Source organism: Pseudomonas sp. LBUM1652, assembly GCF_059716105.1.
Genome location: NZ_CP166804.1, coordinates 2,707,405 through 2,822,747, shown reverse-complemented (window position 1 = coordinate 2,822,747; position 115,343 = coordinate 2,707,405). Strand labels below are relative to the sequence as shown.

The 115,343-nt window shown below is 59.2% G+C and carries 85 protein-coding genes and 3 pseudogenes (2 of these 88 only partly in view); 42 read left to right on the top strand and 46 right to left on the bottom strand.

The features are described from left to right. From ACA069_RS12855 to ACA069_RS12845, 3 genes are all read right to left on the bottom strand, one after another. Positions 1–1,861: the 5' end (the start) of an amino acid adenylation domain-containing protein gene (locus ACA069_RS12855; protein WP_497617826.1), read on the bottom strand. The gene continues 6,440 nt to the left of window position 1, outside the view; only the first 1,861 of its 8,301 coding nucleotides appear in the window; its start codon is at positions 1,859–1,861; the stop codon falls past the left edge of the window. After that, a complete protein-coding gene (locus tag ACA069_RS12850; RefSeq protein WP_497617824.1) occupies positions 1,858–14,835 on the bottom strand; it encodes an amino acid adenylation domain-containing protein in 12,978 nt (4,325 codons plus the stop codon). The genes ACA069_RS12855 and ACA069_RS12850 overlap by 4 nt, the downstream gene beginning before the upstream one ends. A gap of 259 nt (positions 14,836–15,094) precedes the next feature. Continuing rightward, positions 15,095–21,505 carry an amino acid adenylation domain-containing protein gene (locus tag ACA069_RS12845; RefSeq protein WP_497617822.1) on the bottom strand — a complete coding sequence of 2,137 codons (6,411 nt, stop codon included), beginning with the start codon at positions 21,503–21,505 and terminating at the stop codon, positions 15,095–15,097. 485 nt (positions 21,506–21,990) lie between these two features. Here ACA069_RS12845 and ACA069_RS12840 point away from each other — a divergent pair, with 485 nt between their 5' ends. The 6 genes from ACA069_RS12840 to ACA069_RS12815 all read left to right on the top strand — a co-directional run bounded on the left by ACA069_RS12840 (position 21,991) and on the right by ACA069_RS12815 (position 26,810). Beyond that, on the top strand, positions 21,991–22,785 hold the full coding sequence (locus ACA069_RS12840) for a helix-turn-helix transcriptional regulator (protein WP_497617820.1): 795 nt from the start codon (positions 21,991–21,993) through the stop codon (positions 22,783–22,785). Between the two features lie 72 nt (positions 22,786–22,857). Continuing rightward, positions 22,858–24,267 (top strand): efflux transporter outer membrane subunit, encoded by a 1,410-nt coding sequence (locus ACA069_RS12835; protein WP_497617819.1) that lies wholly within the window; start codon positions 22,858–22,860, stop codon positions 24,265–24,267. Positions 24,268–24,423: 156 nt separating this feature from the next. Continuing rightward, positions 24,424–25,029 carry an SCO family protein gene (locus ACA069_RS12830; protein ID WP_187678740.1) on the top strand — a complete coding sequence of 202 codons (606 nt, stop codon included), beginning with the start codon at positions 24,424–24,426 and terminating at the stop codon, positions 25,027–25,029. Then, on the top strand, positions 25,029–25,508 hold the full coding sequence (locus ACA069_RS12825) for a copper chaperone PCu(A)C (protein ID WP_489880885.1): 480 nt from the start codon (positions 25,029–25,031) through the stop codon (positions 25,506–25,508). Before ACA069_RS12830 ends, ACA069_RS12825 begins: the two co-directional genes overlap by 1 nt. Before the next feature lie 208 nt (positions 25,509–25,716). After that, complete coding sequence (locus tag ACA069_RS12820) at positions 25,717–26,169, top strand: Ohr family peroxiredoxin (protein ID WP_187678742.1); 453 nt, start codon at positions 25,717–25,719, stop codon at positions 26,167–26,169. A gap of 185 nt (positions 26,170–26,354) precedes the next feature. After that, the gene (locus ACA069_RS12815) at positions 26,355–26,810 is read left to right on the top strand and encodes a MarR family winged helix-turn-helix transcriptional regulator (protein ID WP_497617818.1); all 456 of its coding nucleotides are present in this window, start codon (positions 26,355–26,357) and stop codon (positions 26,808–26,810) included. A gap of 31 nt (positions 26,811–26,841) precedes the next feature. Here ACA069_RS12815 and ACA069_RS12810 read toward each other — a convergent pair whose 3' ends face one another. Both ACA069_RS12810 and ACA069_RS12805 read right to left on the bottom strand, forming a co-directional pair. Further along, positions 26,842–28,332, bottom strand: coding sequence for an aldehyde dehydrogenase family protein (locus ACA069_RS12810; RefSeq protein WP_497617817.1), 1,491 nt, complete (start codon positions 28,330–28,332; stop codon positions 26,842–26,844). Continuing rightward, positions 28,329–28,724 (bottom strand): c-type cytochrome, encoded by a 396-nt coding sequence (locus tag ACA069_RS12805; RefSeq protein ID WP_401265229.1) that lies wholly within the window; start codon positions 28,722–28,724, stop codon positions 28,329–28,331. The genes ACA069_RS12810 and ACA069_RS12805 overlap by 4 nt, the downstream gene beginning before the upstream one ends. Positions 28,725–29,059: 335 nt before the next feature. Between ACA069_RS12805 and ACA069_RS12800 the strand changes: the two genes are divergently transcribed. From ACA069_RS12800 to ACA069_RS12780, 5 genes are all read left to right on the top strand, one after another. Continuing rightward, positions 29,060–30,208, top strand: coding sequence for an amine dehydrogenase large subunit (locus ACA069_RS12800; protein ID WP_497617816.1), 1,149 nt, complete (start codon positions 29,060–29,062; stop codon positions 30,206–30,208). Positions 30,209–30,220: 12 nt separating this feature from the next. After that, complete coding sequence (locus ACA069_RS12795) at positions 30,221–30,760, top strand: MauE/DoxX family redox-associated membrane protein (protein WP_401265234.1); 540 nt, start codon at positions 30,221–30,223, stop codon at positions 30,758–30,760. 3 nt (positions 30,761–30,763) lie between these two features. Further along, positions 30,764–31,384, top strand: coding sequence for a methylamine dehydrogenase accessory protein MauD (gene mauD / locus ACA069_RS12790; protein WP_401265237.1), 621 nt, complete (start codon positions 30,764–30,766; stop codon positions 31,382–31,384). Positions 31,385–31,398: 14 nt separating this feature from the next. Next, positions 31,399–31,920 (top strand): methylamine dehydrogenase light chain, encoded by a 522-nt coding sequence (locus tag ACA069_RS12785; RefSeq protein WP_401265240.1) that lies wholly within the window; start codon positions 31,399–31,401, stop codon positions 31,918–31,920. Positions 31,921–32,063: 143 nt separating this feature from the next. Continuing rightward, positions 32,064–32,585, top strand: coding sequence for a c-type cytochrome (locus ACA069_RS12780; RefSeq protein ID WP_489880892.1), 522 nt, complete (start codon positions 32,064–32,066; stop codon positions 32,583–32,585). Between the two features lie 3 nt (positions 32,586–32,588). Here the strand turns inward: ACA069_RS12780 and feaR are convergent, their stop codons facing one another. From feaR to paaY, 3 genes are all read right to left on the bottom strand, one after another. Further along, complete coding sequence (gene feaR / locus ACA069_RS12775) at positions 32,589–33,503, bottom strand: transcriptional regulator FeaR (RefSeq protein WP_497617815.1); 915 nt, start codon at positions 33,501–33,503, stop codon at positions 32,589–32,591. An 84-nt stretch (positions 33,504–33,587) separates the two neighbouring features. Further along, positions 33,588–34,511, bottom strand: coding sequence for a phenylacetic acid degradation operon negative regulatory protein PaaX (paaX, locus tag ACA069_RS12770; protein ID WP_305443021.1), 924 nt, complete (start codon positions 34,509–34,511; stop codon positions 33,588–33,590). A 55-nt stretch (positions 34,512–34,566) separates the two neighbouring features. Beyond that, positions 34,567–35,163 carry a phenylacetic acid degradation protein PaaY gene (paaY, locus tag ACA069_RS12765; protein ID WP_497617814.1) on the bottom strand — a complete coding sequence of 199 codons (597 nt, stop codon included), beginning with the start codon at positions 35,161–35,163 and terminating at the stop codon, positions 34,567–34,569. A gap of 370 nt (positions 35,164–35,533) precedes the next feature. On the opposite strand from paaY, the gene paaF reads away from it, so the two are divergent. From paaF to paaK, 6 genes are all read left to right on the top strand, one after another. Further along, on the top strand, positions 35,534–36,304 hold the full coding sequence (gene paaF / locus ACA069_RS12760; protein WP_497617812.1) for a 2,3-dehydroadipyl-CoA hydratase PaaF: 771 nt from the start codon (positions 35,534–35,536) through the stop codon (positions 36,302–36,304). 33 nt (positions 36,305–36,337) lie between these two features. Further along, positions 36,338–37,129, top strand: a complete 792-nt coding sequence (paaG, locus tag ACA069_RS12755) for a 2-(1,2-epoxy-1,2-dihydrophenyl)acetyl-CoA isomerase PaaG (RefSeq protein ID WP_497617811.1) — start codon at positions 36,338–36,340, stop codon at positions 37,127–37,129. A 2-nt stretch (positions 37,130–37,131) separates the two neighbouring features. Then, a complete protein-coding gene (gene paaH, locus ACA069_RS12750) occupies positions 37,132–38,646 on the top strand; it encodes a 3-hydroxyacyl-CoA dehydrogenase PaaH (RefSeq protein ID WP_497617810.1) in 1,515 nt (504 codons plus the stop codon). Beyond that, positions 38,633–39,082, top strand: a complete 450-nt coding sequence (paaI, locus tag ACA069_RS12745; protein WP_401265257.1) for a hydroxyphenylacetyl-CoA thioesterase PaaI — start codon at positions 38,633–38,635, stop codon at positions 39,080–39,082. The genes paaH and paaI overlap by 14 nt, the downstream gene beginning before the upstream one ends. Further along, a complete protein-coding gene (gene pcaF / locus ACA069_RS12740; protein WP_497617808.1) occupies positions 39,075–40,286 on the top strand; it encodes a 3-oxoadipyl-CoA thiolase in 1,212 nt (403 codons plus the stop codon). Before paaI ends, pcaF begins: the two co-directional genes overlap by 8 nt. Positions 40,287–40,385: 99 nt before the next feature. Next, a complete protein-coding gene (gene paaK, locus ACA069_RS12735; RefSeq protein WP_497617807.1) occupies positions 40,386–41,711 on the top strand; it encodes a phenylacetate--CoA ligase PaaK in 1,326 nt (441 codons plus the stop codon). Between the two features lie 42 nt (positions 41,712–41,753). Here the strand turns inward: paaK and ACA069_RS12730 are convergent, their stop codons facing one another. Next, positions 41,754–42,272 (bottom strand): hypothetical protein, encoded by a 519-nt coding sequence (locus ACA069_RS12730; protein WP_497617806.1) that lies wholly within the window; start codon positions 42,270–42,272, stop codon positions 41,754–41,756. 235 nt (positions 42,273–42,507) lie between these two features. Here ACA069_RS12730 and paaA point away from each other — a divergent pair, with 235 nt between their 5' ends. From paaA to paaZ, 8 genes are all read left to right on the top strand, one after another. Next, positions 42,508–43,497, top strand: a complete 990-nt coding sequence (gene paaA, locus ACA069_RS12725) for a 1,2-phenylacetyl-CoA epoxidase subunit PaaA (protein WP_497617805.1) — start codon at positions 42,508–42,510, stop codon at positions 43,495–43,497. Between the two features lie 27 nt (positions 43,498–43,524). After that, entirely contained in the window at positions 43,525–43,806 is a 282-nt protein-coding gene (gene paaB, locus ACA069_RS12720; RefSeq protein WP_401265268.1) for a 1,2-phenylacetyl-CoA epoxidase subunit PaaB, read from the top strand. 8 nt (positions 43,807–43,814) lie between these two features. Continuing rightward, positions 43,815–44,576, top strand: a complete 762-nt coding sequence (paaC, locus tag ACA069_RS12715; RefSeq protein ID WP_497617803.1) for a 1,2-phenylacetyl-CoA epoxidase subunit PaaC — start codon at positions 43,815–43,817, stop codon at positions 44,574–44,576. Further along, positions 44,563–45,096, top strand: a complete 534-nt coding sequence (gene paaD, locus ACA069_RS12710; protein ID WP_497617801.1) for a 1,2-phenylacetyl-CoA epoxidase subunit PaaD — start codon at positions 44,563–44,565, stop codon at positions 45,094–45,096. The genes paaC and paaD overlap by 14 nt, the downstream gene beginning before the upstream one ends. 30 nt (positions 45,097–45,126) lie before the next feature. After that, positions 45,127–46,203, top strand: coding sequence for a 1,2-phenylacetyl-CoA epoxidase subunit PaaE (paaE, locus tag ACA069_RS12705; protein WP_497617799.1), 1,077 nt, complete (start codon positions 45,127–45,129; stop codon positions 46,201–46,203). A gap of 165 nt (positions 46,204–46,368) precedes the next feature. Then, the gene (locus ACA069_RS12700; protein ID WP_401265278.1) at positions 46,369–46,677 is read left to right on the top strand and encodes a DUF485 domain-containing protein; all 309 of its coding nucleotides are present in this window, start codon (positions 46,369–46,371) and stop codon (positions 46,675–46,677) included. Next, the gene (locus ACA069_RS12695) at positions 46,674–48,320 is read left to right on the top strand and encodes a cation acetate symporter (protein ID WP_489880904.1); all 1,647 of its coding nucleotides are present in this window, start codon (positions 46,674–46,676) and stop codon (positions 48,318–48,320) included. Before ACA069_RS12700 ends, ACA069_RS12695 begins: the two co-directional genes overlap by 4 nt. Positions 48,321–48,348: 28 nt before the next feature. Continuing rightward, the gene (gene paaZ, locus ACA069_RS12690) at positions 48,349–50,409 is read left to right on the top strand and encodes a phenylacetic acid degradation bifunctional protein PaaZ (RefSeq protein WP_497617796.1); all 2,061 of its coding nucleotides are present in this window, start codon (positions 48,349–48,351) and stop codon (positions 50,407–50,409) included. Positions 50,410–50,519: 110 nt separating this feature from the next. Here the strand turns inward: paaZ and ACA069_RS12685 are convergent, their stop codons facing one another. Together ACA069_RS12685 and ACA069_RS12680 are read right to left on the bottom strand one after the other, a co-directional pair. Then, positions 50,520–51,041 (bottom strand): DUF2846 domain-containing protein, encoded by a 522-nt coding sequence (locus ACA069_RS12685; RefSeq protein WP_497617794.1) that lies wholly within the window; start codon positions 51,039–51,041, stop codon positions 50,520–50,522. Between the two features lie 59 nt (positions 51,042–51,100). Next, on the bottom strand, positions 51,101–51,652 hold the full coding sequence (locus ACA069_RS12680; RefSeq protein ID WP_401265286.1) for a hypothetical protein: 552 nt from the start codon (positions 51,650–51,652) through the stop codon (positions 51,101–51,103). Positions 51,653–51,913: 261 nt separating this feature from the next. On the opposite strand from ACA069_RS12680, the gene ACA069_RS12675 reads away from it, so the two are divergent. The 3 genes from ACA069_RS12675 (at position 51,914) to katG (ending at position 56,858) form a co-directional block, all read left to right on the top strand. Then, entirely contained in the window at positions 51,914–52,225 is a 312-nt protein-coding gene (locus ACA069_RS12675; RefSeq protein WP_497617792.1) for a hypothetical protein, read from the top strand. Between the two features lie 20 nt (positions 52,226–52,245). Beyond that, positions 52,246–54,456 (top strand): LTA synthase family protein, encoded by a 2,211-nt coding sequence (locus ACA069_RS12670; RefSeq protein WP_497617791.1) that lies wholly within the window; start codon positions 52,246–52,248, stop codon positions 54,454–54,456. 131 nt (positions 54,457–54,587) lie between these two features. After that, on the top strand, positions 54,588–56,858 hold the full coding sequence (gene katG, locus ACA069_RS12665) for a catalase/peroxidase HPI (RefSeq protein WP_497617789.1): 2,271 nt from the start codon (positions 54,588–54,590) through the stop codon (positions 56,856–56,858). 264 nt (positions 56,859–57,122) lie between these two features. Here the strand turns inward: katG and pepN are convergent, their stop codons facing one another. The 6 genes from pepN to ACA069_RS12635 are packed head-to-tail and all read right to left on the bottom strand — an operon-like array spanning position 57,123 to position 63,639. Next, complete coding sequence (gene pepN / locus ACA069_RS12660; RefSeq protein ID WP_497617787.1) at positions 57,123–59,780, bottom strand: aminopeptidase N; 2,658 nt, start codon at positions 59,778–59,780, stop codon at positions 57,123–57,125. Between the two features lie 10 nt (positions 59,781–59,790). After that, positions 59,791–60,621: a DUF2797 domain-containing protein gene (locus ACA069_RS12655; protein WP_497617785.1), complete on the bottom strand. Its 831-nt coding sequence runs from the start codon at positions 60,619–60,621 to the stop codon at positions 59,791–59,793. Next, complete coding sequence (locus tag ACA069_RS12650) at positions 60,618–60,878, bottom strand: YeaC family protein (RefSeq protein WP_093221961.1); 261 nt, start codon at positions 60,876–60,878, stop codon at positions 60,618–60,620. Before ACA069_RS12650 ends, ACA069_RS12655 begins: the two co-directional genes overlap by 4 nt. A gap of 33 nt (positions 60,879–60,911) precedes the next feature. Further along, positions 60,912–61,781 (bottom strand): rhomboid family intramembrane serine protease, encoded by an 870-nt coding sequence (locus ACA069_RS12645; protein ID WP_497617783.1) that lies wholly within the window; start codon positions 61,779–61,781, stop codon positions 60,912–60,914. Then, positions 61,778–62,752 (bottom strand): metallophosphoesterase, encoded by a 975-nt coding sequence (locus ACA069_RS12640; RefSeq protein ID WP_370872657.1) that lies wholly within the window; start codon positions 62,750–62,752, stop codon positions 61,778–61,780. Before ACA069_RS12640 ends, ACA069_RS12645 begins: the two co-directional genes overlap by 4 nt. Then, entirely contained in the window at positions 62,749–63,639 is an 891-nt protein-coding gene (locus ACA069_RS12635; RefSeq protein WP_187678751.1) for an NAD(+) kinase, read from the bottom strand. The genes ACA069_RS12640 and ACA069_RS12635 overlap by 4 nt, the downstream gene beginning before the upstream one ends. A gap of 115 nt (positions 63,640–63,754) precedes the next feature. Between ACA069_RS12635 and ACA069_RS12630 the strand changes: the two genes are divergently transcribed. Further along, positions 63,755–64,705: a DUF1853 family protein gene (locus ACA069_RS12630; RefSeq protein ID WP_187678752.1), complete on the top strand. Its 951-nt coding sequence runs from the start codon at positions 63,755–63,757 to the stop codon at positions 64,703–64,705. Between the two features lie 85 nt (positions 64,706–64,790). On the opposite strand, the gene ACA069_RS12625 is transcribed toward ACA069_RS12630, so the two are convergent. Together ACA069_RS12625 and ACA069_RS12620 are read right to left on the bottom strand one after the other, a co-directional pair. Then, complete coding sequence (locus ACA069_RS12625; protein ID WP_187678753.1) at positions 64,791–66,074, bottom strand: arsenic transporter; 1,284 nt, start codon at positions 66,072–66,074, stop codon at positions 64,791–64,793. A gap of 144 nt (positions 66,075–66,218) precedes the next feature. After that, positions 66,219–66,776, bottom strand: a complete 558-nt coding sequence (locus ACA069_RS12620) for an NADPH-dependent FMN reductase (protein ID WP_187681014.1) — start codon at positions 66,774–66,776, stop codon at positions 66,219–66,221. A 182-nt stretch (positions 66,777–66,958) separates the two neighbouring features. Here ACA069_RS12620 and ACA069_RS12615 point away from each other — a divergent pair, with 182 nt between their 5' ends. After that, on the top strand, positions 66,959–67,219 hold the full coding sequence (locus ACA069_RS12615; RefSeq protein ID WP_401265312.1) for a hypothetical protein: 261 nt from the start codon (positions 66,959–66,961) through the stop codon (positions 67,217–67,219). An 83-nt stretch (positions 67,220–67,302) separates the two neighbouring features. Continuing rightward, on the top strand, positions 67,303–68,196 hold the full coding sequence (locus ACA069_RS12610) for a LysR substrate-binding domain-containing protein (RefSeq protein ID WP_401265314.1): 894 nt from the start codon (positions 67,303–67,305) through the stop codon (positions 68,194–68,196). Here the strand turns inward: ACA069_RS12610 and ACA069_RS12605 are convergent. From ACA069_RS12605 to dnaQ, 3 genes are all read right to left on the bottom strand, one after another. Then, positions 68,162–68,776: a GNAT family N-acetyltransferase gene (locus ACA069_RS12605; RefSeq protein ID WP_187681011.1), complete on the bottom strand. Its 615-nt coding sequence runs from the start codon at positions 68,774–68,776 to the stop codon at positions 68,162–68,164. The two genes, ACA069_RS12610 and ACA069_RS12605, sit on opposite strands and share 35 nt — an antisense overlap. Positions 68,777–68,790: 14 nt before the next feature. Continuing rightward, positions 68,791–71,046: an Orn/Lys/Arg family decarboxylase gene (locus ACA069_RS12600; RefSeq protein WP_497617782.1), complete on the bottom strand. Its 2,256-nt coding sequence runs from the start codon at positions 71,044–71,046 to the stop codon at positions 68,791–68,793. 126 nt (positions 71,047–71,172) lie between these two features. Further along, complete coding sequence (gene dnaQ, locus ACA069_RS12595) at positions 71,173–71,931, bottom strand: DNA polymerase III subunit epsilon (protein ID WP_401265319.1); 759 nt, start codon at positions 71,929–71,931, stop codon at positions 71,173–71,175. Positions 71,932–72,119: 188 nt separating this feature from the next. On the opposite strand from dnaQ, the gene ACA069_RS12590 reads away from it, so the two are divergent. Further along, complete coding sequence (locus ACA069_RS12590; protein WP_497617781.1) at positions 72,120–72,425, top strand: DUF2388 domain-containing protein; 306 nt, start codon at positions 72,120–72,122, stop codon at positions 72,423–72,425. Positions 72,426–72,537: 112 nt separating this feature from the next. Here the strand turns inward: ACA069_RS12590 and ACA069_RS12585 are convergent, their stop codons facing one another. After that, complete coding sequence (locus ACA069_RS12585) at positions 72,538–73,638, bottom strand: polyamine ABC transporter substrate-binding protein (protein WP_187681007.1); 1,101 nt, start codon at positions 73,636–73,638, stop codon at positions 72,538–72,540. A 252-nt stretch (positions 73,639–73,890) separates the two neighbouring features. After that, complete coding sequence (locus tag ACA069_RS12580; RefSeq protein ID WP_497617779.1) at positions 73,891–75,297, bottom strand: purine-cytosine permease family protein; 1,407 nt, start codon at positions 75,295–75,297, stop codon at positions 73,891–73,893. A gap of 324 nt (positions 75,298–75,621) precedes the next feature. On the opposite strand from ACA069_RS12580, the gene ACA069_RS12575 reads away from it, so the two are divergent. Further along, positions 75,622–76,107: a flavin reductase family protein gene (locus tag ACA069_RS12575; RefSeq protein ID WP_187681005.1), complete on the top strand. Its 486-nt coding sequence runs from the start codon at positions 75,622–75,624 to the stop codon at positions 76,105–76,107. Positions 76,108–76,175: 68 nt separating this feature from the next. Continuing rightward, positions 76,176–77,219 carry an LLM class flavin-dependent oxidoreductase gene (locus ACA069_RS12570; protein ID WP_489880920.1) on the top strand — a complete coding sequence of 348 codons (1,044 nt, stop codon included), beginning with the start codon at positions 76,176–76,178 and terminating at the stop codon, positions 77,217–77,219. A 282-nt stretch (positions 77,220–77,501) separates the two neighbouring features. Here ACA069_RS12570 and ACA069_RS12565 read toward each other — a convergent pair whose 3' ends face one another. From ACA069_RS12565 to ACA069_RS12550, 4 genes are all read right to left on the bottom strand, one after another. Then, positions 77,502–77,837 carry a hypothetical protein gene (locus ACA069_RS12565; RefSeq protein WP_401272172.1) on the bottom strand — a complete coding sequence of 112 codons (336 nt, stop codon included), beginning with the start codon at positions 77,835–77,837 and terminating at the stop codon, positions 77,502–77,504. 183 nt (positions 77,838–78,020) lie between these two features. Further along, entirely contained in the window at positions 78,021–78,431 is a 411-nt protein-coding gene (locus ACA069_RS12560; RefSeq protein WP_497617777.1) for a hypothetical protein, read from the bottom strand. Between the two features lie 512 nt (positions 78,432–78,943). Further along, positions 78,944–79,477: a hypothetical protein gene (locus ACA069_RS12555; RefSeq protein WP_401272170.1), complete on the bottom strand. Its 534-nt coding sequence runs from the start codon at positions 79,475–79,477 to the stop codon at positions 78,944–78,946. Further along, the gene (locus tag ACA069_RS12550) at positions 79,474–83,289 is read right to left on the bottom strand and encodes a DUF637 domain-containing protein (protein ID WP_497618231.1); all 3,816 of its coding nucleotides are present in this window, start codon (positions 83,287–83,289) and stop codon (positions 79,474–79,476) included. The genes ACA069_RS12555 and ACA069_RS12550 overlap by 4 nt, the downstream gene beginning before the upstream one ends. A 518-nt stretch (positions 83,290–83,807) precedes the next feature. Between ACA069_RS12550 and ACA069_RS12545 the strand changes: the two are divergent. After that, positions 83,808–84,605, top strand: a pseudogene (locus tag ACA069_RS12545) (LLM class flavin-dependent oxidoreductase); the annotation flags it as partial. Between the two features lie 127 nt (positions 84,606–84,732). Here ACA069_RS12545 and ACA069_RS12540 read toward each other — a convergent pair. From ACA069_RS12540 to ACA069_RS12525, 4 genes are all read right to left on the bottom strand, one after another. Beyond that, positions 84,733–84,987, bottom strand: a complete 255-nt coding sequence (locus ACA069_RS12540) for a DUF7660 family protein (RefSeq protein ID WP_401134593.1) — start codon at positions 84,985–84,987, stop codon at positions 84,733–84,735. Positions 84,988–85,255: 268 nt separating this feature from the next. Next, positions 85,256–85,501, bottom strand: coding sequence for a hypothetical protein (locus ACA069_RS12535; protein WP_305442903.1), 246 nt, complete (start codon positions 85,499–85,501; stop codon positions 85,256–85,258). Between the two features lie 241 nt (positions 85,502–85,742). Continuing rightward, the gene (locus ACA069_RS12530) at positions 85,743–86,381 is read right to left on the bottom strand and encodes a hypothetical protein (protein ID WP_497617774.1); all 639 of its coding nucleotides are present in this window, start codon (positions 86,379–86,381) and stop codon (positions 85,743–85,745) included. A gap of 6 nt (positions 86,382–86,387) precedes the next feature. Continuing rightward, a complete protein-coding gene (locus ACA069_RS12525) occupies positions 86,388–86,783 on the bottom strand; it encodes a hypothetical protein (RefSeq protein WP_497617772.1) in 396 nt (131 codons plus the stop codon). Positions 86,784–86,830: 47 nt separating this feature from the next. Between ACA069_RS12525 and ACA069_RS12520 the strand changes: the two genes are divergently transcribed. After that, the gene (locus ACA069_RS12520) at positions 86,831–88,024 is read left to right on the top strand and encodes an IS4 family transposase (protein ID WP_497618230.1); all 1,194 of its coding nucleotides are present in this window, start codon (positions 86,831–86,833) and stop codon (positions 88,022–88,024) included. Positions 88,025–88,188: 164 nt separating this feature from the next. On the opposite strand, the gene ACA069_RS12515 is transcribed toward ACA069_RS12520, so the two are convergent. The 10 genes and pseudogenes from ACA069_RS12515 to ACA069_RS12470 form a co-directional block, all read right to left on the bottom strand. Next, positions 88,189–88,479 (bottom strand): immunity protein CdiI family protein, encoded by a 291-nt coding sequence (locus ACA069_RS12515; RefSeq protein ID WP_497618228.1) that lies wholly within the window; start codon positions 88,477–88,479, stop codon positions 88,189–88,191. Beyond that, positions 88,476–88,859 carry a hypothetical protein gene (locus ACA069_RS12510; RefSeq protein WP_497617770.1) on the bottom strand — a complete coding sequence of 128 codons (384 nt, stop codon included), beginning with the start codon at positions 88,857–88,859 and terminating at the stop codon, positions 88,476–88,478. The genes ACA069_RS12515 and ACA069_RS12510 overlap by 4 nt, the downstream gene beginning before the upstream one ends. 45 nt (positions 88,860–88,904) lie before the next feature. Beyond that, a complete protein-coding gene (locus tag ACA069_RS12505; protein WP_222833115.1) occupies positions 88,905–89,114 on the bottom strand; it encodes a hypothetical protein in 210 nt (69 codons plus the stop codon). Positions 89,115–89,117: 3 nt separating this feature from the next. Then, positions 89,118–90,440, bottom strand: a complete 1,323-nt coding sequence (locus ACA069_RS12500) for a DUF637 domain-containing protein (protein WP_497617768.1) — start codon at positions 90,438–90,440, stop codon at positions 89,118–89,120. Next, positions 90,346–91,415, bottom strand: a pseudogene (locus tag ACA069_RS12495) (hemagglutinin repeat-containing protein); the annotation flags it as partial. The pseudogene ACA069_RS12495 and the gene ACA069_RS12500, both read right to left, overlap by 95 nt. A gap of 49 nt (positions 91,416–91,464) precedes the next feature. Further along, positions 91,465–92,013, bottom strand: coding sequence for a hypothetical protein (locus tag ACA069_RS12490; protein ID WP_489880129.1), 549 nt, complete (start codon positions 92,011–92,013; stop codon positions 91,465–91,467). Between the two features lie 82 nt (positions 92,014–92,095). Next, complete coding sequence (locus ACA069_RS12485; RefSeq protein ID WP_222833120.1) at positions 92,096–92,551, bottom strand: Imm42 family immunity protein; 456 nt, start codon at positions 92,549–92,551, stop codon at positions 92,096–92,098. Then, complete coding sequence (locus ACA069_RS12480) at positions 92,548–105,186, bottom strand: two-partner secretion domain-containing protein (protein WP_497617765.1); 12,639 nt, start codon at positions 105,184–105,186, stop codon at positions 92,548–92,550. The genes ACA069_RS12485 and ACA069_RS12480 overlap by 4 nt, the downstream gene beginning before the upstream one ends. 24 nt (positions 105,187–105,210) lie before the next feature. Continuing rightward, positions 105,211–106,917 carry a ShlB/FhaC/HecB family hemolysin secretion/activation protein gene (locus tag ACA069_RS12475; RefSeq protein WP_497617763.1) on the bottom strand — a complete coding sequence of 569 codons (1,707 nt, stop codon included), beginning with the start codon at positions 106,915–106,917 and terminating at the stop codon, positions 105,211–105,213. 93 nt (positions 106,918–107,010) lie between these two features. Next, positions 107,011–107,460, bottom strand: coding sequence for a winged helix-turn-helix transcriptional regulator (locus ACA069_RS12470; RefSeq protein WP_497617761.1), 450 nt, complete (start codon positions 107,458–107,460; stop codon positions 107,011–107,013). A gap of 175 nt (positions 107,461–107,635) precedes the next feature. Between ACA069_RS12470 and ACA069_RS12465 the strand changes: the two genes are divergently transcribed. The 3 genes and pseudogenes from ACA069_RS12465 (at position 107,636) to ACA069_RS12455 (ending at position 109,437) form a co-directional block, all read left to right on the top strand. Further along, on the top strand, positions 107,636–108,454 hold the full coding sequence (locus ACA069_RS12465) for an alpha/beta fold hydrolase (RefSeq protein ID WP_497617760.1): 819 nt from the start codon (positions 107,636–107,638) through the stop codon (positions 108,452–108,454). 70 nt (positions 108,455–108,524) lie between these two features. After that, positions 108,525–108,695 (top strand): annotated as a pseudogene (locus tag ACA069_RS12460) (cytosine permease); the annotation flags it as partial. Positions 108,696–108,813: 118 nt separating this feature from the next. Next, entirely contained in the window at positions 108,814–109,437 is a 624-nt protein-coding gene (locus ACA069_RS12455) for a glutathione S-transferase family protein (RefSeq protein ID WP_497617758.1), read from the top strand. A gap of 6 nt (positions 109,438–109,443) precedes the next feature. On the opposite strand, the gene ACA069_RS12450 is transcribed toward ACA069_RS12455, so the two are convergent. Beyond that, positions 109,444–109,944, bottom strand: coding sequence for a winged helix-turn-helix transcriptional regulator (locus tag ACA069_RS12450; RefSeq protein WP_497617756.1), 501 nt, complete (start codon positions 109,942–109,944; stop codon positions 109,444–109,446). A 98-nt stretch (positions 109,945–110,042) separates the two neighbouring features. Here ACA069_RS12450 and ACA069_RS12445 point away from each other — a divergent pair, with 98 nt between their 5' ends. Then, a complete protein-coding gene (locus ACA069_RS12445; RefSeq protein WP_401265346.1) occupies positions 110,043–110,681 on the top strand; it encodes a cysteine hydrolase family protein in 639 nt (212 codons plus the stop codon). A gap of 45 nt (positions 110,682–110,726) precedes the next feature. Here ACA069_RS12445 and ptrR read toward each other — a convergent pair whose 3' ends face one another. Continuing rightward, positions 110,727–111,605 (bottom strand): putrescine utilization regulator PtrR, encoded by an 879-nt coding sequence (gene ptrR / locus ACA069_RS12440; protein ID WP_489880128.1) that lies wholly within the window; start codon positions 111,603–111,605, stop codon positions 110,727–110,729. Between the two features lie 105 nt (positions 111,606–111,710). Here ptrR and ACA069_RS12435 point away from each other — a divergent pair, with 105 nt between their 5' ends. Further along, positions 111,711–113,102: an aldehyde dehydrogenase family protein gene (locus ACA069_RS12435; protein WP_497617754.1), complete on the top strand. Its 1,392-nt coding sequence runs from the start codon at positions 111,711–111,713 to the stop codon at positions 113,100–113,102. A 53-nt stretch (positions 113,103–113,155) separates the two neighbouring features. Here ACA069_RS12435 and ACA069_RS12430 read toward each other — a convergent pair whose 3' ends face one another. Beyond that, positions 113,156–113,986 (bottom strand): oxidoreductase, encoded by an 831-nt coding sequence (locus ACA069_RS12430; protein WP_497617752.1) that lies wholly within the window; start codon positions 113,984–113,986, stop codon positions 113,156–113,158. Between the two features lie 131 nt (positions 113,987–114,117). Here ACA069_RS12430 and ACA069_RS12425 point away from each other — a divergent pair, with 131 nt between their 5' ends. Beyond that, positions 114,118–115,026, top strand: a complete 909-nt coding sequence (locus tag ACA069_RS12425; protein ID WP_497617750.1) for a LysR family transcriptional regulator — start codon at positions 114,118–114,120, stop codon at positions 115,024–115,026. Between the two features lie 81 nt (positions 115,027–115,107). Here the strand turns inward: ACA069_RS12425 and ACA069_RS12420 are convergent, their stop codons facing one another. Further along, positions 115,108–115,343, bottom strand: the end of a protein-coding gene (locus tag ACA069_RS12420) for an NHL repeat-containing protein (protein ID WP_489880099.1). 1,087 nt of this gene lie beyond the right edge of the window; only the last 236 of its 1,323 coding nucleotides appear in the window; its start codon lies beyond the right edge, outside the window; its stop codon occupies positions 115,108–115,110.

Below are 115,343 nucleotides of genomic sequence, written 5' to 3'. Positions count from 1 at the left end.
CGACAATCGCCACCCGATCGTCGGGTTTCACGCCCAGCCCGATCAGATAGTGGGCCAGGGCGTTGGCCTTATGGTTCAACTCGGCGAACGTCAATGGCTCACCCAGATACACCGCCGCCAACGCGTCGGGCCGGTCGACAACCTGAGCCTCAAAACGATGATGAAGGGGCTGCGCCGGCGGGTACTCGACGTGAGTGGCGTTGAACCCCGACACAACCTGCTCGCGCTCGGCCGGCGGCAACACCGGCAATTGATTCAACGGGGTGTCCGGTGTGCGCTCCAGGGCCAGCAGCAGATTTTCCACCGCGCACAGCATGTAGGTGCAGATTCGGTGGGGGTCGACCTCGGTGCTGGCGAGTAACGTCAGGCTGAAGCGGTCAGCAAAATCGTCGATGCTCAGGGTCAGCGGGTAGTTGGTACGTTCTTCCGAACGCAAAACGCTGATGCCCTCCCAGGCTGCGAGCGCCTCGGCGCTGGCATTGGCACTCGACGCGCTGTGCCGGTAATTGAGCAGCGTGCTGAACAACGGCGAAGACGCCACCACGCCACTGCAACGCTGGGCCAGCGCCAGCGGCGCGTGTTCGTGGCGCATCAGGGTGGTCAGGCGCGCATGGGTGGCCTTCACTGCCTCGCCCGCCGCTTGCGCCCCTGCATCGACCCGCAACGGCAACGTGTTGATGAAAATCCCCAAGGCGCGGTCGGTGGATTCAGCGCCTTGCATCCGCCCCATCAGCACGGTGCCAAACACCACATTCGATTTACCGGTCAGCGCGCTCAAGACCTGCGCCCAACCGAGATGAAACAGGCTCGCGACACTCACCCCCAGCAACCGTGCCTGTGCCCGCAAACGCTGACCGAGTAGCGGATCAAGCGCCAGACTGAGCTCCTCGATATCGCTGCCGTCACCGTGGACGCCTTGCAAACCAAACGGCAATGTCGGCTCGTCAATGTCACCGAGCATGTCGCGGAAAAAGGCTTCATGTTCCTGCTCGCTGATCCCCAATCGAGCGTGTGCCACGTAGTTGCGAAACGGCACGGGCGGCCCCAATCGAGCAGCGAATCCTGACAGACAGGCTTGCAGCTCTTCGCTGACCACCGCGAGCGCGGAATGGTCCATCGCCATGTGATGAAACAGCAACATGGCGACGATGCGCTCCTCGCGCGGATCCCACGCGTGGACCAGACGCAACAGCGGCGCACGGGAGACATCGAGGCGAAAATGCCGGGCGTCGAAACGCTTGTGCAACTGCGTCAGCACGTCACCGTCGGCCACTTCCAACTGCACCTCTTCCAGCGGCAGCTCGGCGGTTCTCAAGACCACTTGCAACGGCGTATCAAGGCCCTCCCAGAACACCGCCGTGCGCAAAATGTCGTGACGGTCGATCACGGTCTGCAAGGCCCGGACGAACGCCTGCAAGCGCGCGGGCCCGCTGAACGCAAAATGCGCCTGCATGACGTACGGATCGCCATGGGTGGCACTGACATGGTGGTAGAGGATGCCTTCCTGCAACGGTGTCAGCGGATAGATGTCCTGCACGTTGGCGGCGCCACCGGGGATGGTGTCGATCAATTGATCGAGACGGTCCTGACTCAGCTCGGCGAGCGTCAGCATCGCCGACGTGATTCGCGTGGAGCCTGGGACGATGCCATTGACCGGCACCTCGACCTGCCCCGCTCTCGCTGCCGAGTACGCCCCGGCCTTGATCAATTCGATCAGCGCCGGCTTGTGCTCGCGCAGCGACGCCAGCAGGGCCGGCTCGCTCAACGCCTGTTTGTTGCCGTTGACCCGTAACTGGTCATCGGTGACCGCCAACTGGATGTCTTTTTCCTTCAACGTCACCAACAGTTCGTTCACGTTCACAGGACGATCTCCATTCTTTCCGTGATTGCCGCGTAACCGGCCAGGGTCGGGTGTTCGAACAACGCCCTGACATCCGCTTCCATGCCTTCCTGTTGCAGGCGTCCGACCAGACTCACCGCCAGCAACGAATGCCCACCCAACTCGAAGAAATGGTCGTGACGCCCTACCCGCTCGACGTTGAGCAACTCGCACCAGAGCCGCGCCAGGATGATTTCCAACTCACCGACCGGCGCTTCGTATTCGCGGCTGCTCACCGAGTGCTGACTCGGTACAGGCAACGCCTTGCGATCGAGTTTGCCGTTGGGGCTAAGCGGCAAGCGGTCGAGATGGACGAAAATCGCCGGGACAATGTAGTCCGGCAGATGCTGCAGCAACGCCCCACGCAGAATGTCGACGTCCAGCCGTGCGCCGGTGTAATAGGCCACCAGGCGTTTGTCCCCTGGAACATCTTCGCGGGCAACCACGACCGCTTCCTGCACGCCGCCGATCTGTGTCAGGCCTGCCTGAATCTCGCCAAGCTCGATGCGCAGCCCACGGATTTTCACCTGGTCGTCGTTGCGCCCCAGATACTCGATATTGCCGTCGGCACGGTAGCGGGCAATGTCGCCGGTGCGGTACATCCGCGCGTGCGTCTGATCACTGAACGGATCGTTGAGGAACCGTTCGGCGCTCAGCTCGGCACGGTTCAAATACCCCCGCGCCACTTGCACACCGCCGATGTACAACTCGCCGACCACGCCTTGCGGCACTGGTTGTTGCCACGCATCGAGGATGTACATCCGGGTATTGGCGATCGGTTTGCCGATCGGCGTGTTGTCTGGAATGTCTTCGCAAGATCCGGTGCAATGCCAGGCCGTGACATCCACCGCCGCTTCGGTCGGGCCGTACAGGTTGTGCAGTTCACTGGCCGGCAATTGTTGTTTGAACCGCCGCACCAGACTGCCGGGCAATGCTTCGCCGCTGCACATGACCTGACGCAGCCCTGCGCAACGCTCGGTCTGGCCGTGGGCGAGAAACACATCGAGCATCGATGGCACGAAATGCACGGTGGTGATGTTCTCGCTTTCGATCACTTCACTCAGGTAGGCCGGCTCCTTGTGTCCGCCGGGACGGGCCAGCACCAGCCGCGCACCGGTCATCAGAGGCCAGAAAAACTCCCAGACCGATACGTCGAAGCTGAACGGCGTTTTTTGCAGCACCGCGTCCGCCGGTGTCAGCGCGTAGGCGTCCTGCATCCACAGCAGGCGGTTCACCACTGCCGAGTGCTCGTTGGCCACCCCTTTGGGCTGGCCGGTAGAACCGGAGGTGTAGATCACGTAGGCCAGATGGTTGGGTGTCAGCCCGGCGACTGGCGGATTGTCCGCCGACAAGTCCTGCCAGGTTTCCTGATCCAGATTGATCACCGACACAGCCACTTCAGCTGCCAACCCGGCCGTAGCGCTCTGCACCAGCAGCACCACGGGAGCGCTGTCGGCGAGCATGTAAGCGATGCGTTCCGGTGGATAATCCGGATCGAGTGGCACATACCCGCCCCCCGCCTTGAGAATCGCCAGCAAGCCAATGACCATTTGCACACTGCGCTCGACGCCGATCGCCACCCGCGAATCCGGCTGTACGCCAAGATCGCGCAGGTGATGGGCCAGCCGGTTGGCGCGCTCGTTCAACTGCTCGAAGCTCAAGCGCTGGTCACCGACTTGCACCGCTGGCGCTTGCGGGGTTCGCAGCACTTGCGCCTCGAACATGCCGTGCAGGGTTTGCTCCAGGTTGTAGTCAACCGTGGTGGCGTTAAAGTCGAACAGCAGTCGCTGGCGCTCCTGATCGGGCAGGATCGACAGGCGATAGAGCGGTTTTTGCGGCGCCTGCTCCAGTGCCTCGACCAGCACGCTCAACGCCGTTTGCACGTAAGCACAGATCCGTTGCGAGCCGACCTCTACCGAGGTAATCGCAGTGATTCTGAAACCCGCGCCCAAATCGTCGACATTGAGGCTCAGCGGATAGTTGGTGCGTTCTTCGCCGGCCAGCGTCTCGATGCCCTGCCAGGCCGGGTGCGCTTGCGTTTGGGTTGCGCTGCTGTGCCGATAGTTGAGCATCGCGCTGAACAGCGGCGCCGGCGCAGCGACACCGCTACAACGCTGGGCCAGTGCCAGAGAAGCGTGCTCGTGTCCAAGCAGTCCGGTGAGTCGCGCATGCGTTGCCTTGAGCGCGGCGCGCACCGGTTGGTCGCCGACATCCACGCGCAGTGGCAAGGTGTTGATGAACATCCCCAGCCCGCGATCGGCCCCCGCCCCACCCTGCATCCGCCCCATCAGCACGGTGCCGAAGACCACGCGTTCCTGCCCGGAGGTGGCCGCCAGTACCTGCGCCCAGGCCAGGTGAAACAGGCTGGCGACGCTAATGCCCCCTTGTCGCGCCTGACTGCGCAAGCGTTGCGCCAATGCCTCGGGCAAAGCCTGAGCGGTTTCTTCGTAAGCGCTGGCCGAGCCGTTCACCTCACTTAAACCGAACGGCAAGGTCGGCTCATCAATGTCGCCGAGCATGTCGCGGAAAAACGCCTCGTGCTCCTGTTCACTGATGCCCAATCGGGCCTGAGCCACGTAGTTGCGATACGGCACCGCCGCCAGTAACGGCTCGGTCAGCCCCAGCAGACTCGCCTGCATCTCGTGACACACCACTTCCAGCGCGGTGTGATCCAGGGCGATGTGATGGAACAACAACAGCCCCGCCACGCGGTCATTGGCCGGATCGCGGGCATACAGCAGCCGAATCAACGGCGCCTGACTGAGATCCAGGCGCTGTTCCAGCAGTTGCTCGATCGCAACCTCCTGCACCGGTAACTCGGCATGACGCCACACCACCTGAAGCGGCGCGGCCAAGCCCTGCCAGAGGATGGCCGTACGCAAAATATCGTGGCGCTGCATGATGTGCCGCAGCGCGTTGGCGAAGGCCTCGACGCGCTCGACGCTGGCGAATGCCATTCGCGATTGCAGCACGTACGGGTCGCGTTCGGCGGCAGTGATGTGGTGGTAAAGAATGCCTTCCTGCAGCGGCGCCAGCGGGTAAATATCCTGCACGTTGGCCGCGCCACCCGGCACCGTGGCGACGACCCGCTCGATACTGGCCTGATCCAGATCGGTAAGGGTCAGCATGTCCGGGGTGATGCGCGTGCAATCGGCTGGAATGCGATTGACCGGTACGTCGATTTCACGACCACTGCCCACCGCAGCAGTCAACGCCGCGAGGGTCGGCTGATTGAACAGCACGCGCACATCGCTGCTCAGGCCGATCTGGCGCATGCGTTCGATCACACTCACTGCCAGCAACGAATGCCCGCCGAGTTCAAAGAAGTTGTCGTGGCGGCCAACCTGTTCGACCTTCAGGACCTCGGCCCAGATCCGCGCCAGCGCGGTTTCCACCGGGCTTTGCGGTGCCTCATAGGCGCGGCTGAGCCATGCACTTTGATCCGGTTCGGGCAGAGCCTTGCGGTCGAGTTTGCCGTTGGCGGTCAGCGGCAAAGCGTCCAGTCGCACGTAGGCCGCCGGCACCAGGGCTTGTGGCAAGCGGTTTTGCAGATGCTTGCGCAAGTCCTCGATAGCGACTGACGTGCGCTCGGTAAACCAGGCCAGCAATTGCCCGTCGCGCACCAGCGTTACCGCTTCCTGCACCGCTGGATGGCTGGCGAGCGCCGCATCGATTTCGCCCGGTTCGATCCGTACACCGCGCAGTTTGACCTGATCGTCGTTGCGGCCCAGGTATTCGATATTGCCGTCGGCCAGCCAGCGCACCAGGTCTCCGGTGCGGTACATACGCGCACCTTGGGGGCCGAACGGGTCGTTGATGAACCGCTCGGCAGTCAAATCGTCACGGTTCAGATAACCCCGAGCGACGCCCGCACCACCGACGTACAACTCACCCGCGACGCCAACTGGCACCGGACGCTGTTGCGCATCGAGTACATAGGCCCTGGCATTGGCAATCGGCCGCCCGATGTGCAGAACCTGCCCGCATTCGATCCGCCCCGACGTCGCCACCACCGTGGCCTCGGTCGGGCCGTAGTTATTGATCACGTCGAAGGTCTGATCACGCGGGAACTGCCGCAACTTGTCGCCGCCAATCAACAGCGTGCGCAAGGTCGGGTGGCCCAACTCGCGGCTGAACGCATATTCGGCCACCGGCGTCGGCAAAAAACTGACCTGTAACGGCTGCGACCGCCACCAGTCGAGCAGTTCATCAAGGTGTTCATTGCCAATGGATTCGGGCGGCAGGTGCAAGGTCGCACCGACACACAACGCCGGCCAAACCTCCCACGCCATCGCATCAAAACCGAAGCCGGCGACACTCGAAGTGTGGCTGCCGGTATGCAGGTCGAAGGCTTGAGCGTGCCAGTGCACGAGGTTTTCCAGGGTCCGGTGTTCGACCATCACGCCTTTGGGCTGGCCGGTGGAGCCGGAGGTGTAGATCACGTAGGCGAGGTTGTGCGCGGTCAAGCCGTTGATCCGGGGATTGTCCGCCGATAAATCCTGCCAGTGGTCTTCGCCAAGATCGATCAAGGGCACCGTCACCTCACCCGGCAACCGCGTGTCCAGTACCAGCACCGCCAATGGCGCACTGTCGCTCAGCAGGTAAGTGATGCGCTCCGCCGGATAAGCCGGGTCGATCGGCACATAGGCAGCGCCGGCCTTGAGGATCGCCAACAACCCGACCAGCATCTGCGGGCCGCGCTTGAGACAGATCGCCACTCGCGTATCCGGCCCCACACCCATCCCGACAAGGTAATGCGCCAGGCGATTGGCCTGTTGGTTGAGTTGCAAGAAGCTCAATCGCTGCTCACCCGCCTGCACAGCCAACGCATGGGGTGTGCGCAGAACCTGCGCTTCGAACAATCCGTGCACGGTCTGACTGACAGGGTAATCGGCGCTACTGGCGTTGAAATCGTGCAGCACCCGATCGCGCTCAAACGCGGGCAGGACTGAAAGGCGACTCAGTGGCTGTTCGGGGTTGTGTTCCAGCGCCATCACCAGCGACGCGATAGCGGTATGCATCAGATCGCAAACCCGCTGCGCGCCGACGTGGCTCGGGGTCAGGACCGCCAGGTTGAACCCCTCGCCCAAGTCATTGACGCTGAGGGTCAGCGGATAATTGGTGCGCCCGTCATGGGCGAGGAATTCGATGCCTTGCCAGGCCTGTGCCGACGCTGATCGCTCGACGCTGTGTCGATAGTTGAGTACCGAACTGAACAGCGGCAACGGTGCCGCCACACCACTGCAACGTTGCGCCAGGGCGAGGGACGCGTGCTCATGCCCCAGCAGCGCGGCCAGCCGCTTGTGCAAACTCAGAACCGCGTCGCCGACGCTGCGGTCATCAATGTCCATGCGCAAAGGCAAGGTATTGATGAACACCCCAAGCGCCCGGTCAGCGCCCTCACCTGCTTGCATCCGTCCCAGCAACACGGTGCCGAAAACAACGTGTTGCTGAGCGGCTGTCGCTGCCAGTACTTGCGCCCAGGCCAAATGGAACAGGCTGGCCGCACTGACGCCGAACAACCGGGCCTGAACACGCAAACGCTGGCTCAGCCCGGCCGGCAGCGCCAGCACATGCTCCTCGATATCACGGCCATCACCCTGTACGTCGCGCAAGCCGAATGGCAGGGTCGGTTCGTCGATATCGCCGAGCATCTCGCGGAAGAAGTTTTCGTGTTCGTGCTCGCTGACGCCATGGCGAGCCTGGGCCACGTAGTTGCGATACGGCGCCGCGGCAGGCAGCGGTTCGGTGCTGCCCAGCAGACTGGCCTGCATCTCGTGGCGCACCACCTCCAGCGCCGTGTGATCGAGGGCGATATGGTGAAACAGCAACATCCCCACCACTCGGTCCTGGGCCGGGTCGTGGGCATACACCAGACGCAACAGTGGCGCCTGGCCAAGGTCGAGACGGAAGTGGCGGGCATCGAATCGCCCGTGCAACTGTCCGAGGATGTCACCGCCCGCCGACTCCAGCGCAACGGCTTGCACGCTCATCGGCGCCTGACGCCAGACCACTTGCTGCGGGTTCGACAGCCCTTCCCAAACCACGCTGGTGCGCAGGATGTCGTGACGTGCGATCACGCTTTGCAACGCCTCGGCAAAGGCGTGCAAATGCCCGATGTCAGCGAATGCCAGACGTGACTGCTGCAAGTAGGGATCACCGTCTGCGGCGCTGATGTGGTGATAGAGAATGCCTTCCTGCAACGGTGCCAGCGGGTAAATCTCCTGCACATTGGCCGCACCACCGGGCACAGTGGCGACGATGCGTTCGATGCTGGCCTGATCCAGATCGGTCAGGGTCAGCATGTCAGGGGTGATGCGCGTGCAATTGGCTGGGATGCGATTGGCCGGTACAACGATTTCGCGCCCGCGCCCCACGGCTGCGGCCAGCGCCGCCAGGGTCGGCTGGTTGAACAGCACGCGCACATCAGCGCTCAGGCCGATCTGGCGCATGCGTTCGATCAGGCTCACCGCCAACAGCGAATGGCCACCGAGTTCAAAGAAGTTGTCGTGACGGCCGACTTGATCAACCTTGAGTACAGTCGCCCAGATCTGCGCCAACGCGGTTTCCACCGGGCCTTGCGGTGCTTCATAGGCGCGGCTGAGCCACGCACTTTCATCGGGTTCGGGCAGCGCCTTGCGATCGAGTTTGCCGTTGGCCGTCAACGGCAAAGCGTCCAGACGCACATAGGCTGCAGGGATCAGGGCGTCCGGCAATCGGGCCTGCAAATGGGTAAGCAGTCCGGCAATTTCGACAGATTCGCGTTCGGTGAACCACGCGACCAGCCGCCCGTCACGCACCAGCACCACGACATCCTGCACCGCATTGTGAGCACTGAGTGCGGCTTCGATTTCACCGAGTTCGACACGCACGCCGCGCAGTTTGACCTGATCGTCATTGCGGCCCAGGTATTCGATGTTGCCGTCGGCCAGCCAGCGTGCCTGGTCGCCGGTACGGTACATTCGGGCGTTCGGCTCGTCACTGAATGGATCGTCAAGGAACTGCGCGGCAGTCAATTGCGCGCGATTCAGATAACCCCGTGCGACACCGGCGCCACCGACATACAGTTCACCTTGCACACCCACCGGCACCGGCTGCTGCTGGCTGTCCAGCAGATAGACTCGGGCATTGGCAATCGGCCGCCCGATATGCAGCACCTGCCCGCATTCGATCCGCCCCGACGTCGCCACCACCGTGGCCTCGGTCGGGCCGTAGTTATTGATCACGTCGAAGGTCTGATCACTCGGGAACTGCCGCAACTTGTCGCCGCCGATCAACAGCGTGCGCAAGGTCGGGTGGCCCAACTCGCGGCTGAACGCATATTCAGCCACCGGCGTCGGCAGGAAACTCACCTGCAACGGCTGCGCACGCCACCAGTCGAGCAGTTCATCAAGGTGTTCATTGCCAATGGATTCGGGCGGCAGGTGCAAGGTCGCGCCGACACACAACGCTGGCCAGACTTCCCACGCCATCGCATCAAAACCGAAGCCGGCGACACTCGCTGTGTGGCTGCCGGCGTGCAGGTCAAAAGCTTCGGCGTGCCAGTGCACGAGGTTTTCCAGAGTTCGGTGTTCGACCATCACGCCTTTAGGCTGGCCGGTGGAGCCGGAGGTGTAGATCACATAGGCGAGATGCCCCGGATTCAGTGCCGGCAACTGAGGATTGGTCTGCGGAAAGCGCTGCCAGTCATCACCGTGCAGGTCGATCACCGGCACGCTTCCCGGTAGATCGCGCGTCGAAGGCTGGGCGAGCACCGCCACCGGCTCGCTGTCCTGCAACAGATAAGCGATACGCTCGCGCGGATGTGCCGGATCGACCGGCACATAACCGGCGCCAGCCTTGAGAATCGCCAGCAGCGCCACGAGCATGTCCGGGCCGCGACGCAAACAAACGGCGACACGATCATCCGGTTGCACACCGAGGCCGATCAGGTGGTGCGCCACGCGGTTGGCACGCTGGTTCAGTTCGCGATAGCTCAGGCGCTGCTCACCCTGCACCGCCGCCCATGCATCGGGGCGCGCCGCGACTTGCGCTTCGAACAAACGCTGGATGGGCTGCCCACTCGGGTAGTCACGGCCGGTGATGTTGAAACCCACCAATACCCGTTGACGCTCACTCGGCGACAAGATTGACAGCTGCTGCAGCGGCGCGTCAGGCGTGTATTCGAGCGCCGTTACCAGACCGTGCAACGCCGTTTGCAAGTAATCGCACACCCGCGCGCCATCTACTTGTGGCACCGCCTGCACGCTCAGCCGGAAAGCGTTACCAAGGTCGTCGACGCTGACCACCAGCGGGTAATTGCTGCGTTCGCGAGAGCTGAGAATCTCAATGCCCTGCCACGCCAGCGCCGCCGAATCCGCCGCACTGTGACGATAGTTGAGCAAGGTGCTGAACAGCGGCAGTGCAGCCGATACGCCGCTGCAACGCTGAGCCAGCGCCAACGATGCCTGCTCGTGCCCGAGCAATTGCGCCAGGCATTGATGAGTGGCGCGCACACTGTCCTGCACCGACGCGGCGCCCACGCTGACGCGCAGCGGCAACGTATTGATGAACATGCCCAGCGCACGGTCGGCGCCCTCGCCGCCCTGCATCCGGCCCAGCAACACGGTGCCGAACACCACATCCTGCTGACCGGAGACTTTCGCCAACACCTGCGCCCACGCCTGATGCACCAGACTCGCAATACTGATGCCGAGCCGACGCGACTGCTCGCGCAGACGCTCGCCGAGGCCGGCATCCAGCGCTGCATGACTGTCGAGAATATCGCGGCCGTCGCCGTGCACGTCCTGCAAACCGAACGCCAGGGTCGGTTCGTCGATATCGCCGAGCATGTCGCGAAAGAACGCCTCATGGACTGCTTCTTTTGCGCCAAGCCGCGCCTGCGCTACGTAATTGCGATATTGCACCGGCGCCGGTACATCGATTGTCCGGCCATGCATGACGTCGTTCACTTCCGCTACCAGCACCTCCAGCGCCGTGTGGTCGAGCACGATGTGATGCAGCAAAAGTATCCCGATCCACCGGTTATGCGGCTGATCTTCGGTATAAGCAAGGCGCATCAGCGGTGCTTGGTCGAGATTCAGGCGTGCTGTTTTTGTCGCAGTACGCGGATCGAAGCGTGCCTGCATTTGCTCCAGTACATCGCCGTCGAGTTCGTCGGCATCGACCCGTTCCAGCGCCAGCGGTGCCTCGCGCCACACCACCTGTACCGGTTCTTCCAGCCCTTCCCAGACCACACTGGTGCGCAGAATATCGTGACGGCCAATCACCTCATTCAAGGCGCGGACAAAGGTTTTGATCTGCGCCAGACCGTCAAACGCGAATTGCGCCTGCAACACATAGGGATCGCCGGCGCTGGTTGCCAGGTGGTGATAGAGAATCCCCGCCTGCAACGGCGCCAGCCCATAGATGTCCTGCACATTGGCGACGCCGCCGGGCACACTGGCGATGACCCGGTCGATGCCGATCTGATCCAGTGTGGCCAACGGCAGCATGTCGGGGGTGATGTGCGTGCAACCGGGCTCGATCAGATTGCCCGGCACCACGCTGACACTGGCTGTGCTCAAGGTCGCCGCCAGCGCCGCCACGCTCGGCTGGCCGAACAGCACGCGCACGTCGCAATGCATTTCGTGTTGGCGCATACGCTCGATCAGCTTCACCGCCAGCAGTGAATGACCGCCGAGTTCGAAGAAGTTGTCATGCCGGCCGACCTGTTCGACGCCGAGCAGGATCTGCCAGATTCCAGCGATGAGCGCTTCCACCTCACCCACCGGCGCCTCGAAACCACGCCGGGCGAACGCATCGCTGTCCGGTGGCGGCAAGGCCTTGCGATCAAGTTTGCCGTTGGGGGTCAGCGGATAGGCATCGAGGCGCACGAAGGCGCTCGGCACCATGTACTCGGCCAACGAACCCTGCAGGTGATCGCGCAACTGCACAGCACTGGGCTCAACGCCCTCGTCAGCCAGCCAGTACGCCACCAGACGTTGCTCGCCGGGGCTGTCTTCACGGGCAATCACCACCGCTTCGCGCACGCCTGCGCAAGCGGCCAGGCGTGCTTCGATCTCGCCGAGTTCGATACGGAAACCGCGGATTTTCACCTGGTCGTCGTTACGCCCCAGGTATTCAAGACTGCCGTCTGCGGCCCAGCGCGCAAGGTCGCCGGTTTTGTACAAACGCGCCTCGGCATGGCCGCTGAACGGGTGGGCAATAAAGCGTTCGGCGGTCAGGTCCGGGCGGTTGAGATAACCGCGTGCCACCCCGGCGCCACCGACGTACAACTCGCCGGTCACACCGACCGGCACCGGTTCGCGTTGCGCATCGAGCACATACAGTTGCAGGTCGGGTATGCGCACACCAATCGGGCTTACGCCCATCAACTGCGCGTCCGCCGCGACCAGCGGTCGGTAGGTCACGTGCACCGTGGTTTCGGTGATGCCGTACATGTTCACCAACCGCGTCCCGGCATTGCCAACTCGCGCGTACCACGGCTTAAGCAGGCCCGGCTCCAGCGCCTCGCCACCAAAAATCACTTCGCGCAAGGCATGCTGCAACGGGCTGCGTGCCTGTGCGGCGACCATTTGCCGGAACGCGCTCGGCGTCTGGTTAAGCACGGTGACGCCGGTACGGCACAGCAGCGCATAGCAGTCGTCCGGTGAACGGCTGACGGCTTGCGGCACCAGCAGCAACTGCCCGCCAAAACTCAGCGCCCCCCAGATTTCCCATACCGAGAAATCGAAGGCGAAAGAGTGGAACAGCGCCCAGATGTCCTGCGGGTTGAATTGAAACCAGTCATGAGTGGCCGAAAACAGTCGCGCGACGTTGCGGTGTTCGACCATCACGCCTTTGGGCAAACCGGTGGATCCGGAGGTGTAGATCACGTACGCCAGGTGCGCCGGGGTCAGTTCCGGGATCTGCGGGTCAGTGGCGAATTCGGCGCCTAAATGAGCGCTGTAGAGATCGACTGTCGGCACGTCGAGATCCGCCACGCGGTCGCGCGTCGCCGCTTGCATCAACACCGCGACCGGCGCGCTGTCCTGCAGCGTGAAAGCAATTCGATCCAGTGGATACGCCGGATCGATCGGCACATAACCGGCGCCAGCCTTCAGTACGCCAAGCAAGCCGATGATCATTTGCGGGCCGCGCTCGACGCAGATGGCGACACGCTCGTCCGCGCGAATGCCCAGCGCCAGCAAGTGATGTGCAACCTGATTGGCGCGACGATTCAGTTCGCCATAGCTCAGGGTTTGTTCACCGAAGATCAACGCAGTGGCGTCCGGCCGGGCCTGCGCATGGGCTTCAAATTGTTGATGGATCAGTGGCGTATCGGGGAACTGTGCCAGCGACGCGTTAATGCCGTGCAGCAGTTGTTCACGTTCCCTGGCCGGCAAAATATTCAGGCTGTGCAGCGGCTTTTGCGGATCGGCTTGCAACGCTTCAACCAAACCCTCCAGCGCCGTGTGCAAGTAACGGGCAATACGCTCGGCGCCGAGGCTGGCGTCCGCCAGCGCGGTAATGCGCAAATCCTCGCCGAGGTCATCGATGTTGACGGTCAACGGGTAGTTGGTGCGTTCCCGGGCGCCCAACACCTGAACGCCGGGCGCGATATCAATCACCTCGGCGACTTCTTCGACGGCGCTGTGACGGTAGTTGAGGATTGCGCTGAACAACGGCGTCGGCACTGCCACCGCACTGCAACGCTGGGCCAGCGCCAGCGAGGCCTGCTCATGGGCGAGCAACGCAGTCAGGCGACGGTGGGTCTTCAGCACGGCGGCGTGAACACTTTCCGCGCCGACATCCACTCGCAGCGGCAACGTATTGATGAACATTCCCAACGCCTGCTCACCGCCCTCGCCCGCCTCCATCCGCCCGAGCAACACGGTGCCGAACACCACCGCCGTACGCCCGGACAATTGGCCCAACACCCGCGCCAGCGCCAGGTGCATCAGGCTTGCCACGCTCACGCCCAATTGCCGCGCACGCGCACGCAGTGCTCGGCTCAAGTCACTGTCGAGCATCAACCAGGTTTCCTCGATGGCCTGCCCGTCGCCTTGAACGTCCTGCAAACCGCAAGGCAGCGTCGGCTCGTCAATGTCAGCAAGCATCTCGCGGAAAAACGCCTCATGCGCCTGTTCACTGGCGCCCATACGCGCCCGCGCCAAGTGGTCACGGTAAGGCACGGGCGCGGCGACCTGAGCGGTCTGCCCGAGCAAATACGCCTGCGCTTCGCGGCGCACCACGTCCAGTGCGATGTGATCCATGATCAAGTGGTGAAACAGCAAGAGCGCGACCACTCGCCCGTTCGCCGGATCTTGCGCGAACACCAGCCGCAACAGCGGTGCCTGCTGCACGTCAAGGCGGAAGAACTTCGGGTCATAGCGATCCAGCAACTGCTGCAGCACATCACCGCGGCCCTGCAACTCGACCTCTTCACAGATCAGCGAAGCCTTGCGTTGAACCACTTGCAGCGGCTCGTCCAGCCGCTCCCAGATGAAAGAAGTACGCAGGATGTCATGGCGTCCGATCATCCATTGCAGCGCTTGGGCGAACGCATCCAGTCGTTCACGGTTGTCGAAAGCGAATCGCGCTTGCGACACATACGGATCGCCTGCGGGTGCCGACAGGTGCAGGTAAAGCATGCCTTCCTGCAAAGGCGCCAACGGGTAAATGTCCTGCAGATTCGCCGCGCCGCCCGGCACCGCCGCGATGATGCGGTCGAGGGTTTCCTGATCCAGCGTCACCAGCGGCAGCATGTCCGGCGTGATCCGGAACGCCGGGCTCAGCCAGTCGCCGCCATGGCTGGCGACCAGTTCCAGCAGTTGCGCCTTGTGCGCAGCGAGGCTGTCCCACAATGCGTCATCCAGCGCGTCGTCGTCACCCGAAATGACCAGGTCTTCATCTTCCTGTTGAAGGCGGATCGCATGGGTCGAAATAACAGCCATCAGTTCGCTGAAATGCATGGAGTAACCTGCTGTAAATACGGGAAAAAGGAGCGCGCAGCAGCCAGTCCGTGCAAGCGGCGCGCAGCCTGGAAAAACTAAAACATCGGGGCTTGGGTGTCTGACATGGGAAGCGGGGACAAGCCGTACGCGATACGAGCAACACAATCTCCCCTGTAGGAGTGAGCCTGCTCGCGATCGCGGTGGGTCAGTGACAAACGTATTGACTGACCTGACGCTATCGCGAGCAGGCTCACTCCTACAGGTTTCATGCTTGCTGTCAGAGCCGGCGTTTGCGGTTCAGGTTCGGGATGGTGGTCTGAGCGATTTCCACCTGTTTCGCCTGCCGGGTGGTCTGCGCTGCCAACGCTGCCAATGTCGGCTGACTGAACAGCGTCCGCGCATCGACATGCAGCCCGGCCTGACGCATGCGCGCCACCAGACTTACCGCCAGCAAGGAGTGCCCACCCAGCTCAAAGAAGTTGTCGTGACGACTGATCTGATTGACGTCGAGCACCAGCGCCCAGATCTGCGCCACGGTATTTTCAACTTCGCCTTCGGGCGCTTCGTAAGGTCGGTTGAGCACCGCCTCCACACCCGGTTCCGGTAAGGCCTTGCGATCAATCTTGTCGTTGGGCGTCAGTGGCAGCGCGTCGAGCTGCACAAAGGCCCCGGGCACCATGTACTCCGGCAAACACCCCAGCACATGCGCGCGCAAATCCCCCAGACTTGGTGCGACAACGCCGGCACGCAAGGTGTACCAGGCCACCAGACGCTCATCACGCACCATCACCACTGCTTCACGCACCGCCGGATGATCGATCAGCCGCGCCTCGATTTCCCCCGGTTCCAGGCGCAGACCGCGCAGTTTGACCTGAAAATCGTTGCGACCCAGGAATTGCAGGTTGCCGTCACTGCTGTAACGCACCAGATCGCCGGTACGATAAAGCCGATCATCCTGCACAAACGGACTGTCGATAAAGCGCTCGGCCTGCATTTCGGGCAGTCCCAGATAACCGCGCGCCACGCCGACTCCGCCGATGTGCAACTGACCGCAAACCCCCAGCGGCACCGGTTGATCATGGGCATCGAGAACGTACAGCCGCGTGTTGGCCAGTGCCTTGCCGATTGGCACCACGCTGTCCGGCACCGGCATATGCGGCTCCAGCGTCCAACCGGTGCTGTCGACGGTGCTTTCAGTCGGGCCATAGACGTTATGCAGGCGTACCCACGGCAGGCGCTCGCGCACTTGGCGGGCCAGCGTGGCGCTGAGTTCACCGCCACCGTTGAGTACGTCAGTCAGGCTGGTGCACTGCTCGACATCGTCCTGCTCGATGAAATGCTGGAGCAGCGCCGGTACGAACTTGACCACGGTGACCTGCTGCTCGCGAATCGTCTGCACCACATAGGCTGAATCACGGTTGCCGTCGGGCCGCGCCAATATCAGACGCAGACCGGAACACAGCGGCCAGAAAATTTCCCATACCGAACTGTCGAAACTGAACGGCGCCTTTTGCAACAGCGCGCCGTGTTCGGTTGGCGGACTGATCTGCGAGCCCCAATGCACCATGTTGCAGGCGCTGCGGTGCTCGACCATGACGCCTTTCGGCAGTCCGGTGGAGCCGGAGGTGTAGATCATGTAGGCGAGGTTTGAAGCACTCAGGCCGGGCACTTGCGGATCGTTCTCCGGTTGATCCTGCCACTGGCTGTGGTCGAGATCGATCAGCGCCACCTCGGATTGGCCAAGCAGATTGCGTGTAGCCTCATGCACCAGCACCGCGACCGGCACACTGTCCTTGAGCATGTAACTCAAGCGCTCCAGCGGATAATCCGGATCCAGCGGCACATACGCCCCGCCTGCCTTGAGAATGCCAAGCAGACCGATCACCAGATCCAGTCCACGCTCGACGCAAATCGCCACTCGCGCATCCGGTTGCACACCGATTTCACGCAGGTGATGGGCCAGTCGATTGGCGCGCGTATTGAGCTCGCGATAGGTCAGACGTCCTTGCTCGGATTGCACTGCGATGGCATCCGGTCTGCGCCTGACCTGCGCCTCAAACAGTGCGTGAAGCGGTTGCTCCAGCGGGCAATCGACTTCAGTAGCGTTGAACTCGATGAGTAAGCGTTGCAGCTCCTGAGTCTGCAAAATCGGCAAGCGGTTGAGCGGTTGTTGCGGTGCCTGCTCCAGAGCGTCCACCAAGCCGCTCAAGGCTGCTTGCACATAACCGCAGATCCGTTGCGCGCCGATCCCTGCCACCGTTCTGGCGGTCAGGCGCAGGTCGCTGCCCAGATCGTCCACACTCAGGGTCAGCGGATAATTGGTGCGCTCCTCATTGGCCAACGTTTCGATACCTTGCCACGCCTGACGTGCCGGCCCAAGCAGCTCGCTGGGGTCTGTGTGTCGGTAGTTGAGTAACGCACTGAACAGCGGCGATGGCGACGCCACACCACTGCAACGCTGAGCCAGTGCCAGCGAGGCGTGCTCATGCCCCAGCAGCGCGGTCAGCCGTGCATGCGTCGCCTGCATCCCAGCCAGAACACCCGTATCGACATCGATGCGCAGCGGCAAGGTATTGATGAAGACGCCAAGCGCCCGGTCAGCGCCCTCGCCGCCTTGCATGCGCCCCATCAGCACGGTACCGAATACCACTCGCTCCTGGCCTGAAGTCGCCGCCAACACCCGCGCCCACGCCAGATGAATCAGGCTGGCGATGCTGACGCCGGCCTGCCGCGCCTGGCTGCGCAAGCGCTGATACACGCCCTCTTTCAGTGTTTGCTGCGCTTCTTCGATGCCGCGACCATCACCGTGCACCTCTTGCAGACCGAACGGCAAAGTGGGCTCGTTGATATCGCCGAGCATCTCGCGAAAGAACGCCTCATGCTCTTGCTCGCTGACTCCCAGGCGCACCTGCGCCACATAGTTGCGATACGGCACCGGTGGCGCCAGCGGCTCGACCTGCCCGGACAGGCTGGCCTGCATCTCGCCGCGCATCACCTCAAGCGCAACGTGGTCCATCGCCAAGTGATGGAACAGCAAGATGCCGACTACCCTGCCGAGGGCCGGATCACGGGCATACACCAGGCGAATCAGCGGTGCCTGGCTGACATCAAAGCGATAACGGCGGGCGTCGAAGCGCTCATGCAATTGATCGATGATCGCGCCTTGAGCGGGATCAAGAACGACTTCCTCCACTGGCAGAATCGCCTCGCGCCACACCACCTGCACTGGCGTGGTCAACCCTTCCCAGACCACTGCGGTGCGCAGAATGTCGTGACGGCCCATGACCTGACGCAACGCGTCGGCGAAGGATTCGACCCGCTCGACACTGTCGAATGCCAGCCGCGATTGCAGCAGGTACGGGTCACCCTGCGCGGCAGTGATGTGGTGGTAGAGAATGCCTTCCTGCAATGGCGCCAGCGGATAGATGTCCTGCACGTTGGCCGCGCCACCCGGCACTGTGGCGACAATGCGGTCGATGGTCGGCTGATCCAGTTGCACCAGCGTCAAAATGTCCGGCGTGAGGTGGGTGCAATCCGCTGCGATAAGGTTTTCCGGCACTTCGACCTCACGCCCCGACCCCACCGAAGCCGCCAGCGCTGCCAATGTCGGCTGACTGAACAGCACACGCACGTCGCTGCTCAGATCGATCTGGCGCATGCGTTCGATCAGGATCACGGCCATCAACGAATGCCCGCCCAGTTCGAAGAAATGATCGTGGCGTCCTACGCGCTCGACTTGCAGCAGTTCGGCCCAGATTTGCGCCAGCGCAGTTTCCACTGCGCCTTGCGGGGCTTCATATTCACGGCGAATCAACGCCTCCGGCCCCGGCGCCGGAAAGGCCTTGCGGTCGAGCTTGCCGTTGGCGGTCAGCGGCAACGAGGTCATGCGCACATAGGCGCTCGGCAGCATGGCGCTGGTCAGGCGAGATTTCAGATGCGCGTGCAACTGATTGATATCCAGCGGCTGACGCTCGGTAAACCACGCCAGCAGTTGCCCGTCGCGAACCAGCACCACGGCGTCCTGTACCGCGTCGTGACTGACAAGCGCGGTTTCGATTTCGCCCGGTTCAATTCGCACGCCCCGGATTTTCACTTGATCGTCGTTGCGCCCCAGGTATTCGAGATTGCCGTTGGCACGCCAGCGCGCGAGGTCGCCGGTGCGGTACATGCGCGCGCGGGGCGCATGACTGAAAGGATCGTCGAGGAAGCGCTCGGCGGTCAGGTCTGCCCGGTTCAGATAGCCTCGGGCGACTCCGGCGCCGCCGACATACAATTCGCCCGTAATGCCAATCGGCACCGGCCGTTGCTGCTCGTCCAACAAGTACACCTTTGTGTTGCTCACCGGCCTGCCGATATGCACCGCCTGCCCGGACTCGATCCTGCCTGAGGTCGCAACCACCGTGGCTTCGGTCGGCCCGTAGTTGTTGATCACTTCGAAGGATTGCTGCCGATTGAACTGACGCAGGCGATCACCGCCGATCAGCAAGGTGCGCAGTGTCGGGTGGTCAAGTTCGCGGCTGAAAACATATTCAGCGATGGGTGTCGGCAGGAAACTCACGTCCAACGGCTGGGCGCGCCACCAGGCGAGCAAGGCATCAATGTCTTCACTGGCCTCGTGGCTGGGCGCCAGATGCAAAGTCGCGCCGGCACACAGCGCCGGCCAGACTTCCCAGGCCATGGCGTCGAAGCCGAACCCGGCGAGGCTTGAGGTGTGGTGGCCGGCACGCAGTTCAAAGACGTCACAGTGCCAATCCACCAGATTGCTCAGCGTGCGGTGCTCGACCATCACGCCTTTTGGCAGGCCAGTGGAGCCGGAGGTGTAAATCACATAGGCGAGATTGGCCGTGGTCAATCCCGGCACTTCGGGGTTGGAAACAGTCGCCGACCCACCCTCCAGATCGAGTTCAAGAACCGGCACGTCCAGCACCGGTAGCCGATCGCGCAGAACACTCTGGGTCAATACGACGATCGGTGCGCTGTCGCCAAGCAGATAACTCAAACGCTCGGCAGGATGCTGTGGATCAATCGGTACGTAACCTGCCCCGCTCTTGAGGATGGCCAGCAAACCGACCAAAGTGTCCAGCCCGCGATAAGCGATAATCGCCACGCGCTGATCCGGCCGCACACCGAGGTCGATCAAGCGCTGGGCCAGGGCATTGGCCCGGCCATTGAGTTCAGCAAACGTCAACGATTGCCCCTGATAAACCACCGCAATTGCGTCCGGTCGCTCAGCCGCTTGCGCTTCGAAACGCTGATGAATCGTTTGGCCTTGCGGACACTCCAGTCGCGTGTCGTTCCATTGCTGCAGCAGCATCGATTCGGATTCAGTACTCAGGCAAAAATCGCTCACCGAAAGCTCTGGGCACTCCAGCCCTTGCTCCAGAATCGACAGTAACCGTGCCGCCAGTGCCTCGATCTCATCGGTCTCGAAAAATGCTTCGTTGTAGACCAGATGCAGCCACACTTTGTCGTTGTGACGGTTGCTGCGCAGGTGAATCGCCAACGGTGTGGCCTCGTGGCGATTGGAAACCTTGACCGTATGCCCCAACGCCGCGCCATAGCGGTAATCATGATCATCCTGTTCGTAGGACACCGACACTTCAAAAAGCTGCGAACGCTCTTCGCGCATCAGGCCGAGTGCGCGATTCATCTCGCTCAGGGCGAAACGCTGGTGGCGGAAATCCTGTTTCAATTCATCACCAATGGCCCGGACCAATTGAGCGAACGACTGCTCTTGGCCAAAGCGCAGACACACGGGACTGACCTGGGTAAATAACCCGAGTGTCGCTTTGAATCGGGCACCGGAACGGTTGAGAATCGGCAGCCCGACAACCCATTCATCACGCTGCAAGGTGCGGCTGAAATAGACGTGCAGTGCCGCCAGCAACACATGGAATGCCGAGCCGCCTGACTGTCGCGCCGTGTGTTTCATGCGTTCGTGCAGCAGCGAAGGAAAGGCTTGAACGTGTGTCAGGGTCGCCGCTGCTCGTTTGGCAAAACGCTCGCGATAACGTGGCACTAGCAGCGGTTCCGGGACTGTCCGGTACTTGTCGAGCCAGTAGGCACGGTCACGCGTATGACGAACAGAGTGGTGATAACGCGCGTCGTCCTGGATGAACTCAGCGTAGGAAGGCGTCCGCATCTGCGGTTGTTGCCCTTGGGTCAGCGCACTGTAAATCTCGCCGAGCGCTTTGAGCATCTGACCAAACCCCCAGCCATCGAGGATCATATGATGGGCCTGGGTGGCGAGCCAGTGACGGTCGTTGTCCAGGCGGATCAGAGAGAAACGCAAAAGCGGCTGTCCATCCAGCTCGTAAGTCTGTTCCATCGCCTGCTGGATCAGAACCCGCGCCGCCGACTGCGGCTCCGGGTGCGCGGAAAAATCAAAAACCGGCATAGACACCGGCAGAGACCGGGCGAACCGTTGCAACGGCAAACCGTCAGCACCGGCGCCCACCAACAGGACTGTTCGCAAGGCATCGTGACTGGCAACCAGAGACTTAACGGCCGCGTGCATCAAATCTGCATCCAATGGCCCGGTTAGTTCGACATAACCACCAATGTTGTACAGCGGCGAATCTCCACGGCTCAGTTGATCAAGCCAGATATCCCGTTGGGCGGCGGTCAGAGGGAACGTTTCGACAGGCGCGGACAGATCGTCCGCCGCGTTGGCAGAAGTAGGCTGCATAAGGTCCATCTCATGTAATTTGTCGCGTATTCAAGCATCGGCCTCCCCACCGACATGACACCTGAAACCCGGACAACCACCCCGCCCGCGCACGCCTGACAGCCTCTATTGAGGCGAATCGCGCAGGTTTTGTCTAAAAATCCGGAGAGGAAATACTGAAAAGCTTGTAGGAAAAGAACCACATGTCCATACCGCCTTTTACTCAGGCGCTGCCGACCGGAAATCACGACCGCCCCGTTTTCAGGGCCTTTGGCGTGACTGGGCAGTCATTCTCGACAACTGTTGTGCCATCAGTCCCGTCAGAACCCCGGCGCCAACAATCAGAAATGCTGGCACTTTGTGTCCCTGTTTTCCCCTACAGACGCATGACAAATGTATAGGTTTAAATCCTGCCCCAGATCATGTTCAAGGAGAAATGACTGGGTGGGCGGCTTTGACGACGGCAGACGATTCAGTGATGGCTCTGAACCAGGGATGACAAGGATATGAATCTGACCGGTAGTATTCGCAATATGGAAAACCCGCACTTCTACTGGCAACTCGGGGAACTGATTGCAAGCACCGGCGATGATCACTTCGCCACGAACATGTTCCAGTTGGTCGACACGCTGGTGCCGGTCAACCGGGTCGATCTGAGCGAATGGACGCTGGATGAGCGTCAAGCCAGCGTGGTCGAGATCAAGCCGCTGGGCAGTGCCGGTCTACCGCAGATATTCCCTGCGCGCGATCCGCTGGAGAGCCCGGACAATCATCCGTTGTTGCAGAAAATGATCGAGATGAACGACTCGCTGTTGATTCAACTGAAAGCCTCGCTTCTATCCCGACATCCGCAGCACAGCGTCCATCAATGCAACCTGGTGTCGCGCAGCTCCAACCGCCGCTGTGTCATTTCGTTCTACCGGCCGCATACCCAGCGCGTGTTTTCCCTGCCGGAACTGTCTTTTCTCAAGAGCCTGTCCGACACCCTGCTGCCGCTGATCGAACGCCATGCGCAGATCAGTCGGCAAACCCTGGCCAAACAACCGCGTTTGCCCTTGGCCGATCTGGATCAGGCCCCGCTTGCGCGAGTGTTCGATGAACGATTGGCATTGAGCGGCATCGCCCTGTCAGCGCGCGAGAAAGAAGTCTGCCTGGGCTTGCTGACCGGCGGCACAGTGCCGCAAATGGCCGAAAGGCTGCGGGTCAAGAACAGTTCGATCGAGACCTACCTCAAGCGCGCCACGGCCAAGCTTGGGGTCAGTGGCCGGCATGGTCTTGCCAAATGGATGGCTGGGGCCTGATCCGGCAGTTCTGCTGAAAAACGGGCACGGATACAAGACGTGCCCGCCGTCTTCCGTGCATGAGGCTGTTCGATGTCCACCCTGCGAATTTCCTTGCTCTGCCTGGCAATGCTGGCGGGCGGCTGTTCACTGATTCCCGATTACCAACGCCCAGTCTCACCAAGTGCAGCGCAATACCCGCAAGGTGCGGCCTATCCGGCATCGACCCAGACTGCGGGCAACGAAGACTGGCGCACACTGTTCAATGATCCGGCCCTGCAACAGTTGATCGAGCGCGCGCTGGTCAACAATCGCGATTTGCGCGTGGCGGCCCTCAACGTCGAAGCGTTCCAGGCGCAGTACCGCATCCAGCGCGCCGACCTGTGGCCGGCGGTGTCGGCCAATGCCAGCGAATCGCGCCAGCGCATGCCACCGAGCGTGACCCAAAGCAAAGCGCTGATCAATTCGACCTATTCGGTCAATCTCGGCATCAGCGCCTATGAGCTGGACTTTTTCGGCCGCGTACGCAGCCTCAGCGAGCAGGCGTTGCAGACTTGGCTGTCGACCGAAGAAGCTCGCCGCAGCGCGCAGTTGAGCCTGGTGGCCAACGTCGCCAACGCCTACCTGACCTGGCGCGCCGATCAGGAACTGCTGGCGCTGACCCGTGAGACCCTCGCCGCCGATCAACAGAGCCTGCGCCTGACCACGCGCAACCGTGAGGCTGGTAAATCGTCGGCACTGGAGCAGGCGCAAGCGAAAACCAGCGTCGACACCTCACGGGCCAATCTGGCGCGCTATCAGCGTCAGGTCGCGCAGGACTTGAACAGCCTGACGCTGCTGGTCGGCGCGCCGGTGCCTGAGTCCCTACCGGCGCGGCCGTTGGCCAGCGATCTGGTGCAACAACTGCCGGCGGGGCTACCGTCGGATCTGTTGCAACGGCGGCCGGACATTCTTCAGGCCGAGTACAAACTCAAGGCCGCCAACGCCAATATTGGCGCGGCGCGGGCAGCGTTTTTCCCCAGCGTCAGCCTGACCGCCAATGCCGGCACCTCGAGTCGTGACCTGTCTGGCCTGTTTGGCGCAGGCTCCGGGGCTTGGACGTTTCAGCCGCAGATCAGCCTGCCGATTTTCAATGCCGGCAGCCTGCGCGCGAGCCTGGATTATTCGAAGTTGCAGAAAGATGTGGCGGTCGCCGAATACGAAAAATCGATTCAAACGGCGTTTCAGGAAGTTGCCGACGGACTGGCGGCGCGCACGACTTATCAGCAGCAATTGCAAGCGCAGCGCGATCTGGTGCAAGCCACACAGGACTACTACAACCTGGCGCAACACCGTTATCAGAGCGGCGTCGACAGCAGTCTGGTGTTCCTTGATGCCCAGCGTTCACTGTTCAGTTCGCAGCAAGGCTTGATCACTGATCGCCTGGCGCAACTGGTCGCCGAGGTGAATCTGTACACCGCTCTGGGCGGCGGCTGGCGGGCGGCAGAGGCGACGATTCAGTAAGTACTCGTCACTTTTTCTTACACCTTTTGTCGCCCTGCGACACCCTGTCAGCCGATCGAAAACCGACTCGCCGGTTCAGTTTGGTATCATGCGCCGCTTTTACGGTTAACCCCTCGCCAGTCCTGCCGACTGACGGGCTGCAAAAGGCGGTATTAGATGACGGCTTTGTTGACTCGCCGCAAGGTACTTGCGGGAATGGGCGTGCTCGGGCTCGGCCTGCTCGCCGGCTGCGACACCCGCGGCCAACTGTCGTACAAGTACGGCAAGGATCTGAGTAACAAGATCATGGGACGCACCTTCAAACTGAAGAACACCGACGGCGAAACCATGACGCTGTCGAGCTTTCGCGGTTTGATGCCGATGGTGTTCTTCGGCTTCACCCAGTGCCCGGCAATCTGCCCCACCACACTGGCCCGCGCGGCCAAAATCAAAAAACTGATGGGCAAGGATGGTGATCGCTTGCAGGTGATCTTCATCAGCCTCGACCCCGAGCGCGACACGCCAGAAATCCTCGACGCCTACATGAAAGCCTTCGACCCTACCTTCGTCGCGCTGTACGGCACGCTTGAGGAAACCAAGGCCACGGCCAAGGAATTCGACGTGTTCTTCGAGAAGGTGCCGGCCGGCGACACCTACACCATCTCGCACACCGCCACCAGTTACGTTTATGACTCGCGCGGCGAGCTGCGCCTGGGTCTGTCCACATCGCTTTCGGCAGAAGAATGCACGGAAGATTTGCTTACTGTTATGGAGGTTTGCTGATGCACCCCGTTCTGAACAACATCAAACGCGTCGTGTTCGGTCTGTCCCTGCTGGGCCTGGCTTTTCAGGCGTCGGCACAAACCACCGTCAGCGACGCCTGGGTACGTGCGACCGTGCCGACCCAGTCCGCCAGTGGCGCGTTCATGACCGTGACCGCCGACAGCGACAGCAAGCTGCTCAGCGTCGCGACCCCGGTGGCCAAAGACGTGCAGATCCACGAAATGACCATGAAGAATGACGTCATGAGCATGGGCCCGGTGAAATCGGTCGACCTGCCAGCCGGCAAAGCCGTCAGCTTTGATCCAAACGGCTACCACGTCATGCTGATGGGCCTGACCGGTCAGTTGAAAGAAGGCGAAACCGTGCCGTTGACCCTGACCGTGGAAAACGCCAAAGGCGAGAAAGAAACCGTTGAAGTGAAGGCCGCCGTGCGTTCGCTGACCAACATGCAAGGTCACGATCACAGCAAAATGCATTGATCTAACTGACTGAAAAACCCGCGGGGCGGCCTGATCGTTATCAGGCCGCCCCGTTTTTTTTGCGCGAAGGAAACGTTTACCACTCGTCGCGTGGGGCCTGCCGAGCGGGTTGACAGAACTCTGGGGCAAGAGGATTATTATTACATCGCATGCGATCTAACCGCATGCGATAACAACTCCAATCATTATGTCTTTGAGGATTAATCCCATGAGCAAAATCGAAAAAGTCCTGGCCACCGGCAAAACCCACACCACCGCTGCCAGCGCCGGCATCACTTCGCGCGGTCACAACGGTAACCTCGACATTCAACTGTCGTCGCCGGGCAGCGCCAAACCGGCCCATGTGTTTGCCAACGCCCTGCCGCACCCAACTGCCGAGCAACTGTTTGCCGGCGCCTGGTCCGCTTGCTACACCGCCGCGGTCGGCCTGGTCGCCAATGACCTGAATGTGGTGCTGCCGGCCGACATGTCCGTGGACATCGAAGTCGACCTCGGCCAGACAGGCCCGGCCTACTTCCTTCAGGCTCGTCTGACCCTGCGCGTACCGGGCATTGCCGACGACATCGCGAAAACTTTGGCGCACACCGCTGACCAGATCTGCCCCTACTCGAAAGCCACTCGCGGCAACATCGATGTGGCGTTGAATGTCATCACCGAATGATTTTAGTCAGCCAAATACATCGCATGCGATATAGGCGCATAGGATAGAGATGCAATCGGTTCGCCTTGCGTTCACGGGCGAACCGATTGGCGTTTCAAACACCAGCAGCACTCCCGATAAAATCGCATCCGACGTATAGTTCGCCCCATACGTTTCAACGGTTCAGCAGACCCACGAGGATGAACATGAAAAACACCTTGGCCCCCAACGATCTCAAACTCAGCGACTTCCTGTGCTTTGCCGTCTATTCGACCAACCTCGCGTTCGGCAAGGCCTACAAACCGATCCTCGAACGGCTCGGCCTGACCTACACCCAATACATCACCATCGTTGCACTCTGGGAACAGGACGACCAAACGGTCGGCAGTCTCGGCGAAAAGCTGTTCCTGGAATCCAACACCCTCACCCCGATCCTGAAAAAACTCGAAGCCATGGGTTATCTGCAACGTCAACGCGACCCGGCGGACGAGCGTCAGGTGCGGATTGGCTTGACCCAAAGTGGCAAAGACCTGCGCAACGTGTCCTCGGGCAGCAGCCTGTTCGACGCAACCGGGCTGACCGTGGACGAGTTCACGCAGATGCAGCAATCGATCGTGAAATTGCGTAACAACCTGATCAAGTCGACGAATGCTGAAGGGTGATTGGCCTGTCCAGGTTATTTGTTGCCTGTAATCAATGCGCGATACAGACGGATTTCAGTTCGGTATAAGCCTCGATCACCGTCCGGCCAAACTCGCGGCCCATCCCCGATTGCTTGACCCCGCCAAACGGCATCGCCGGATCGAGCAGTACGTGGGCATTGACCCACACCGTACCGGCCTCGATGCGCGGCACAAGGTTCATCGCCTTACTCAGATCATTGGTCCACAGACTCGCCGCCAGGCCGTAGGGATTGTCGTTAACCAGTGCAATCATCTCGTCCTCATCATCAAACGCGATGACCGCCAACACCGGCCCGAACACCTCTTCGCGCGCCACGCTCATGCTGTGATCGACATCCGCCAGCACCGTCGGCTGCACGTAGAAGCCTTCGCGATCCAGCAACTCGCCGCCGCAGACCACCCGCGCACCTTCGCGCCGCGCCAGTTCGATGTGCTTGAGCACACTTTGTTGCTGCTTGTGCGACACCAACGGATTGATCGCCGCGTCGCCGTCCATGCCCGCACCGATCGGCAACGCTGACACTGCCGCCGCTAGCCCTTCGACAAATGGGTCGTGGATCGAGCGATGCACATAGAAGCGTGAAGCCGCCGCACACACCTGACCGTTATTGAGCAAACCACCGAGGAGCGCGCCCTGAATGGCTTTGTCGAGGTCGGCATCGGCCAGCAGAATCATCGGGTTCTTGCCGCCCAGTTCCAGCGCAAAACGGGTCATGTTGGCCATGCACGCCACTCCAACGGTTTTGCCCACGGCGGTGGAACCGGTGAACGACACTTTGCTCACCAGCGGATGCGCAGTCAGCGCACCGCCCACTGAAGCACCGCCGCCCGTGACCACATTGAACACACCTGCCGGAATGCCTGCTTCAACGGCCAATTCCGCCAGACGCAGCGCCGTCAGCGGTGTTTCCATTGCCGGTTTGATGATCACCGTGCAACCGGTGGCCAGCGCCGGCATCAACTTCCACGCCGCGATCATCAACGGGAAATTCCACGGCACGATGCCGACCACCACGCCCACGGGTTCGCGTTTAGTAAACGTGGTGAAACGCGTGCCAGGCGGCAACGGAATCGACACGTCAAAGGTCTGCCCTTCGATCTTGGTCGCCCAGCCTGACATGTAGCGCATGAACTCCACCGTGGCGTTCACATCCAGTGCGCGGGCCATGTTGATCGACTTGCCCTGACTCAGGGTTTCCAGTTGCGCCAGCTCTTCGCCGTGCTCTTCGACCAGACGAGTGAAGTTCAGCAGGATGCGCTCGCGATCCGCCGGCCGCAGCCCCGACCAGATGCCGGACTTGAACGCGGCATGGGACGACTGCACGGCGCGCTCGACCAGTTGCGCCGGGGCATCCAGCGTTTCACACAAGGTCTGGCCGCTGGCGGGATTGACCACGGCAATCGTCGGGCCTTCAGCGAATTGCCATTCACCATCGATAAAGCAGCCATGCCGACGATCAATGAACGCCGCGACCTGCGGCAGCACTTCAACGTTGCTCATAAAGCCTCCTTGGATTTGAGGAAACACACCACGGCCTGACGGTCGTCTGCCGAAGCCAGGCCCATATAAGGCATGTAGGTCCCGGGCACGTAGGCCTGGGGCTGGGTGATCAGTTCGGCGATGGTTTCGGCTTGCCAGCTGACATCTTTGTTGCGCATCGCCGGGGAATAACTGAAGCCCGCCAGGGAACCGGATTTTCGCCCGATCACGCCGTTGAGGTTCGGCCCCATCATCCCGGTGACGTCTTTTTTTACCGCATGACAGACACCGCATTCAGTGGCAAAGACCTGAGCGCCATGACGGGTGTCGGGCGCGCAATCGGCGGCGATGGCGGCTTGGGCCACTGTCAGGGAAAACAAAGAAGCGAAGGCAAATCTGAGCGGAGTGAACATAGAAGACCAACCCGAAAATTATTGAATACCCACCGTCACCTGTAGGAGTGAGCCTGCTCGCGATGAGGGCGTGTCAGTCGCCATCAATGTTGAATGCCAGACCGCCATCGCGAGCAAGCTCGCTCCCACAGGGATTTGTGTCGATTGTCGGGGCTTGCGACGACACGGGTTTTGCCCTGTCTGCCAGTCGCTTTGGCGCGGCTGCCAATTGCGCCGCACGACACTGGCACAAACACACAAGCACTTGGCAGACACAGCAATTCCCCGATTCTTGCGCAGAGGCAAAATCCACTGGCACCCACTATTCAGGGCACCAGTCAGGGAGTTCCCCTTCAATGCGAACCAACCGGATCACCGTACCGTCAGCGCTGGGCTTGAGCCTGTTGCTGCTCGGCTTGAACAGCGCCCGCGCCGAACTGCCGCCCGACACCATCGGCCAGACCACGCTCGCGTTCCCGCCCGAGGCGCATCGCGCCTATGTGGTTGACGTCGAATTCGAAAACTTCGTGATGGGCCGCGTCACCGTGGTCGACCCCGACCAGAAAAGAATTCTCGGCATGGTGCCCACCGGTTTTGCCGCGCCGTCGGCCCTGAGCCACGACCGCAAAACCCTGTTCAGCGCCGACCTGTTCTATTCGCGCGGCACTCGCGGCACGCGCACCGACGTGCTGACTGCATGGGACACCTCGACCCTGTCGCCGTCCTGGGAAGTGGTGATCCCGAGCAAACGCGCCGAATCCCTGACCCAGCGCTATGGCCTGAAACCGAGCGGCGATGACCGTTTCGTCTACGTCTACAACTTCACCCCGTCGACCTCGGTGACCGTGGTCGACACCCAGGCTCGGGCCGTCAGCAGCGAAATCGCGATTCCCGGTTGCGTGCTCAATTACCCGGTGGGCAATCGTCGCTTCGCTTCGTTGTGCGGCGACGGCAGCCTGCAAGTGGTCACGCTCAACGATCAAGGCCAGGAAACCGCGCGCAGCCGCACGCCGTTCTTCGACCCGAACGCCGAGAAGCTCAACGAGCGCGCGGTGAACGTCGGCGACACCTACTACTTCGTTACCACCACCGGCACCGTGCGCCCGGTCGACTTTGCCGGCGATGCACCGAAGATCCTGCCGTCGTGGTCGCTGGTCAACGACGCCGAGAAGAAAACCGGTTGGGCACCCGGTGGCTGGCAACTGATGGCGGTCGCGCCAAAGCTCGATCGCTTGTACGTGCTGATGCACGACGCCCACGAAGCGATGAAGTGGGAAGACCCAAGCACGTTGATCTGGGCCTTCGATCTCAAGACCGGAAAGAAACTCGCGACCCTCGAAGCACCGAAACCGGTGTGGAGTCTGCAAGCCACTGGTGATGACAAACCACTGCTGCTTGGCGCCGATATCGAGGGCGGCTTGCAGATCTTCGACCTGACCACCAACACGCTCAGCGCAAGCATGCCGAAAGTCGCCAAAACCGCGACTCAGGTCATGAGCTATTAAGGGGTTGCCGCCATGACGATTGACCCGATTTTCATCCTTGCCAGTGCGCTCGCGGTTGCGGTGCTGCTGGCCAGCGCCGCAACCCACAAGCTACGCGCGCCGGCCCGCTTCGCCCGGCAACTGGCTGACTATCAACTGCTGCCCGAGTCGCTGGTTCGTCCGGTTGGGCGAGTGGTTCCGTTGCTGGAACTTTTGATCGCTTTTGCCCTGCTGGTTCCCCTCAGTCGCGGCCCGGCAGCATGGGTGGCGGCGGCGCTGATCGCCCTATATGCGGCGGCCATCGGCATCAATCTGTGGCGCGGTCGTCGTGACATCGATTGCGGCTGCGCAGGGCCCGATCAGGTGCAACCGCTGCGTCCGGTTTTGCTGCTGCGCAACGCAGTGTTGATTGCCTTGGCGCTACTGGCCAGCGCGACGCCGCTGGTTCGCGACCTGAATCTGTTCGACAGTTTCGTCACTGTCGCGGCCAGTGCCGTGGCGCTGCTGATCTACGCCGCCGCTGATGGCTTGCTGGCTAACTCCCCTCTTCTGCTCAAATTGATTGGTAGGTGATTTATGGAAGGTCTGATGATTTCCAATGTGTTGCTGTGGGTGCTACTGATTGCCCTGGCGTTCGCGGTGATGGGGCTGGTGCGGCAGATTGGCGTGCTGCACGGGCGCATTGCCCCGGCCGGTGCGCTGATGGTCGATAAAGGCGTCGCAGTCAATGAAGCCGCACCGCAAGTCACCGCCGCCGATCGCCACGGGCGCCCGGTCAACTTCGGTTACGCCGGGGAAAAGAACCAGTTGCTGTTCTTCCTCTCGCCGACCTGCCCGATCTGCAAATCGCTGTTGCCGGCGATCAAATCCATCGCTAAACAGCAAGCTGACCGCCTCGACGTGGTGTTCATCAGCGACGGCGACATGGAGGCCCAGCAAGCACTGATCCGCGAACACAAACTCGACGACGTCACCTACGTAGTCGGCCCCGAAGTGGGCATGACCTATCAGATCGGCAAGCTGCCCTACGCCGCGCTGATCGACAAGACCGGCACTTTGCGCGCCAAAGGCCTGGTCAATTCCCGCGAGCATCTGGACAGCCTGTTCGAGGTCGAACACCTGCAAAGCGCGACATTGCAGGACTACCTCAACAGCCAGCCACAGCCGCATCACCACAGCCACGGCCATAGCCACTGAGCGGGGAGAGACTGATGAAAATTCTGGATCTGTTGTTCGAACGCTCGGCCCGCCGAGTGGCCGACACCACGTCGCGACGCAAACTGCTGGCGCGCATGGGTTCGCTGATGGTCGCCGGCGCCGCACTGCCGCTGCTGTTGCCGCTGGATCGCACCAGCAAGGCACTGGCGGCGGACAATCCCAAGGCTGGCGATCCGGGTGATCCGAACAGTTGCGACTACTGGCGCTACTGCTCGATCGACGGCTTTCTGTGCAGTTGCTGCGGCGGTTCAGTGACGTCGTGCCCGCCGGGCACCGAAGCCTCGCAAGTGACCTGGATCGGCACCTGCCGCAACCCGGCGGATGGCAAGGACTACATCATTTCGTACAACGACTGCTGCGGTAAGCAGAGCTGTGCGCAGTGCGCGTGTACACGTAATGACAGTGAAGAACCTGCGTACCGGCCGTTCAACAACAACGACGTGAACTGGTGCCTGGCGGCGAAATCGCACATCTATCACTGCACGGTTTCGATTATTCGGGGTGTAGCTGTCTGACCAGAGCGCAGCAACTTTCCCCTGTGGGAGCGAGCCTGCTCGCGAAAGCGGTGTTTCAGGCGACAGCTCTATTGGATGTGCCGGCGTCTTCGCGAGCAGGCTCGCTCCCACAGGGGTGTTGTGTGAATTTTGAAGGAGTTGTCATGCGTCACTTGCTCATTCTTGGTCTGGCGCTGGCGATAGCCGCACCGTCGGTCTACGCCCGCGCCATCCCCAACCCGAACCAACGCCACGCGCCGGGCAACGAGGCGCCACAAACCCCCATCGCTCAGGCCAATTACAGCGTCGGCGTGAACTACCAACTGCAATGCGCCGGTTGCCACTTGCCCGACGGTACAGGCTCGGCCGCCAACGACACGCCGCGTATGGCCGGTTTTGTCGGCAACTTCCTGAAAGTCCCCGGCGGCCGTGAGTTTCTGGTGCGCGTCCCCGGCATGTCGCAGTCCGCGCTGAACAACGCGCAACTGGCCGACCTGCTCAACTGGCTGCTCCGCGAGGACGGCATGGCCGGTGCCAGTGCGCCGAAGAATTACCCGCCGTACAGCGCCGACGAAGTCGCGCAGTTGCGCCACGAAACCATGCTCAACCTGCCCGGCACGCGAGCACAGCTGATTAAGGAAATGCGCGCCCAAGGCATCGCAATCGATGACGGCATGAACGACTGAACCTCAAGCGTGCTGCTTGCGGTACTCCCCAGGCGCAATGCCGAAGCGCGATTTGAACGCCGTGGAAAAATGGCTCGAATCGGTAAAGCCCCACGAGTAACCGAGCACCGACAGCTTCTGCTCGCCCCCCGACTGACGCAGGGATTCGGCGCACAAGTCCAGCCGTCGATTCTTGATGTAACGGGCCACCACCAGGCCCTTCTTCGCGAAAATCCGGTACAGCCCGCGCACCGACATCCCGACTTCCCGCGCCAGCCATTCCGGGCACAGTTCTTCGCAACGAATGTGCTCGTCAATGCACGCCAGGGTTTTCTGGAAGATCCGTTCATGCAGATCGCTGCAGTCTTCGCTTTGGCTGATCGCCGGGCGCAACAGGCTGACAATTGCCTCCAGCGTCGCTTCGCTTTCACTCAAACTAAGGTTCTTCTGACGGGTGGCATCGAGGATCAAATGATGCGAAAGCATGGCCATCGGGGAGCTCGCCGGGATGCGGTGACCGCACTTGACCTGATTGAAGCGCAGGGTCTTCTCCACCAGATGAGTCGGCAGAATCAGCGACAACTGCCGGGAGTTCTCGTGGTAGGTGAAATCGCTCGGCCGGGAGGCGTCGATCAGGGTGATATCCCCGGCCGACAGCAGGGCTTTGTTGTCGCCCTGGGCCATGCCCGCCGAGCCTTCGAGCTGAAACACGGCAAAGTATTTGCCGCCCTCGCCCGCGGCGATTTCCGCCGGCGTGCGATACAGCCGCGCCTGGCAGGCGTCGACAAAACTGAGCTTGAGCGCACCGCTCTGGTACTCACGAATGCGCCCGGTAAAACCGGCACCGAGGGTTTGCGCGTTGAAGGCGCCGCAGATCTGGTTGATCTGATGGATCCACTGATCGAAGCCGTCACGGCGTTGTGCAGTTGAAGGAATCATGTCTGGCCTCACGCAGGCTTGTTTTTATTATCTACGTCAATCCAAGCGTTCTTCCTGAACAGTGCGGCTCCCTCGCTGTGGCGATTATTTCAAGCCACCAAAGCGTCGATAGAAACTCTCGCCGACGTCCGGCAACGGCCCGTCGGCAGTCTCCAGCGCAGTGTTCAGCCACTCTTCGGCCTTGGCGTAGATCAAACGGTAAATGTTGCGGCACAACTGCCGCGCCGCGCGACCTTCCCAGTCGCCGGGGAGCAATTCGTCCGGCAGTTGCGGGTCGCGCAGCAGCAGTTTGCGGTATTCGTGAATAAGCAGGAGACGTGCCATGAAACAGTCTGCCGGCAGCAGGTTTTCCTGCTCGCGAAGCGCTTGCCAGAGCGGTCGGAACAACTGGATAAACTCGCTGTAGTGCGCCGCCAGTTCCTCGATGCTCCAACTCTCGCGCACCTGCGCCCGCAGGGCTTTGGAGGCCAGCACGTCTTGTGCGGTGGTTTCAAAAACGATGGTATCTTCCAGCGCGCCGAGGTCCTGCAACGTGGCGTTGACGTCCGCGCGATCACTGCGTGGGCACGCCAGCACCGCCGGGGAAATCGCACCAAAACCTTGCCATTCGAGCTCTTCGCGCACCTGCTTGCGCTTGTCCTGGCTCAACTGCGTGAGCATCGCCAGGCACCACGAACCGTCCCACGCCGGCACGGTTGAGCTGTAAACCCGTTTGAAGGCTTTATCGAAACGCCGCCGGCCAGTGCCGGTGAGGCTGTAATAACTGCGCCGGCCGACTTTCTCGGCGGTCAGCCAGCCTTCCTTGGTCAGACGAAAGATTGAGGTACGGATCAGGCGCTCGTTGATGCCGATCGGCTCCAGCAACTGAATCAGACTGCCCAGCCACACCGTGCCGCCGTGGGGTTCGATGGCATCCCCGTACAGCGTGATGATCAAGGAACTGGCGCGGATCGGCGTCTGCTCCTGGAAGCGGGTAATCAGATGGTTCAAAGGTGTCAGGGATGACATGGGCGTACCGGGTTGAAAAAAAGAAAGGAATATACCGAATCGAAACGGGTGGTGTTCATAGTGAACTGTTCTTGGGCCGCAATCCGCTGTCGCTGATCCGTGGCCGATTCGGCTCTGGCTCGCTCAACGGTTCGCAGACTCGCATCTGCGTCAGGCAACGCTGGGCCAGTTCCTGATACTCACGCGTACCGGCCTGCTTCCACGCCACTTCCTGGTCGCTGAGTTCACGCTTGATACTGGCCGGCGCGCCCATCACCAGCGACTGCTCGGGGCATTCGAACCCTGCCTTCACAAACGCCGCTGCCGACACGAACGACCGTGCTCCGATCCGCGCGTTGTCCATCACTACTGCATTCATGCCCACCAGTGCATCGGCGCCGATCCGGCAACCGTGCAACACCGCGCCGTGGCCGATGTGGCCGTTGCGTTCGACCACGGTGTCGCTGTCGGGAAAGCCGTGCATCACGCAGGTGTCCTGCAGGTTGGCGCCATCTTCCAGAACGATGCGGCCGAAGTCGCCACGCAAACTCGCCAGCGGCCCGACGTAACAGTGCGGCCCGATGATCACATCGCCGATCAGCACGGCGGACGGATGCACATAGGCGGTTGGGTCGACCACCGGAGTCAGTCCATCAAGGCTGTAACAGGTCATCGCAGGCTCCTTTGCCGGACGTTGTGCAGTGAGATACGCAAAGCGATGCGCAAACAGGCTTGTTTTGTATCACATCGTTTCACGACATAAAAGCTGTAAAAGCGTATCGCTTTATAGAGCCACCGCTTGTCGCCCGTAAACCCTTAAACAATCTAGTATTTATTCGTTATTTATCAATAATTTGATTAATACGAAACGAGCTAAACCAGAAAGTGATAGATCGGACGAAATTCTATTTGAGACACATTAATAGCATTTCATTGTTGCTTTTGCGTATCACGTTAAGTCTATACTTCGGCAAAACCGACGCCCGACGTCGAACCAACAACAAGCCGGCAGCAGCCGAGCGCACACCGTGAGGGCCTTTGCCATGCCTCAAACCCTGGCCGTTGAACAGCTGCAAGCTGTGCGCCTGATCACCCTGCAACGTCCGCAGGCGTTGAATGCCCTCAATACCGAACTGCTCGGCGAACTCGCCGCCGAACTGAGCATCGCTGAGGCCGACCCGAATACCCGCGCCGTAGTCCTGACCGGCAGCCGCAAAGCCTTTGCCGCCGGCGCCGACATCAAGGAAATGGCCGAGCGCGATCTGGTCGGCATCCTCAACGACCCGCGCCAGGCCTCATGGCAAATCATCACCCGCTTCAGCAAACCGCTGATCGCCGCCGTCAACGGCTTCGCCCTCGGCGGCGGCTGCGAGTTGGCAATGCACGCCGACATCCTGATTGCCGGCGAAGACGCGCGTTTCGGCCAGCCGGAAATCAACCTCGGAATCATGCCCGGCGCGGGCGGTACCCAACGCTTGTTGCGTGCGGTCGGCAAGTCACTGGCGATGCAAATGGTTTTGACCGGCGAGGCCATCGACGCCCGCCACGCCCTGCGCGCAGGCCTGGTCAGCGAAATCACCCAACCGGAATTCACCGTCGAACGCGCCCTGCAGATCGCCCACGCCATCGCCGCCAAGGCACCGCTGGCCGTGCGTCTGGCCAAGGAAGCGCTGCTCAAGGCGATGGACACCGATCTGGCCAGCGGCCTGCGTTTCGAGCGCCATGCCTTCACGTTGCTGGCCGGTACCGCCGATCGCGATGAAGGCATCCGCGCCTTTCAGGACAAACGAGCGCCGCAGTTTCGCGGCCAGTAACCGAATCGAACGACCTCCCGGAGAACCCTGCCCATGAACTTCGAACACATCCTGTTTTCCATCGAGGCCGGCGTCGCCTTGCTCAGCCTCAACCGGCCCGAGCAGCTAAACAGCTTCAACACCGCCATGCACCTGGAAGTCAAAGAAGCGCTGAAGCAGGTGCGGCAGACCCCTGAAGTGCGCGTGCTGCTACTGACCGGCGAAGGTCGCGGCTTCTGTGCCGGGCAAGACCTGAGCGACCGCAATGTGGCGCCGGGCAATGAGGCGCCGGATCTGGGCGTGTCCATCGAGACCTTCTATAACCCGCTGATTCGCCAGTTGCGTGATCTGCCGATGCCGGTGATTTGCGCAGTCAACGGCGTGGCAGCCGGGGCCGGGGCGAACATTCCGCTGGCCTGCGATCTGGTGCTGGCGGCGCGTTCTGCGAGTTTTATTCAGGCGTTTTGCAAAATCGGTCTGATCCCGGATTCCGGCGGCACCTGGACCTTGCCACGACTGGTCGGCATGGCCCGCGCCAAGGCTTTGGCCCTGCTTGGCAATCGCTTGAGCGCCGAACAAGCCGAGCAATGGGGTTTGATCTATCGCTGCGTTGACGATGCTCAGTTGCGCGACGAAGCCCTGACCCTCGCCCGTCACTTGGCCACGCAACCGACTTACGGTCTGGCGCTGATCAAACGCAGCCTCAATGCCAGCCTCAGCAACACCTTTGACGAACAACTGGAGCTTGAGCGCGATCTGCAACGCCTGGCCGGGCGCAGCGAGGATTACCGCGAAGGCGTCAGCGCATTCATGGACAAACGCACACCTGCGTTCAAGGGTCGCTGAACATGAACGCTCTCAACCGCAACGCACAAATCGCCGTAATCGGTGCCGGCGCAATGGGCGCCGGCATCGCTCAGGTCGCCGCGCAGGCCGGGCATCCAGTGCTGCTGCTGGACAACCGTCCGGGCGCGGCTGCTAAAGCCATTGATGGCATTGACCGACAACTCGGCAAACGCGTCGAGAAAGGCAAACTTGCCCCCACCGAACGAGCAGCAATCATTGCTCGTTTACAAGCCGTAGAGGCCATCGAAGCGCTGGCCGACTGCACGCTGATCATCGAAGCGATTGTCGAAAACCTTGAGGTCAAACACGCACTCTTCGCTCAGTTGGAAAGCCTGTGCGGCGAACACTGCATCCTCGCCAGCAACACCTCTTCGCTGTCGATCACGCGCATCGCCGCCGGCCTGAAACGCCCGGAGCGCTTGCTCGGCCTGCACTTTTTCAACCCCGCGCCCGTGATGCCGCTGGTGGAAATCGTCTCCGGTCTGGCCAGCGATCCCGCGCTCGCCAGCACCTTGTTTGACACGGCAAAAGCCTGGGGCAAACAACCGGTACACACCCGCTCGACGCCGGGTTTTATCGTCAACCGTGTGGCGCGGCCGTTCTACGCCGAAAGCCTGCGCCTGTTGCAGGAAGGCGCCGCCGATTGCGCCACCCTTGATGCAATGATGCGTGACGCCGGCGGCTTCGCCATGGGCGCGTTCGAACTCACCGACCTGATCGGCCACGATGTGAATTATGCGGTGACCTGTTCGGTGTTCGACGCCTATTACGGCGACACCCGTTTTCAACCGTCGCTGATCCAACAGGAACTGGTGGATGCCGGACGCTTCGGGCGCAAAAGCGGTCGTGGTTTCTACGACTACAGCGAGGGTGCGCAGCGTCCTGACGCGCAATCCATAAGCAGCGATGCGATTGTCGACAACTGCGTGGTGGAAGGCGATTTGGGCGCCCTGAACGACTTGATCCCGCGCCTGAAAACCAACGTCACCCAGCGTGACGGCAGCGGCTTGCTGAGAGTCGGCGACGCCATCCTGGCCCTGAGCGACGGCCGCATGGCCAGCCAACGCGCCAATGAAGACGGCCTGCGCAACCTGATCCTGATCGATCTGGCCTTCGATTACGCCACAGCCAAACGCATCGCCATCAGTTGTTCGGCGGACATCAGCGACAGCGCTCGCGATCAAGGCGTCGCCCTGCTGCAACGCGCCGGCCTGCACGTCAGCCTGCTCAGCGACACACCGGGGCTGGCCGTGTTGCGCACCGTCGCCATGCTCGCCAACGAAGCTGCCGACACCGTGCTGCACGACGTCGCCACGGCCGCGGATATCGATCTGGCGATGCGCGCCGGCGTCAATTATCCGCAAGGCCCACTGGCCTGGGCTGACCGAATCGGACTCGCGCAGATCACCCGCGTCCTCGACAACCTGCAAGCCACTTACGGCGAAGAGCGCTACCGGCCATCGCTGCTGTTGCGCCGCAAAGTCGCCGAAGGGAGCACATTTCATGACCAGCCTTGAAGCCATGAGCCTCGCCAGTCGCTGCGCGCAAACGATGCTCGAGCGTGACGCCGCCACTCAGGGCATGGGCATTCGCCTGATCAGCGCCGCGCCCGGCAGTTGCACCCTCGGCATGGGCGTGCGCGCCGACATGATCCAGGGCCACGGCACCTGCCACGGAGGTTTTCTGTTCGCCCTCGCCGACTCGGCGTTCGCCTTTGCCTGCAACAGCTACAACGACGCCACTGTGGCGATCGGTTGCAGCATCGATTACATCGCCCCTGCCCACTTGGGCGACACCCTGACCGCACGCTGCACCGAACAATCGCGCTCGGGCCGCACCGGCAATTACGACGTTCGCATCGAAAACCAGCAGGGCCAGTTGATCGCCCTGTTCCACGGCAAATCCTACAAAGTGCGCGGCACGGTGCTGGCGCAGGAGATTCCCCATGAATGACGCTCTGATCATCGACGCCGTCCGCACCCCGATCGGGCGCTACGCCGGAGCCTTGAGCAGCGTGCGCGCCGACGACCTCGGTGCCGTGCCGCTGCGTGAATTGCTGCGCCGCCACCCGCAAGTGGACTGGAATCAAGTCGACGATGTGATCTACGGCTGCGCCAATCAGGCCGGCGAAGACAACCGCAACGTCGCGCGTATGTCGGCGCTGCTGGCCGGGCTGCCGGTCAGCGTGCCGGGCACCACGCTCAACCGTTTGTGCGGCTCCGGTCTGGATGCCATCGGCACTGCCGCGCGGGCGATTCGCACCGGTGAAGCAGGATTGATGCTGGTCGGCGGTGTCGAATCGATGTCCCGCGCGCCGTTGGTGATGGGCAAGGCTGACACTGCGTTTTCGCGTTCGGCGGAGCTGTTCGATACCACCATCGGCTGGCGTTTCGTCAATCCCTTGATGAAGAAAGCCTACGGGATCGACTCGATGCCGGAGACCGCCGAGAACGTCGCCGAACAGTTCAACATTTCCCGTGCTGATCAGGACGCCTTCGCCCTGCGTAGCCAACAGCGCGCTTCAGCGGCGCAGGCCAATGGACGTCTGGCCAAAGAGATCGTCGCCGTGGCAATCGCGCAGCGCAAAGGCCCGGCCAAAGTGGTCGAGCACGACGAGCACCCGCGCGGCGACACCACGCTTGAACAACTGCAAAAACTCGGTACGCCATTCCGTGAAGGTGGCAGCGTCACCGCCGGCAACGCGTCCGGGGTCAACGACGGCGCCTGCGCCCTGCTGCTGACCAATGCACAAACCGCCCAGCGCTACGGCTTGAAGGCCCGTGGCCGTGTGGTGGCGATGGCCACCGCCGGGGTCGAACCACGAATCATGGGCATCGGCCCGGTGCCAGCCACGCGCAAAGTGCTGGAACTGGCCAACCTGAGTCTTGCCGATATGGACGTTATCGAGCTCAACGAAGCCTTCGCCGCCCAGGGCTTGGCAGTGCTGCGTGAGCTGGGTCTGGGCGACGACGATCCGCGGGTCAACCCGAACGGCGGCGCCATCGCCCTCGGTCATCCGCTGGGCATGAGTGGCGCACGACTGGTCACCACTGCCCTGCATGAACTGGAAGAACGTAGTGGCCGTTATGCGCTGTGCACCATGTGTATCGGCGTCGGCCAGGGCATTGCGTTGGTGATCGAACGCTTGTCCGACTAAAGAACCGCGATTCCCGAGGTGCCGAGCGGTATCCTTGGGGCATGCACTCAGCGCCCCGCAAGCACGGGGCTGAAACACAAAAATAATTCGAGTGAAGTCATGAACATGCCAATTGCCCAAGCCGTGCTCAACCCTGAACTGGATCCGCTGGAAACCGCCAGCGTCGATCAATTGCGCCAGCATCAACTCGAACGCCTGCGCTGGAGCCTCAACCACGCGTACAACAACGTGCCGCTGTACCGCCAACGCTTCGACGCGCTAGGCGTACACCCGGACGACATTCGTTCGCTGGACGATCTGGCGCAGTTTCCGTTCACCACCAAATCCGATCTGCGCGACAACTACCCCTACGGCATGTTTGCCGTGCCGATGCATGACGTCGTGCGTCTGCACGCCTCCAGCGGGACCACCGGCAAACCGACGGTGGTTGGTTACACCCAGAACGACATCGACACCTGGGCCAACATCGTTGCCCGTTCGATCCGCGCTGGTGGCGGTCGACGCGGCGATAAGGTGCATATTTCCTATGGCTATGGCCTGTTCACCGGCGGTCTGGGCGCGCACTACGGAGCCGAGCGTCTGGGCTGCACGGTGATCCCGATGTCCGGCGGCCAGACCGAAAAACAAGTGCAACTGATCAAGGATTTCCAGCCCGACATCATCATGGTCACGCCGTCGTACATGCTCAACATCGCCGACGAGATCGAACGCCAAGGCATCGACCCGCACAAACTGGCCCTGCGCCTGGGTATCTTCGGCGCCGAACCATGGACCGCTGAACTGCGCAGCGCCATCGAAGCACGCCTGGGCATCACCGCCCTCGACATCTACGGCCTCTCGGAAATCATGGGCCCGGGCGTGGCCATGGAATGCGCGGAAACCCGCGACGGCCCGACGATCTGGGAAGACCATTTCTACCCGGAAATCATCGATCCGATTACCGGCGAAGTGTTGCCGGACGGGCAGATGGGCGAACTGGTGTTCACCTCGCTGAGCAAAGAAGCCCTGCCGATGATCCGCTATCGCACCCGCGACCTCACCCGCCTGCTGCCCGGCACCGCACGCCCGATGCGCCGCATCGACAAGATCACCGGGCGCAGCGACGACATGCTGATCATCCGTGGCGTCAACGTGTTCCCGACTCAAGTTGAAGAACAGGTGCTGAAGATCAAACAGCTGTCCGAGTCCTACGAGATTCACCTGTATCGCAACGGCAATCTGGACAGCGTCGATGTCCACGTCGAACTCAAGGCCGAGCATCAGGGCCTGAGTGACGAGCAGCAGAAGGCCTTGTGCGGCGAACTGAGTCGGCACATCAAAACGTACATCGGGATCAGTTCACGGGTATTGCTGCAGCCGCCGTTCTCGATCAAGCGTTCGGAAGGCAAGGCGTGCCATGTGATTGATAAGCGCGCCAAGGGCTGATTCGGCCCTTAAGAAGCGGCGAAGGCGCAAGGCCTTCGCCGCTCAGCGTTTGCGGGACAACGCTTTGCGTACGCGCTCTCGGGACATTTTCGAACCGGTTTCCTGCGCTTGCGCCTTCACCTCAGTCGTCTCTGGCGCCAACTCATCGGCCAGCTGTTTCTTGCGCTTGGCCGCTTCGCGCCACTGATAGCCGAAATACAGCAAGGCGACAAACAAGCCCACCACACCAGAAATCACAACACCAACGACGTTCCACAGCACGAAGGTGATGAGCAACGTTTTCCAGTTGAACGGTGTCAGCGGCTGTTCTGCGGACTTCTTTTTGTCTTCCGCCGGCTCGCGCTCGACCGCCGCCGGCACCTTCTGCACCCCATCCAGATCGAAGCGCAGGGCGAAGTTCGCTCCAGGCACCTGCACGTCAATTCGGTCGCCCTCAACGGTATGCACGCGAATTTCACCATCAAGGCCCGAAACCGAGCTGAAACTGATTTGGCTTTCGCGTATTTCGCCGTTTATCAGCGTAAACACTTTGGGTTTGTCGTCACGGGGAACGTCGCTCATATCGATTCCTTGAGAGATCCACGCCGAACAACGCGCATGGGAGAGATCCGTAGGGCGCAAATGCTACTGAGCGACCATCACCCTGTCCAGAAAACATCCCTTCACCACTGATCGGAAGCGATACACAAAAATATACGACACGTTATTTTGTGTTTGATATTAATTTCCGTATCACTTATAAAGTTCTCCATGCCCTCGAACATGCCTTCGAAAAAACCGAGGCAGGAGAACAAGAATGTACGCACAGCTCGTAGAAACAGGCGTCAAACGCATCAAGGACCTTTCGGAGATGTCCGATGAGGAACGCGCCTTTCAGGAAAAAATCGATTCAGAAACCAAGATCGAAGCCAAGAACTGGATGCCAGATGCGTATCGCCAGACGCTGATCCGGCAGATTTCCCAGCACGCCCACTCCGAGATCGTCGGCATGCTGCCGGAAGGCAACTGGGTGACCCGTGCGCCGTCGCTCAAACGCAAACTGCAATTGATGGCGAAGATTCAGGACGAGGCTGGTCACGGCCTGTATCTGTACAGCGCCATGGAAACCCTCGGCGCTGATCGCGACGAAGAGATCGCCAAGCTGCACAGCGGCAAGGCCAAGTATTCGAGCATCTTCAATTACCCGACGCTGAACTGGGCCGACATGGGCGCGGTAGGCTGGCTGGTCGATGGCGCGGCGATCGTCAATCAGGTGGTGTTGCAGCGCACCTCGTATGGCCCCTACTCCCGGGCCATGGTGCGGATCTGCAAGGAAGAGAGTTTCCACCAGCGCCAGGGCTACGAAATTCTTCTGACCATGATGCGCCACGGCAATCAGGCGCAAAAAGACATGGTTCAGGACGCGATCAATCGTCTGTGGTGGCCGGCGCTGATGATGTTCGGCCCGAGCGACGAACACTCACCGAACAGCGCGCAGTCGATGGCCTGGAAGATCAAGCGCCAGAGCAACGACGAACTGCGCCAGCGCTTCATCGACCAGACCATCCCGCAACTGGAACTGCTCGGCTGCACCTGCCCCGATCCGGACTTGAAGTGGAACGCCGAGCGCGGTCATTACGACTTCGGCGAGATCCAGTGGAGCGAGTTCTACGAAGTGCTCAAGGGCAACGGCCCGTGCAATCAGGAGCGCGTCGCCACCCGCCGCAAAGCCATTGAAGACGGTGCATGGGTCCGCGAAGCCGCGGTCGCCCACGCTCGTAAAAAACAGAACAAGAACGCCGCTTGATCGGCCATCTGATGTGGAGTGAATGACATGTCCCAGTGGACCCTTTTCGAAGTTTTCGTGCGTAGCAAGCACGGCCTCAACCATAAACACGTCGGTAGCGTACATGCCGCCGATACCACCATGGCCATCGAGAACGCCCGCGAGCTCTACACCCGCCGCAGCGAAGGCGTGAGTCTGTGGGTGGTGCCTTCAGCGCTGATCACCGCTTCGTCGCCGGATGAAAAAGACCCGCTGTTCGATCCCTCTGACGACAAGGTTTACCGCCACGCCAGTTTCTACGAACTGCCGGCCGAAGTCGGACACATGTGAGGTCGACCATGAACGATAAAACCGATCTGATCGAATACCTGCTGCGCCTCGGCGACAGCGCCCTGATCCAGGGCCAGCGTCTGTGCCAATGGTGCGGCAAGGCCCCGGCACTGGAAGAAGAATTGGCGCTGATGAACGTCGGCCTCGACCTCGTTGGTCAGGCGCGAAACTGGCTGGAATACGCTGCCGAGCTGTTGGACGACGGCCGTGACGCTGATCACCTGGCGTTCCGTCGCGATGAGCGCGCCTATCGCAACCTGCTGCTGGTCGAACAACCGAATGGCGACTACGCGGTGACCATGCTCAAGCAATTCCTCTACGACGCCTGGCACCTGCCGGTGTTGCAGGGCTTGAGCCAGTCCAGTGACGAACGCATTGCCGGGATCGCCGCCAAAGCGGTCAAGGAAGTCACCTATCACCTGCGCCGCTCCGGCGAGTGGATCGAGCGTATGGGCGACGGCACTGAAGAAAGCCATCAACGCATGCTCACGGCGATCCCGGAAGTCTGGCGTTTCACCATCGAACTGATCGCCGCCGACGACAGCGAACAGCGTCTGTGCGCGGCCGGCATCAGCCCGGACATCGCCACTGTCGCCGCGCAATGGCAAGCAACGGTCAGTGCCGTGTTCGCCCGCGCCACCCTGCCCGTCCCGACGGCGCCGAGCTATTTCTACCTGAATGCCCGTCGCGGTCTGCACAGCGAACACCTGGGCATTTTGCTGGCGGAAATGCAGTTCCTGCCCCGAGCGTACCCCGATGCAACCTGGTGAGCTGATCACCAGCGATCGCGGCGCCCGACCAGCGCTGAGCGGTGATCTGGACAAGGCCTGGGCGACCCTGGCCGAGGTCATGGACCCGGAAGTGCCGGTGGTCAGCGTGGTCGACCTCGGGATCGTCCGCGACCTCGATTGGCAGGCCGGGCATCTGCACGTGGTGGTCACGCCAACTTATTCCGGCTGCCCGGCCACCGAAGTGATCGAGGACGACATCCGCGCCGCACTGGAACACGCCGGTTTCAGCGCGCCACGACTGGAGCGCAAGTTGACCCCGGCCTGGTCCACCGACTGGATTACCGCCGATGGCCGCGAACGCTTGCGCGCCTACGGCATCGCCCCGCCGGACGGCAGCGCCAGCAAACGCACGCTGCTCGGCGAAAGCCCGACGGTGCTGTGCCCGCAATGCGGCAGCGTCCACACCGAAGTGCTCAGCGAGTTCGGTTCCACCGCGTGCAAAGCCTTGTACCGCTGCTGCGATTGCCGCGAGCCCTTCGACTATTTCAAGTGCATCTGAGCGGCCGAATGCCGTGTCGGGAGAACAATAATGAGCAAATTCCATAGCCTGACCATCAAGGAAGTGCGCAGCGAAACCCGTGACGCCGTGTCCATCGCTTTCGACATTCCCCAGCACTTGCAGGACAGCTTTCAGTTCACCCAGGGCCAGCATCTGGTGATGCGCACGCAGATGGATGGCGAAGAAGTGCGTCGTTCGTATTCGATCTGCACCGGGGTCAACGACGGTGAACTGCGCATTGCAATCAAACGCGTGGCGGGCGGGCGCTTCTCGGCGTTCGCCAACGAGCAGTTGCAGGCCGGGCACACCCTGGAAGTGATGCCGCCGGCCGGGCATTTCCACGTAGAACTGGATCCGGCACGCCACGGCAACTATCTGGCGGTGGCCGCCGGCAGCGGCATCACGCCGATTCTGTCGATCATCAAGACCACCCTGGAAACCGAGCCGCACAGCCGCGTCACCCTGCTATACGGCAACCGTTCCAGCTCCGGCGCATTGTTCCGCGAACAGCTCGAAGACCTGAAGAATCGTTACCTGCAACGCCTGAACCTGATTTTTGTGTTCAGCCGCGAGCAGCAGGATGTCGACCTCTACAACGGCCGCATCGACGCGCAGAAATGCGAGCAACTGTTCAGCCGCTGGCTCGACGTCAAAGCCCTTGATGCCGCGTTCATCTGTGGCCCGCAAGAGATGACTGAAACCGTGCGCGACAGCCTCAAGGCCAAGGGCATGGGCGCCGAGCGCATCCACTTCGAATTGTTCGCCGCCGCCGGCAGCCAACAGAAACGCGAAGCCCGTCAGGCCGCGCAAGTGCTGGACGCAGGCACCAGCCAGATCACCGTCATCAGCGACGGCCGCGCCGTGGCCTTCGACTTGCCGCGCAACAGCCAGAGCCTGCTCGACGCTGGTAACGCCCAAGGTCTTGAGCTGCCCTATTCGTGCAAGGCCGGGGTGTGCTCGACCTGCAAGTGCAAGGTCATCGAAGGCGAAGTCGACATGGACAGCAACCATGCCCTGGAGGACTACGAAGTGGCGGCCGGGTATGTGCTGTCGTGCCAGGCGTATCCGGTGAGCGACAAGGTTGTGCTCGATTTCGACCAGTTCTGAGACCAACACAACACCTGTAGGAGTGAGCCTGCTCGCGATGAGGCCATCAAACTCAACATCAATGTCGCCTGAAACACCGCTATCGCGAGCAGGCTCACTCCTACAGTGGGGCGGTGTGTCTGCCCTGTTCCACCCAAAACAAAAACAACAAACAAGGAAACGATCATGAGCCCCGAAGACGTCGAATTGATCCGCCAACACCCCGACTTCATTCTGCTGGTCCGCCGCAAACAGCGCCTTTACTGGTCGCTGACCGCATTGATGCTGGTGATCTATTACGGCTTCGTCCTGCTGGTGGCGTTTTCCCCTGCCACATTGGGCCAATCCCTCAGCGGCGGCGTGACCACCGTGGGCATGCTGGTCGGTGTCGGTGTGGTGCTGCTGGCCTTTGCCCTGACCGGTTTCTACGTCTATCGCGCCAACAATGTGATCGATCCGCTCAACGAAAAGCTCAAGCAGGAGTGCGCACGATGAAACGTCTGGCCGCGTTTTTCCTGCTCCCCGGCGTGCTGGTCACGGACCTTGCCCTCGCTGCCGAAACGAGTACCCGCCCATTGAACTGGAACGCCATCGGCATGTTCATGGTGTTCGTCCTGTTCACCCTCGGCGTGACCCGTTGGGCCGCGCTGCGCACCCGCTCGACCAGCGATTTCTATACCGCTGGTGGCGGCATGACCGGTTTCCAGAACGGTCTGGCGATTGCCGGCGACATGATCTCCGCCGCTTCGTTTCTGGGCATCTCGGCGATGATGTTCCTCAACGGTTACGACGGCTTGCTCTACGCCTTGGGCGTGTTGGCTGGCTGGCCGATCATCCTGTTCCTGATCGCCGAACGCCTGCGCAATCTCGGCAAATACACCTTTGCCGACGTCGTTTCGTATCGCCTCGAACAAATCCCGGTGCGCCTGACCTCGGCCTTCGGCACCCTGACAGTGGCGTTGATGTACCTGGTGGCGCAGATGGTCGGCGCCGGCAAACTGATCGAGTTGCTGTTTGGCATCGACTACCTCTACGCGGTGGTATTGGTCGGTGTGCTGATGGTGTTCTACGTGACCTTCGGCGGCATGCTCGCCACCACGTGGGTGCAGATCATCAAAGCGGTGATGCTGCTGTTCGGCACCACGTTCATGGCCTTCATGGTGCTCAAGCACTTCGGCTTCAGCTTTGAAGCGATGTTCGCCGGCGCCACCGCCGTACACGCCAAAGGCACGGCGATCATGGCGCCGGGCGGGTTGCTGTCGAACCCGATCGATGCGATTTCTCTGGGTCTGGGCATGATGTTCGGCACCGCCGGGTTGCCGCACATTCTTATGCGTTTCTTCACCGTCAGCGATGCGAAACAGGCGCGTAAAAGCGTGTTCTACGCCACCGGTTTCATCGGCTACTTTTACCTGCTGCTGATCGTTGTCGGTTTCGGTTCCATCGTCATGGTCGGCACGGATCCGTCCTTTCGCGACGCCAGCGGCGCGATCATCGGTGGCGGCAATATGGTCGCCGTGCATCTGGCGCAAGCGGTGGGTGGCAACCTGTTCCTCGGCTTCATTTCGGCGGTGGCGTTCGCGACGATTCTGGCGGTGGTCGCCGGCCTCGCGCTGTCCGGTGCCTCGGCGGTGTCGCACGACTTGTACGCCTGCGTGATGCGCAAGGGTCAGGCCAGCGAGAAGGAAGAAATCCGCGTCTCGCGCATCGCCACCCTGTGCATCGGCGTGCTCGCCATCGTCCTCGGTTTGTTGTTCGAGTCGCAGAACATCGCCTTCCTCTCCGGACTGGTGTTAGCCATTGCTGCCTCGGTGAATTTCCCGGTGCTGTTCCTTTCGATGTTCTGGAAAGGCCTGACCACACGCGGTGCGGTGATCGGCAGTTTGGCGGGGCTGGTCTCGGCCATTGTGCTGCTGATCCTGAGTCCGGCGGTGTGGGTCAACGTCCTGCATCACCCGCAAGCGCTGTTCCCGTACTCCAACCCGGCGCTGTTTTCCATGAGCCTGGCGTTTTTCAGCGCCTGGCTGTTCTCGGTCACCGACCGCTCGCCCCGCGCAGCCCTTGAGCGCGGCCGTTATCTGGCGCAGTTCATCCGTTCGATGACCGGCATCGGCGCGGCCGGTGCCAGCCAACACTGACTCTTTTACAAGCACAGGAGCTTATTTCATGTCCCACGCCCCTACCCTGCAAAGCTTCCTCGCCGGCCGCTGGATCGGCCAGCACGGCGCGCAGATCCTGCGCAGCGCCATCGACGGCCATGACCTGGCGCGTACCCATGAGGAGCGCCCGGACTTCGCCGAAGCCATCGACTTCGGTCGTCGCCAGGGCGTCAGCGAACTGATGAAGCTCGACTTCCAGCAACGCGCGCAACGGCTCAAGGCGTTGGCGCTGTACCTGAGCGAACGCAAAGAACAGCTCTACGCCCTCTCACATCATAGCGGCGCCACCCGTGCCGATAGCTGGATCGACATCGAGGGCGGCAACGGCACGCTGTTCACCTACGCCGGCCTCGGCGCGCGGGAATTGCCATCGGGCAACATCGTCCACGAGGGCCCGGCGATGGCACTGGGCAAGCTCGGCAGCTTCGCCGGCACGCACATTCTGGTGCCGCGTGGCGGCGTCGCGGTCCACATCAACGCCTTCAACTTTCCGATCTGGGGCATGTTGGAGAAATTCGCACCGTGCTTTCTCGCCGGCATGCCGTGCATCGTCAAACCGGCCAGCGCCACCAGTTACCTGACCGAAGCCGTGGTCCGACTGATGGACGAATCCGGCCTGTTGCCGACCGGCAGCCTGCAACTGGTGATCGGCAGCACTGGCGACCTTCTCGACCGTATGCAAGGTCAGGACGTGGTGACCTTCACCGGCTCCGCCGACACCGCCGCCAAGCTGCGGGTCAACCCGAACCTGATCCGCCATTCGGTGCCGTTCAACGCCGAGGCCGACTCGCTGAACTGCGCGATCCTCGCCCCGGACGTCACCCCAAATGACGAAGAGTTCGAGCTGTTCATCAAGGAAGTCGCCCGGGAAATGACGACCAAGGCCGGGCAGAAGTGCACGGCCATCCGCCGTGCCATCGTGCCCAAGCAACACATCGATGCGGTCGCCACACGACTGCGTGATCGCCTGGCGAAAGTGGTGATCGGCGACCCGTCGGTGGAGGGCGTACGCATGGGCGCGCTGGCCTCCCACGATCAACAGAAGGATGTCGGTGAGCGCCTGCAAAGCCTGCTGCAAAGCTGCGATCAATTATTCGGTGCGAAAGACGGTTTCGAACCGCGCGGCGAAAACGTCAGTCAGGGCGCGTTCTTCGCCCCGACCCTGCTGCTGGCCCGCGATCCGCATGCCGAGGGCGGCGCCCATGACATCGAGGCGTTCGGCCCGGTCAGCACTCTGATGGCTTACGACGATCTCGACGAAGCACTGGCGTTGGCCGCTCGCGGCAAGGGCAGTCTGGTCGCCAGCCTGGTGACTAAATCCCCTGCCATCGCCGCCAAAGCCATCCCTGCTGCCGCCGCGTGGCACGGACGCCTGCTGGTACTGGATCGCGAATCCGCCGCCGAATCCACCGGCCATGGCTCGCCGCTGCCACAACTCAAACACGGCGGCCCTGGACGTGCTGGCGGCGGTGAAGAGTTGGGCGGTCTGCGCGCGGTCAAACACTATCTGCAACGCGCGGCGGTACAAGGCTCGCCGACCATGCTTGCGGCCGTCACCGGTGAACACGTGCGCGGCGCCAAAGTCATCGAAACCGAAGTGCATCCGTTCCGTCGGCACTTCCAGGATCTGCAGATCGGCGAATCGCTGCTGACCCATCGCCGCACCGTCACCGAAGCGGATCTGGTCAACTTCGGCTGCCTGTCCGGCGACCACTTCTACATGCACTTCGACGACATCGCCGCCAAAGAGTCGCAGTTCGGCAAACGCATTGCCCACGGCTACTTCGTCTTGTCGGCCGCCGCCGGCCTGTTCGTCTCCGCCGCCCCCGGCCCGGTGCTGGCCAACTACGGCCTCGACACCCTGCGCTTCATCAACCCGGTCGGCATCGGCGACACCATCCAGGCGCGCCTGACTTGCAAGCGCAAGATCGACCAGGGCAAGAAGAGCCCGCAAGGCATTCCGCAAGGGGTGGTGGCGTGGGATGTGGAAGTGACGAACCAACTCGGTGAGCTGGTGGCAAGCTATGACATTTTGACGTTGGTGGTGAAGCGCGAAGAGGCGATTTAACTCGGAAGCCAAAAATGTTTTGAAGAACAGATCTCGACGCTAGCGGTGAACACCCAGCGTCGAGTACTGATCCCTTCCTGGAGCAAGTCCCGCTTCGCAAGCCTTCAGATTTACGATGCTGGGGGTGGCACTTGCTGACACCACTTGATCGCCCGCAATGCTTCTTCCTCAGGCACTAACGCGTAGCGAAAAAAGAAGTGCGCACCCGAGTAGTAAGCATCATTCACTTCACCTAACGCCTGCTTGTCGCTGAATGCCAGGGAACTGGTCTGATCAGCAATGAAATAGACTTTTCCGTTTTCGACACTCAGGTCGAAACGCTTGTTGACACTGCTGCTGACAAACGGTGGAGAAGTCGACTCAATCCGGTAGCGACCGGCTGGCAGGGTTGTCTTGAAGAAGCCACCGGACGGCAGAACGCCGATGGCTTTCCCATCGACCTTGATCGTGGGGGTCACGAAGTAACCGACGCTGGCGGCAGGACGATAAAAATAGAGGGTCGCCTGATCCGGTTGCGTCTGCTCCACGGCGCTAAAAAATGGCTGCCCCTTCAAGTCGGGCCCGGTGCTGCATCCACCCAGCAGGGACAGGCTGGCCAGCAGGCCAACCAAAAGTAATGTGATGCGGTTCATTGATATTTCCTTGAAATAGAAAGCTTCATGGGATGAGCCAAAGCCATGGCCCTGCCGCATCAAGGCATGCAAAGTCCTTTGCCGTAGTCTTTGGCATCAGAGGTTGGCCAAGGCTTGAAGGCGCTTTCGGAGGTCAGATTGATGATGGTTCGGCTTTTTAGAATCGGGTATTTGCGCTTGAGACCCTCGACAGTCTCTTCGGCGTCATCGACGTTGGACAAACAATACGTCAGCGCATTGGCATACAGGTTGCCAATGTAGAGCGTCTGCCCTGCCTTCACGTTAAACACCACAGGAGACGGGCGCGCGACCGCGTGGCCCAAGTAGAACTGATAGCGCCAGTCGGTAAATTGGTAACGCCCAGGCGGCACCTCGTACATGAACAGATGCCCTAGCAAATGGGGAGAGGGTTGGTCGTCCTCGTTATAAAGCGTGGTCAATGCAATGGCTGTGTTCGGCTCTCCCTGCTGTTTGATATCGACCATCAGCCCGTGCGGCTGAGTCAGATACCCTTCAGTAATGGAGCCGATGATCACCGCCTTGGCCGCATCCGGTGCGCGCTTGCCGTCGTAGCGCGCAGTTGTGCACCCGTGCAACAGGGAAACACTCAAGGCAATAGCGCCCCACGTGGCCAATGTGCTGAAAACTTTCCGTAGCATTGTTTAATACCGTGCTTGCCAATTGATCCATGCTTTGCGCCGAATCGGTTGATTCGGCGCACGTTGACCACTGGTATCGCCCGGTGAGCCTTATTCTTGAGGCTTTGCACGCTTCGCTCAATTGCCGGCGCGGTCATCTGCCGGCGCAAAGAAGTAATCTTTCCCACTCCCCGGCTTGTTCTTCAACACCCCCGATTACTGTAATTTCTGCGCATGGATAAACGTGCGCTGCGGCAACCGCGCGAAATCGATCTCGGGTCTTTGACGATTTGCTCGACCAGCGCCAGCGGCAACTTTTTGAAATGGCAGCAGAGCAAAGGCCGACTAAACAGCCTGAAACAAATAAAACCCCGCCGCCGTATGCCAGCCGAACTCGACCTGATCCTCCGGGACGGACGCCGATCAAGGCCTCAAGCCTCCCAAGCGGTTCAATTTGCTATCTGCCAGCAGATCACCCGCACGTTTAAAAAGGCGATCAGACAGCTCACCCTTGGTATCATCGCCCACACTTTTTTGACGGTTTGATGACTGGAAGGTCTTTTTTTGTGAGCGCTCTTTTGACCGGGTTGCGACACCCACATGCCCGCCTCTTTTCCTTGATTTTTCTGGTTCTGATCGTGCCGGTCTGCCTGCGCGCGGCGCTCGGCTGGTCGACGCCGCTGGGTTATTTGTCGGATCTGGCCATTGGCAGTTTGCTGGTGGTGTTGCTGCATCGTCGTCCGTGGTGGCTGGCATTGCCGGTGCTGCTGTTTTGCGCACTGTTGAGCGTGGCGACGGCTGAACTGGTCAGCGCCGTAGGACGCCTGCCGAATCCGACGGATCTGCATTACCTGATCGACCCGCAGTTCGTGGAAAACTCCACCGGCGGCGGTCTGGCCCATCCGGGCGTGGGCATCGCGTTGTTGCTGGCCCTGATGTTTTGGCTGCTGACTCAGTTTGCCGGACGCGGCATTGCCCGCCCGACCCTGCCCCGCGCCGTATGGAGCGCGCCGCTGGTGCTGTTCGCCGCGCACTGGGGTGCGCAGAACCTGTGGCCGAGCGAGGACGATCCGTGGCGGGCGTACAACTTGCCGCATCAGTTGCTGGCCACGCAGGTTGCTGATTTGCAGATCCAGGCCGAGGAATGGCTGGACGGCGATGTCGAAGAAGCCGCGCCAGCGATGGCCGGGCTGACCGACGTCGATCTCAATGGCCACAAGCTGCTGACCGCCCCGGGTCAGGCGCGCAACGTATTGGTCATAGCCCTGGAAGGCATTCCCGGCGCTTACATCCGCGCCAACCGCGAAGCCATCGGCAGTCATTATCAGGAAGACCTGATGCCCAACCTCAGCCGTTGGGCCGAGCGCGGCATGAACACGCCGGATTACGTGCTGCACACCCACCAGACCATTCGCGGTCTGTACGCCATGCTCTGTGGCGATTACGACAAACTGAACAACGGCACGCCCAAAGGCGTGGAAATGCTCACCCAGCAACAGCGCAATCTGGCCTGCCTGCCGGCACAACTGCGCGAACACGGCTTCAGCACCCACTACCTGCAAGGCGCCGGTCTGCGCTTCATGGCCAAAGACAAGATCATGCCGCACATCGGTTTCGATGCGACCCATGGTCTGGAATGGTTCACCAACGCCAACTATCTGGAGTTCCCTTGGGGCAAGGATGACAAGGCGTTCTTCGAAGGTGCGCTGGATTATGTCGGTCAACTGAAGAAGCAGAAGCAACCGTGGATGCTGACGTTGCTGACCGTGGGCACCCACCAGCCCTACTCCGCGCCAGAAGACTATCTGCAGCGCTACGAGACGCCGAAACAGGCAGCGGTCGGTTATCTGGACGATGCGCTGGATCAGTTCCTGATCGGACTTGAACGCCAGGGCGTGTTGAAAGACACCCTCGTCGTGATCACTTCGGATGAATCCCACGGCATCGACGGTGTGCGTCTGGCCTCCTCGTGGGGCTTCAACCTGACATTGGCGCCCGAACATGAACAACTGCCGCGCCTCAACGCCGGGGTGTATGGCCATGTCGATCTGAGCACCTCCATCCTCGATTACTTCGACCTGCCAGTGCCAAGCGCGCTGAGTGGCCGCTCGCTGTTTCGCGACTATGACTCCGGGCGCGAGATCATGTCGTTTACCAACGGCAAACTGCGCTATCACGACGGTCGGGGGATTTTTTCCGAATGTGACATGCCACGCCGTTGCCGCTACTACGAAAGCGCAGGGTTTATCGCCGAGAGCGCCACGTTCAAGGGCACCTACAGCGGTCAGCGCGCTCGACAGATCGCGGCCCGCGCGAATGCCCTCGATCTGTCGCTGCTGCGCACCCCGCTCAATCAGCGCTATCAGTTCGGCAGCACCAACGTCATCCCGTTGCAAGCGCAGATCAATGACGATTGGGCCGACAACCTGATTGGCGCGCAATACCTGGAAATGCCCAAGGGCACGCACACCCGCGTGCGCCTGACCGTGCGCTCGGTCGATCCGCAACAGGCAGCGTACATTCAGCTCAAAGCCAAGGAGTTTGAACAGGACGTGCAACTGGGATTGCCGGCGGAGATGGTTGCGACGGCGGATCAACCGTTGGAGATGGATTTCAGTTTTGATAACCCGCAGCAGCGCAAAGCCTTCTCGTTTCACCTGTTGGGATATGGACTGGGTGCAGTAGAGGTGACGGATTTCAGTGTGATCACCGAAGTGCCGGGGCAGGAGGAACTGCTGGACGAAGTACCGGAGGACGAAGCGGCGCAGTCCAGTTGATCGCGCGGTAAAAGGTTCTGCCTATCAGTGTCCAATAGTCGGGCTATTAGCTGACTTGCCAAGTCGGGTCTAGCCTTACAAGTCCGAAGTCGGCACGAGCCGGCCGTACAAGACCTGATAAGGATCCGAACATGGCAAACGAATCGAAATGCCCGTTCAACCACGCCGCCGGTGGTGGTACGACGAACCGTGACTGGTGGCCGAATCAACTCAACCTGAAAATCCTGAGTCAGCACTCGCCCAAGTCCGATCCGCTGGGCAAGGATTTCGACTACGCCACCGCCTTCAAAAGCCTGGACTTTCAGGCCTTGAAACAGGACCTGCGCGCCCTGATGACCGACTGTCAGGACTGGTGGCCGGCAGACTTCGGCCACTATGGCCCACTCTTCATCCGCATGGCCTGGCACAGCGCCGGCACCTATCGCACCGCCGACGGCCGTGGTGGCGCCGGTTCCGGGCAGCAACGTTTCGCCCCGCTCAACAGCTGGCCGGACAACGTCAGCCTCGACAAGGCCCGGCGCCTGCTGTGGCCGATCAAACAGAAATATGGCCGCAATATTTCCTGGGCCGACCTGATCGTTCTCACCGGTAACGTTGCACTGGAATCCATGGGCTTCAAGACCTTCGGTTTCTCCGGCGGCCGTCCCGACGTGTGGGAGCCGGACGAAGACGTGTACTGGGGCTCGGAACACGAATGGCTGGGCGGCGACAGCCGTTACGGCAAGGACAAGTCCGCCATGCAGGAACCCGGTGACGGCACGCTGGTAGCCGAACCTGATTTACACGGCAAAGAGGAAAGCCGCACCGATCAGGGCGAGCGCAATCTGGAAAACCCGCTCGCCGCCGTGCAAATGGGTCTGATCTACGTGAACCCGGAAGGCCCTGAGGGCAACCCGGACCCGGTGGCCTCGGCCCGGGACATCCGCGAAACCTTCGGCCGCATGGCCATGAACGATGAAGAAACCGTGGCACTGATTGCCGGTGGTCACGCGTTCGGTAAAACCCACGGCGCCGGCCCTGCCGATAATGTCGGTGCTGAACCGGAAGCCGCCGGCCTTGAAGAGCAAGGCCTCGGCTGGCGCAACGCCTTCGGCACCGGCAAGGGTGGCGACACCATCACCAGCGGCCTCGAAGTGACCTGGACCACCACGCCGACCCAATGGAGCAACAACTATCTGGAAAACCTGTTCGGTTTCGAGTGGGAACTGACCAAGAGCCCGGCAGGTGCGCACCAGTGGCAACCGAAGAACGGCGCAGGCGCCGGCACCGTTCCCCATGCCCATGACCCGAGCAAAAAACTCTCGCCGACCATGCTCACCTCCGACCTGGCGCTGCGCTTCGACCCGGCCTACGAACAGATCTCGCGCCGGTTCCTGGCCAATCCCGATCAGTTGGCCGACGCCTTCGCCCGTGCCTGGTACAAACTGATCCACCGCGACATGGGCCCGCTGTCACGCTACCTCGGACCGGAACTGCCCGCCGAAGAACTGCTGTGGCAAGACCCGATTCCAGAGGTCACTCATGCGCTGATCGACGACAACGATGTGACCGCACTGAAAGGCAAAGTACTGGCGTCTGGGCTGTCCGTCTCGGAGCTGGTCTCGACCGCTTGGGCGGCGGCTTCGACCTTCCGTGGCTCGGACAAACGTGGCGGCGCCAACGGTGGCCGTCTGCGTCTGGCACCACAGAAGTTCTGGCAGGCCAACCAGCCAGAGCAATTGGACAAGGTGCTGAAGACCCTCGAGGGAATTCAAAACGAGTTCAATGGTGGCGCATCGGGCAAGAAAGTCTCACTGGCAGATCTGATCGTGCTGGCAGGTAATGCTGGCGTCGAGCAAGCAGCGAAAAACGCCGGGCATTCAGTCACCGTGCCATTCACGGCTGGTCGCGCGGATGCCTCGCAGGAGCAAACCGATGTCGACTCGTTTGGTTTCCTCGAACCAATTGCTGACGGTTTCCGCAACTACAGCAAGGGCAAATATCGGGTTTCAGCCGAAGCACTGCTGATCGACAAGGCACAACTGCTCACCCTCTCCGCTCCGGAAATGACCGTGCTGCTGGGTGGCCTGCGCGTGTTGAACACCAACGTCGGGGGAACCCGTCATGGTGTGTTCACTAGCCAGACCGAAGCACTGACCAACGACTTCTTCACCAACCTGCTGGACATGGGCGTGGAGTGGAAGCCGACCTCGCGGGACGCGGACGAGTTCGAGGGCCGTGACCGTAAAACCGGTAGCGTGAAATGGACGGCGACGCGGGTTGATCTGGTGTTTGGCTCCAATGCGATATTGCGTGCGCTGGCGGAGGTGTATGCCAGCTCGGATGCGAAGGAGCAGTTTGTTAAGGACTTTGTGGCGGCTTGGACGAAAGTCATGAACCTGGATCGCTTCGACCTGAAGTAATTTAGAGCAACAAAAAACGCCGCTTGTTTAAGCGGCGTTTTTTTGGATGCAAACTGGATCATTTCGGTGTTTTTTAGATCTTAACCCCCTCACCCCAGCCCTCTCCCCCAAGGGGGCGAGGGGGAAAGGGAGCCGATCTCAATGTGCTTCAAAACCAACGCTCGACTCGGTCTTTCAAGTCGGTGTAACTCGACCATCCACCTCGGTCAGTCCCCTCTCCCACAGGGAGAGGGTTAGGGTGAGGGAAAAGCTCCAAACGCCATATCAAGCCAAGCTCTTGCTAACCACCTCATACACATCGCTCGACAGCTGCCCCGAAGCCCGAATCCGCTCCAGCTCCCCTTTCATCAACGCCTGACGGGCGCTGTCGTATTTACGCCAGCGAGTCAGCGGTGCCAATTGGCGCGAAGCAATCTGCGGATTGAAGCCGTTCAGTTCGATCACCAGATCCGCCAGGAAGCGATAACCCGAACCATCCGCCGCGTGGAAGTTGATCAGGTTCTGCCCGGCAAACGCACCGACCAGCGCACGCACCTTGTTCGGGTTCTTGATGTTGAACGCCGGGTGCTGCATCAACGCTTTCACTCGCTCCAGACCGCCCGGCAAGGTGCTGCCGGCCTGCACGCTGAACCATTGATCCATGACCAGCGGGTTGTCCTTGAATTGCTCGGCGAAACTGGCCAGCGCTTGGTCTTTCTGCTCGTCGAACGGCGAGTTGACCAGCACCGCCAGCGCGGTCAGGCGCTCGGTCATGTTGTCGCTGGTGTCGAACTGTTCAAGCGCCGCTGCCAACACTTCCGGCTTGCCGCTGAGCATCAGGTACGACAGCGCGATGTTCTGCAAGGCACGACGGGCAAAATGCTCGGCCTCGGCCACATATGGGGTTTTCTTCGACAGGTCACGGTTGGCCTGATAACGCAGCCACAGTCCTTCGAACAGGTTGTCGGCCAGTTGCTTGCGGGCAAATTCGCGTGCGATATGGATGGCATCGACGTCCGCCACTTCGCTGATTTCAGTGAGGTACGCCTCACCCGGCAACGAGAGCATTTCCGCGACCATCGCCTGATCCAGCGTCTCGTCGGACAGCACTGTGCGCAGCGCCGAAACCAGACGCGGATCGAGCACCAGGCTTTCGCCCTTCTGCTGCTGCGCGATCAGCTCTTGCAGTACCTGTACCGACAGTTGCTGACCGGCATCCCAGCGGTTGAAGCCGTCACTGTCGTGCTGCATCAGGAACATCAACTGGTCACGGTTGTACGGGAAGCTCAGTTTCACCGGCGCCGAGAAGCCACGCAGCAACGATGGCAATGGCTGCTCACTGATGTCGACGAAGGTGAAGGTCTGCTCAGCCTCGGTCACCGAGATCACGCGGGTGGTGCCTTGCGCCGATGCTTCACCGGCCAGACGCAGGGCGATCTCGTTGCCCTTGCTGTCGAGCAGGCCCAGTTCCACCGGGATCACGAACGGCAGTTTTTCCACTTTGTCCGGGGTTTCCGGGCAGCTCTGGCGGAAGGTCAGGCTGTAGGTTTTCGCCGCAGCATCGTAAGACTCGCTCACCGCCAGGCGTGGCGTACCGGCCTGGCTGTACCAGCGTTTGAACTGGGTCAGGTCGACGCCGTTGGCATCTTCCATCGCCTTGATGAAATCGTCGCAAGTCACGGCCTGGCCGTCGTGGCGATCGAAGTACAGGTCGCTGCCCTTACGGAAGCCTTCGGCGCCGAGCAAGGTATGGATCATGCCGACCACTTCCGAGCCCTTTTCGTACACGGTCAGGGTGTAGAAGTTGGAAATCTCGATGAAGCTGTCCGGGCGCACGGCGTGGGCCATCGGGCCGGCATCTTCGGCGAACTGATGGGTACGCAGGTACGCCACGTCCTGAATGCGCTTGACCGTGGCCGAGTTCATGTCGGCAGAGAAGCCGGAATCGCGGAACACGGTGAAGCCTTCCTTGAGCGACAGCTGGAACCAGTCGCGGCAGGTCACGCGGTTGCCCGACCAGTTGTGGAAGTATTCGTGGGCGACGATCGCCTCGACCCGCTGGTGCGCGGCGTCGGTAGCGGTTTCGGCGCGGGCCAGCACGGCGCTGGAGTTGAAGATATTGAGGCCTTTATTCTCCATGGCGCCCATGTTGAAGTCGTTGACCGCGACGATCATGAAGATGTCCAGATCGTACTCGCGACCGTAGACCTCTTCGTCCCAGCGCATCGACTTCTTCAGGCTGTTCATCGCGTGCTGGCACTTGTCGATGTTTTCCGGCTCGACATAGATGCGCAGCGCGACGGTGCGCTCCGTCATGGTGGTGAAGGTGTCTTCAACGCACCACAAATCACCGGCCACCAGCGCGAACAGGTACGCCGGTTTCATGAAGGGGTCTTCCCAGGTCGCCCAGTGCCGGCCGTCTTCGCCGGGGCCGGAAGCGATCGGGTTGCCGTTCGACAACAGTACCGGATAGCTGTGCTGCTCGGCGACCACCGTGGTGGTGAACTTGCTCATCACGTCGGGACGGTCGAGGTAATAGGTGATCTTGCGGAAGCCTTCGGCTTCGCACTGGGTGCAGAACATCGTGCCGGACTTGTACAGGCCTTCCAGCGCGGTGTTGGTTTCCGGGTGGATCTTGACGCTGGTGTCGACCGTGAAGGTTTCGCTGGTCGGTTGCAGGGTCAGGTGGTTTTCGCTGAGCTGGTAATCGTCAGAGCTCAGCTCTTTGTCGGCGAGTGTGACCGCGAGCAATTCCAGCTGCTGGCCATCAAGCACCAGCGGCGGCAGGCCCGCGCCACGGGCCGGGTTGCGGCGCATCACCAGTTGCGCGTGGACCAGACTGTGGTCCTCGAACAACTCGAAGGTCAGGTGTGTTTCGTCGATCAGGTACTCAGGCGCCTGATAGTCCTTCAGGTAAATCAACTTCGGTTGTTCGGTGCGCATGCTGGAATCCTTATTGATGCACGGCGAGCTGATAAGCCGTGTACTTACGAATGTTGATCACGCCGGTATCGAAGATCAGGTACTGGCCCTTGATCCCCAGCAGCGTGCCTTCGGCAATCGGGTTCTTGTCCAGGTTGAAGCTGACGATTTTGGCCGGGTATTGCTCGACCGGATAGCGGATTTCGATAGGTTCGACATCGGCAATCGTCTGAATTGCCTGTAGGCCGAATCGCTCCTGCAAGCCTTGCAGGCCCTCGGCGCAGCTTTCGAACAACTGATCGCGTACTTGCGCCAGATCCACCGCCACCGCATCGCCCTTGAGCAGTGCGCGCCAGTTGGTCTTGTCGGCGACTTGACTGCGGAACAGATCTTCGACGAAGCCCGATTGCTGCCGCGTCGCCACACGCATGATCGGCAACGCCTGACTGGCACCCTGATCGAGCCAGCGGGTCGGCAATTGGGTAGCACGAGTGATGCCAACCTTCACCCCCGACGAGTTGGCCAGATAGACCACATGGTCGGTCATGCAGAACTGCTCGCCCCACGCAGGATCGCGGCAGGTGCCGGCGTCAAAGTGGCAACGCTCCGGGCTCATGATGCAGATATCGCACTGGGCCAGCTTGGTCATGCACGGGTAGCAGTAACCCTGGCTGAAACTGGTTTTGGTCTTGCGCCCGCAATGGGTGCAGTGGATCGCCCCCAGGTACTCCAGACGCACCGTGGTGCCGATCAAAGGATTGACCGGCACCTCGACGTCATCCAGACGAAACGCGTATTGCACGTTCGACCCGTCAAGGCGCGCCGACATTTTGCTGATTGCACCGCGGCCAATCTCGATCAATGGATGGCATCCGACTTGAACAGAATGTTCGGCACTTCGATCGACTTCGACGCACACTCCTGCGGGCCCATGTAACCGGTGCGCTGTTCTTCAGGCAGGTTCTGGATTTCCCAGGCGATCATCGCCTGCAACGACAACTCGCGCTGTTCGGCGGTGAGTTTGCCACCGTCCGACCACTTGCCGATTTCCACGGCCAGTTTCAGGCTCTCGTAGATGTCCGGGGTGATGTTTTTGATCATTTCGTTAAAAGAGGACATCAGGGTCTCCGTGCTCTTTATTCACTGAAAATTTTAGGCGGCCAGTTTACGGCGGTTATACAAACCGCCCAACAAACCGGTGAAGCATCCGATGAGTAACCCGCCGACGTGGGCGGCATTGGCAATTTCGCCGAAGCCGATCATCGAGATCAGCCCGGACATGCACACCAACAGCCACACCAGCATCATCACCAATACGCCGCGCGGCAGGCGATAGGCCGGGTTCGGCGACAACAACTGGAAGATCCAGCAGTGGCCGAGCAAGCCGTAAAGCACACCGGACAGTCCGCCGAACAAGGTCGCGCCGCTCCAGGCGAACTGCGCGTAGTTGGACACCAGGCTGAACAGCAACGTCAGGCCGATCAAATTGATACTGCCCTGACGCGACTCGATGCGCCGCCCCAGCTCCCAGTACCACATGCCGTTCATGGCCAGGTGGAGGATGCCGAAGTGGATCAGCATCGGCGTCACCAACCGCCACCACTGCCCCGCCGCGAGGCTGTCAGCCAACGGAGTGAAGTGTATGTATTCGCCGATCACACGGAAATCGAGGAAGGTCAGCCAGCGCAGGGTTTCCAGGTTTTCACCCAGAAAGGTCAGGCCGGCGACGATCAGGCACAGCAGCAGAATGAAGCCTGTGGCCTTGGCGTGCTTCAATTGTTCGACGAAGCCCGGACGCTTGAAGGTCTGGGCTACCGGAATGTCCAGGGTTTGCTCGGGATCACCGGCCGGGAAGCGCTCGTACAGCGAACGAACGTCGTCGCTGACCTCCGCTGGCGCCCACAACACCTGCTCGCCCGCCTCCTCACTGACCCGGTGCGGCACCTGCATGCGTTGCAGCAGCGTGACGAAACCGCTCAAGTCCACCGCCAGGGGCAGACGCAATACCGCTACCGCACTCATTGCAGCACCTCCGGACGCTCGACATCGACCCAGACAAATTTATGCGGATCAAGGCGGGTTTCCTGATCCAGACGATAGGCGACGAGTTTGCCGTAGAGCACCGCGCTGTAATCCAGACACGCGAGGTTCGGGCGGATCGGCGCCGGTTTGCCGCTGCGCCAGTAATGGCCGACGAACAGCAACGGCTCATCGACGCCGTAGCGCAGCAGGGAATTCTTTTCAGTGGAAGTCAGCGGCGTCTGCGCCACCGGCTCCGGCAAGGCATCGGGCTGAAAGACGATGTCGCCATAGGTTTTCGGATCGTCTTCCCAGAACTTGGTGCGGAAGAATGAACGCACCAGACCGTCACCACTGGTCATGGTCTGGCCGTCCGGCAGACGCATGTCGGTGCCGCGCAGCAGGCGATCGAACACGGTGCAGGCGAAGCTGCCGGGCACGGCCGAGGCCTGGAGAAAATGCTCATCGATGCGTGCATCGGGAAACAGGCCGCGCAGCGGTTCGATGAGGCCGGCGTCCCAGCACGCATGCACCACACGGAAACGCCCGGCATCCACCACCAGCGGCAGTTCATAGAACCACTGCTGAAAGTCGTGCCAGTCGCCGGGATGGTCTTCGAACTGAGTCAGGGTTTCATGGAGCAATCGCGCATGGCGCGGCGTGTGCTCACGCACGAACTGCTTGCCGCTGCCCGGTGGCGCCGGCGTGCTCCAGCCGAGGGCATTGAATTCATGGTTGCCCATGATGCACAAGGCCTGACCGGCCTCGACCATGTCGTGGACGATGTGCAGCGCCTCGCGAATCCGCGGGCCACGGTCGATGATGTCACCGACGAACACGGCCATGCGCGATGGATGCCGCCAGACCCCGCCCTGCTTGTGATAACCGAGACGGTCAAGCAGATGTTCGAGGGTCAAGGCGCATCCGTGCACGTCACCAATCAGGTCATAACTGCGCGCGGGATCGAGCATCAGTCGCCTCCACCGCCCAGCTTGCTGCCCCAGCCGAGCTTGGTGCGGCAGACTTCGTAGTAATTGTGGTCAAGCGGGTGGATCAATCGCAGTTTCTGCGCTTTCTTGCTGACGGTGATGGTGTCGCCCGGCGCACAGGTGAAATGGTTCTGCCCGTCGCAGGAGACTTGCGGATAGATCTGCATGTTTTTCGACACGACGATTTTCAGCTCACTGTTGCCATCGACCACAATTGGCCTGCTCGACAACATATGGGGGTACATCGGCACGATCACAATGGCGTCGAGCTTGGGATGCATGATCGGCCCGCCCGCCGACAACGCATAAGCAGTGGAACCGGTCGGGGTGGCGACGATCAGGCCGTCGGCCTTCTGGCTGCAGACGAACTGGCCGTCAATGTACAGCTCGAACTCGATCATCCGCGTCGACTTGCCCGGGTGCAGCACCACATCGTTGAGCGCATCACCCTGACCGATGGCCTCGCCGTGGCGACGGACTTCGGCTTGCAGCAGGAAGCGGTTTTCCACCAGATAGTGGCCGTCGAGGACCTTGGCGACTTCGACTTCCAGCTCGTCCGGGCGAATATCCGTGAGAAAACCGAGACTGCCACGGTTGATCCCCAGCACCGGAATATTGTGTTTTGCCAGCGCACGGGCGGCCCCGAGCAGGCTGCCGTCACCGCCGACGACGATGACCATGTCGCAGACTTCACCGAGCATCTTGCGCGACGAGGTTTGCAGGCCGTGGCCCGGCAGGACTTCGGCGATGGTGTCTTCGAGGATCACATGCAGGTGACGATCGAGCAGAAACCGTTTCAGTCGGCGGACGGTATCCAGCACCTGGGAACTGCCCAGGCGACCGATGATGCCGATATTACGAAATTGCTCCATGGGACCTCTGCGGACAATCGAAAACGCGAAAACCACGATTATGGGCGAAAGCCTGCGATAGACAAAATCCTTTCAGCCTCAAGGGTGGGCTCGTGTTTAAGGCTATGCTCGCAAGATGATCCTATTTCCCGACCTGCTGCAGTTGCCCCATCAATTACGCCATCCCGAAGTGCGCGATCTGGCGTGGGTGATCCTCGCCCCGCCGATGCTTGCGACTACACCGTGGCCGCAGCGTCATCCATTGGCCGGTAGCGACTGGGTTGCCGATCCCGAGCGTCTGGAGCAATGGCTACGTCAGCTTGATCGTGACAGTTACGAACTGCTGCACTGGTTGTCCCAGGCGCGCACCCGGCGTCTGGGACTGTATTACGAGCGCTTGTGGCAGTTTGCCGTGGAGCATGCGCCGGGGATTGAGCTGATCGCGGCGAATCTGCCGATCCGTCGCGAAGGCCATACCCTGGGCGAGTTGGACATGCTGCTGCGTGACCGCGATGGCGTGCATCACCTCGAACTGGCGATCAAACTCTATCTCGGCCCGCAACAGGGTGACGGCCATGACCCGGCGCAATGGCTGGGGCCGGGCTGTCACGATCGGCTGGATCGCAAACTGGCGCATCTGGTCGAGCATCAACTGCCGATTTCAGCGCGCCCGGAAAGCCGCGAAGTCTTGGCGAAACTGGATATCGAAGTATTCAGTGCGCAACTGTGGCTGGGCGGGTATTTGCTGTATCCGTGGCCCGGCCCTTCGCAGTCGCCGGATGGCGCCCACCCGCAGCATTTACGTGGCAGTTGGTTGCATCAGAAGGATTGGCCGGCGTTCGTCGCGCAGCGTCCGGCAGGCCGTTGGCAACCCCTGCCCCGTCATGCCTGGCTGGCGCCGGCGCACTACCCGGCGGATCAGACCTGGGCTCCCGAGCATTTGCAGATGTGGCTGGAAGGCTTGGAACCGCTAGCCCCGGCGCAGTTGATGGTGCGCCTGACCGAGAATGCACAGGGCGAATGGGAAGAGGCGGAGCGCTTGTTTCTGGTGTCCGACCTTTGGCCGAATGTCCCTGGCCAAGCTTGAAGATCGCAGCCTTCGGCAGCGCCTACATTTGGAATGCGTGCACCCTGTAGGAACTGCCGAAGGCTGCGATCTTTTGATCTTGCTTCTAAAAAGATAACCGCACAGCCAAAGCCGCCAACGTCACCAATAACACCGGCACCGTCAGCACAATCCCCACCCTGAAGTAATACCCCCAGCCAATGTGAATCCCCTTGCGCTCCAGCACATGCAGCCACAGCAACGTCGCCAGACTGCCAATCGGCGTGATCTTCGGCCCCAGATCGCTGCCGATCACGTTGGCGTAGATCATCGCCTCCTTGACCACCCCGCTTGCCTGACTGGCATCGATCGACAGCAAGCCGATCAGCACGGTGGGCAAATTGTTCATGATCGACGACAACAGCGCCGTCAGCACGCCAGTGCCCATGGCCGCGCCCCACACGCCATGACCGGCGAAGATATCCAGCCAACCGGCGAGATAGCCGGTCAAACCGGCATTGCGCAGACCGTAGACCACCAGATACATGCCCAGCGAGAAAATCACGATCTGCCACGGCGCTTCTTTCATCACTTTGCGCGTGGAAATCTTGTGTCCACGGGCGGCGATGCCCAGCAGCAATGCTGCGCACACGGCGGAAATCGCGCTGATCGGAATGCCCAGCGGCTCGAGGGCAAAGCAACCCACCAACAAGATTGCCAACACCGCCCAACCGGCATAAAACGTGGCTTTGTCGTGAATCGCGGTTTCTGGATGTTCGAGCTGTTCGGGGTCGTAAGCCTTGGGAATGTCGCGACGGAAAAACCACAGCAACATGCCCAGCGTCGCGGCGACGCTGACGAAATTCACCGGCACCATCACCGCAGCATAGCGATTGAAGCCGATGTGAAAGAAGTCCGCCGAGACGATGTTGACCAGGTTCGACACCACCAGCGGCAGGCTCGCGGTGTCGGCAATAAACCCTGCGCCCATGACAAAAGCCAGCGTCGCCGCCGGCGAGAAGCGCAGCGCCAGCAGCATCGAGATGACGATAGGCGTGAGGATCAGCGCTGCACCGTCATTGGCAAACAGTGCCGAAACCAGCGCACCAAGCAGCACCATGAAGGCAAACAACTTGCGCCCACTGCCTCGTCCCCACCGCGCCACATGCAATGCGGCCCAAGCGAAAAAACCCGCCTCGTCGAGCAACAGGCTGATGATGATCAGCGCGACGAAGGTGCCGGTGGCGTTCCAGATGATTTGCCAGACAAGCGGGATGTCGCTCAGGTGTACCACACCGAAGATCAGCGCCAGCACGGCGCCCAACGTCGCACTCCAGCCGACACCGAGGCCTTTGGGTTGCCAGATAACGAGGGTAATGGTCAGCAGGAAAATAAGTGACGCAGCGAGCATCCGCGAAAACCTTCAATTGAAATGCAGTAATGAAGTGAACACAAAACCTGTAGGAGTGAGCCTGCTCGCGATAGCGGTATGTCAGTCGACTGATTGACATGCTATCGCGAGCAGGCTCACTCCTACATTTGTCCCATATAAGAATTACTTTTTGTGTTGTTCTACGAATTGTCCGTAAGCATCTATGAATTTTTGCAGGAACGGCTTCACCGATTCACTCAACTTTCCCGCCTCATCGAACGCCGAACCCGCGCCACCCAGATACGCTTCAGGCTGCTGCATGCACGGCACATCGAGAAACACAAAGGACTGGCGCAGATGCTGGTTGGCGCCAAATCCGCCGATGGCGCCCGGCGATACGCTGATCACCGCACCCGGCTTGCCGCTCCAGACGCTCTTGCCGTAAGGCCGCGAACCAACATCGATGGCATTCTTCAAGGGTGCGGGCACCGAACGGTTGTATTCCGGCGTCACAAACAGCACCGCGTCGGATGAACCCACTTTTTGCCGGAAAGTGCTGTAGGCTGCCGGCGGAGAATCGCCGTCAATGTCTTCGTTATAGAGTGGCAGATCACCAATCTCGACAATCTCAAGCTTGAGGTTGGCCGGGGCCAGTTCCGCCAGCGCCAGAGCGACTTTGCGATTGATCGAAGCTTTACGCAGGCTGCCGACCACTACGGCGACGTTGTAGACATTGCTCATGGAAGACTCTCGATGTCCGTGGGAGGAGCCACAAGTTATAGATGATCCGGTGCCGGTTCCACCAGCAAACGAGGGAAATTCCCGCATGCTGATTATTTTTTTCCTGTAGGAAAACTTACAGGCCTTGATGAAGGTCTACCAAGCCGCAAATCAAGCGTTTTATCTCCAGAGGTTCTAAGCAGATGGCAGCAGTACTCGTCGGTCAGTTCCATGCAAGAGATGCGGAAGGCCGCGTTTATTCCGTGCATGAATTCCAGGAATCCAACCCGTCGGTAGACGGTCTCGCTGGCATGGAGCCTGTTACCACTTACAAACTGGCCATTGGCGATCGTGTCAACAAGGTCAGTGACAACGAGTTTTTGCTGGTTCAATCGGGCGTCACGATCGTTCGCGAGCCCGACACCTACGTCGGCAGCCTGACGGAAACCACCGTCGCCTCATAACCCTGTGTTATGAGCAGAAGTCATATGCGCAGACTTGGGGTAGGATTCAGCCTGCCCCCACCTGCTGAACATGGACTTCACGCATGCGTTTACGTCATATCGAAGTGATTCAGGCGCTCTTGCAGACCGGTCACCTGGGCACCGCCGCCGAATGGCTGCAATTGCCGGTTACCGAAGTCGAAGAGCGCTTGCGCGAAGCCGAGAGTCAGTTGGGGTTCATGCTGTTCGCCAGCGTTCGCGGACGCCTGCAATCGACGCCAGAAGCCCGGGCGTTGCAGGTTGAAATCGCGCACGTTTACGAAGCACTGGAGCCGGTGCAACGATTGGCCAGTAGCCTCAAGCAATACCTCGCCCCGCCTGTATGCATCATCGGCACTCCGCCACTCACCCAGCAGTTATTGCCGCAAAGCCTGGCCGCCCTGCGCCGGCGCTTGCCCGATGCACCTTGCAACCTGCTCAGCGCACCGACCCGCGACATCGTCCGCAGCCTGTTGCTGCGCGAGAGTGACCTGGGCCTGAGTCTGCATGATCCTGAGCACCCCGACATTGATTGCCAGCCGCTGGCACAGGGCAAACTGCAACTGCTGGCACCCCACGGCTGGCTGCAACCGAAGCAGAAATACATCTCCCTGCAGGATCTGGCCGGGCAAGCGATGGTCGGCCTCGAAGGTCAGGACCCGCTGAGCCCGGCGCTGGAAAACAAACTCCAGGCACTGCGCCCCGCCCCAAGCATCCAGACCCGGGTACAAACCCACCAGATGATGCGCAGCATGGTCGAGGCCGGTGAAGGGCTGGCCATTGTCGATCCGTTTACCGCGTTAGGCGCCCGCGCTGCCGGGCTGGATGTCTGTCCGCTGTCCCCCGCCGTGCCGATCAGCCTCTATGCCTTGACCTTCAAGCACGCAGCGCCGTCTTCGGCGATTCAGACGTTACTGGCCATCCTCACGGAACAAGCCGAGGCGATGCTGTCGAGCTGAGCGGGTTTTCCAGCGGGTTATCGAACAATCGATACCAGAACAGCGCCACTTCAGCGGTATTCGGATCAATGCCGCGATAACGCAACTGGTCGACACCGCCGATCACGTAGCCACAACGCTCATACAACCGACAAGCCCCGAGGTTGTTGTTCTGGGTTTCCAGCATGATGCCGGGCAACTTCTTCTTGCGGCTCCAGAACTGCGCCACATCGAGCAACGCCTTGGCGACGCCATGACGGCGGGCCGGTGCGTGCACCGCCAGCTCATCGATATGGGCAAAGCCGTTCCAGTTGGTGCTGATCACCAGATGGCCGACCGGTTCGTCATCGAGGTAGGCCATGAAAATCGCGCTGTCGGCGGCATTATGAAAACTGCTGAACTCCTCGGGATCAATGCCGTAGCACTTGCGGTAAGGCACGATCGGCGTTACCAGCCACTGTTCAACGGGCTTGCCGATGACCGCGGCGCCATAGGCGGCGACCTCGAAACTGAAGTCGCTGCCCCAGATATAAGGCGCAAAGCCTTCATCGGCAACCCGCACCGACAGACCTGGATATTTCGGATTCATGACCGGTTGCATACTGGGATAAGTCCTCATTCCTTGACGCAATCGACGGTGTACTGCCGTCCATTGCCTTCATCTTCATGTTGCAGTCCATGCACATCCGCGACAAAACCGGGAAAGCTGCTATCGAACGTGCGGGCAAATTTCAGGTAATCGATGATCGAGCGCGTCGATTCGGTAAAGCGCTCGCCGGGCATGATCAGGGGGATCCCTGGGGGATACGGCACCAGCATCACGGCAGCAATCCTTCCTTCCAGCATATCAATCGGCACAGCCTCGACCTCCCCACGCACCAAATGATCGTAGGCGTGAGCCGGTTTCATGGCGATCTCCGGTAGTACCGTGTACATGCGTTTGAGATGTTTGGCCGTCGCGTTGCTGCGATAGCAGGCGTGCAGTTGATCGCATAAGTCTCGCAGGCCCATGCCGCGATAGCGCGCCGTGTCTTCTTGCGCGACACATGGCAGGCACGTCGCCAGACTGACGTTGGCGTCGTAACTGCGCTTGAACTCCAGCAACTCGGTGAGCAGCGTGCTCCATTTGCCTTTGGTGATGCCCATGGAGAACAGCACCAGAAATGAATACAGCCCAGTCTTCTCTACCACCAGCCCGCGCTCCCAAAGGAACTTGCTGACCACCGCTGCCGGTATGCCCTTCTCGCTCAACGCGCCACCGGCGTTCAGACCTGGCATCACCAGCGTGACCTTGATTGGGTCGAGCAAAACGTAATCGTCGCTGACTTCACCAAACCCGTGCCATTCGGCATCCGGTTGCAGCAGCCAGTCTTCCGTTTGCACACGGTCAATGCCTTCGACGCCCGGTGGCTGCCAGATCGAAAACCACCAGTCATCAGCGGCAATGTGCTGCCGCAAATTGGCCAGCGCACGGCGGAAACTCAGGGCTTCATCAAAGGTTTCCTGCAACAGCGAGCGCCCGGCCGGGCCTTCCATCATGGCCGAGGCCACATCCAGCGAGGCGATGATGCTGTATTGCGGCGAAGTGGAGATGTGCATCATGAACGCTTCGTTGAACCGATCCCGGTCCAGTTGCCGCGCGCCGCCATCCTGCACATGGATCATCGACGCCTGACTGAACGCGGCGAGCAGCTTATGGGTGGAATGGGTGGTAAATACCAGCGGGCTGTCTTCGCTGCGCGAGGTGGCCATGCCATAGCGCCCGGCGAAGAATTCATGAAACGCCGCATAGGCGTACCAAGCCTCGTCGAAATGTAGCACTTCAACGCTGTTGCCGAGGTTTTGCTTGATCAGTTCGGCGTTGTAACAGAGGCCGTCGTAGGTCGAGTTGGTGACCACCGCCAGTTTGACTTTAGGTGCGCGGCCCTTGGTCAAAGGACTCGCGTCGATCTTGGCCTGGATCGATTCGCGGCTGAATTCGCTCAGCGGAATCGGACCGATGATCCCCAGTTCATTGCGCTCCGGGCACAGGTACAACGGAATCGCACCGGTCATGATGATCGCGTGCAGCACCGACTTGTGGCAGTTGCGATCCACCAGCACCAGATCATCGCGAGCGACCATGGAATGCCAGACGATCTTGTTGGCGGTCGAGGTGCCATTGATCACGAAAAAGGTGTGATCAGCACCAAAATTGCGCGCAGCCCGAGCCTCGGCTTCGGCGAGCGGGCCGGTGTGGTCGAGCAGCGAACCGAGTTCCGGCACCGACACCGACAAGTCCGAGCGCAGGGTGTTTTCGCCAAAGAACTGATGAAACGCCTGCCCCACCGGGCTTTTGTGATACGCCACGCCACCGCCGTGACCGGGGGTGTGCCAGGAATAGTTGGAATCGGCGGTGTGTTGCACCAGCGCCTTGAAAAACGGAGGCAGCAAACCGTCCAGATACTTTCGCGCCGCCCGTGCGACTTGCCGGGCCAGAAACGGCACGGTGTCTTCGAACAGGTAAAGGATCCCGCGCAATTGATTGAGTTCGGCCATGGCATCGGCCGGGGCGTTTTCCAGAGTGACCTGTTCGCCCAGGGCAAAGATCGGCAGATCAGGCGCACGCACCCGCGCCAGGCCGATCAGTTCGGCCATGTTCTGCAAAAGATGCGAGTTGGTGCTGGCATCCTCGGCGGCGATCAGCATGCACGCGAGGCCATGGTGGGTCGAAGCCACCAGACGCCCTTCGGTGTAGTCGGTGGCCGAAACGATACTGAAACCTTCCTGCTCCAACTCCCGGGCGATGCCACGGATACGATCACCGGCGACGGTATCGGCCTTGATGTCGCGATGGACGATCAACACCGGAAACTTCAAATCTTTGTACATGGGGCTCAGTGTCCTGAGGCAGCAGCGGATTCAAATCCGCCAATGCACTCAGCGTAGAGGGTTGCAGTGAAAGTGGCGAGGGTGGCCACTTGTCAGTACTGCCAAAAGTAAAAGATCTTTTGCTCTTCAGGCCTGCGCATCGGCTTCTGCGATCTGCGTCCACAGCGCCGGACCGCCAGCGGATTTGGCGATGATTTCCAGACGCACCAAGTGAGCGGCCAGTTCATCCTCCGTCGCGCGAATGATCCGCGCTGGCTGGCGATCGGCCGGCAAGCGACGGATTTCCGTGGCGGAGTTATCCGCGCCTTCCCCAGTACCATTACCGTCGGAAGCGTTGCCGGCCAACGACAGGCTGGTCTGGCCCCCGGTCATGGTCAGGTAAACGTCGGCGAGAATCTCCGAGTCGAGCAAAGCGCCGTGCAGTTCACGGCCGGAGTTGTCGACGCCATAACGTTTGCACAACGCATCGAGGCTGTTGCGCTGCCCCGGGTGACGTTCCCGGGCCATCATCAGGGTATCGAGGATCGAGCAGTGCTGCGTGATGTCGGCGCGATCCTGCTGGCCCATCAAGGCGAATTCGTTGTTGATGAAGCCAACGTCGAACGCCGCGTTATGGATGATCAGCTGCGCGCCCTTGATGAACTCGAAGAATTCATCAGCGACTTCGGCAAAGCGCGGCTTGCCCACCAGGAATTCGTTGGTGATGCCGTGGACGCCGATGGCGCCTTCATCACTCTCGCGATCCGGTTGCAGGTAAACGTGAAAGTGCCGGCCCGTCAGGCGCCGACCGATCAGTTCGACACAGCCGATTTCGATAATCCGGTGACCATCGGTCACCGGCATGCCGGTGGTTTCGGTATCGAGTACAACGGATCTGGTGGCCATCAGTGCTCAGCTCTCAACGGGTCTATCGTGCAAAAACGCGGATGTTAACACGCTCGCGGCACACGTCGCGCGCCGCCGGGTGATCGGCACTCATGCAGTTTTTAACAATCATTGGCAAAGTTCATAAAGTCTGCGGGGAATCGGCTTGATAGCGTTCACGGCTGGTTTCCCACGGATTTGAATGCGTCATGAAGACTGCACAGTTTTTACTGCTTGGCGGCTGTTTGCTGGCGGCCGAAGCACATGCCACCAGTTTCGTCATCAGCACCGATATCACCCTGAGCCTGACGCTCAGCTCGAGTAAAGGGACGAGCGGATCGTTCAAGGACGACAAGGTTGTGCTGGCGGCCAAGGACGATGCGGCGGCGTTTGTGGCCAGTGCCGGAGAGATTCGCGGGGCGCGAATGGAGGCGGCATTTTTGCGGATTCGCGAAGTGCTCAAGGATTCGGATTACACCGATCAGCAGTTGGCTCAAGCCATATTGATCCTGTGAATCGGCGTTATTGTCGTGATCCGCTGCCAAACCCGCTACGCGGCTCTGCGGGAGAAGCCCAGAGCGCGAGAGTCGCGCTCTGGGCTGCATGCGGATAGAAGAGTTGCCGGTATTACTTATCGGACTTGATGCTGGTCCAGACCCGCGTGCGTACGCGCTCAAGTTTTTGCGGCAATGGCTGAACCACGTAGAGGGTTTTCAGCGCTTCAGGGGTCGGCGTCAGATTCGGGTTGCCGGTAATCTCTTTGTTGATCAGCGCCATTGAATCCTTGTTCGCGTTCGGGTAACCGAGGAAATCACTGATCGGCGCAATCACCTTCGGATCGAGCAAGGTGTTGAGGAATTCGTGGGCTTCAGCGACGTTCTTCGCGCTCTTCGGAATCGCGAACGTGTCGAACCAGATCGGAGCGCCCTCCTTCGGCAAGCGCCAGTCGACCACCACGCCGTTGCCCGCCTCTTTGGCGCGGTTGCCGAACTGGTAGAAGCTGCCCGAGTAACCGATGGCCACGCAGATGTCGCCGTTGGCGATGTCAGTCATGTATTTGGCCGAGTTGAAATAGGTCACGTATGGACGAACCTTGAGCATTAACTCCTTGGCTTTTTCATAGTCGGCGGGGTTCTGGCTGTTCGGGTCGAGACCGAGATAATGCAGGGCCAGCGGCAGGATCTCCGTCGGCGAATCGAGCATCGCCACGCCGCAGGATTTGAGTTTTTCCATGTTCTCGGGTTTGAACACCAGATCCCAGCTGTCCACCGGCGCGTTCTCGCCCAGCGCAGCCTTGACCTTGGCCGGGTTAAAGCCGATCAGCACGGTACCGACCATGTACGGCACGCCGTACTGGTTACCCGGATCGTTCTTGCCCAGCAGCTTCAACAGTTCCGGATCCTGGTGGCTCCAGTTCGGTAGCTTGGACTTGTCGAGTTTCTGGAAAACACCAGCCTTGATCTGCGTATCGAGGAACTGGTTGGACGGCACCACCAGATCGTAGCCAGAGTTACCGGTCAGCAATTTGGCTTCCAGGGATTCGTTGGTGTCGAAGGTGTCCCAGGTCACTTTGATGCCGTTTTTTGCGGCGAAATCCTTGGGCACGGACGGCAGGATGTAATCCGCCCAGTTGTACACCCGCAACTCGCGCTGCTCAGCCTGGACGGCGCTGGCCAGCAGCGTCAGCCCACACACGGTGGCACCCAGTATGCGTTTCATCGTGACCATGGTTGTTTCCCCAGAATGCGACGTGAGTTCGATGGTTTTTATGTTCTGTACACGGCAGCGGCTTTAAAGGTAGCCGAGGGCAAAAAAGGTCTGGCGTCTCGTTATGGCCCTGATTCTTGCTGACAGCGTAGACGGATTACAGAGGGCGATTGGCCAAAAGGGGATCGATGTGGCCAATTTGAATGTCCGCCAGAATGCGGAAACAATAATGCCCGGCGATTGGCCGGGCATTGTTTGTACTGCAGACGCAGATCAGTCGGTGTAACCCAACCTCGCCGCCCTGCTCTGCTGAGTCTGGCCACGCGTCGCGAGGCAGTAATACAGCGGAACCGTCACCACCAGGCCGACCAGCCACGACAGGTCCGCACCCTCCACCAGATTGGCGTAAGGCCCGATGTACAGCGAAGTGTTGGCAAACGGCAACTGCACGAGGATGCCGATGAAATAGGCAATGATCGCGTGCAGGTTAAAGCGCCCGTAAATCCCACCGTCAGCGCGGAAGATCGAGGTGATGTCGTAGCAGCCTCGCTTGATCAGGTAGAAGTCGATCAGATTGATCGACGCCCACGGCACCAGCACCAGCAACAGCGCGAGAATCAGACCGATGAACTCGGAAATGAAATCCGCCGACGCGCCGAGTGCGACCATGCAGCATCCCGCCAGGATCACGCTCGACAGCACCACGCGCACCTTGATGCTCGGTGTCCATTGGCTGGCGAAGGTCTGGATAGACGTAATGATTGACAGCACCGCACCATACAGATTGAGCGCGTTGTGGCTGATGATATTGAGCAGGAACAGCACCATCAGAATCGGCCCCAGCCACCCGGTGGACTGCTTCACCGCAACCATCGCTTCAGTGCCTTCAGGCGTCGCCAGCACCGCCACCGCGCCGAAGCTGAACGACAGAATCGTGCCCAGCGTTGCGCCCAGATACGTAGCCCAAAACGGCTTGGCGATGCCGATGTCCGCTGGCAGGTAACGCGAATAGTCGGAGACGTACGGCGAGAAACTGATCTGCCAGATGATCCCCAGCGATACCGTCGCCAGCCAGCCGGAGAGATTGAAGCTGCCGCGAGTCAGGAAGTCCGCCGGCAAGTCATGGGCGAAGATGTAAATGAACCCGGCCAGCAACGCGCTGCCCATCACCCAGGTACCGATGCGGTTCAACGTATGGATGAAGTTGTAGCCGATCACGCCAATCGCGGTGGCGGCCAGCGCACCGATCAAAATGCTTAACGGTACTGGCACCGATGGTGCAATGCCGACAATGGATTTGCCCGCCAGCACGATGTTGGAAATGAAGAACCCGATGTAGATGATCGCCGCAAAGAACACGATCAACAGCGCGCCATAACGGCCGAACTGGCCGCGACTCTGGACCATTTGCGGAATGCCCATGCGTGGGCCTTGCGCCGACGCCAGCGCAATCACCACGCCGCCGATCATATGCCCCAGCGCAATCGCCAAAAGCCCCCAGAGCAGATCGAGATGGAACACCTGAACCACCATGGCGCCGGTGACAATGGGCAGTGGCGCAATGTTGGTGCTGAACCAAAGGGTGAAAAGGTCGCGGGCCTTCCCGTGGCGTTCCGCGAGTGGAACGTAGTCGACCGTGTGATTCTCGATCAACGGATCTTGCCGGGACATCTGGGACATATGCATGAACTCGAGTTTGTCTGTTCTTATCGTTGTATGAAGCCAAACCGGGAGGACTCTCTGGTCGCCCCTCAGATGCGAACCATATTATGGTATTCCAAGCATTTCACAAGACTGATCCGCAGTTTGCGGCGCTATCTGATCCGCCATCCTCGCTGAAACAGCGGCTTCTAGAACAGCCGAAAGCCCCGTAGATACACAGTTTTCGACGAACGCAGCACCTTTATCGGTTCAGCTTAAAAGCTCTTGCAAAGATTATTTTGTGGTATACCATCAGACCAACAAATACATAAAAACAGCGTCACACCACCCGAGGACTGTCCAATGATCGATGCCGCCATCTACAAACAAGTCATGGGCTCGTTCCCGTCAGGCGTAACCGTTATCACCACGCTGGATGATGACGGTCAGATTGTCGGCCTGACCGCCAGCGCCTTCAGTTCGTTGTCGATGGACCCGGCGCTGGTGCTGTTCTGCCCCAACTACAGCTCCGACTCCTACCCAGTCCTGATCAAGAACAAGCGTTTTGCGATCCACTTTCTGTCCGGCGGCCAGCAAAACGAAGCCTACGCCTTCGCCCGTAAAGGCAAGGACAAGGCGCAAGGCATCGAGTGGACGTTGAGCGAACTGGGCAACCCGATCCTGGCCAACGCAACGGCTATCATCGAGTGTGAGTTGTGGCGCGAATACGAAGGCGGCGACCACGCCATCATGGTCGGCGCGGTGAAGAATCTGATCGTCCCCGAGCAGCACACCGGGCCGCTGGTGTATTGCCACGGCAAGATGGGTGCCCTGCCCGCTTTCGCCTGATCCCTACGATTACCACTCAGTCAGGTCCGCACACGACCGGCCAATAACAAAAGATCCGAGGTAGCGTCATGAAATTTTCCCTGTTCATCCACATGGAACGCTGGGACGAAAGCGTCAGCCACCGCCAACTGTTCGAAGATCTGACCGAACTGACCCTGATGGCCGAGGCCGGTGGTTTCAGCACCGTGTGGATCGGCGAACACCACGCCATGGAATACACCATCTCGCCAAGCCCGATGCCACTGCTCGCCTACCTCGCGGCCAAAACCACCACCATTCACCTCGGCGCCGGCACCATCATCGCGCCGTTCTGGCACCCGCTGCGGGTCGCCGGTGAATGCGCCTTGCTCGACGTGATCAGCAACGGCCGCATGGAAGTCGGTCTGGCACGCGGCGCTTATCAAGTTGAATTCGATCGCATGGCCGGCGGCATGCCAGCATCAAGCGGTGGCCAGGCCCTGCGGGAAATGGTCCCGGTAGTCCGCGCCCTGTGGCAAGGCGACTACGCCCACGACGGCGACATCTGGAAATTCCCCACCTCCACCAGCGTGCCGAAACCAATCCAGAAGCCCAACCCACCCATGTGGATCGCCGCCCGCGACCCGGACTCGCACAACTTCGCCGTGGCCAACGGTTGCAACGTCATGGTCACACCGCTGATGAAAGGCGACGAAGAAGTCCTCGACCTGAAGAACAAATTCCAGACCGCGTTGGACAACAACCCCGACGTACCGCGCCCGCAATTGATGGTGCTGCGCCATACCCACGTTCACACCACTGATAACCCGGACGGCTGGAAAGTTGGCGCGAAAGCGATCTCACGCTTCTATCGCACCTTCGATGCGTGGTTCGGCAACAAGGAGACGCCGGTCAATGGCTTCCTCGCCCCGAGCCCGGAAGAGAAGTTTGCCGGGCGTCCGGAGTTTGAGCTGGAAAGCCTGCACAAGACGGCGATGATTGGTACGCCGGAAGAGATCATTCCGCGGATCAAGTACTACCAGGAACTGGGCGTGGATGAGTTCAGTTTCTGGTGCGATAACAGCTTGCCGCATGAGGAGAAGAAGAAGTCGCTGGAGTTGTTTATCAGGGATGTGGTGCCGGCGTTTCGCTAAATGCCTTACTGATTGAACACGGCACATAAAAACGCCCCGACAGTGTTCGGGGCGTTTTAGTTTTGAGTCGGCTCTTCGTCCCAGAAGTTGCCGGGAGGTGCCGGGAGGTGCGTATTGTCCATTTCGTAAAACAGCACACCAACCAAAGCTTCGGTAGAACATTTCAAGATCAATGATCTCGTAAAGGTCTTGGCCAATTTTTCTCAATATGATCAAGCTATTGGCATAGTGAGTATACGGACCACCCGCCCCGGCGATCAGTCTACCTGACTTCAGAAATCGTTAAATAATGTCCAACAGCTGCAAGTCCGACTTGACCTGACGGGCATCTTGATCAGACAACTGCGACATAAGAAACTCCAATCCATGCGCATCAATAATCTTCTTTATATCCGCAGAAGCAATATCGAAAGCAACCTCGGGCTCCCTTCCTGCCGAGAGCACAAGCCCTGCAGTTTGGAGCATAAGATTTTCTACTGGATTAACAAAACTTTCTTCCATCTCATTTAACGCATAGCCGACTTCAAGTTCCCCTTCAACCCAAGAAAATCCCGTCTTTTTATTCCGCCTGATTTTATTCCGACAGTAAACAGGATAGTAGTAAAACATCCGCTGCATGATCTCATTATAACTTATAGTAACCGGCACAATCAGCCCTCAACACCGCACAACCGCCACCAATAAATCCCACTGCTACTGCCCTACAAACGCCCAGCAAACTCAATGGAATCCACGAACACTCATAAACCATCAATCCTATTATTTGAGTATCGCAACTTCAACGTCGTGCCATCTCTATTACTACACGTCTCTTACCCCGTCCACAAGACACTTGTATTTTTCATAAACCGAATCACGGGAAAGCACAGCATCATCCACGTCATATAAAATACAGGACCAAGCTTTCGCAAAACTCAAAAAAACCTCCAAGTACATTAATTTCGCATGTTCAGTATGATCCAGGTCAACCTCAATCATTATCTGCGGAGTACCCCCCAAGGCATCCTGCCACTCTTGCTGATCTTCGGCATCATAAAACTTGTCTAGTAAATCTTTTGAGTGCCAGGCCAACCATATGCTTGAATCACCTTCATCAACGCTGCCCCGAAAAGGCATACCGGAACTCACGAACCCACCCTGTGCCAGGATGACTTCTTTAAAATCTTCTACGCTCAACTTTTCTGATGAAATGATCATCGCTGATAACGACATAATTATGATGCCCCGCCCCCATCCCCACCCACTCCACTTAACCTTAAATCAGACTTATGTGGCCGGCTTAAAATCATCAATCATCTTATTCCGCTCAATCAGCAGAGACGCTACAAAACCGGGATCAAACTCCATTTGTGCGGGAAGTCCCCCAGGGCCTGTACCCATTTATCCCATTTTCTTTCTATTCATTCTCAATAAGCCCACTGGGTTTTATCAGGATACTCGCCTTTTACGAAGAGCCGAGCGAGCTTCATACCCGCTCTTCCCGACCATTTTCCGCTTACATCCAAAGGGCATTCCTTTATGATGCTTATAGTTTCCGAATCTGCCCCCATTTATCCCTCATTTACCCCCCCTTTATAAAAATCCATCACTTCAATCCTAAGCTATCCAGAACCGACTGATGAGCACTTCCCTCAAAGGCTTTGTATCATTTACCTTATTGGGAAAACAGGTTCCATTCGGGGATCCCTCAGGGTCTGACCCATTTATCTCTCTTTAATTTAAGACTAATAGCGAATCCACTCCCCTGTAGAAATTAATTCCGGACTATCTGGATCAACCAAATAAAGCCACTCTGGGTCATGCCCTACGGTTCCAACCAAAACACCTAACACATTTGGGTTTGCGGGCGTTGACGTATAGTGCACAGCACCAATATAGCTTCCCACACCATGTGCGCTTTTTAATTGGAAGCGTAAGGAACCATCAGAGTTATAAATCGCAGCATTATTTGGACAGTTAAAAAACCAAGGAAATTCAGACATGCCAAATTTTGATGGCACCTCATTGAAAACGACCAAAACCCCTGTTCTATCAGCAAGAATATAAGGCATCTCACTGACCGGAATACGTAGTTCAACGCCGTTTTCAAAGGCCAAATATCGCTCAAAACGTACGACGGCGTGCTTTTGCGCATACAGCATTATATTTTTAGTATCTTCGAAACTGGTACATGTCCCGTCCCAGCTGACAAACTCCTCGAAAAGCAGTCCATCATCGAATTCCCATTTTGTTCTAATTTCACTAATCAACTGACTCACTGCAACGACCTCACCGACCCCAAGTTAACCTCATACAACTCTGGATTAGTTCGGGGGGACTTATCCATAAAGTTCACTTGATGTCCACCACCAGGCAAGCGAGCTTCGTTCTTCGCATCCCACATATCACCAACAGTTCCTTCCCGAATTCCGACACCTGGTTTCACCGTAAATTCGACTTGGAATAATGGACCCTGTTTGAACTCTTCAGAAACTGCAAGTTTATTTCGAACGTCTGCCACAGATTTTATAGGAGTTTCCGTGGCCCAACCTCCAAGAAGGGAGGACGGATTCTTGCCTTGAGCGACCGCCTCCTGCATCCGATCATATTGTAGTTTGTTTATAGTCATCGTCATTATGCGCGGCTGATCCACTACCCTATCCGTCACCATTGTCCCCTCCATCCAAGCCGGACGCTGTGTTCCCCAGAATGGAAGATCAATTCCGTCGTCCTGCTGACTCAAGAGGCGATCATTCGCTACCTTCTCACCATCAACACGCGGAAGACCATCACGATCCGTTACCTGTCCAGCGTTGATATTTTCCGCACGATGCTCTTTCCCCGGGACAAAGTCACGCTGGGCAGACAACCCAAAACCCTCTGCATCGCGAGTAGCATTGAATTCAACTTTATCGACTTCCGAGGTGCTGCCAGGGAGACTCCCTCCCTTCTTGCCACCTGAAGTCAACAGCAGCTCCCCACTTCCTTCCAGGTATTTTCCGGAGCCCTTCAGCAGTGCAATTTCCATTGCCGTCTTAGCGGCTTCCGTTCCGTAGTCGCGAAGCGGGTTCACGTCACCGGGGTAGGTCGCGCTGCTAAAAGAGTCGAGTACTTTGCTTCCCTGGGTGTAGTCATAGGGCGCAAACAACTGCCCCGTGGCCTGCCACCCATCAGCGAACGATGCTGCACCTCCCAGCCCGGACAACGCCGGAATCGCGCATCCAACAGCGGTGACACAAGCCGGGCTTGACGCTATGGCGCCTCCAAACCCTGCGGCAGCCCCTATGGCGCCCAGTACCGCTCGACTGGCATTTGCCGACTGCCGGAGGTCCTTGTCGTTGCGCAACAAGTCGTCGTTGACCTGGTCCCACTTAGAATACTCGTCGAAGGCCCCGGTAGCGAAAAGCGTACTTTGTGCATCCTTGAAACCTTTCCCGTCCGCCTCCAATGCTTTGATGAATTTGTAATTCGGATCATCGGGGGGTACCGAGTCACTGCAATGAACCAAGGCACAAGCCGCTGCTTTAAATTCATAGGCTTTATCAGGGTTCTCTTTTTGCAGCTTCTCCAGTGCCAAGGTTTCTTTTTGATGAAGCTGGCGGTTGTATTCGTCGGCCATTAAGGCAACCCACGATGCTTTGTTGACATCTCCGCCCGCCAACCCAGCGGCGGTCAAACCGACGATTTGGGAAAATGCCTGGCGTAATTCAGGTTGGGTATCGAAGGTGGAGTTGAGAACGCTAGCCATTGCCTGGCTGGCACCAGCAGCGATTGCGCCAGTTTTGAAATCTCCACCAGTGGCACTCGAAATCGCTCCCCCCATCAACGCATGCATCGCAGTGCGAGCAACGCCCCCCTCGGCCCAAATAGCCATGCCGGTTGTATCACCTGCATTCTTTGCTGCTTGCCAGTGATCCTGAGCGAAACCCCCGACAAAGTTGAACGCTGTAGCGGCTGCGACATTGCCGGCTTGGGAAACGAGCCCTTCCTTCAGGTTCTCGCTGTAACTGCCTCCGCCAATTACGGTTTTTATGGCTCCCCCTGCGAGTCCCTGCGCTCCCGCATGGACGGCGAAACCACCGATGCCTTGGAGGGTATTTAAGTCAAATCCTTTTGTAAGGTTGTTAAACGGTACCGTGTGGCCGCCGAGTTGCGGGTCGATCACACCCTTTGTGAAGCCGGCCGTGACACCCGCAATCGCCGAATTTTTCAGACTGTCCTTACTAAATGTGTCATTGGCGACGGCTCCCAGATTACCTTTGTTATTGATCGTGCTGACGGCCGCAGTACTGGCCATGGACGTCAATACGGCAGAGGCCATCACGTTCCCCAACCCCGCGGCGACTGTTGAGCCGACCGCAGCCCCGCCAGCCACTGCCGACGCGGATGCCGTACCCGCTGCCGCCATGGCAGTCCCTGATCCCGCCGTCGCACCGGCGACGCTTCCCACCGCCGCACTTGCGGCTCCGGCCGTTAGAACGGTGACGATAATAATGATCACCAACATCGCGCCCTGACCAAGGCTCGAACTGCTGTACTTGAACGACTCGTGGGTTTCCTTGATCAGTTTCCAGTCCACATCACCGCGCTTCTCGGCTTCTTTCAGCCACGCCAGTTGTGGATCTGCCTGCACCATTACATCAATGGTCTGGCTGATCGATTTCTGGTTGATCTGTTTGATATCGATGTTCAGGCCATCAACCGCATTGATCACCAATTGCCCTTTGGCCAGCAACTGGGTTTGTCGCAAGGTCTCATCGGTTTTGCCTTTACCCGACATCGAGTTCCAGGACAGGCTGGTATTACTTTTTGTGTGGCTCTCTTGATGCAGGTCCTTCACGCCCTCGAACGTGACGGCCCCACCACTGCTGATAACCAGATCGTTTCCGCTATCGAGTTTGGCTGCCTGGTAATGCTGATCGCCGCCACTGGCGAGCAGCATGCTGCCGCCAGAGGTGATTTCGCTGCTGATGTTTTTCACATCAGTGACTTCATCATGCTTGGTTTTCTTTTTGCCGAAGCTACCCTTCTTCTTCATGTCATAAAGCGAGTAGTCGGTATCCTGCGCAGCCAGGATATCGAGACGGTCGCCTGCCACCAGATAGGCTTCATCGCCAGCGGTGACGCGACTGGAAACCACGGCTAGGTTTTGCCCCGCGGCCAGCGACACGTCGCCACCTGCCGTGATACCGGACATGATCTGACTGACATGATCTTCCTGACGAGTCACTTTTTTGCTCTTGGACAGCGAGTGCTCTTCGTCAGCCGCCGAGCTGATGGTCAGATTCTCCGTCGCAGACATCGCAACATCGCGTTTGGCATCGATGTCACTGGCGATGACGTTGATGTCACGTTTGGCGTCAGCCTTGAAATCACGTCCGGCATCGATATCGGCCCCCAACTGAGTGACATCGCTGCGGTTGTGCTTGGCGTCTTGGTACACGCTGTTGCTGACTTGTACGGACGAGACGTTGACGTCGCGACCGGTATTCAATGTCATGTCTCGGCCGCTTTGCATGGCGCCGCCGACAATGTTGATGTCTTGACCTGCTTTAACGGTCAGGTCATTGGTGGCTTCGATCCGTGCTGCGTTGTCGGCATAGTCATGATGCAACGTGGCATATCGGGAGCTGTTGTCGGACGAGGTGATGGTTCGTTCGTTGATCACATCGCCAGTACGCGTGGTCAGCGTCACATCGCGTCCGGCGATGATGCCGCCCGCCTTGTTGACGATGTTGTTGGTCGCCAACAGATCCAGACGATTACCCGCTTCGATCGAACCGCTATTGACCAGATCCTTGCCCGCCGTCGCCGACAGGTTATTGGTCGCTTTCAACGTGCCGACGTTATCGAGGTTTTCACCAGCAATCAGCGTCACGTCGTTACCGGCAATCAACGCCCCGGTCGGGCCGAGACGGCCGTTGGCCTGGGCCAGATAGACCACCGGCACCAGCACCTTTTCGCCATTCACTTCGTGCTCTTCGAGCCAGACGATGTCGTGGGTCAGCGCGGCCACTTGCTGCGCGCTGAGGCCGACGCCGACGCCGACCGAAAGGTTGAGCGCGTCCTTGCTGGCGATGGCGTTGTTCATCAAGAACTTGAACATGCCCTCGTTAGAGGTTTGGCCGTCGAGGAAGGCCTGGCCGGTGCGAGCGGTCACGGCTTGCTGGATCAGGCGCTGTTCGTAGAGGCCATCGCCCAAACGTTTGGCGCTCTGGTCGGGGTTGTAGCCGAGGTTTTCCAGCAGGTAGTCCGAGCTCATGAACGACTTGAGGTCGGTGAGCACCGGGTTGGTTTCGATCAGGTATTTGTGTGGGTTCGAGGGCGCCGTGGTGTCTGGCAGGCCAGTGACACGAGTGACCGGACGGGTGTCGATCGACTCTTTCATGTCGTTGCCGCGGTTGGGCTTGCCCGTGCCTGCAGAACTTTCCGGCACTTTGACATCGACCGAACTGGCGACTGCCTGAACCATGCTCGGGGTACGGTGGAATGTATCCACGGCGCGGGTGCTATCGGAGACGAGCGCAGGGGTAGCGATGGACAGACTTCGCGGCCTGCCGGTGGTCGCGCCGACAAGGTGGTCCTGGGCATTCAGCGCCGATTTCTGGGCACCCGCTGCGCGTCGCCGGTGAATGCGCGTTGCTCGACGTGATCAGCAACGGCCGCATGGAAGTCGGTCTGGCACGCGGCGCTTATCAAGTTGAATTCGATCGCATGGCCGGCGGCATGCCAGCATCAAGCGGTGGCCAGGCCCTGCGGGAAATGGTCCCGGTAGTCCGCGCCCTGTGGCAAGGCGACTACGCCCACGACGGCGACATCTGGAAATTCCCCACCTCCACCAGCGTGCCGAAGCCAATCCAGAAGCCCAACCCGCCGATGTGGATCGCCGCCCGCGACCCGGACTCACACAACTTCGCCGTGGCCAACGGCTGCAACGTCATGGTCACGCCGCTGATGAAGGGCGACGAAGAAGTCCTCGACCTGAAGAACAAATTCCAGACAGCGCTGGACAACAACCCCGACGTACCGCGCCCGCAATTGATGGTGCTGCGCCATACCCACGTTCACACCGCTGATAATCCGGACGGCTGGAAAGTTGGCGCGAAAGCGATCTCACGCTTCTATCGCACCTTCGATGCGTGGTTCGGCAACAAGGAGACGCCGGTCAATGGCTTCCTCGCCCCGAGCCCGGAAGAGAAGTTTGCCGGGCGTCCGGAGTTTGAGCTGGAAAGCCTGCACAAGACGGCGATGATTGGTACGCCGGAAGAGATTATTCCGCGGATCAAGTACTACCAGGAACTGGGGGTGGATGAGTTCAGTTTCTGGTGTGATAACAGTCTGCCGCATGAAGAGAAGAAGAAATCGCTGGAGTTGTTTATCAGGGATGTGGTGCCGGCGTTTCGTTGAGATCTCTTCTAACGTCTCACTCATGAAAACGCCCGAATCTCTTCGGGCGTTTTTATTTTTCACCATGGCTCCTGGCGACACGTCGACCAGTTGCTATCTGAACGAAAGCATTGTCGCTCTCTTGGCTTCACTCATAAACGCTAGCCGCTGATAGGATCTTGGCAAAGGTTTTCCAGCTTGGCCGCAGAACGTCAGCGTCGCCAGAGTTAAGAGCATAACCTTCCATTGAATTGACCCAAGCCTCCATCGCGTCTAAAAACCTTTCAAGTGTCGAATTTTCCCACTCATCCGGTTGTCGCAACAGAGTTTCACGAAACGCATGAAGGAAATTCGCGAAGTCCTCTTTGGTTTCAATTTCTTCAACTTGATCATCGAGATCCATACGTATCCTACTTACAAATGTCACGAACACAGATGATCACACCTTTGTTAAGTGTGGTCATTTTTTTCTTTTTGGCTTCCTTGCGTATCTCCGCCGCCGTAGCCGGAACGATTTTAACCGCAACGCCAGCTGCCGAGGCTCAGCTCTGCGTGATGAGGTGCATCATCAAGTGCAGAGATTAGAGTAGATTTGTGGGAATCCCTCAGGGTCTGTCCGATTTCTCATCTCTATTTCAATTACGGCAACAAACGCTCACAGCCCACTAAACTTAGTGATTGAATAGTTCAAAAATCCACCTCGCCAGAATTTCCGGCGACGTGGTTTCCTTCCGAAGCTGCTCTACACCGCGATCTCTCGCAACAAGGGCAAATTTGCCCGAGTCAGAGATCTCAATATAGGGAGCACCAAACTCCTCTATTTCAGTCCCTAAGGGAAACACCTTATAGGGTTTCCCTTGCTCATTCGCGTAATTAAAAAAACAATGAACTACTTGCTCAAGCTCCACGGATTCCACTTACAGTTTCCTTTATGGATTTGATATACCCGTTCAGCAACAGGGGAAGGGGACAGGTTTATTTTCAACCTGCGAAGTCAGCGTAGGATTTCGTTAATTTTGACCGGCCGTATCAGCCCGACGTCAAGACCCCGACCAAACGTGTATTCAACGTACTTTTCAGTCTCTGCGATGGGGGAAACGGAAAACGGGAAAGACCACGTTCTCGGAGCAATACTCAAACATTAAACGCACCCACCATTCAAACTTGTGCTTTCGGCTTAAAATCATCAACAGTTTTATTCCGCTCACTCATTAGAAACATTACGACTTTGGAGTCGAACCCTATCAAAAACTGAATAGCATCATAAATTTTCCACCCATGCAGGTTTGGTTGATCAATGATGGAGGTCAAGTGTTCCTCTACCAGAGGTAGGTATTCTGAAAAGCCCCCGCTTTTCGCAAAGTCAAAAATACCTGTTATTTCAAAGGGCAACCTATTCGCTAACAAAATAATTTTTGCCAGAGGTGCATACACCTGTGCTCTAGCAGCGTCTATTTCTCCACGATCGGCCACATTGGCAAAATAACTGGTTATTGCCATGAGTATTTGACGATAGGTATCATCGTATCCATGCAATCGATGTGTATAAAACCCTTCGATATCTTCAGGTTTGCTCATAATAACTTCCAGAGCATTCAACCCATCACGAATGCCCCAACTTGTCAGTAGTTTCGCAGCCTGAAAATGCTCCTCGATGTCACTGGTAGTACGGAGCAAGTCCAAAACGGCATCAACTCTTTCCTGAGGAATGTCCTCTGGATCCAAGTCACCGGCTACCACAGCGTAATCTGCACCATCTGGAATACTATTCAAAAGCTCATATGTCTTCGGGCTCATAAAGTCCTACTTTTTTACCGTTTTAATATAGTCGGCTGGCACACAACCCTTGATCAGGCATTCTCCATCACGTGTGGCGTTCCCCAAGTCCCTTTCCGCGTTCATCAACGAGTCCTTGTTTTTATTGGATGGGTTATTTGTATATCGAGTGCGCGCCGCATCAACTTTTGATTGTAGCTCCGCCGCCACCTGTTGACTTGTCAAAAATTTTGTATCTGGCAATGCACCGGAATCAATATCTTGCTGCAGTCGTTTGACGTCGATCTCTATTTTGTTAGTGCCATAATCTTTAGGGTTCGACGTCGCGCTTGGATCGGTAACGAAAAAAAGGGGACAGATTCTGAGAAATCCCCGCTTTTTCCTACGAGAAATCAAGAAGTTGGGAATTGAAGAGACCTGCATGGGTCGGCAGCTTGTATTGCACCACACAAAAACAAGATCCCGATCCCATGCAGGCAATCCGATTCTTACACAGCGCGCTCGCTCAAGCACTTCCCACTGTCCATTCCCATCGTCTGAAAACGCTGATGTGTTGTGTCAGTTCATTACTGAAAGGCCGTCGTCTGACGCTGACAGGACTGGGTCGATTCATGTCTGGCAAGGCCTATCCCAAACATGCCATCAAACGGGTGGATCGACTTCTCGGTAATCGCCATCTGCAAACGGAGCGTTCGCTGTTTTATTGGGTCATGTTGCGGGCCTTGCTGGGGTCGTTGAAACATCCCTTGATTCTGGTCGACTGGTCACCGATCGATGCGGCGGGAGAGTTCTTTTTGTTACGCGCCGCCATCCCGTTGGCTGGGCGCTCGTTTCCTATTTACGAGAGCGTTCACGAGCGCGAAGGATGTCCTAAATATCAAAAGCGATTGCTGCAAACGCTGGCCGAAATGCTTCCCAAAGACTGTGTGCCGATCCTTGTGGCCGATGCGGGTTTTCGACGGCCCTGGATCAAGGTTGTCGAGGCGCAAGGCTGGTATTACGTGGCTCGGGTGCGCAATCGTGATCTTTACCGCGGTGATTCGAACACCTGGCTGCCAGTGAAAAACCTGCACGCTTTGGCGTCTTCTTCACCGAAGTCTCTGGGCCGGATCGAGATGACCCAAAGCGCTCCGCATTTCATCCAGTTGTACTGCGTCAAGCACCGAGCCAAGGGGCGAAAGCATCAGCGCGTCACCGGCTCAATCGCCAAAAACAAGCTCAGCAGGCAATCGGCCAATCGTGAACGAGAGCCGTGGTTGCTGGCCAGTAATCTGCCGGAGGAGCTATGGAATCCATCGAAAATCGTGGCGATTTACAAACAACGGATGCAGATAGAAGAAGGCTTCCGGGATGTAAAAAGCGAGTACTTCGGTGTTGGCGTGACTCGTCATCGAAGTCACTGCCCACGCCGAATTGAAGTGCTATTACTGATCGCGGCTTTGGCCAACTACATCATCTGTTTGACCGGCTTACAGGCCCGCGAGGCGGGCCACGAACATCGCTTTCAAAGCAATAGTCTTAAACACCGACGAGTGTTATCGCTGTGGCGACTGGGGCTTGAATACTGGCGTAGCGGACGCGGCTCAAAGTCTGGAAGAACCTTGGAGAGACTTGAGCACGCGTTAAGAAACGAGGTGCGTCAACAGGCGCAGGCTCTGGAGTAGATTTGTGGGGATCTATCAGGGTCTGTCCCCATTTATCCTCAATCTTTCCTGCAAGCTGACCCATTCGAGGATCGTTGAGCTGGCCAAATACTCGATCAGCAATTGAGAAGTTTTTTGCGGAACCAGCAATTTCGCCTGCGCCTTTTGCACCGACTAATTATCGACTATGGGCAATATTCAACCATATAACCACTCTCTAGTTCTTGTTGTATTGATTTGGCCAGTTGCTTCCCCTCGGCTATATGCCGAAGCTCTGCCTCAGCCGTGGTAAAACCAGAATCGGGCGGATAGTCGCTGTTGAACGTCGCCTGATACTCACCGTCCCACTTATTGATTTTCGCCCTCAGCTCTGGAGACAGGGGCAAATCTTCAATATCAACGTGCCCCATTCTATCCGGATCTGGACAGAATAGCGGCCCGGCTAAATACTCACTCGTTAGTCTTAACCTAATCATGGCAATGGCTTCCAAGAACTGACCGGATTAGCTCGAACAACGAAGCCGTTTGAGCCAACCCCAACTGCAATGTTTTGCTCAACACCATTGTACGTAATGCGATAAACATTAGCCGAACCATTGGTCCCGACAACTTGCCCACGTTCAAGAGCATTCATTACCACATTTGAAATGTCATCACGCGAGATGCCTTTATTGACAAAATCGACTTCGTGTCGCTTGTAGATGTGCTGCAATCCGGCAGCATCAGTGCCCTTTTCCAACCAGACGGTTCGGCCATCTGGCAATCTACGGATATCAACCACATTTCCTGGCGTGATCTTAGTACCTGCCGGCACGCCCGAGATCAATTCGTCCCTCGTCAGAGTGGAACCTGACACTCCTTTTGCACCGACGGCAAAATAACAGCCATGCTAATTAATTTATTAAACTATCCACTCCACCTCAAAATCAGCTAGCTGAGCCTGAAGCCCTGCCTCATTCTCGAACCAGTAGTCAAACCCTTCAACATCACTTTTCTTCAAGTAAAGATAATACCCGCCAGTGTCGCCATCACGGTCGTCCGCAACAACAATTTCCCAGCCAGAATATTCGCCAGTGACAACAATACCCTTCCGAGCGATAGACATATCCATATCCTAGTCCGCATAGGGAACATGATTGTTAGAAATATATTTTCCAGTCACAGGGTCTTTAACTCCGAAATGTACATGCGGAACTCCCGGAGCGTGTGCTCCTGATATAGATCCTGAGTCGATACGGAACTCCTTGGTGCCATCAGCGCTGTGAAACACCCCAGAGCCGGGCTTACCGATTTCCTTGTACTCGGGACCGAGATATTTTTGCCCTGCCGATAGAGCCTCATCGGTTGTGAGCGTCATAGAGCTCGTGAAATTTTTCTTACCAGATAGAGTTTCATTGATAACTTGATCTACACGCTGCCCAGCACCTGCTTCCAGTTGAATCTGTTTTTCAGCATTAACAAAGGTTTTCCAGTTTTCAGTAGGACCAGCTAGTGGAGTGCGTGGAGTAGCTGTTGCTTTTGCACCAGCGCCCAGTCCACCAGTCAAAATGATACCAGCGATCTCCGCATGATCACCAAGCATTGTTTTATGAGCAGAGTTCAGCTCATCGGTATGGTTCGAGTCCTGGAAGTCCTGGACGACTCCTCGCTCATCAGCATTCAACCCTCCATCGGCGTCATAGTCCTCCAACGCCAACGTCCCACCTTCGGCAGAGGTCGTTTGACCATTGCATTCAGTGAACCCCTCGCATTTGAACAGCTCAGCACCGCTGGTCTTGGCGCTAAGTTCAGCATAACGATCCTTCACCTGTTGCCGACATGCAGCCGGATTTTCGCTAGCTCTGCAACCTTTCAAATCCTTGACGAGGTCGTCAACTTGCTGGTGATTGAGGAAGTTGTACTGTGTGGCGTTGTTGGTAATCCAAGAGGCTAGCTCCAATGACTCTTGATCTGTATCGCCCAGTGCAGTGGCCGAAAGAACCCCAACAATCTGCGATGCCATCAAGAGGATATCTTTATCACCACCTATCATCTTGTTCAGTTCGACCACAAGCGACTCATTCGCACCAGCCGCCAGTGCGCCTGTTGCAAAATCACCGCCGGTCATTTCTGACAACAAACCGCCTACTGCAGCATGGATGATGATTTTTCCGGCAGAGCCATCATCCATGACGCCTTTTGTAAGATCGCCCACCATGTTGAAACTGTAGGCGGCGACGGTGTTGAAAAGCGCCGTTTTGAGAATATCACTGACGCTTGCATCGCCCCCCACCCCCTTACTGATCAGGCCAGAGGTTCCGCCTTGGAGTATTTGACTTCCGGCGAACCTGCTGACGCCTTCCCATGTCGCCGCCCGCCGTAATACCAGACATGACCTGGGAAACGTGGTCCACCTGCCACGTTTCTTTCTTGTTTTTCGAGTTCGAATGTTCCTCATCGGCGGCTGAGGTAATCACCAGATTCTCGGTAGCCTTCATCGACACATCGCGCTTGGCATCGATCTCACTGGCAATCACATTGATGTCGCGCTTGGCCTCAGCCTTGAAGTCACGTCCGGCATCGATATTGGCGGCCAGTTGAGTGATATCACTGCTGCTTGCCCTTGAACCCAACGAAACGCTGTCATTGACCTGCACGGACGCCACATTGACATCACGCCCGGCATTAAACGCCATGTCCTGACCGCTTTTCAGCACGCCGCCGATGACGTTGATGTCGTTGGCCGCTTTGACGGTCAGGTCGTTGGCGGCTTCGATTCGCGCTGCGTTATCGGCAAAGTCCTGATGCCGGGTGACGGTGCCGTATTGGTCGTCCATCGAGGTGATGGTTCGTTCGTTGATCACATCGCCGGTGCGCGTGGTCAGGCTGACGTCCTTGCCGGCAATGATGCCGCCGGCCTTGTTGACGATGCTGTTGGTGGCCAGCAGGTCCAGACGATTGCCCGCCTCGATCGAACCGCTGTTGACCAGGTCCTTGCCCGCTGTGGCGGACAGGTTGTTGGTGGCCTTGAGCGTGCCGACGTTGTCGAGGTTTTCACCGGCGATCAGCGTCACATCGTTACCGGCAATCAGCGCCCCGGTCGGACCGAGGCGGCCGCTGGCCTGGGCCAGATACACCAATGGCACCAGGACTTTTTCGCCATTCACTTCGTGCTCTTCGAGCCAGACGATGTCGTGGGTCAACGCGGCGACTTGCTGCGAGGTGAGGCCGACGCCGACCGACAGGTTGAGCGCGTCCTTGCTGGCGATGGCGTTGTTCATCAGGTACTTGAACATGCCCTCGTTGGAGGTCTGGCCATCGAGGAAAGCCTGGCCGGTGCGGGCGGTGACGGCTTGCTGGATCAGGCGTTGTTCATAGAGACCATCGCCCAGGCGCTTGGCGCTCTGATCGGGGTTGTAGCCGAGTTTTCCAGCAGGTAATCGGAACTCATGAACGACTTGAGGTCGGTGAGTACCGGATTTTTAGTTTTTGGACGTCACAGCAATTCGTTGATCCGGCCGGCTAACATCGTAAACATGCTGCTCGCAACCCTGCCCGACAAACTGAAACTCCACCAGGTAGACCTTGCTTCGTTCCGGCGTAAAAGTACTGCTCAGCGGTCCGCAGCTATAAATATTGCCGGTACCCATTCCGTGGGAACGCCCCGTCACCTCGAAGGGTTCGTCGGCATTGGCTTGCGTTTCCAGCTGAGGGAAATGCTTGAAGGTGGCGCTGTTGGCCGCTTCGTTGAGTTTGGCGATCCAGGCGAACACCTTGCCTCGCCCGGAATCCACCACAGTACCCAGCACTTCCATTCGCCGATCGGGATCTGAAGCACGGCGGACGGAGAACTCGACAGGGTATGTGTAGCCTGTGGCTTTCATGATGACTTTGGCGTGTTGTTCATCCGTGGTGACTTTTTTTTGCTGAAGTTGGATGCCATCCTTTAAAAGACTGGGGGAAGAGTCTCTGACGTTCGAATGGCAGCCTGCAATCAGGAAAATAAAAGGCAGCAAAAGTCCGGCTTTAATCAATTTTTATTACCCTTTCAATGAGTAGCGGCCAGATTTTTCGAGTTCAAAAAACCTGCCCAGCTACAACAATATTAAATATCTACAATTCTTCAATACCTTCAATTACGCTACCCACTGCCCCACGAGGCAGCAACGCCTCATGGACAAGGTTGCCAAAGTCCTTACTCCAGACCAATCTGTCCGCATGCTCTGTTTTTTGAAAATAAATAAACAGACCCGCGTCCCCTAGGAAGGTGCAAGTCAGATCTTGAACGCCTTCTAAAATGGCGGATTCCCCTTTGAAGAAATAACGATGCGCGGAAGCAAATAATTCTTTTGCAGAAATCGCCGAATCGCCCTCCTCCATATTTTCAAATTCCATTTTTGCGTAGAAGTTCACGGCCGTTTTAAGCTCGACAACATCCACGACATCAAGGAGCCTTTCCCCACCAACAAACAACGAAAACAAGCCGTTTACCCAGAAACAACTTGAATCAGTCCATTCCCTCACCACATCAAACTGAATTGAGAATATAAACGGATCACCGTAAATCATTTCAACCTTACTCCTAGCGCCTTTTGCACCGCCGCCGGTATATAACTGGCCGACAATGGGTTGCCGGCGTCACCCGTACTACCATTCCAGTGAAACACACCATTCGTCCCTTCAAATCGGTGGACGTTGCCGTTTTCGTCCTTAGCATAGGTCACAACTTTGTTTGGAAACGTCTGCGGGCTGGGAATAGACTGCCCAAAGAGCTCTATTGAGTTTTTCGGTTCAATGCCCGCAGTAGGCCTGTTCCCTATCTGACCTGGAGTATGCTTGGGGTTCGATTGATAGGTAAGTCCATTTGAGGCAACTGTTGGCTCAAGAGTCGGAATCGGACTCCCTCTGTTTTTCCCTACCACTGATGCAACGGAGGTCTTGCTTCTGGATGCTAAACCACCGGCGCCCAACGCCTCGGCAGTGTCCTTAGCCACCAAGGCGACCTTTTCCCACGTTGGCAAGGACTTGTACAACAACGCCATGTCATTCTGGTTTTCCTTGGTGACAAACTGACGTATCCGTTTTACATCTTCCGCCGACAGGTCAAAAAGCCACGCAAGACTACTGATGCCATCCGCAATGGCAATGCCACCTTCCATTTCAGCCTGGTAATAGATCGCACAAGGCGCAGAACAATCTGAAGCCAACATCTCGGCACGTTGTTTCGCACTGAGTGCTTTATATTTCTCCCAAACTGGCTCGGTAGATTCTCCTTTTTTATTCGCCTGAGCGAGTTCCTTGATCAGATTTTCTGCATCTTTGGAGCTCAACTGGTTATTTTCCACTGCGTTCTTACCGGACAACGCAGCAGCAACGGCATCCAGTGCGCCGGTTCCAACAGAAGCACCACCAATTCCTGCAGCCAACGTTGCCAAACTGGAAATAGTTTGTTTCTGCTCCGAAGTCAGTTGCTCGTTACTGACCCCACCGTACACCGCCTCCTTGATGATCCGAGCGATTTCTTCTGCCGCGACCGCTCCCACCGCTCCCGCAAGGGCCGAGTTCCCACTGGCTTTAGCAACCAGTGCACCCAATACCGCATGAGCCATGAGGTTCGCTGTCGGATCTCCCTCGGTAGCGTCTCTGATTTCTTGGGCGACATAGGGAGCGGCTGCGCCACTCAAGGCTCCAACAATATTTCCACCGAGCACCCCTTGAACAATAGAGGCAATGGCTTGAGACGCTTTCTGGAAGCTGCTGCCCATGCCGTAGTCACGCTGAACTTGCTGGCTGATCTGTTCGCCCGAAGGATTGACGATTCCTTGGTCTTTCAACTTCTGGATAGCAACCTGTGCCGCCTCACTGTTCGGATCTTGAGCCTCCTTGATCTTCGCAGCAGCAATCGCATCTCCCACACCCTTCACCAACTCGATCGAACTCTTCACCAATTCGATTCGCTCTTTCATCGCATCCTGATCAGGCTTGTCGAGTCTTTCGTTGGCATTCGCCGTGTCGCGATTGAGGCCGTCCAGATCCCGGGCGCCTTCAGGGTTGCGAACAATTATCGTACCGTCGCTCACTGCGCTGCGAGTGTGACTTTTGTCAGACTCATTGAGAGAGATGCCGTACAAACCACCGACTGAGGCGTACGCCCCCGCACCACCAAGACCGCCCGAAACACTGCCGCCTGCCGACTGGGCGTCGATTTCACTTATGTTTTTGATGTCATGAGTGATCAGTCGATCCGTTGTCAGCACGTTCTTGTCCGGCGTGGCATCACTGGCAATCACACCACCCTCTAGAGTTGTGGTTTTGCCGACCTCAACGTTGTAGCCACCCGCACCCGCAAATAACCCGGTCTGATCGTTAACGGCTTTGTACTCACTGTTCATGTTGCCTGCAGCGAAGTTGGCCGAAGCGGTAACAGTTGTGCCGTAGCAGAAGGGTGGAATGCAAATGCTGGCACCAAAACCGCCGCTGCCTTGTTTGCTTTTCTGGTCTTCCGTGTCCTGACGAGAAATGATGTTTAGGTTACCGTCGATCAGCGCTTTGATGCTATCGGCATGAACTTGAGCACCTGCCAGAGTCGTATCGCCACCGCTATGAATTACCAACGAACCGCTGTCGATCGTGCTGTTGATCTGGGTAACGGAACTGCCATTACCCATACCCTTTGCGACTTGAGCGCCTAGATCAAGGGTAAAGCCATTTTGCTGGCCAATATTGAAACTTGCGCCGATTGCAGTTTTGTTATTGCTATTGTGATTGGACCAGCTTGCGGTGTTCTGAGCGCTTTCCACGATGATGTTGTTGTTGGCAAGTAACGAAGTAGAAGTCGCTTTGAGGCTGCTGCCAACGATATGAATATCACCCTCATTTTGCGCTGCGCTGCCATTGGCAACGATGGAGAGGGTTCCACCCGCATTGAGTGTGCTTTGTTTCGCCGTTTGACTGGTATAGTCGCTGGTGCTTTTATTATGGGTGTTAGCGAGTTCGGTGCCAATTTTGATCAGAGACCCGTTGCTGGCCGTGCCACCTTGCTTGTCGGCGAATCCGGTTTTTTGATCATTTGCATCCGACGCCATACCGCCGAGGTTGTAGGCGGCCAAAGCCGCCTGCGCCAGTTTCACGGCCTTGAGTCGAGGATCATCCGCGCTTTCGGCAGCCTCCACCGCAGAGCGAATGGTATTGACAGTGTCAATAATTGCACCACCAATAACGCGTCCTACAGCAAGGCTATTGGATTTATCAACGGTGCTTTGCTGCGAGGTTTCCATACCTGCCGTGATGGTGACGTTCGAACCTCGAAGACTCATGTCCTTGGTACTGACAAGATCACTGGCAATAACACTGAGGTCGCCGCCCGCTACCAGACTGACGTTCCCTTTGCTGGATCCTATCGTGCTTCCAGTCAAGGTCGTTTGTGACATCGTGCCATTGTGTTTTTGGCCGCTGATTGACAGATGTTGGTTGCCGGTGATGTCATCGATACCCAGATTGTTAGCAGTCAAGACGCCCGTCAGGTCGTGATTCTTTTCCTTGTGCATTTCGGTTCGAGAAAACGTGTTCTCTGCAGCACCAATAGTCAGATCGCGACCGGCATGAACAGCCAAATCGTTAGTACTGACAAGCGCCGAGCCGATAATAGCGGCGTCCCGCTTAGCGCTGACGGCAATCGTATCGCCCGAGATCAAACTACCCACTGCCATTGTCTGGGTTTCAGTTAGTTGATCGTCAACTTTGCTCGACTTCAAACCGCCCCAACTACTTTTGCTTTGGCTGCGTTCGTGGCGACCGCTACTCGAATCGGTAACTGCCACGATATTCACGTCGTTGCCTGCCCCAAGTCCCACACTGCCGTTCTCAGAAATGACATTGCTGCCTTTAATCAACAAATCGTTACCCGCGGTCAGCACGCTTTTGCCACCCGAGGTGACCGAACTGGCAACGTTGGTAACCGAACTGGTCTCATCAAGTTGAAATTTCTTCTTGGAGGACGTCTTCTTGGTCTTACTGTAAAAGCTGTAATCGCTGTCTTCCGCCGACTCAAGTGCCAAGTTTGCGCCCGCCGTCAGATAGGCCTCCTCACCAGCGCTTACCCGGCTGGCGAGGAGACTCAAGTCTTTACCAGCGTTCAGCGAAACAGTGCCACCGGCCGTCAGCGTCGTGGACACTTGGCTTACATGATCCTCCTGACTCGTGACTTTCTTGGTCTTGGTATACGAGTGCTCTTCATCTGCTGCTGACGCTAGAGTCAGATCACCCACGGCACTTATGCTTACATTGCGCTTGGCGTCGATCTGGCTAGCAATCGCTGTAATGTCACGGCCTGCGTTGACCGTCAGGTTTTGGCCAGCATCGAGAACCGAGCCATATTGAGTAATGGTCTGATCCGTATGTAGTCCACGCTGCCCACCCGTAACTTTTTCAGCCGAGACAAGATTGACGTCGCGACCGGCATTTATCAGGGTGTCCGTGCCACTCTTCAATATCCCCCCCGTGTTATTGAAGTCCCGCCCGGCACCGATGGTCAGACCGTTGGCTGCCTCGATACGCGCAGCGCTATCGACAAAGTCGCTGCGCTCACTGCGGTAGCCGCTGTCGCTTTCGTGGGTGGTGACGGTGCGTTCGTTGATGATGTCCCCACGAGTGGCCGTCAACGACACTTCTTTACCGGCAATAACGCCGCCGGATTTGTTGATCAGGTTGTTGCCGGCCAGCAGGTCGAGGCGATTGCCCGCTTCGATCAGGCCGCTGTTGACCAGATCGTTGGTGGCGGTGGCCGACAGGTTGTTGTTGGCCTTCAAGGTACCGGCGTTGTTCAGGTCCTTGCCGGCGATCAGGGTCACGTCGCTGCCCTGGATCAAGGCGCCGTTCGGGGCCAGGCGGTTGTTGGCGTTGGCCAGGTACAGCACTGGCACCAGCACTTGCTCGCCGTTGACTTCGGCGGTTTCCATCCAGACGATGTCGTGGGTCAGTGCCGCGACTTGTTCGGAGGTCAGGCTGACGCCCACCGCCAGGTTGAGCTCGTTTTTGCTGGCGAGTGCGTTGTCCATCAGGTACTTGAACAGGTCGTCGTTGGACGTCTGCCCGTCGATGAACCGCTGACCGGTACGAGCGACCACGGCTTGCTGGATCAGGGTCTGTTCGTAAAAGCCGTCACCCAGGCGCTTGGCGCTTTGATCAGGGTCGTAACCGAGGTTGGACAGCAGGTAGTCCGAGCTCATGAACTGCTTGAGGTCGGTCAGTACCGGGTTGGTTTCGACCAGGTATTTCTGCGGACTGGAATGGCCGGTACTGGCCGGAACACCCTGCACCCGGTTGATGGTGAACGCAGTGGAGCGCCCCGGCAGGGTCGCGCCGCTGGCGTCAGTTGCCGGCGTGCTGACGTCAATCGCACTGGCACCGCCACCCTGTTGCTGGGTCTGGTGATCGACGGTGCTCAGGTTGACGTTGCTGGCTGAGGCCGAGGCATTGTTCGTCAGGAGAATGTTGCGCGTCTGCACGCCTGGCAACGTTTGATCGCGCTGGCTCGGGTTGACGCTGGCGCCGCCCATGGTCCAGCTCTGCGGGCCGGTCGCGACCGGGGCGGTGCTTTCCTGACCGCTCAGGCGGAACAGGCCGTTCTGCCCGGTCGGCAGCGCGAAGCCCGGCAACACCACTGGGTTGACCTGCTGCTGGGCGAGGTTCGGCGGCAGTTGCTGATTGACAGTGACGCGCGTGGAGAACTGGCTGCCACCCGCTCCGGTGCCGGTGCGCGGACCGCTACCGATATAGGTGTAGCCCGGACGGACGACACTGTTATCAATGTTGTTCTGGGCGGTGATGTTGACCGCGCCTGCGGCTTGAATGACGGCGGAATAGCTCTGGTCGCTGCCGGCGATTTTACGGGTGCTGCCCAGCCCCGGCAGTTCCCGTTCGGTCATGCCGATGAAGTTGGCGATACCGCCCTGCAGACCACCCAGATTATTGGCGTCGTAGCCGCTGCTTTCATACCAGTACTGGTTGGTGAAGGCACTTGCTGCGCTGTACCAGCCACCCGCGTTCCGGGTGCGCTCGGACATGTAGATGCGGGTGGTTTCGGTCTCACCGGTTTCCACGCCACTGTTGGTCAGGTTCGCCACGTTGGCCGTGAAGTTGCCCGCCGTGGCGATGGTGCTGCTCTGGTTGAGCAGGTCACCGCCATTGATGGTCAGGTTGCTACCTGCGGTGATGCTGGACGCAGCGCTGGCCGCAGTGACCTCGAGTTTTTCGCGCTGCACGATCTCCCAGGCGTGGTTCTGCTTGCCGCTGCAGTCACCGGCGTTGACCCCTTCGATACAGGTGACCTCACCGATGCGCGCGGTGTAGATGCCGGCGTTGTTGACCGTGAGCACGTCGCGGATGTTCTGGATCGAGCTCGCCGCCAGCGTCATGCTGCCGTCGCTTTGCAGCGATGCAGAGCGGTTGACGATGGAGTTGGCCAGCCCGCCCTGGCCGTCGCGGTCAATCATCAGATTGCCGAGGCTGTAGACGTTACCGTAGTAGTTATTGAAATCGGCAACCCGCAGCGACATGTTCCTGCCGCTGAAAATCAGGCCGCTGGCGTTGACCAGAGCACCGGTGGTCAGAGTCAGGTCAGTGCCGGCGGCCGTGGTGCCGTAGTTGCGCACGCCGCCAGCATTGATGGTCATGCCCGCGCCGGAAGTCAGGCGACCGGCATTATCCAGTTGGCCACTGACATTGAGCGTGGTCTGGCCACCCCCGGCGATGCTGGAGGTGGCTTCCGTAAGGCTGACTTGTGCAGCGTTCAGGGTCAGGTCGCCCTGACTGGTGAGGCGCCCCGGCCCCCAATAAGCGGCACTCAGGCCGACGTTCATGCTGCCGTCACTGGCCAGCAGGCCTTCGTTGAACCAGTTGACGCCGTTGCCGGTGAAGCTGTTGGAGGCGAGCAATTGGCCGCTGGCGGTCTGGGTCAGGTTGTTGACGTTGACGGTCAGGCGCCCGGCCTGAATCGAACTGCTGTTGGTCCAGGTGTCGGTGCTGATGGTCAGGCCACCGCGGGTCACGAGGGTGCCGCCGGCGTTGATGACGTTGTTGGTGGAGATGTCAAACGTGCCGGTGCCGACGTGCAACAGGCTGCCACCGGTATTGAGGAAGCTGCCGGCGCCAAGCGTCAGGTCGGTGTTGGCGGTTTCCAGCGTGCCGTTGCGGTTGTCGAACAGGCCGCCAATCTGGAAGTTGGTTTTGCCGCTGGTGCCAAGGGCACGCAATTGGCCGGTCTGGTTGTCGAGGCTGGCGGCCTTGATCGCCAGGGTGCTGTCGCTCTCGATGATGCCCAAGCGGTTGTTCAGCGCACCGGTCAGGTTGAGGTCGATCTGCTGGCCGGCGATCTGGCCGTCGTTGTCGCCGCTGTTGTCGAAGTTGTTGCCGGTGACGTTGATTTTGCCTTTGGCGTAGAGCCCGCCATTGCGGTTATCGAAGTTGCCGGTCACGACGATGGCGTCGCCGCTCTGTGCGGAAATACGGCCGCCATAGTTGTCGAGGCCCATCGCTGCATTGAGGTTCAAGCGCTGGCCCTGGATCACCCCGCCCTGACGATTGTTGTTCAGGTCATAGCCGTTTTTCAGCACACCGGTCAGGCGCGCGGTGAACGCCGCTTGCAGGCTGGCGAGGACACCGCCACGGCTATCGAGCTGGCCGGCATTGATGGAAAGATCACCGGTGGTGGCGAGGATTCGGCCGCTCTGGTTGTCGATATCGCCAGTGCTGACAACGGTGACGGCGCCTTGCGCCTGTACGGTGCCCTTGGCGTTGGCGAGGCTGGCGGCCTGGACTTGCAGGTCGCCGTTCTGACTGTAGATCAAGCCATCGGCGCTGTTCTGGATGGCGCCCGCTGTGGTGATGGTCAACAGGCCGCTGGCGGCGACGGTGCCACGGTTGCGGTTGTCCAGGCCTCCGCTCAACAGGGTCATCAGGCCCTGGCTGGCCAGTTGGCCGCCCTGGTTGTTGATCTGCGTGGCGCGTTGCAGCAACAGCGTGCCGCCACTGGCGAGTTTGCCGTTGGTGTTGGTCAGGGCACCGAGCAGGTCGAGGGTCACGGCGCCATTGCCGACCAGACTGCCACCGGTGTTATCCAGGGTGGTGCCGGTGAAGCTCAGATCCTGTGTGGCGTTGACGGTACCGCCGGCGTTGCCCAGCGTCATGGCTTGCAGCGCCAGGGTCGCATCGGTGGCGATCAGACCACCCGCCGCATTGTTCAGCAAACCGCTGACAGTCAGGGTTTGCGCACCGGTGCTGGAGACCACGCCGTTGTTGCTGTTATCCAGATTGGCTGCGGTGACGCTGAGGTTTTTCTGGGTGACCAGTGCCCCGGCGCCGCTGTTGAGCAAATCCCCACTCAACGTCACGCTGAGGTTGCCATCACTGGCAGAGAGCGTGCCCTTGTTGCGGTTGTCGAGGCTGGCAGCGTTGACCGTCAGGCCTTGCACCCCCGAGATCACCCCGTTCTGGTTGACCAATGCACCGGTGTTGAGATTCAGCCGATTGTTGCTGACCAGCTTGCCGTTGCTGTTATCGAGGCTGCGGGCAACAAGGTCGATACTTTGGCTGCTGGCGATCTTGCCGCTGCGGTTGGTCAAGTCACGCAGGTGCTGAATGCTTAGTTGGCCTTCGGTGGTGATCAAGCCACCGTCGTTGTTCAGGTCTGCGGTGGCTGCAGCGAAATCAATGGCGATTGCACTGCCCAGCAGCGAGCCGTTCTGGTTGTTCAGACCGTTGCTGTTGATAGTCAGGCCCGTGGTGGCATTGATCAGCCCCAGGTTCTGGTTGGTGAGCAGGCCGTCGAGGTTCAGGTCCAGATTCGCGCGGCTGGTCAGTGTGCCGCCGCTGTTGTCGAGGCTGGCGGCTTTAATGTCCAGCGCGGCGGCGGCAATCAGGCCTTTGATGTTGGTCAGCGCCTGATCGATGCGCAGTGTCACGGCCTGATTGCTGAGCAATTTGCCGTTGCTGTTATCGAGGCTGCGCGCCGTCACAGTAAACGCCTGGGTGCTGGAGATCTCACCGCCGTCGTTGTTGACGTCCTGAAGGTTCTTGAGCATCAGCAACGGTGCGCCGATCAGGCCGTTCTGGTTATTCAGTTGACCGTGATTGAGGTCCAGATCCAGCGACGTATTGCTGAACAGCTGACCGCCCTGCTGATCCAGACCGGTAACGTTCGCGGTCAGGGCGGCATTACTGGCGATGCGGCCGCCGTCCTGGTTGGTCAGTTGGGTCGCCTTCAGATCCAGCGTATCGCCACTGTTCAACTTGCCGTTGTGGCTGTTGTCGAGCGTACCGGTCTGCACCACCATCGCGCCTTTGGCGCTGAGGCTGCCGCCGTTGCTGTTGTCGAGGCTGGCACTGGTGAGGTTGAGGCTGGCGTCGGTGACGATCTGGCCACCGCGGTTGAGCACCACGCCGGTGGTGGTCAGTGTCAACGGCCCGGCAACGGACAGGCTGCCGAGGTTGTTGGTCAGACTCGCCGCCGTCACGCCAAGGCTGCCCTCGGCGCTGATCAGGCCCTGGCTATTATTCAGATCGCCGCTCAGGTCGAGCTTCAGATTGCTCTGACTCAGGAGCGCACCCGCAGTGCTGTCGAGGCTGCGTCCGGTCAGGGTCAGGTCGGTCTTGCCCGACAGCAGGCCCTTGGCGCGGTTGAGTACTTCGTCGACGGTCAGGGTCAACGCACCTTGCGCAATCAGCTTGCCGCCGTCGCTGTTGTCCAGACGACTGCCGAGCAGCGTCACGTCAGCCTGGCTGGACAGCTCGCCGCCACGGTTGTCGACCGCATCGACCGTCAGTTGCAGCGCGTCATTCGCGCCGACGAGACCGCCGTTACGGTTATCGAGGCTGTTGCCGGTGAGCTTCAGCCCGGCGGTTGCCACCAGTTCACCGTGCTGGTTATTGAGCGTCGCGACGTTGGCGATAACCTCGGCTTTACCGGCAATGTGCCCTTCGCTGTTGTCGACGCTGTCGGCTTTCAGGTTCAGCTCATCGTCAGCGATCAGCGTACCGCCCTGGTTGACCAGTTGACCGTCCACCGTCACCCCGAGGGTGCCACGGCTGGTGATCAGGCCGCCGCTGTTGTCCAGTCGAGCGCTTTTGACATCCACGCTCTGCGCGGAAATCAGGCCTTTGACGCTGGCCAGCAGTTGCTCGATGCGCAGGGTCAGGCCCTGATTGCTGATCAACTTGCCGTTGTTGCTGTTATCGAGGTTTTGCGCGGTCAGGGTGAACGCCTGGGCGCTGGAGATTTCACCGCCCTGGTTATCGACATCCTTGAGGTTTTTCAGCACCAGCAGCGGTGCATTGATCAGGCCGTTGCGGTTGTTCAACTGGCCGTGATTGAGGTCGAGGCTCAGGGAGGTTTTGCTGAACAGTTGACCGCCCTGCTGATCGAAGCCGGTGACCGTTGCGGTCAGCGCTTTTTCGCTGGCGATCCGGCTACCGGTGCCGTTGCTCACCTCAGTTGCGTTGAGGTCCAGGGTGTCGCCACTGATCAAACTGCCGCCGGAGGCGTTGTTGAAGACGCCAGTGGTCAGCGCGGTCGCTTTCTTGCCGCTGATCAAGCCGCCCTGACTGTTATCCAGACTTTGTGAAGCGAGGCTCAGCGCGTTGTCGGTGGCGATCGAACCCGCCTGGTTGTTCAGGCTGCCCGTGATGGTCAGCGCCAGGGCGCCCGCGCTCGACAGGTGACTGCGGGTGTTATCGAGACTGCCGGCGTGTACGGTCAACGTTCCTTCGCTGCTGATCAGGCCTTCGATATTGCTCAAGGCATTATCGAGACGTATATCCAGATTGCCCTGTCGGGTCACGAAGCTGCCGCCGCTGTTGTCCAGGCTTTGCCCGACCAGCGTCGAGTTGCCCACACTGAACAGTTGTCCGAGGGTCTGATTGATGACCCGGGCCACAGTCAAGCCAAGGGTAGTTCCGGCCAGGACCTTGCCGCTGTCACTGTTGTTCAGGCTTTGACCGATGACGCTCACATCGACGGTGCTGGAGATTTCACCGCCGCGGTTGTCGATGTCATCGACCGTCAGTTTCAGCGCGTTTGTGGTAGATACCAGACCGCCGTTACGGTTATCCAGCGACTGGCCGGTGAGCAACAAGGCGCCTGGAGCGACCAGCTTGCCGCCCTGGTTGATGAACTGCGCCACGTTGGCGGTAAGATCGGATTGGCTGGAAATGCGTCCGGCGCTGTTGTCAATGCGCGTCACGCCGATAATCATCGGCCCGGTTGCGCTGAGCAAACCGCCACGGTTATCCAGTTGCGTGCCGGTGTAGTTGACGGCGGCCTGGCTATCGAGCAGACCTTTGTCGCGGTTGTCGAGTGTGCCAACGCTGAGTTGCAGGTCTTTGGTCGCGCGAACTTTACCGCCGCGGTTGTCCACGGAATCGCTGCGCAAGGTCAGGCGATCCTTGCCGACCACGCTGCCGCCACGGTTGTCGAGACTGCCACTCTGGACATCGACCAGCCCTTTGGCGCTCAGGTCGCCGCTCTGGTTGTCGAACAGGCCAGTGATGCGCGCAGTCAGACTGCCGTCGCTGACGAGGCTGCCTTCATGGCTGTTGTCGAGGCTGGCGGCGGTGATGCTGACGCTCGCACCGGAACCCAGCACGCCGTTGCGGTTGTTCAGCGCGCCGATCAAACCGATGTTCAGCGCGACGTCGCCAGTGACCTGGCCGTCGCTGTTGTCCAGCGTGATCGCGTTGATACGGGTGATGCCGGCGCTGGAGATCTCGCCGTCGTGGTTATTCAGATCGCCGAGATCGGCGCCGAGGTTGCCGCTGCTGCTGATCACGCCCTGCGTGTTGAGCACCTTGCTGGCGTTCAACTGCACCGTCGAGTTGCCGAGAACGTTGCCCTTGTTCTGGTTGTCCAGGGTGGTGGCCGTGAGGCGCGTGGCCTGCTGGGCGCTCAAGGTGCCGCCCTGGTTGTTCAGGGTTTGCCCGACGTTCGCCGTCAGGTTGCGACTGGCGATGATGCTTTTGCCGTTGTTGTTGAGGTTCTGCGCACTCAGGTTCACGTCGCCGGCGTTGTTGCGGCTGTTGTCGGCGTTGACCCCGGCTTCAATGACGCCGTTGTTGCTCAGGTTGCCACCGGCGCTGAGGCTGATGCTGTCGCGCGCGGCGAGACTTTGCTGGTTGCTCAGATCACCCTGGGTTTGCACGTTCAGAGCGGTGCCGGCGTAGACCGGACCTTGGGCATCAAGGCTGTTGGCCTTGACGTTCACGGCAGTGGCCGCCGAGGTCTGCGCCAGGGTCAATTGACCATTGGCATCAATCTGGATATCGCCACCACTGGCGGCCAGATTGCCCGCCAGTTTCACCCCGACCCCGGCCTCGGTGCCCACCAGTTTGATTGTCCCGGCGTACATCCCGCCCAGCGCCGAGGAGTCGATGGCCAACTGCGGTTTGCTGCTGCCATCATCGGCGCGGGCCGTGGCATTGAGGGTTTGCGCGTTGACGTCGTTGCGCCCGGCGACGATGGTCAGGTTCTGCGCTTGAATCTCGGCGTTGATCTTCGCACTGCGGGTGATGATTTCGAAGCGGTCGACGTTGTTGGCATTGAGGCCGGCGCCTTCGATGGCAACGCTGCCCTGATCGACCTGAAAACGATCCAGACGACCGTTGTCGAGCACCGGCTTACCGGTGGACAAGGTCACCCGTGGGGCGTTGATGAAACCGCAACCATTACAGGTAATGCCATACGGGTTGGCGACGATAACGCGTGCCGACTGCCCCGCCACTTCGGTGTAACCGCGCAACTGGCTTGGATTGCCGCTGACGACTTCGTTGAGAATCGTCGACGCCGAACCGCTGTTTTTCAGGTTCGGGTTGCCGATGATGTGCCCGCCCAACTGAGTGTTCGACGTTTGCGTCGCACCGTTGTTGAGGATGACGCCCTGAGCACCGACGTTGTAATCGTTGAACTGGTTGTGCGACAGACCGCTGCCGTTGGGCGTGGCGATATTGATGATCGGCACACCGTTACCGGCACGGTCCAGCGAGGTGTTCGGGTTGGCCACGACGATGCCGTCGGCCTGCGCCCACATCGGTTGCCAGAACATGACGTTGGCCAGCAGAAACGCCAGTCCGCGCTTGGGCATGCCGAGGAACAAATCACGGCTTTTCAACGCGGCGGAGGGCTGGGCTGCAAAAAAGGCGAACTGGCGAACGTCCATGTCGATGATCCCGAAAGGTTGTAATTAGATGAAGAAATCCAGGCGGAAATAGATCGGTGCTTCGCGCTCGGTGAGCACATCCGGTCGTTCCAGGGAATGGGCGAATGTCACGCTGGCGGCGACGTGCTGGCCGCGGGCGAACAGTTCCAGCGAGTTGCTCGACATGCGCCCGTGCTGATCACCGTTGTAGCGACCGTTCTGGATCACGCCCTGGTCATAGCCGATGCTGGTGCCGTATTCGCTGAACACCGGTTGCAGCCATTGGGCCGTGACCGGACGCGCCCAGCGCAGATCGTTGCGCCAGTAACCGCCGCTGTCGCCGGACAACGACTGATCCTTGTAACCGCGAATCGACGACGAACCCCCAAGACTGGTGCGCTGCGGGCTGAACAGCACATCTTCGCTGCGCTGGCCGGTCATCAGGCTGCTGAAGCTGAGCGACTCGCCCCACAGCTTGAACGGCTGCAGATAGCTCACGGTCGCGGTGTATTTGCGGTAGCGCGCATCCGGTTCGCCCGGACCCGGATCGTGACTGCCCTGGGCGTCGAACGCACCGATGCCTTCCTGCATGCCCGCATCGAAGTTGACGAAAGCATTGCCGATGCGACGGCCATGGTTGATGCCGAACTGCGCTTCACTGATGCGATTGCTGCTGAGCTTGAGCTTGCTGTCTTCGATGAAGTTGTTGGTGCGCAGGTACGACAGGCCGGTGCTGAGCGAGGTCTTGCTGACGGCATCGCGATAAATCACCCGCTCGGCGCGTACCTGGTGGTTTTCGCTGTCGCCGGTCTGCTTGAAGTTGTAGCCGTTGGCAGCGATCTGCGAGCGGTATTCGCTCTGGCTGTAGGTGTAGCTGAAGTTCCACCAACCCCATGGCAGGTTGTAATTGAGCATGGCGTTGTTGGAGGTGTGCTGGTGATCGGTCATCGCGTCGTGACCGCCACGCAGGCTCAACTGATCGGCCAGACCCAACGGGCTGTCCCAATCGAACGTCGTGCCCCACTGTTGCTCGCCGGTGCTGCGCTGGCCGTCGTTGTTACGCGACAAGCCTGCACGCCAGGGTTTTTGTGGAGTGTTGTTGACCAGCACGGTGCTGCCGCCGACGTTCTGGCCCGGCGCCAGTTCCATTTTTGCCTGATTGGACGGCAGGCGATTGAGCTGATCGACCATCTGCTCGATCTCGCGCAGGTTGACCAGTTCGCCCGACTTGCCGGGAAACGCCATGGCCAGTTCGCGCTCCGACAGCTTGCTGTTCTCGGCGCCTTTCATGCCTTCAAGCTTGCCCTCGACCACCAGCACCTTCAGATGTCCGCCGGACAGATCCTGTTGCGGCAGGTAGGCACGGCTGGTGACCAGACCTTTCTCGATGTAGTAATCGGTGATGACTTTGAGCAACTCGTTGAGCTGCGGCACACCGAGGCATTCGCCGATGTAGGGTTTGAGCAGGCGAGCCTTGTCGCGCTCGGAAAGGCTGTCGGCGCCCTTGAGTTCGATGTCCTTGATCGGGAAGCAGCGGGTGTCGGTCGGCGCTGCCGGTTGTGCGGGTTTGACGTCCTTGCCGGGCAGGTCCTTGAGTTCTTCGAGACGCCGTTGCTGCTCTTCGAGCAGACGGTTCTGGCGTTCGCGGATCAAATCGGTGTCGCCGGGGGTGGGTGCAGCGGCGGCGAATTGGAGCGGAGACAGGCACAGCAAAGCTACGCACAACCTCGCCATGAGGGCGGGTGGGTACATGTTCGATCCCTCGAGACGGAGAATGACATCAAAATAGTGGCGCGATATTAGATGGCCATCATTTTGACGTCAAATCTATGTTGCAACCGTCCGTCAGTGCTCAACGCTCAATCGGGTGGCTACGTCCTCGGGTGCCAGCAAACGTCCGTCCTCGGCCATCAATTGCAGCTTGCGAATCGGCTGACGATGCTTCGCATCAACCATCACCGAGCCCGGCTCACCCGGCGCGTACATGAACTCGCCGCCCCATTGCGACAGCGCGACGATCACGGTTTGCAACGCCTTGCCGCGTTCCGTCAGCACATATTCCTTGTAGGCTCCACCTTCGGCCGCTGGCACCGTTTGCAGGATCCCCTGCTCTACCAGCGCCTTGAGGCGAGCGCTGAGCATGTTCTTGGCGATATCGAGGTTCTTCTGAAAATCACTGAACCGGCGAATCCCGTCCAGCGCATCGCGAATGATCAATAACGACCACCAGTCGCCGATCAGGTCCAGTGTCCGGGCGACCGGGCAGGCATTGCCTTGCAGGCTTTTGCGCTTCACGTCTAAGTACTCCATCGAATCGGTGATCAGCCTCGCGGCTCAGGGTTGCATCATACAACCCTGAACGGCAATCGAACCCAGCACCTGCATACAAGTGGTTCGTCATGATTGCGCGGATAGTGAACGCTGCCATTTCGGCATGTCTTTCAAAAGAATCCTGACCCAAGGAGCTTCCATGAGCACGTTCACCACGCAAGACGGCACCGAGATCTATTACAAGGACTGGGGCAGCGGTAAGCCCGTGCTGTTCAGCCACGGCTGGCCGCTGGATGCCGACATGTGGGAATACCAGATGGAATACCTGAGCAGCCGCGGCTACCGCACCATCGCTTTCGACCGCCGCGGTTTCGGCCGTTCCGATCAGCCGTGGACCGGTTATGACTACGACACCTTTGCCGATGACATCGCGCAATTGATCAATCATCTGGACCTGCGTGAAGTGACACTGGTGGGCTTCTCCATGGGCGGCGGCGACGTCAGCCGCTACATCGCCCGTCACGGTAGCGAGCGCGTTGCAGGGCTGGTGTTGCTGGGCGCCGTGACGCCACTGTTCGGCCAGAAGCCGGACTTCCCGCAAGGCGTCGAGAAATCGGTGTTCGACGGCATCAAGTCTGGCCTGCTCAAGGATCGTGCGCAGTTCATCGCGGATTTCGCTGCGCCGTTCTACGGCACCAATCAGGGCCAGAAGGTTTCCGACGGCGTACTGACCCAGACGCTGAACGTCGCCCTGTTGGCCTCGCTCAAAGGCACCGTGGATTGCGTCACCGCGTTCTCGGAAACCGACTTCCGCCCGGACATGGCCAAGATCGATGTACCGACCTTGGTGATTCATGGTGACGGCGATCAGATCGTGCCGTTCGAAACCACTGGCAAGCAGGCGGCTGCGCAGATCAAGGGTGCCGAGTTGAAGGTCTACGCGGGCGCACCGCACGGTTTTGCGGTGACTCACGCTCAGGCATTGAACGAGGATCTGTTGGCGTTCCTTAACCGCTGACAGCAGGCACTGTTTTTTCGTCAATCAGGCCGGGCATGTCCCGGCCTTTTTCCGCCTACAGGTTGCAAACGTGGTCGACAGTGTTCCGGTGCCGGTCGGCATCATCGGCTACCGCTTCATCCATGTGCTCAACCGCATCGGTACGTGGGTGCTGGGGATCGGCATCGTCGTCGGCTTCGGCTATATCTTCACGCACATTCAGACCGATGATTTCCTCACCCGTGGCAGCTTCAACCTCTCCGTTGGCGAGCAGTCATTGAAGTTGCTTTGATGAAAACGGAAGGCCCGCCGTGTGCGGGCCTTCTGCATTGGAGTGTGGTATTTGTTGGCGACCAATCACTACCGGACAGGGAAATCCAATGCTGCGAATACTGGGCAGAGCTTCGTCGATCAACGTGCGCAAAGTGCTCTGGGCCTGCGCTGAAATTGACATTGCATTCGAGCGTGAGGACTGGGGCACAGGCTTTCGGTCGACTGAATCAGCGGAGTTTCTCGCCTTGAATCCCTGCGCCATGGTGCCGGTGATTCAGGACGGTGATTTCACCCTGTGGGAATCGAACACGATCATTCGTTATCTGGCGGCTAATTTCCAAGGCTTGCACCTCTATCCAGCCGAACCACAAGTCCGGGCGCGGGTTGATCAGTGGATCGACTGGCAGGCTTCGGAACTGAACCGCTCGTGGTCGTATCCCTTCATCTCGTTGGTGCGCCACTCGCCGGACTATCAGGACAGCACCGCGCTGGCCGCCGGGATCGAGCAGTGGTCGAAGAACATGGAAATCCTCGACCGACAGCTGGAAAAAACCGGCGCCTACGTCAGCGGCGAGCAGTTTTCTCTCGCTGATATCCCCATCGGGCTGTCGGTCAATCGCTGGTTCGAAACCCCGTTCAAGCATCCGCACCTGTCGGCAGTTAATGCCTATTACGAGCGTTTGAGCCAACGGCCCGGCTTTCTGCTGCACGGACGCAACGGCACGCCGTGATCGTCGCTATTTCGCCTTGAACGCCTCACGCCGCGCCTGCCGTTCGGCGGCGTAGGCTTCTTGCGGCTGGCTGATCAGATTTTCACGCCGCAACGGCTCGCCACAGTGATCACACAGCGGACCGAGACCTGCGCTGTGATTGCAATGCTTGTGGATCATGTTCACCGCCAGCCCTTCCTCCGGTGCCTTGCACCAGGTTTCTCCCCACTTTCGCAAAGCAATGACCACCGGGTAGAACGCCTCGCCTTTCGCGGTGAGGTGGTACTCGTAGCGTTTCGGCCGCTCGTTGTACAAGCGACGCTCGACCAGTCCGTCCGCCTCCAGGCTTTTCAGACGAGCGGCGACCATTTGCGGGGTGCCCCCGGTCTGCGCCTTGATTTCGTCATAACGATGGTTGCCCATGAACAACTCGCGCAAAACCAGCACCGTCCAGCGGTCGCCGACGATCGCCTCGGCCCGGTCAATCGGGCAAAGGGTCTGCGCAGGAGAGCTATCGTTTACAACCATCAGTGCTTGCCTCATTTACATTTACTATGATTATCATATTAACTCGATGTCGGGAGAAGTCCTGCGCAACGATCAATCCAATTGCCGGAGCAACAGCCATGTCGAATTCTCTCTATCCACTCGACCGCACCGCTTACCTGCTGGTCGATCCGTACAACGACTTTCTCTCGGACGGTGGCAAGATCTTCCCGCTGATCAAACCGATGGCCGAGCAGAACGGCTTGCTCGATAACCTGCGCAAACTAGACCGCGCGGTGCGCGAGCTAGACATTCCGGTGGTCATCGTACCCCATCATCGCTGGGAAAAAGGTGACTACGAAAACTGGGATCACCCCACACCGACCCAATGCAAGATCATGCACATGCACCATTTTGCCCGTGGCGAATGGGGCGGCGAATGGCACCCGGATTTCGCACCGAAGGATGGCGACATCGTCGTGCAGGAACACTGGGGCTCCAGTGGTTTCGCCAACACCGACCTGGATTTTCGGCTGAAGCAGAAAGGCATCACCCACGTGATCATCGTCGGCCTGCTGGCCAACACCTGCATCGAGGCAACCGCCCGCTATGCGTCGGAGTTGGGTTACCACGTGACCCTGGTGCGCGATGCCACCGCCGCGTTCAAAGCGGAGATGATGCACGCCGCCCACGAGCTCAACGGCCCGACCTTCGCCCACGTCATCGCCAGCACCGACGAACTGATCGCCAGCCTCAAGCCACAGGGTGAATCGAAATGAGTCTGGTGGGCGCTGCGTAGGTCGTTGCGGACTGCGAGGCGCCAGTCACTCCCCTGCCCGCACCACCCCACGCTCCTCCAGCAAGCGCACAAACATGCTCAAACTGCGCGACACCGTCCCGCGCCGCCACACCAGCCAGGTGGTCAGATAACGAAAATCTGCCGTCAGCGGCCAGACACTGACCGTTGCGCTGCCGGGCATGCTCTGCAGCATTTTGCGCGGCATCAGGGCCAGTCCGGCGCCCGCGCTGACGCAAGCGAGCATGCCGTGGTAGGACTCCATTTCGAAGATCTTGCCAGGCACCGCAGCGTCGGTGCTGAACCATTTTTCGAAGTGATGACGGTAAGAGCAGTTGGAGCGGAATGCATAAATGTTCTCGCCGTTCACATCCGCCGCACGCTGCACTGCGGCGTGATGGAGCGGCGCAATGATGACCATCTCTTCTTCAAACGCCGGCACGCCTTCCAGCGCCGGATGCAGCACCGGGCCGTCAACGAACGCGGCCGCAAGACGCCCGGACAGTACGCCTTCGATCATCGTCCCAGACGGCCCGGTGGACAGGTCCAGATCGACTTTCGGATGCAGTTGGTTGTACGCCGCCAGAAGTTCGGGGATGCGCACCGCCGCCGTACTCTCCAGCGAACCCAGGGGAAACGCGCCTTGCGGTTCTTCACCTGCCACCGTGGCCCGTGCCTCTTGAACCAGATCGAGAATGCGCCGTGCGTATTCAAGAAAACTCCAGCCAGCAGGCGACAGTCGCAAACGACTTTTCTCGCGAATAAACAGGTCGACACCCAGATCCTGCTCCAGCTGCTTGATGCGCGTGGTCAGGTTCGACGGCACGCGATGGATCTGCGCCGCGGCGGCGCTGATGCTGCCGTGTTCGGCAACGGCTTTGAAGATTTCCAGCTGCACCAGATCCACAGTCATTCTCCAATCGTGAAAGAAACGATCTTTATTATTCAGTTTCCAGAAAACAAACACCACCCTACTCTAGGCCCATCACATTCGACACGCAGGACGAAAGCCATGAGCCAGATTTCCAGCCAGACCCACGCCATCTCGATCAACCCTGCCACCGGCGAGCAGATCGGTCAGTACGCCTTTGAATCCGCAGAAGCCCTCGATGCCGCGCTGACCCGCGCCGCGTTCGGCTTCTCGAAATGGAAGCGCAAGCCGCTGCAGGATCGCTCCCGCGCGCTGACCGCCCTTGCCGGCGCTCTGCGTGAAGGCGCCGAAGCCATGGCGACCATGATCACCCTGGAAATGGGCAAGCCCATTGCCCAGGCTCGTGGCGAAATCGAAAAATGCGCCAAGCTCTGCGAGTGGTACGCCGAACACGGCCCGGCCATGCTTGACGCCGAGGCGACCCAGGTCGAAGGCGGCAAGGCGCGCATCGAATACCGTCCGCTCGGCCCGATTCTGGCGGTGATGCCGTGGAACTTCCCGATCTGGCAAGTGCTGCGCGGCGCAGTACCGACGCTCCTCGCCGGCAACACCTACGTGCTCAAGCATGCGCCGAACGTGATGGGGAGCGCCTATCTGCTACGTGATGCCTTCAAGCGCGCCGGTTTCGCCGATGGCGTGTTTGAAGTGCTCAACGTCACCCCGGAAGGCGTTTCCACCGCCATTGCTGACCCGCGCATTGCCGCCGTCACCCTGACCGGTAGCGTGCGCGCCGGCATGGCGATCGGCGCCCAGGCCGGCGCTGCGTTGAAAAAATGCGTGCTGGAACTCGGCGGCTCCGATCCGTTTATCGTGCTCAACGACGCTGATATCGACGAAGCGGTGCAAGCCGCCGTGATCGGTCGCTACCAGAACTCCGGCCAGGTCTGCGCCGCAGCCAAGCGTTTGATTATCGAGCAAGGCGTGGTCGAAGAGTTCACCCGCAAGTTCGTCGAAGCCACGCGCAAGCTGAAAGTCGGCGATCCACTGTCCGCCGACACGTACATCGGCCCGATGGCGCGTTTCGATCTGCGTGACGAACTGGATCAACAAGTGCGCGATACCCTCGAAGAAGGCGCGACCCTGCTGCTGGGTGGCGGCAAGGCTGAAGGTGCGGGCAACTACTACGAACCGACCGTGCTGGCCGACGTCACTGATCGCATGACCTCGTTCAAACAGGAACTGTTCGGCCCGGTCGCCTCGATCATCACCGCCCGTGACTGCGCGCATGCCATCGCTTTGGCCAACGACAGCGAGTTCGGCCTGACCGCGACGATCTACACCGCCAATGTGCAACTGGCCCAGCAACTGACCAGCGAACTGGAAACCGGCGGCGTGTTCATCAACGGCTACTCCGCCAGTGACCCTCGCGTGACCTTCGGTGGCGTGAAGAAAAGCGGTTTCGGCCGTGAGCTGTCGCACTTCGGTGTGCGCGAGTTCTGCAATGCGCAAACTGTATGGCTGGATCGCAAATAAACCAGACACCACACAACCTGTGGGAGCAAGCCCGCTCCCACAGGTTGTGTGGTTCAGTTTTTGAAGTCGGTAGACAGTGCCAACTCGTTCCACTCGGCCAGTTCTTGCGCCACCAACCGATTCTTCGCCTCGATTCGCGCAACCGTGTCGCTACCCAACGCCAGGCGTTGTGGCGGATTCGGTGCGTTGACCAGCGCGAGGATCGCCTCGGCAAACTGCAGTGGATCACCCGGCTGCGAGTGGTTCGCGGCCTCGGCTAAGGTGCGCATTTTGCCCACGGTTTCGTCGTAATCCGGCAGCACCAGTGCGGTTTTGATCAGCGACTGTTCATCCAGAAAGTCTGTGCGGAAGAAACCCGGTTCGACCACCGTGGCATGGATGCCCAGCGGTGCCAGTTCCTGATGCAGCGCTTCGCTGATGCCTTCCACCGCAAACTTGGTGGAACCGTAAACGCCCCAGCCCATGTACGCCTGATAGCCGCCAATTGACGAGATATTGATCACATGGCCACTGCGTTGCGAGCGCATATGTGGCAGAACGGCGCGGGTGACGTTGAGCAGGCCAAACACGTTGGTGGCGAACAGGCGCTCGGTCTCGCTCGCGCTGGTTTCTTCCACCGCGCCCAGCACACCAAACCCGGCGTTGTTGATCAGTACATCGATGCGGCCGAACCGCTTGATCCCTTCCGCGACCGCTTGATGCGCTTCCTCTTCTCGGGTCACGTCGAGACGCACCGCCAGCAGATTCGGGTGATCGCCGAGGCGATCAGTGATGTCTTGTGGGTTACGGGCAGTGGCAATCACGGCGTCACCAAAACGCAAGGCGCGTTCTGCGATGAGAGTGCCAAAACCACGGGAAGCTCCAGTAATGAACCAGGTACGCATAGCAACTCCTCCTGTCAGCGACCCTTGGCGATGGTGCCGGGTCTTCTCGATGAGTTGATGCGACTTTAAGCGCGTGCTACTGATGTGATAATCCCAGCAATTTTGCATGACTTTGTGAAAGGTATTCACAGATGAAATCACCCTCAGCGGCAGACCTCTCGGTATTCCTGTGCACGGCGCTGCATTTGAATTTCAGCAAAGCAGCGATTGAACTTGGCCTGACGCCGTCGGCCCTGAGCCACTCGGTCAAAGCGCTGGAGAATCGTCTCGGCGTGCGACTGTTCAACCGCACAACCCGCAGCGTGGCGTTGACCGAGGCTGGCGAACGCCTCTATGCGCGCCTGAAACCGGCGTTTCGCGACATCGATGATGCACTGGAAGACCTCAACCATTTTCGCGACAAACCCTCCGGCAACCTGCGTATCACCGCCGGCCGCCAGGCCTGTGAGCTGGTGCTGCTGCCAATTGCCAGTGAGTTTTTGCAGATCTATGCGGATATTCGTCTGGAAGTAGTCGAAAGCGATGCACTGCTGGATATCGTCGCTGGCGGTTTCGATGCCGGCGTGCGCTTTGGCAATCGACTGGAGGCCGACATGGTTTCCCTGCCGATTGGTCCGACGATGCGCTCGGTGGTGGTCGGTTCGCCGGCATTTTTTCAGCGCCACGCCACGCCACAAAAACCCGAGGAGTTGCATGATCTGCCGTGCATCCGCCACCGCTTCCCCAGCGGCGCGATGTACCGCTGGGAGTTCGAACGCGGCGGCATCAGCCAGGAAATCGAAGTCAATGGCCCGCTGACCCTGGGCGATGTCAGCCTGATGGTCGACCCCGCGCTGCAAGGATTGGGGCTGGCCTATGTGTTCGAAGAAATGGTCAGCGAACATCTGCGTTCCGGGCGTCTGGTCCAGGTACTGGCAGACTGGTGCCCCTACTACCCCGGCCTGCATCTGTACTATCCGAGCCGCCGCCATGTGCCGGCACCGCTCAAGGCTTTCATCGACTTCGCCCGCAATCGCCCCCAAACCAGCCAGGAGCTGTAGCAGGCTGCGATCTTTTGATCTTCGAACAGTGAAAAGCCCGCCCCTTCACATGACGGGGCTTTGGGTTAAGCAACCGCTTACTCAGACTTTCTGAGCAATCAGACCGCGGGCGACACACGGCACTTGTTGACCATCGACGGTGGCAGCTCCGAAGAACAGCAACGTGTCGTCAGTGAACAAGGCCGAAGCCATCCCGGCGGGGCTGACACTGAATTGCAACCAACCTTTACCCCCACCGAAGGTGTTATCCAGAACTCCCGCATCAGTGAATTTCGCGACCACTACCTGGCCGGGATCATAAAGATGTCCGTACACCA

Excerpts from the sequence above, each read along its gene's own strand:
- ACA069_RS12850 (WP_497617824.1), bottom strand. The coding sequence starts at position 14,835 with ATGCATTTCAGCGAACTGATGGCTGTTATTTCGACCCATGCGATCCGC.
- ACA069_RS12845 (WP_497617822.1), bottom strand. The coding sequence starts at position 21,505 with ATGCAGCCTACTTCTGCCAACGCGGCGGACGATCTGTCCGCGCCTGTC.
- ACA069_RS12840 (WP_497617820.1), top strand. The coding sequence starts at position 21,991 with ATGAATCTGACCGGTAGTATTCGCAATATGGAAAACCCGCACTTCTAC.
- ACA069_RS12835 (WP_497617819.1), top strand. The coding sequence starts at position 22,858 with ATGTCCACCCTGCGAATTTCCTTGCTCTGCCTGGCAATGCTGGCGGGC.
- ACA069_RS12830 (WP_187678740.1), top strand. The coding sequence starts at position 24,424 with ATGACGGCTTTGTTGACTCGCCGCAAGGTACTTGCGGGAATGGGCGTG.
- ACA069_RS12825 (WP_489880885.1), top strand. The coding sequence starts at position 25,029 with ATGCACCCCGTTCTGAACAACATCAAACGCGTCGTGTTCGGTCTGTCC.
- ACA069_RS12820 (WP_187678742.1), top strand. The coding sequence starts at position 25,717 with ATGAGCAAAATCGAAAAAGTCCTGGCCACCGGCAAAACCCACACCACC.
- ACA069_RS12815 (WP_497617818.1), top strand. The coding sequence starts at position 26,355 with ATGAAAAACACCTTGGCCCCCAACGATCTCAAACTCAGCGACTTCCTG.
- ACA069_RS12810 (WP_497617817.1), bottom strand. The coding sequence starts at position 28,332 with ATGAGCAACGTTGAAGTGCTGCCGCAGGTCGCGGCGTTCATTGATCGT.
- ACA069_RS12805 (WP_401265229.1), bottom strand. The coding sequence starts at position 28,724 with ATGTTCACTCCGCTCAGATTTGCCTTCGCTTCTTTGTTTTCCCTGACA.
- ACA069_RS12800 (WP_497617816.1), top strand. The coding sequence starts at position 29,060 with ATGCGAACCAACCGGATCACCGTACCGTCAGCGCTGGGCTTGAGCCTG.
- ACA069_RS12795 (WP_401265234.1), top strand. The coding sequence starts at position 30,221 with ATGACGATTGACCCGATTTTCATCCTTGCCAGTGCGCTCGCGGTTGCG.
- mauD (WP_401265237.1), top strand. The coding sequence starts at position 30,764 with ATGGAAGGTCTGATGATTTCCAATGTGTTGCTGTGGGTGCTACTGATT.
- ACA069_RS12785 (WP_401265240.1), top strand. The coding sequence starts at position 31,399 with ATGAAAATTCTGGATCTGTTGTTCGAACGCTCGGCCCGCCGAGTGGCC.
- ACA069_RS12780 (WP_489880892.1), top strand. The coding sequence starts at position 32,064 with ATGCGTCACTTGCTCATTCTTGGTCTGGCGCTGGCGATAGCCGCACCG.
- feaR (WP_497617815.1), bottom strand. The coding sequence starts at position 33,503 with ATGATTCCTTCAACTGCACAACGCCGTGACGGCTTCGATCAGTGGATC.
- paaX (WP_305443021.1), bottom strand. The coding sequence starts at position 34,511 with ATGTCATCCCTGACACCTTTGAACCATCTGATTACCCGCTTCCAGGAG.
- paaY (WP_497617814.1), bottom strand. The coding sequence starts at position 35,163 with ATGACCTGTTACAGCCTTGATGGACTGACTCCGGTGGTCGACCCAACC.
- paaF (WP_497617812.1), top strand. The coding sequence starts at position 35,534 with ATGCCTCAAACCCTGGCCGTTGAACAGCTGCAAGCTGTGCGCCTGATC.
- paaG (WP_497617811.1), top strand. The coding sequence starts at position 36,338 with ATGAACTTCGAACACATCCTGTTTTCCATCGAGGCCGGCGTCGCCTTG.
- paaH (WP_497617810.1), top strand. The coding sequence starts at position 37,132 with ATGAACGCTCTCAACCGCAACGCACAAATCGCCGTAATCGGTGCCGGC.
- paaI (WP_401265257.1), top strand. The coding sequence starts at position 38,633 with ATGACCAGCCTTGAAGCCATGAGCCTCGCCAGTCGCTGCGCGCAAACG.
- pcaF (WP_497617808.1), top strand. The coding sequence starts at position 39,075 with ATGAATGACGCTCTGATCATCGACGCCGTCCGCACCCCGATCGGGCGC.
- paaK (WP_497617807.1), top strand. The coding sequence starts at position 40,386 with ATGAACATGCCAATTGCCCAAGCCGTGCTCAACCCTGAACTGGATCCG.
- ACA069_RS12730 (WP_497617806.1), bottom strand. The coding sequence starts at position 42,272 with ATGAGCGACGTTCCCCGTGACGACAAACCCAAAGTGTTTACGCTGATA.
- paaA (WP_497617805.1), top strand. The coding sequence starts at position 42,508 with ATGTACGCACAGCTCGTAGAAACAGGCGTCAAACGCATCAAGGACCTT.
- paaB (WP_401265268.1), top strand. The coding sequence starts at position 43,525 with ATGTCCCAGTGGACCCTTTTCGAAGTTTTCGTGCGTAGCAAGCACGGC.
- paaC (WP_497617803.1), top strand. The coding sequence starts at position 43,815 with ATGAACGATAAAACCGATCTGATCGAATACCTGCTGCGCCTCGGCGAC.
- paaD (WP_497617801.1), top strand. The coding sequence starts at position 44,563 with ATGCAACCTGGTGAGCTGATCACCAGCGATCGCGGCGCCCGACCAGCG.
- paaE (WP_497617799.1), top strand. The coding sequence starts at position 45,127 with ATGAGCAAATTCCATAGCCTGACCATCAAGGAAGTGCGCAGCGAAACC.
- ACA069_RS12700 (WP_401265278.1), top strand. The coding sequence starts at position 46,369 with ATGAGCCCCGAAGACGTCGAATTGATCCGCCAACACCCCGACTTCATT.
- ACA069_RS12695 (WP_489880904.1), top strand. The coding sequence starts at position 46,674 with ATGAAACGTCTGGCCGCGTTTTTCCTGCTCCCCGGCGTGCTGGTCACG.
- paaZ (WP_497617796.1), top strand. The coding sequence starts at position 48,349 with ATGTCCCACGCCCCTACCCTGCAAAGCTTCCTCGCCGGCCGCTGGATC.
- ACA069_RS12685 (WP_497617794.1), bottom strand. The coding sequence starts at position 51,041 with ATGAACCGCATCACATTACTTTTGGTTGGCCTGCTGGCCAGCCTGTCC.
- ACA069_RS12675 (WP_497617792.1), top strand. The coding sequence starts at position 51,914 with ATGGATAAACGTGCGCTGCGGCAACCGCGCGAAATCGATCTCGGGTCT.
- katG (WP_497617789.1), top strand. The coding sequence starts at position 54,588 with ATGGCAAACGAATCGAAATGCCCGTTCAACCACGCCGCCGGTGGTGGT.
- pepN (WP_497617787.1), bottom strand. The coding sequence starts at position 59,780 with ATGCGCACCGAACAACCGAAGTTGATTTACCTGAAGGACTATCAGGCG.
- ACA069_RS12650 (WP_093221961.1), bottom strand. The coding sequence starts at position 60,878 with ATGTCCTCTTTTAACGAAATGATCAAAAACATCACCCCGGACATCTAC.
- ACA069_RS12645 (WP_497617783.1), bottom strand. The coding sequence starts at position 61,781 with ATGAGTGCGGTAGCGGTATTGCGTCTGCCCCTGGCGGTGGACTTGAGC.
- ACA069_RS12635 (WP_187678751.1), bottom strand. The coding sequence starts at position 63,639 with ATGGAGCAATTTCGTAATATCGGCATCATCGGTCGCCTGGGCAGTTCC.
- ACA069_RS12630 (WP_187678752.1), top strand. The coding sequence starts at position 63,755 with ATGATCCTATTTCCCGACCTGCTGCAGTTGCCCCATCAATTACGCCAT.
- ACA069_RS12625 (WP_187678753.1), bottom strand. The coding sequence starts at position 66,074 with ATGCTCGCTGCGTCACTTATTTTCCTGCTGACCATTACCCTCGTTATC.
- ACA069_RS12620 (WP_187681014.1), bottom strand. The coding sequence starts at position 66,776 with ATGAGCAATGTCTACAACGTCGCCGTAGTGGTCGGCAGCCTGCGTAAA.
- ACA069_RS12615 (WP_401265312.1), top strand. The coding sequence starts at position 66,959 with ATGGCAGCAGTACTCGTCGGTCAGTTCCATGCAAGAGATGCGGAAGGC.
- ACA069_RS12610 (WP_401265314.1), top strand. The coding sequence starts at position 67,303 with ATGCGTTTACGTCATATCGAAGTGATTCAGGCGCTCTTGCAGACCGGT.
- ACA069_RS12605 (WP_187681011.1), bottom strand. The coding sequence starts at position 68,776 with ATGCAACCGGTCATGAATCCGAAATATCCAGGTCTGTCGGTGCGGGTT.
- ACA069_RS12600 (WP_497617782.1), bottom strand. The coding sequence starts at position 71,046 with ATGTACAAAGATTTGAAGTTTCCGGTGTTGATCGTCCATCGCGACATC.
- dnaQ (WP_401265319.1), bottom strand. The coding sequence starts at position 71,931 with ATGGCCACCAGATCCGTTGTACTCGATACCGAAACCACCGGCATGCCG.
- ACA069_RS12590 (WP_497617781.1), top strand. The coding sequence starts at position 72,120 with ATGAAGACTGCACAGTTTTTACTGCTTGGCGGCTGTTTGCTGGCGGCC.
- ACA069_RS12585 (WP_187681007.1), bottom strand. The coding sequence starts at position 73,638 with ATGGTCACGATGAAACGCATACTGGGTGCCACCGTGTGTGGGCTGACG.
- ACA069_RS12580 (WP_497617779.1), bottom strand. The coding sequence starts at position 75,297 with ATGTCCCAGATGTCCCGGCAAGATCCGTTGATCGAGAATCACACGGTC.
- ACA069_RS12575 (WP_187681005.1), top strand. The coding sequence starts at position 75,622 with ATGATCGATGCCGCCATCTACAAACAAGTCATGGGCTCGTTCCCGTCA.
- ACA069_RS12570 (WP_489880920.1), top strand. The coding sequence starts at position 76,176 with ATGAAATTTTCCCTGTTCATCCACATGGAACGCTGGGACGAAAGCGTC.
- ACA069_RS12565 (WP_401272172.1), bottom strand. The coding sequence starts at position 77,837 with ATGCAGCGGATGTTTTACTACTATCCTGTTTACTGTCGGAATAAAATC.
- ACA069_RS12560 (WP_497617777.1), bottom strand. The coding sequence starts at position 78,431 with ATGTCGTTATCAGCGATGATCATTTCATCAGAAAAGTTGAGCGTAGAA.
- ACA069_RS12550 (WP_497618231.1), bottom strand. The coding sequence starts at position 83,289 with ATGAACAACGCCATCGCCAGCAAGGACGCGCTCAACCTTTCGGTCGGC.
- ACA069_RS12540 (WP_401134593.1), bottom strand. The coding sequence starts at position 84,987 with ATGGATCTCGATGATCAAGTTGAAGAAATTGAAACCAAAGAGGACTTC.
- ACA069_RS12530 (WP_497617774.1), bottom strand. The coding sequence starts at position 86,381 with ATGAGCCCGAAGACATATGAGCTTTTGAATAGTATTCCAGATGGTGCA.
- ACA069_RS12525 (WP_497617772.1), bottom strand. The coding sequence starts at position 86,783 with ATGCAGGTCTCTTCAATTCCCAACTTCTTGATTTCTCGTAGGAAAAAG.
- ACA069_RS12520 (WP_497618230.1), top strand. The coding sequence starts at position 86,831 with ATGCAGGCAATCCGATTCTTACACAGCGCGCTCGCTCAAGCACTTCCC.
- ACA069_RS12515 (WP_497618228.1), bottom strand. The coding sequence starts at position 88,479 with ATGATTAGGTTAAGACTAACGAGTGAGTATTTAGCCGGGCCGCTATTC.
- ACA069_RS12505 (WP_222833115.1), bottom strand. The coding sequence starts at position 89,114 with ATGGATATGTCTATCGCTCGGAAGGGTATTGTTGTCACTGGCGAATAT.
- ACA069_RS12500 (WP_497617768.1), bottom strand. The coding sequence starts at position 90,440 with ATGAGGAACATTCGAACTCGAAAAACAAGAAAGAAACGTGGCAGGTGG.
- ACA069_RS12485 (WP_222833120.1), bottom strand. The coding sequence starts at position 92,551 with ATGATTTACGGTGATCCGTTTATATTCTCAATTCAGTTTGATGTGGTG.
- ACA069_RS12480 (WP_497617765.1), bottom strand. The coding sequence starts at position 105,186 with ATGGACGTTCGCCAGTTCGCCTTTTTTGCAGCCCAGCCCTCCGCCGCG.
- ACA069_RS12475 (WP_497617763.1), bottom strand. The coding sequence starts at position 106,917 with ATGTACCCACCCGCCCTCATGGCGAGGTTGTGCGTAGCTTTGCTGTGC.
- ACA069_RS12465 (WP_497617760.1), top strand. The coding sequence starts at position 107,636 with ATGAGCACGTTCACCACGCAAGACGGCACCGAGATCTATTACAAGGAC.
- ACA069_RS12455 (WP_497617758.1), top strand. The coding sequence starts at position 108,814 with ATGCTGCGAATACTGGGCAGAGCTTCGTCGATCAACGTGCGCAAAGTG.
- ACA069_RS12450 (WP_497617756.1), bottom strand. The coding sequence starts at position 109,944 with ATGGTTGTAAACGATAGCTCTCCTGCGCAGACCCTTTGCCCGATTGAC.
- ACA069_RS12445 (WP_401265346.1), top strand. The coding sequence starts at position 110,043 with ATGTCGAATTCTCTCTATCCACTCGACCGCACCGCTTACCTGCTGGTC.
- ACA069_RS12435 (WP_497617754.1), top strand. The coding sequence starts at position 111,711 with ATGAGCCAGATTTCCAGCCAGACCCACGCCATCTCGATCAACCCTGCC.
- ACA069_RS12430 (WP_497617752.1), bottom strand. The coding sequence starts at position 113,986 with ATGCGTACCTGGTTCATTACTGGAGCTTCCCGTGGTTTTGGCACTCTC.
- ACA069_RS12425 (WP_497617750.1), top strand. The coding sequence starts at position 114,118 with ATGAAATCACCCTCAGCGGCAGACCTCTCGGTATTCCTGTGCACGGCG.